The sequence below is a fragment of the Leptospira kobayashii genome (genome assembly GCF_003114835.2).
Taxonomy (GTDB): Bacteria; Spirochaetota; Leptospiria; order Leptospirales; family Leptospiraceae; genus Leptospira_A; species Leptospira_A kobayashii.
In genome coordinates this window covers 3,634,498-3,749,840 of sequence record NZ_AP025028.1, presented here as the reverse complement: position 1 = coordinate 3,749,840, position 115,343 = coordinate 3,634,498, and the positions used below count along the sequence as shown (strand labels likewise).

Sequence of the window (115,343 nt, the reverse complement as noted above, 5' to 3'; positions counted from 1 at the left end):
TCGACATATGGAAGAGATTCATGATTTCTATGTTGTAGGCACTCGTATCATCGGATTGAGCGGTGGCGATAAACGCGGTAAGGAAATCTACGAGAGCTTAATCGAGTTTTTTCGCTAAACAAACATTATATTAAAAGGCAAAGTCCTGATTTGAAAGAACAAAAATTAACCACTGCGAATTACAAAGGCACTCGGGATTTTTTTCCCGAAGATATGAGATTACGCAACTATCTGTTTTCAGTGATGAAACAGGTCGCTATTTCCTACGGATATGAAGAATACGACGGTCCGATGATCGAGTCTTTGGATTTATATCGGGCAAAAACCGGGGAAGAAATCGTAGGCAAACAAATTTATAACTTTATAGATAAGGGCGGTCGTGAAGTTGCCATACGACCCGAGATGACTCCGACTGTTGCTCGTATGGTGGCAAGCAAACTCAGGGATTTACCAAGGCCGATTCGTTGGTTTTCCATTCCCAATCTTTGGAGATACGAACAGCCGGGCCACGGACGTTTGCGGGAACATTGGCAACTCAACGTGGATATGTTCGGAGTGAATCATTTCCGGGCAGAGTTGGAAATTTTTTCTTTGGCTTGTGACATTCTATTTGCTTTCGGTGCTCCTAGAAATTCTTTTCGAGTGAAAGTATCCCATCGTTCTCTTCTGGATGAATTTTTCAAATCAGGCTTGAAATTGAAACCGGAGCAAGCGCACGAAGTTTCCAAGATCCTGGACAAAAAAAATAAAATCACCCAGGATGAATATGTTGCACTTGTTTCGAAAACGATCCCTGAAGATCCCACGGCCGTATCGAAGATTGACCAGTTCCTTGCGGCAACTGTGGAAAATATTCATACGATTCTCGGTCTGACTGCAGAAACAATTCAAAAGATAAACGATCTTTTCTCAGGACTGAAGGATCTTGGCCTTGCGGACATAGTCGATTTCGATCCTTCCGTAGTACGAGGGTTTGATTATTATACCGGATTTATATTTGAAATTTTCGATACAAGTCCGAAAAACAAACGTTCATTATACGGTGGTGGCCGTTATGACAACCTGATCGGACTTTTTTCCAATGAGGAACTTTCCGGAATCGGCTTCGGACTCGGTGATGTCACTTTGCAAAACTTTTTGGAAACACACGGATTATTGCCGAATTTATCCAATGCGAATACGGTTTACATTCCTCTCTTGGATGATGCTTCTTTTTCTTCCGTGCAGAGTTTGGCAAAACGATTCAGAGCTGCAAATGTTGCCGTGGATCTTTCTTTGCAAACTCAAAAGATGGGAAAACAACTTTCCTATGCCGAGAAGAAAGGATATAGATGGATTCTGATTCTCGGGGAAGAAGAAATCAAAAATCAAACAGTAACTTTAAAGGATATGGTTCATCGGTCCCAGGAAGAATTGAAATGGGACGATGCTTTACAAAAAGTTCGAACTGAACTGTCCTAATGAATTTTATATCCGTTATCGATCAAAAGTTTTCTATCTGGATACAAACCCATCTGCACAGCCAAAGGTTGGGTTGGATATTGTCCAGAATCAATAAAGGAGAGATGTTTGCACTTATCCTTTTGCCACTGATGTTTATCAGTGATTTGTACAAGCCTGTCTACGTTTCTCTTCCGGTTGTTCTGATTTTCACTTACGGAACCGATCGTTTGGTTTTATCTTTAAAAAAATATTTTTCCCGCAAACGGCCTTTGGTCAGTGTAATGGGAAAAAAAGATTCCAATCCCGATATGAAACATTCTTTCCCTTCGGCACATAGCGCCAATTCTGCGGTAGTCGCAACCATTCTTGTGTTCGGCTTCGGAGAAACGGCCTGGTTTTATTTTTTCAGCGTATTTGCAGGCGTAGGAAGGTTGTTGACACTTCATCATTTTTTAAGCGATATCATTGGTGGTTGGATCATCGGTTTTTTGATTGGACTACTCGGTGTCGGCGCGTTAGTATTTTTACGATTGAATCTTCTATAAAAAGGGAGGGAAGAGATGAAAAAAATCACTCATCTATTGTCATTCTGTCTTGTTTATATTTTTTATTTTCCGTTTAAAATTCTGCCTTACAAGACTTGTTTGTCTTACGGTGTTTTTCTCACAAAACTGATTTTTCCTTTGGCAAAAAAACACAGAAAGATCGCCGCAGAAAATATAAAATTCGCCTTCCCTGAAAAGTCGGAGGAAGAGATTCAAATTTTAGTCAAAAAACATTTCAGACATTTAGGACATCTATTGGCTCATACACTTTGGGCTCCCCGTATGACGAAGGAATGGTTGAATAAATATCTGGTTTTGGATGAGGAAAGTTTAAGGATCGAAGAAGAAACCAAAAAACAAGGAGTAGGTGTTGTTCTGATTTCAGGCCATCTGGGTACTTGGGAGGTTTTGGTTCAGTTTTTGGGAATTCGAATGAAAGGCGGAGGGATTTATAAAAAAATCCGTAACCCTTTTGTGGATTGGCTACTTCGTAAGATGCGATCTAAAAACGGAATCGTTTTGGTTCCTGTTGAAGAGTCCACGCAAGTTATCAAGATGTTGAAACAAGGATATTGGGTGGGATTCGGGTCTGATCAGAATGCGGGTAGCGCAGGTATCTTCGTGCCTTTTATGAACCGACAGGCTTCTACTTTCGTGGGTCCAGCCCTTATGGCCTATCTCACAGGCGCGAAAATGTTATACTATTCAGTGTTATCCGGTGAAGACGGAAAAGTCATCGTTCGGGTAAAAGATCTTGGTTTTGTGGACAAAAAGAAATTTCCTACTAAAGACGAAGTCCTTCGTTATTATACCGAACTTTGGACTCATACTTTGGAAGGAGAGGTGAAACTTTTCCCGGAACAGTATTTCTGGGTGCATCGCAGATGGAGAACTCAACCGAAAGTAGATGTATAGATGAAAGATAAACTTTCGACTCTACTAGAACCTTTTCGTATTTATAAAAAGGAAAATCCCGATTATCTTTTTATTCTATTTACCTATTGCATTATAGCCTTATCGATAACTACCGAATATACTTTCGATATCGGAAATACCTATCCGATACTAGGTGTTACTTTAAATTATTCGATTCCTTTTTTTTCGTTAATTCTTCTTCATTCGTTCCGAAATAAAAGTTTTTGGATTTTCAGGTCACCTCGCTTTTGGACGATTTTTTTCTGCATCATCACAGCACTTGTAATCAGCGAAAATGTAAGGATCATAGCGATATTGATCAGAGACACCGTGGCCGTGGAAAATCGATACGCAGCATATAAATTTGCGATACAACTCAAGATTTGGATTTTTTACGGGATACCACCATTAATTTGTTATGCGATTCTGCGTTTCCTGAAAAAGGATCCGAGAGAATCGGGCCCTTTGGAAACGAAGGCGGAGATTCCCATCACTTCTTATTTGCTACTGCTCGGACCTATGGTGATCGTTGTATTTTTTGCCGCTTTAGGAGAAGACTTTCAAAATTATTATCCCAGAGCGCCTAGAGACCAGCCAATGATCGGATTTCAAACATCTTTACCGATCATACTTATATTCGAAGTTTTTTATTCCCTTGCATTTGTTGCGACAGAATGGTTTTTCCGGGGTTTTGTAATCCGAATCCTACATCCATTTTTCGGAAAAAATGCCGTACTGCTGATGACCGTTCTCTATGTAGCAATTCATTTTGAAAAACCGATTTTGGAAACGATTAGTTCTTCCATCGGAGGATTTACGTTGGGGATTTATTCCTATTATACGGGGAAGATCCGAGGCGGCGTACTCATCCATGTAGGGATCGCACTTGCTATGGAAATCATTCCCGTCCTTTTGCGAATAACATAGATTAAGTTGATAATTGAAGTTAGGCGACCTCCCGAATCCTTCGGATTCGGGACCGGGCTACTACGGGCTCGCGGATTCCCGCTCGGTCGCCTTATGCGACCAAGGCCCTCCGTATCCCTGGTCGGGGGAAATTATCTAAAATAATCATTGGGACCGGTATTCGTTTGGACGATCAAGGGCAAAAAGGCGAACTTATTTTAAGAAAATTTTTATAACGAAGCGCTTCGCTTTACAAAGGGAAGGTGATGTGGTAAATGGAATGCATTGGGTGGCGGGTGGTTAACCCCACCCAATCTCGATAGGGCGGGGATGGTATACTTAATTATATGACCCACCCCTCGCTTAAAGACACATTCCCCGCGCCAGTGATCGTAGCGGAAATCAAGTAAAGTGACTCACTCTTAAACAAGGAAAACAATTCTCGCGGTGACGAAGGCCAGGATGGCCGAAGTTTTTTCGTCGGAACAGGATGTTCCGCGAAAAAGAGCGAGAAACATCGAACGCCTAACCTAAAAGAGAAAGTATCCCTTTGTGTCGGATGTTTCCCGATTCCGCTATGAGGCAAGCATCGATGATTTCGTCTTCTTTGTTGATTGAGAATTGTTTTTCTTTGTTCACGAAGATCTTTAGGAAATTCACAATGTTCTTTGCATACATTTTGCTCGCATCCATCGGTTGGGAGCTGGGAAGATTGGAATCTCCGATGATCTTAACTCCGTTTTGAATTACTGTTTTATCATTTTCAGTATATTCGCAGTTACCACCGTTGATCGCTGCCAAATCAACGATGACGGAACCCTTTCTCATGGAATTCACCATTTCTTTTGTAATGAGGACAGGAGCTTTTTTCCCGGGAATGAGTGCCGTAGTGATGATGATATCGGCTTTTTCCGCAAACTTTGCGATCGCTTCTTTTTGTTTGTTTTTATAATCTTCCGTTTGTTCGACCGCATAACCACCGCTCTTTGAAGCATCTGCTGCGCCTTCGACTTCCACAAACTTTGCACCGAGAGACATACACTGCTCTTTCACTTCGGGGCGAGTATCGAATACGTCCACTACCGCTCCCAAACGACGGGATGTTGCGATCGCTTGCAATCCCGCAACTCCTGCACCCAAAATCAAAACACGAGCAGGAGTGATTGTCCCTGCGGCAGTGGTAAGCATTGGAAAAAATCGGCTGTAATTTGCTGCTGCAAGAAGTACTGCCTTGTAACCGGAAACGGTTGCTTGCGAACTGAGAACATCCATGGATTGTGCGCGAGTGATTCTCGGAATGGTGTCCATAGAGAAAATTTTGGCTCCGAAACTTGCCAGCTCTTTCGTTTTTTGAGGAAAAGCTAACGGAGACAAGGTGCCGATATAAATTTTATCTTTAGGGATTTGTTTTGCGGAATCCGGATCAATCGGATGAATCGAAATGACCAAATCGGAATCTTTCAAAATTTCATTTCTGGAAAGAATTTTAGCCCCTGCTTTTTCGTAATCCGCATCCGAATAATACGCTTTTTCTCCGGCTTTGGATTCGACTTGGACTGTGAAACCTAATTTCTGTAAGGCGTCAATGACATCCGGGGTAATGGAAACTCTGTTTTCAAAGGAAGGTTCTTGTAAGGCACCGATTTTCATGTATTTAAACTCTTCTTAAAATATTCTATTGTCTTTCTAACTCCGTCAAGCAACGGAACGGTAGGGGCATAATTTAACTTTTCTTTGGCGAGAGAAAGGTTCGGTTTTCTTCTCGCAGGATCGTCTTGAGGGAGAGGTAGGTAGATGATCTTTGATTTGGAACCTACTTCTTTGATGACAAGTTCGGCAAGTTCTTTGACGGTAAACTCACCATCGTTTCCAAGATTGACCGGACCGATGAAATTCTCGGTATTCATCATTTTAATGATTCCGTTTACAAGATCGTCCACATAACAAAAGGATCGTGTTTGACTGCCGTCACCGTAAATGGTAATGTCTTCTCCGCGAATGGCTTGAACGATAAAGTTGCTGACCACTCTGCCGTCATCGGGAATCATTCTCGGCCCGTAAGTATTGAAAATACGGATCACCCTAATGTCTGTTTTGTGTTGGCGGTGGTAGTCGAAACAAAGAGTTTCTGCGACCCTTTTGCCTTCATCATAACAACTGCGGATTCCGATAGGATTTACATTTCCCCAATAACTTTCCGTTTGCGGGTGTTCCAAAGGATTGCCGTAAACTTCGCTAGTAGATGCTTGCAAAATGCGGCCGCGCACTCTTTTCGCAAGACCCAACATATTGGTCATACCCAAGACATTGGTCTTGATGGTTTTGATCGCATTGTGTTGGTAGTGAACCGGGGAAGCAGGACATGCCATATTATAAATCTGATCCACTTCCAATTTGATGGGATCGGTTATATCGTGGCGGATAAGTTCGAATTTGGGATTTGCGAGTAGGTGTTGGATGTTTTCCTTTCTACCTGTGTGGAAATTATCCAGGGAAATTACATGATTTCCTTCCGCAAGGAGTCGTTCACAGAGGTGAGACCCGATAAAGCCCGCGCCACCCGTGATTAAGATACGTTTTGCCATTGAGATTCTATATTTGGGAGGCTTGCCTCTTCGGCAAATTAAAAATTGCCTTCGAAATCAAGTCCTTTGGTCATTTGGTGGGAAATCTGCTAAAAATTCAGGCGGAACTACGACTCCGCTTTCCGGATCGACCCCTCTCTTTTCCAGCCAAAGCTTTGCTTCCGGACTTAGGTCTCCTGGGAATTTTTCAAACCGGTCCAGAGGATTCTGTTCCGCGTGGGCTTCCTCAGGATGGTATTCTCCCAGGGAACCTTTTAGGAAAAAGTAAATGATCCCGATGCTGAGAAGCGACCATAGTGTAGCAATGAGGTAACCTAAGAACAAGACTGCTGCCGGAATTTCTTCATGGTTCAGATCTTCCGGAGTTAACCCCGACATCCAAAAGGCAAGGATCCCTGCGTCCGTTTCATGGAGTCTGTCCGCAAAGTCGGATAAATCATAAATCGAATAGAGAGAAATGCTCGTCCCTAAAAAAACCAAAGTGAGTATTGATATAGATTCGCCTAACATACCTATTACAAGTATGCCTACACCCCAGAAAATTCCGGTGAAATAGGCCAGTTCGCCTAATTTCGAATACAATAAACTAACAGAGATTAAAAACAAACCGAATAAGATCAAGGTTTGTCTTGCATTTCTTCCCGAAAATCCGAGTTTTAAAAGTAATCCGCCTACAAGGGAAGAACCGATATAACCTGCGGAAACCACTAAAATGAAAGAACCTCGAAAAGAAGCAGGTGTGGCGATGGTTTCCCCACCTTCATTTCCGTGTAAGGCGATACCTTTTACCATTCCTCCGGTAAAAAGCGCAGCACTGGCATGGCATATTTCATGTATAAGAACTACGAATTCCTTCAGGTAGGATGTTAAGTGGTGGTCCCAGAAAGCGACCAAGCTTAAGATCAAAGAGAGGAAGATTGCGAATTTGACTGGTTTGTCAGACATAGCCAATTTAATTATCGGCTAGTCTTTGGCAAAGGTGAGAGCAATAAATGTAAGATCGTCCGCTTGTTCTTTCGATCCTCGGAATTGATTGATTTTGGATTCCAGCAAAGGAGGCAGTTCTTTGACGGTTTTATGGTCATTGAAGTGCAAAAATTCGATCAATCCTTCTTCGCCGAAGAGTTCATCCTTTTCACCGAAAGTTTCCGTGATTCCGTCGGAAAATAGAAATAACTTAGTATCCGGCTTCAATTTCAATTCTTGTGCTTGGTAATCCGTTTCCAGAATACCGAGTACTCTTTGCGTTTTCGAATGGGCAATCACCGATCCGTTGGAATCCATTTCCAAAAGCGCCAAATGTCCCGCATTGATAAATTTGAATGTTTTTTCTTTGGAATCCAAAACGCCGCCGAGCAAAGTCATAAACTCATTTCCTTTGTAACGCGCACGAAAGAAGGAATTGATTTCCCGAAACAATCCTTCCAGAGATGTTCCGTTGCGAAGTTGTTCTCTCACGATTCCTTTGATGGCACTCACTAAAAATCCGGTCCCCAGTCCGTGCCCGGCAACATCACCTAACAGAATGATCATTTTACTGGAAGATACAGGAATGAGGTCCAGATAGTCTCCGGAAATTCCTACGGCAGGTTTTGAAAAAAATCCGAATTCGATCCATTTGATATCGCTTGGTAAAATCAAACGTAATGTATTGTCTACGATGGATGCAGTTTGAATGTCCCGGACGATTTTTCTTTTTTGAATTTCAGCTTCCAGTAAGCTGTAATTTTCCAAAAGCATGGAAGTGATCTTAACGATCTCGTTGATAAATTTCAATTCACCTATGGAGAAATATCTTTTATCCGATTTTTCGCCCAATAAAATCATCGCTCTGACTGACTTTTTACTCGCAGACAAATCGTAAACGGGAAAGGCAAGTTGTGTTCCCATTCCTTTTAAAAAATTATATAGAGTTTCCCGGAGACCGATTCCGTATTCCAAATGAGAAGTCACTGTTACACGATCGTTGTTTAAAAAATAATTCCATATTTCGGATTGAGAAGGGATTCGAATGAAGTTTACATTGCGAAGATCCGTTCTTGCAAATTGATCCCCAGGAATCAGGATGATGATATTGTTCACATTCAAAGTATCCATCACGGTTCGATTGATGGATAAAATCGTCTTTCTCATGGACATAGGGGAGGAAATCAGATTTGTAATCGAATCGATTCCTTCCCTTAAAACTTTATTTTTTTCAAAAAACCAATAATCAATCCATTGTTTGGCTTTGAGTTTTACTGGGATGAGATAAGAAGTCAGTATGAATAAAAAGATTAAATTGAAAAACCATCTTTCTTTCAAATAGGGAACAGGAAGAATATAATCCAAAATCAATATCAGAACCACATACGACCCGATTGAGATGGAAACCAACAAAAGAGTGATGATGGTTGGAGTAAAGATAACAAAGGAAGGAACAAAAGTATAACGATAAGTTCCGTAAAAAAAAGTAATGATAAAAAGTATATAAGTAAGAAAGAAAAAGGATCTATGAATAAAAAACCAAGGATGACCGTTGAAAAAAATCAAACTTACGGGTACGCTTATAAAGAGTGCGATGGAAATAAAAAGTGAAATCCGTTTCCATAGTGCTTCATCCTGCGGTTTGATTTTGATCAGATCGGAAATGATTAAAATCAAATTGACGATTCCAAAAACGAGATTTAGTCCGTGTCCTATGGTAGATATCTTTTCCAAGAGTCCCAGATCTTGCGTTTCCTGATTTGCGACTACTGCGACGATAAACGCAATCAGGATCTGAGGTAACAACCATTTGGAATTGATTTCCTTCCCTCGCAAACGATAGATTAGGTGGTAGTGTAAAAACGCTCCGATGTACAATGAAAAGAAAAATAGAAATACGGAATTGTTGTAAGCTAGTAAAAATATATTGGAAAGTAGAATGACGCCCAGATTGAAAAAGAAAGCGAAGATCAACCCGTCCCTTGTGGAATAATAGAAATAAACGGAAGTGATAAGGCTGAAAAAAGCCAAAAACAAATCAAAAAAGAAAATGGAAAGTATATCCAATTTGTTGAACTCAATCAGTTCGAAATAAAATGTTTTGTAATCCCCGTCTTCTTGTAGGATGCGAACCGGGTATTTTTCATCCGTTCTTAAAAATTCCTTTTTTTCGAATTGGGTAAGATCTTCTAAATTCGCTTTTTTCCCCCAGTGTTCGTGACTCTGCGGTCCTATATTGGCAATTAGTCCCGAAGAATAATAAAAGAAAGGAAGTCTGAGCGTGGATTGTTGAATCCCGACAAAAGAAAAAAATAATAATAAAAAAAATAATAACGAGGAAAAAATGGTAATCGCAAATTCTCTCATCCGAATGCACCGTCTTGAAACGTAAACTTGAGAATCGGTTTGCCTGCATGCAGAATCAGGATCGGACCTTTTTCCATGCTGATCATGTTTTTCCAACCGATACTTGCCACCACTTCCTCATTATGACTTTCTCTTGTTATATGAAACTGCAGACCTTCCTGGATCACATACAATTCGCTATAACCCATTTTCCCGATTATAAGTTCGTATCTGTCTTTCCAGTCTAACTTCTGAAAGGTGGTTTGGATCAATGTTTTGATATCCGTAAATCCTTTCAGAACTCTTAATTGGGATTGAGTGTAGACTACGCCTAAGATATAAGACAATATGATTCCGATATGTTGGTAGGTTCTTCCCGCGTTTAAAACAACGAAGAACCAGGAACCGTCTTCGACTTGAAAAAATTCAACCAAGTTTCCATGACTACGAGGATAAGCTTTGATCATCCAACCAGGCAGTTCGGGAATGGTTCCCGTCTCCAGTAGGTTTTGAACTCTTTCCGCATATTCCGCTTCCTTTCTATACTTTTTGTTTTCGGAAATATGAAAAGATAAAATATTATTATGAATGGTCAGTGCCGATTGTCCCGCAAGAAGCGAAAGTGTATGAACCGCTTCCGGATTGGGAATATTGGAAACTGCTAAAAAGCCGAATAATTTTTCTCTGAACAGAAACGGATAAATATAATTCGCATGCAATTCCATAAAGTCATTATTGATTTCCGGCAAATAAATGGCATCTGTAACGGAGGCCCCGTTCTTTTTGCTTTTTAGAAAATCCTGAAAGTTGAGTTTTACGCTGATTTCCTTCGTGGGGCTTAATTTTTTTTGTCTTCCTCGAAAATAAGTATGAAATTCGAAAGTTCCGTTGGGAGAGAGAAGTGCCATCGTTCCCGAATGACTTGCGGTGATTTTCACCATATCGGGAAACACGTGTTTGACTAATGCATCGTAGTTGAATTGTTTGATCGCTTGACGGAATGATTCCGCATCTTCGGTAAGATACTCGGATAAAAATTGAGTTCTTAGCTTTTTTGCAAATCTTTCCATCAAAGGCAAAAAGACGACAATGGATGTTGCCGCGACGAGCACGAGTGCCAGTTCCAAATGATAAGCCATGTTACGCGGGATGTGTTTTAATACGAAATAGTATGTCGTAAACACTATGCCGATATAAGTCGTACGTATCAATATTGTCGTTAAAGATACCTTGAGCTGATAACTCGAAGGTAAAAAGTTCTTTAATAATAATTTGAAACGAAGCAGGTTCATGTTGTATAGTATGCGTTCTCTTTGATATACCCTTCCGTCAGATCACAACTCCAGAAAGTTTTTTCGGTATTTCCGGAACCGAGTTCGACTGTAATGACGATCTCTTCTTCTTTTTTTAGATATTCGGCAATCTTTTGTTTGGTGATCGTATCTGCAGCTTTCACAGGAATCCCACCCAAATAGATGAAAAGTTTGTCATAAGGAATCGGCTCGTCGAAAACTTTGCCGACTGCCATGACAAATCTTCCCCAGTTCGGATCTCCTCCGTAAATTGCAGTTTTGATCAGGGGAGAATTGAGAATGGATTTTCCGATTTTCGTAGCTTGGCTATCGTCTCTCGCTCCTTTAACGGTGAGCTCCAAAAGTTTAGTGGCACCTTCTCCGTCACGAGCGATCTTTTTGGAAAGTTCGATCGCAATTGATTCCAAATGTCTGTAAAATACTTCATCGGGCAATGTTCCCAAAATACCGGAACACATAAGTACCACAGTGTCACTTGTGGACGTATCGGAATCGATGGTGATACAATTGTAAGAACGATCCACCGCTTTCCGCAAAAGCCCTTTCAAATCGCCCGACTCAGGCAAATAATCGGATAAGATATAAGATAACATCGTCGCCATATTCGGCTCGATCATTCCCGCACCTTTGGCCATGCCGAAGATCACGCCCGTTTCCCTATCCTTTGTGATTTCCCGATAGGCGATTTTTTTGCGGGTATCGGTAGTCATAATGGCTTCCGCTACTTCTTCCAAGTTTCCGGGCTTTAAGTATTGTTTGGCGTCTTTACATGCGGATAGAATTTTTTCCATCGGAAGAGGAACTCCGATCACTCCGGTGGAGGAAGGTAGAACATCCGTCGTTTTGATAGAAAGTGATTTTGCAACTTCTTCGCAGATTTGATAAGAATTCCGAACTCCCTGTTCTCCGGTTGCTACATTCGAGTTTTTGGAATTGATGACGATGGCTTGCAAGAGTCCGTCTTGAATATGATCGCGTCCTACGATGATGGGAGCGCCGGGATAATTATTTCTGGTGAATACGGCTGCCGCCTGACAAACATTCTCCGAATAGATGACTGAAAAATCCAAAGTATTGTCTTTGATTCCGATGTTTCGGCCGAAAGAAAAAAATCCAAGTGGGTATCGCATAAAAGTTTCCAAAAGTACCAAGATCTTGACAGATCTTACTCTTACTAGACCTTATTTTTTGGGAAACTCAAATGTAAAAATAGACCCTCCTTTCGGGTTTGGGGAGACGAATACTTCCCCGGAATGTAGCCTTGCAATGTGTTTTACTATGGATAATCCGAGACCTGTTCCGCCTTCTTTTCTGGAACGATTCATATCCACCCGAAAGAACCTTTCGAAGATCCGTTCCGAATCCGCTGTTGAAATTCCGATGCCTTGGTCGATGACTTGGATGCGATACCGATCGAAAGTCTCTTCCGCTTTTACCATAACAATGGAACCTTCCGGAGAATAAGCGGAAGCATTTGTAATTAAATTTACTAGTACATGTTCCATCAGGACCATATCGGCGTGAACCAAAAGGGAAGGAGCCACATCAAAAACCAGGTTTTGATTTTTTTTGGAAAAAATCACACCTACCGAATCCGCTACACTTTGGATCAGATCCGCTATGGGAAAAGATTGGCTTTGCAAAATGGTTTTGTGGTTTTCCAAACGGGAAATCGTTAACATATCTTCTACGATCCGAACCATCCTGTCTGTATTTCTCAAGATAGCATCTAAGAATTTTTTTTCATTTGAATTTTCGGGAAGATTCAATCTGTATTCGAGAGTTTCCGCATAACCTTTGATAGATGTTATGGGAGTTTTCAATTCATGGGATGCATTCTGAAAAAATTGTTCTCTGATGAGTTGGTTTTGTCTGTCTTCCGTAATGTCTAAGATGACCCCGATGTACAAATAAATGATTTCGTTGGATTTGATGGGATAAATTCGAACATTATAATAATGATTGCCTTCCTGGAACTCGGATCTTCCTTCCAAACCTTTTTTGATTTTGGTTTCGATGAATTGCAATAGCTCCCTGTTTTTCACCGAGTTTTGGATGTCTTTGAATTGCGAATTTTCAGAAATGATGGAGGAAGGAATGTTACGGTTTAAAAATAAAAATTTTCTATTTCCGTCGATGGCAAAGACCCCTTCTTTCAGGTTTTGCAAAAGTGAATTGAATTTTTCCTTTTCAACGGTAAGATCCAAAAATTGGTTTTTCAATCGTCTTGCCATTTCATTGATAGAGATGGTGAGATTGGCTAGCTCGCGAATTTCCGGATAGGAAAGTTCGACACCGAAGTCTCCCGCGTTGATCTCTTTGGTTTTTCTTTCCACAAGAGAAAGAGGATCGGTCACTTTGCGTGCGATGGTGATGGAAGTATAAAATGTTCCGAAGATAGCGATGAGTACGTAGAGAAAAAAGATGAGAGGTCGGAATTCGGGGCGAATCAGATCTTCAACGAAGATCACTCCCGCAGCTAATAAGAGTAAAACGAGAAGCAGGCCCCAGTTGAGTAGAAGTAGTGTGGAGAAAAAACTACGCATCCCGGAAACGATATCCGACTCCACGGATGGTTTCCAGTCTTTCTTTTTCACTCAGCAATTTATCTCGGAGTCTTTTGATATTTACATCAACAGTTCTGTCAGTGACAAATACATCCTTTCCCCAAATCCGATCCAATAATTTGTCCCGTGAAAAAGCTACTCCCGTGTTAGAAGCAAAAAGTTGTAAAATTTTAAATTCGATTAAGGTAAGATCGATTTCTTTTCCATCTACATATACTTTATGCGCGGTGGGATTGATTTGAATTTTTCCGGTGGAAACTGTTCCTACATTTTCCGTTGCGGCACCGTCCGCCTGTCTTCTGGTTACGGTTCTGACTCTTGCGATCAACTCACGAATGTTAAATGGTTTTCGGATATAATCGTCGGCACCAAGTTCCAAACCGAGAACCACATCGGTTTCGCCGGTTTTTGCAGTTACCATAATGATAGGGATCTGAGGGTATTTTTCTTTGATCCGTTTGCAAAGATCCATTCCACCGATGCCGGGAAGCATCAAGTCCAGAATGATCCCGTCCGGTAGATTTTTTTCCAAACGGGGAAGAACTTCCATCCCGTTATGGCATACTTCCACCTGGAATCCTTCTTCCTCTAAATGGAACTGAATCAGTCCTGCTATGTCTTCTTCGTCATCAACAACCAAGATTTTCATGAATTAAGATTACAATAACGATAAAACATTACAATTTAATTACAAAACGGTTACATGCTTGCAAATTATAGAAAGAGAAAACGGGGAACTAGGAAAGTTCGTTTATGTCTTGAATCGCTTTTCTTTGGCGAATCAAAAGAAAACTTAAAAAACCTAAAAATAGAAAAAGTCCCAGGCCGTAGACCCAAAGTAGGTTTTTCAAACGCGCTTGTTCTTTCTCGATGGCTTGCATTTCTTCCAAGTGAGAGATGAGAAAGTAAAAATGATCGATCTTTGGGTATTTTTCCTTAGCTTCGCTTCGGATTTGAGTGATGAGTTCTTTGGTCTCTTCTTTGCTTAATTTTTCCAAAATCGGAAAGGTTTTTTCCAGATCCATTTCCAAAAATTCTTTGGCTGTGGGGAGAACTGCGGTCGAAGATTTTTCTTCCGCAAGAAGGGAAATGGAGGAACAAAAAAGGAAGATTAAAACTAAGGAACTAAATCGGAAATCAGACTTCATGAAAACCAAGTTTTTCTTTCCATTCTTTTAAGAAAGGAATTCGCGTGTTCATAATCAAAAATCCCAATACCAAACAGTAAAAACAAAAAAACAAACTGGAGCTGATCAGGATGGGCATCAAAGAATAAACGGAACCAAATAGTTGTTTGCCGAAGTACAAAGTGCCCAAAGGTATGAGAAACAAAGTAAATGAAAACAAAATCCCTGAGATTAAAAAATTCAAAGGTAAAATTTCGGACAGCACCCTGAAACGAAGATTAGGTGATCCTGGCTGGTTCTTTAATAGAGGATCGGGAGAAAGAAAAAATACTTCAGGATTTTCATGAGCACGTCTATTCATGTTGCCACCATTTCCGAATCAGGTCCTTTCCCCGTGAGATATGGCTTTTGATGGTATTGATTTTGATGTCCATATCCAGAGAGATTTCTTTCAAAGATCTATTTTCAAAATAATGCAATATGATGGGTCTTTGGTAAACAAGTGGCAAACGGGAGATCAACTGTCTGAGTAAATTTCCCTCTTCTTCTTTTGCCAAATCTTCCGCAAAGGAAGACTGACTCACAGTGCTCGGATGGGATTCGTGGGATTCATCCAATGTATGAACGATCGGTTTTTTCTTTTTAAAATGGCGTGAGATTTCGTTGCGGGCGATTTGAAAGAGCCAAGTGGAAAACTGTGCTTCCCCCCGGAACGTACTGAGTGCTTCGTAAGCTTTTAGAAAAACTTCCTGAGTGAAGTCTTCCGCTTCCTCTTGCGTAGAGAAAGCTTTCGAAGCTTGTGAAAATACCATACCTTGGTAACGTTTCATCAAACGTTCAAACTGAGAAACATTTCCGCCTAGGATTGCTTGGATGGAATCCCAATCTTCCTGGTTGCAGGCCCTTTCCGGGGCGGCGGTTATTTGCTTAGTTTGTAGAAGGTCAATAGACCTAACCCAATTGCGAATGGTATTAACCCTCCCATCATCGCCATGGATCTTCCCAAGACGAGTATAAATACAAATGATAGTGCAAATCCCGTGAATGTCAACAAAAGACCCAGGAAAAAGGAATAGGCCCTTAGATCAAAGGACCAGGGCTTGAATTGGCCTGTTTGGATCAGTGCCATTTTCTGGTTATGCCACCATTTGAAGAGAAAGAACAAAAGTGTGGTTCCGAAAATGATCCCGATATTGGGAACCATATAGAGAATGAATTTATATGAGGAACGTTCTTCCCCGAGTGCCGTTTTGATATCCGTCAGACTTCGTAAAATCGATTCGTATTGTTCCGGTGTCATGTTACCTCCTTGTCAATCAGAGTAGATGCGTAACTTGCCAAAAGTGACATACCTTCCTGTCTGTCACATTGAAAAATTTGAACTCCTATGCTGTGATTTTCGGACTCGGTATTTGCCAGTTTGATACTTCTTAAACTTCCGTAAAATGTATAAGGAAGGGAATTGATTTCAATTTGAAAGGAAACGGGAGAACCTGCTGTTTTTGTTGCGATCGATTCTTTATCTTTGATGTAGATTCCGATGCCTGCCCCGTCTTGGCTGATGTCCCGGATCAAACCCTGATCCGCAATCTGAACCCAATCTTTCGCATAGGCAAATTCCATTTGAAATACGAATTCTTCCGCACGTGCATCCAGAAACTCCAGAAGCGGTCCAATACCTTGGGGACCTGTGATGGCATCTTGCAGTGCCGCATTTCCGAGATCCGGTAAATTGCTTAAGACTTCAAAATAACCTAACAGTATTTTGCTTGTAGAAAAAAAAGGAACGATTAGTGCCGATTTGATATTGTTCAACAGATGGTTGTCCAAAATGGATTTAACATACTGATCGTTTAGTTTTTTAGGGGAAAAAAATGCATTTTCCGTATAGAAGATTTTGCGATTTGAGTCTCTCAGATAATAAGGTGCTTTGGATGTGGCAAGCGCTTCCATCAAAGGAGTGTCCGCCGCATAAAAAAATCCTATGTTTACTCTTTTGATAAAGTAACCGTAGTTAGTTAGTGACTGCTCCAAGTGAATTTGCCATTGATTGAGTATTTGATTGATCAGAGATGTTTTTCCGTAAAGAGAAATGATAGTGCCTATGTCGGCAGTAGGTGCCATCTGAATCTTATGGGCTGTGATGGAATCGATCGTCGCTCGTTTGGAAGAACGTTCCAAAGGTTCAATCAGAGCCTCTGTCACTTGGAAAAGATCTTCCAGATAGGGATTTGCCAATTTGACTTTGAGTTCCACTCTGTTTTCTTTCAAAACACATACAAGAGAGGACGGTTTGTCGGTAAGTGGTTCGCCTGAGACCAATGTAAAATGAACTGATTTTAAAATATCATTTACAGTGATCGGATTTACTACTTGGTATTTTTTTTGGGAAGCCGGATCAGTCAATGTGGTGGATGCTAATTTTGAAAGTATCCCTAAAACAGTTCGTTGGTCGGTCAGTCTGTATTTTTTCATGTCTAAACAATATGTTTCGTAAAATCATACTATCTTTCTTAATTTTTCCATCGTTTTTCCCTATTTGGTCGGAAAAACCCACATTTCAATATTTTGGAAAAGCTTATGATTTGAATTCGGGCAAATACGTTTACTCAGACAATCACTCGGAGTTTTTTACAGGCGGAAAACACCAACGGTCTGAAGTTATATACAAAGATGCCGCCGGAAATCCCTTCGCAAAAAAATACATTCACTACGATCAAAATCCGTTGGTGCCTACGTTTAGTACGGAAGATTATAGAGACGGATATCTGGAAGGTGCAGATGTAAAAGGCAAACAGGTTCGTCTTTATTATAAAAGAAAAAAAGAAGATTCTTTGGAAGAAAAAACATACCTTCCTGCTTATCCTGCCGTGATGGACGGAGGCTTTGATCATTTTGTCCGCGAGTATTGGGATAAACTAACTCGAGGAGAGAGAATGAGTTTTCGATTTCTGGTTCCGGTTCAATTGGATGATTATTTATTTGCAGTAGAAAAAATCAAAGATGAGGATCGAAACGGAAGAAAGGCGATTTACGTAAAATTGGAAATTGATAATTTTATTCTGAAGAGACTGATTAAACCCATTTTACTTGTATATGATTACAAGACAAAACGTATCCTTCAGTATGAAGGTATTTCCAATATCAATGATGAAAATGGAAAAAGTCTGAAAGTGAAAATTGTTTATGATTATCCGAAGGAAATTCTCGTAGATTGACGCAAAGAAATTTTGAACAGTTCTTTAAAAACCCGAGGGAAGCGAAAGAAGATCTGATCGCTGTCGGTGGAGATTTTAGCGTTGAACGGTTGTTATATGCGTATACCCATGGAATTTTTCCCTGGTCGGAAGATCCGATTCGTTGGTACTGCCTGGATCCGAGAGCGATCTTCGATTTAAACAACACCCATTTTTCCAAGACGGTTCAGAGAAAGATCAGGCAAGGAATCTATCGGATCAGTTTCAACGAGGCCTTTGAAGCGGTTATGCAGGGTTGCGCTTACCGGGAAAAGGACAATACCTGGATCACCAGAGGATTTTATAAAGGATACTGCCAATTGCACCGTTTGGGCTGGGCCCACAGTGTAGAGGCGTGGAATGAGAAAAATGAACTGGTCGGCGGAGTGTATGGAGTGGCGATCGGTAGGTTTTTTGCCGGAGAGTCCATGTTTGCTTTTCAGTCGGATGCGGGAAAAGTCGCACTTTATCATTTGTTCGAAAAGCTGAAAACAAGCGAATTCAGTCTTTTTGATACCCAGCAACTAAATCATGTTACATGGACGTTGGGTGCGTATGAGATTCCCAAAAACTCCTATCTGGATAGATTGCAAAAAGCGATCGTTCCTTCGGAAAAGTGGATCATTCCACGGTAATCTTATTCAATTCATCCAATTCCAGTTTCCAAGTTCGGACCAAATCTTCTAAAAAGGTTTTTCTGTCTTTTTCTTCCGATTTTTCCGTTGAGAACGGATCTGTCCGGGAATGTTTTTTTAAAACTTCTTTTGCCTTTGCCATATCCATGGAAGTTCGGAAGATCTCGAACTCCTGTATTCCTACATCCGGATGAGCTTCGTCTTTTACATACAGAGGTTTAACAAGACTTAAGCGAATATCGGAAATAGAGTAGGGGGAAAAAGCAAATAGGCTTTTTGCGGAATACAAAGCATGGAGCATAGTTGTGTTAGTTCTGTACTCTTTTTGAGAAGAAAATGTCAAAGCGGAGGAACCGCCATAACTTATCTCAAGAATTTGATTTTTCGACACAGGATCGGTAGTAATTTTCCATTCTTTCAACTCATATTCAAAAATAAGAGGGATCAGTTGTGCCGTGGCTTCTTCCACTCCTATTTGTTTGTTCGCATGTATTGTTATTATTTTTTCTTTACTCGCGCCGGAAGGAGTGCATCCTAAAAAATAAATAAACGTTAAAAACAAACAAATGGGAGTAGTGTAAACTTTCAGATTCATATCCTCTGGGTATTACTTCGGAATTTTGCCCACTAACATGCGTCCATACATCATCCAATCGGAAATAAAAGAAAGGAAAGGGTATTTGAATGTGGCCGGGCGGTTTTTTTCGATAAAGAAATGGCCAATCCATGCAAATAGGTATCCGGAAAACAACGCCAGACCCAAAGCGATCCAATTGCCTGAAGAGATAAAGGCAAAGATAAACCCAAGGGCAAGCGACGATCCGATAAAATGTAAGGCTCGATTCACTGCATTGCTATGTTCGGTTAAATAGAAGGGAAAGAACTCAGTTAGGTTTTTGTACTTTTTAGTATTAACATCTGTGGTGCTCATAATCTATATCCTTTTGACAGAACTATAGAATACCCTAAATAAAACATATGCCAATAAAAATTTGCACACTATTTCGGGATTTAAACTAATATTTGAACAGAGTTCATCATATTGAATTTTCTTGTTTTTTCGTAATCTGATAAAAGTTAAGCGGAATCAAAAATTATGTTGCGCGTTAGAGGGCCATACCTAATATGCATTAATATTTTAAAATATAACACAGAAAGACGCTGAAAAAAAGCTTGTGAATTAGAGGTGCCAATGAAACCAAAATCAATCAAATCCGACGAACTATCGAAAATTTTCTCCGACTTGAAAAAAGGCGAAGAGTCATCCATCGGAAGTTATTTGATTAAAGGTGTTCGTCTACAAATTAGTAAATTCAATCTGTCCGGAGCAGAGAGAGTTCAACTGCTTTACAAAAGAAGAAGAACGCAAGGTCTCTGCATTGTATGCGGAAAGAAAGTTACTAAAAAAAATGCATCAACCGGTCAACTGTACCGTTTATGCGAAGACCATAGAAACAAAATCGACAAAGGAACCAAATAATCCGGGTTCTATCTATAACTGTAGCTCTGGCTTTCCCGCCAGGGTTTTCTTATCAGCCTCCAGCATTCTCCTTCCTTTTTTCCAATTTCTCCCAAACGATCGCCTTCTCTTCATCGGAATACTGAGACCAAAGCCCGATTTCCTCCAATGTACGAAAACATCCCGCACATAGATCCGTATCCGGATCCATCATACATACCTTGGTACATGGCGATTTTTGTGACATAGTGACGGAAATAGTAAATTTTTATAAATTTTCCTAAGCCCATTTTCAATTCCGTCGATCCTTCAATTGAGGGAACGCATGTTGGATTGGGTAGAATCGCTTAGAAGTCTGTTTACTAATGAAATAGACTGTTACAAACGGCTTCTGGATTGGGAAGGCAAAAAAAGACAGGCGATCCATAGCGCCGATGGCAGAGCTCTCGAATCTTGTGTCAAAGAGAGCTACCACGTAATGGTAGAGGCATCGGAATTGGAACGAATTCGTATGAAAACGATCCAGGAAGTTTACGAAAAAGAAAAATTCGAAAACAAAGAAATCACATTAACCAATTTTTTAAATCAAATGGATAGGGATTCCAATTATAAACTGAAGGGTTTTGCACAAGAGTTGAAGAGCGTAGTGCAAGAATTGAAAGAAGCGATTATAGTGAACGATAAATTGCTTCGTACCCGTAAGGATTTCCTACAAAAAACAATCGATACCCTTCATGAACACGAAAGGGAAAAAGTTTATACATCGAGTAAACAACCGATTCGGCGAGGGCAGGGCCAACAGAGCGCGGTCATTTTGAACGCGACTGCCTAGGAGTTTAAACTATGGGATCCACATTTCAAGGAATCGAAATCGGAAAACGGGGATTGTCTGCCCACCAGCAAGCACTCCAAACTACCGGTCATAACATATCCAACGCAGATAACAAACATTATGCTAGACAAAGAGTAGTGATGAATAGCATGGACCCGATCTACGAGCCGGCACTCAATCGTGCCGAGGTGGCGGGACAGATCGGGCAGGGTGTAAAAGTTGCTGAGATCGAAAGGGTTCGGGACAATTTCATAGATGATCGTATCGTTGAATCTTCTTCTACTAAAGACTATTGGGGCAAAAAGAACGATTATCTTTACCAGGTAGAAACTGTTTTCAACGAACCATCCGGCACTACACTTCGTGCTTTGATGGACAATTTTTGGTCCGCTTGGGAAGACCTTTCCAGCTATCCGGAAGAGACGGCCCATAGAGCTGTCGTTCAGGAAAAGGCGGAAGGTCTGGGAAGCAGAATGGAAGACGTATTCCGCAAACTATCCCAGCTCAGAGAACAAGCCAACCGGGAAGTGGAATCGAAAGTACATCATCTCAATACAGTTGCTGAAAATATCAAATCTTTGAATGAAAAGATTGGGAAATCACAAGCATTAGGTGACAATCCGAACGATTTACTAGATAGAAGAGACGAACTTTTGCAAGAACTTGCAGGGATGGTGGATATCACTATCGGAAGAAGCGATGAAGACGAGCTTATGGTTTTCATCGGCCAACAGATTCTCGTGCAAGGGCAAAAGGTCCACAAAATCGACCTTGTAGGTAATCCGGCGAACGACGGTTTGTTGGATATGAAATGGTCTGAGACCGGTAAGGAAGTGTTGCTTCGCAAAGGAAGTATTCAGGCACTTTACGAAATCAGAGACAATATCCTTGTAGAAAAGATCAATTCCGTAGACGCACTTGCCATCAATGCGATGGACGTCATCAACGAGATCCATAAAGACGGATTCGGTTTGAACGGAAAAACGAACCTAAGTTTCTTTGAAGAAAAGAGCCTTGCTACGAATACGTTTGGAGAAATTGACACGGACGGGGATGGTCTGAACGACAAAACAGCAATCTTCCGCGTTACCGGTAGAACTTCCATCGACCCGGATCGTCCGATCGGGATCAGCGGAACCATGCGTTTTTTGAAAGCGACCGCTCTGGGGGAAGAGGAAGTTCTGGTTCCTTATTCCAAAGACGATACATTGAATGCAGTCATCAAAAGAATCAACCGCTCCGAAACAGGTGTGGTCGCTTACATGTCGCATGACAACCAATTGGCGTTGAAATCGACGACTCAGGCTCATGACAAAAAAGAAAATTTCATGATCCGTCACTTGGAAGACTCGGGGGAACTGTTAGTAGGTTTGACGGGGATTCTTTCCGCGACCGGATCGGCAGGATCTTTTGATTATCGCAAACTCGGCGAAATCAATAAATTCCAAGCAAATTCACAAGATGTGACTCTCACTCCCATGTTTCATCCTTCCGCTTTTTTTCATATGTCTGCGGATGTGAAAAACAACCCGGCTAACATTGCAGCGGCGAGAGGTAAAGATGTGGGTGGTACGGGAGATTACAATTCTCCTCACGGTCACAAAGACGGAACGAATGCGCTTCTCATTGCGGCGGCCCTTCGGGAAAAACCTGTGATGTTCGATTATTCGAAAACCACGGATGATTTTTACAACTCGTTGATTTCCAAATTGGGAACAGAGGCACGCGAAGCAAAACAGGAATATACCACTCAAAGTGAGTTGATGGTAGAATTGGAAAATATGCGCCAATCAGTGATGGGTGTGAATTTGGACGAAGAGATGGCGAATATGGTTCAGTTCCAACAATCATATAATGCATCCGCACGTATGATTTCCACACTCAATGAAATGTTGGACACCATTATCAATAGGTTAGGTGTATAGTATGATACGTATCACCAATATGATGCAAAATAACTCTCTGGTGCGAAACTTGAATCGTCACCAGGTGGCTATGGATGAAACCCAAAACCAATTGGGCACAGGTTTGAAAATCCGTAAACCTTCCGATGATCCGGGTGCTGCAACCAATCAGATGTTTTTTCGTTCCCGGTTGAACGAACTTTCCCAATTCGAAGAAAACATCGGAGACGGATACCAAAGATTGCAACAGGTAGACGGAGTTCTGGACAAGATGGGAGAAATCTTCCAAAGAGTCAGAGTTCTTACCGTTCAGGCGGGAAATGGTATCTACCAAGGGGACAAAGGTTTCGAATTGGAAGTGGCAATCGGTAAGGAGATTGACCAACATTTGAGAGCCATTGTTGATCTTGCCAATGCAAGAGACGCCACCGGCCAACCTTTGTTTGGCGGATTTGTTACGGAACGTCCTCCTTTCGAACCGATTGAATCCAAGATCAAAGGCCTTCAGGGATTGGAACTCAAAAACCAATATGTAGGTGTGGAATATCGGGGAGATATCGGAGAACAACTACGTGAGATCGAAAAAGGGGAATACATTCCTGTTACGATTCCCGGCAACAAAGTATTTTGGGGAACCAACGTAAGTGTTACCAGTCGTGTGGACAACTCTTCCTATCAGGCGACTTCCGATCAAATTTTCAAAATCGACGGAGTGGAAGTTCATATCTCCGTAGGAGATACGATTGATGACATCATTGATAAGATCAATAACTCTCCCTTGGAAGTAAAGGCAAGTAAACTTGCTCAAGATAATATTTCCATTTCATCGACAGCACCTCATCAGATTTGGATGGAAGATGTAGCAGGCGGAACCGTGTTGAAAGACATCGGTCTCATCGAACCATCCGCCAGCGAACCACCGAATAACTATTCTAAGTCGGCAACGGTAACTGGGCTTTCCGTATTCGATGTACTTATCCAACTTCGTAACGATTTGATTCAAAAAGATCAGGAGAGAATCGGGGGAAGGGATCTGGGAGATCTGGATCTTGCCTTGGAAAATATCCTGCGTCATCGTGCAACAGTCGGTGCCAGAATGAATCGTATGGAAGAACATGAAGATCGTGTATCTTACGATAAAATGTACATGACGGAACTTCTTGCTAAAAACGAAGGGATTGATTTTCCGGAGACCATCATGAATATGAAATGGCTCGAAACCATCCACGGATACGCACTCAATGTGGGTTCCAGAATCATCAAACCTTCTCTTATGGATTTTCTTCGTTAGGATTTTAGTTTAAATGTCAGTAACAATTCACACAAAACCTTTTGGAACCATTCAAGTGGAACAAAAACAAATCCTGAGATTTCCGGGCGGACTTCTCGGATTCGAACAATACACCGAATATGCGTTAATCGAAGAGAACGCGGAAAGTCCATTCAAATGGTTGCAATCGACAAATGAATCCGGTCTTGCCTTCATTATGATCCAGCCGGAACTTTTTCTAAATGATTATAAACCGGTTATTTCGGAAGAAGAGCTGAAAGATATCGACCTCTCCAATTGGAGAGACGGAATTGTTTTTCTAATTGTTACGATTCCTCATGATAACCCGAGAGGAATGACAGCCAATTTACAAGGTCCTGTTATCATCAATGGGAATGCAGGTAAAGGAAAACAGTTTATTTCCAGGGATGAAAATCATCCGATTCGGAAAAGTATCGTAGAGTCAATGGAAGAGCCGGCTTCCGAAAAGGTATAATGCGTGTTAGTTCTTGCTAGGAGAAGCAATCAATCCATAATGATTGGTGACGATATCGAAATCGTCATTGTAGACATCAAGGGTGATCAGGTAAAAATCGGGGTAAAAGCTCCTAAGAACGTATCCGTACATAGAGCGGAAGTTTATAAAGAGATACAGGAAGAAAATAAAAAGGCTGCCGATACCAAAATCAAACCTGAAGATCTGGGAAAACTAGGCGATATCTTCAAAAAGAAACCGTAAGAGATAGCGGGGAAAAATAATTATGATTTCGAATAATTATTTTTCCGATGATGAAGACTTAAAAGTATTCTTTGAACATTTGATCGATTGGCCTTCCATTATAGAATCAACGGAAGGAAAAGATTTTGCGGACCACGAGATTTATAAACAAACCGGCAATCCTCGATTTGAAATGGCACCTTCCAATGTAAAGGAAGCCATCGAACTATACAGATCGAGTCTCGAATCTCTGGGTGAATTTTTTGGAAAAGAAGTTTCTCAGGTTTCGCAAGCCATGGATCGAAATCATTTACGTTATGAAAATGGAACCGTGATTTTTCCCAAAGAAACAATTTCAATATATGAAAAATTTCGGGATACGGGTCTTATGCCTTATTCCATTTCTAGAGAAGCCGGTGGACTGGGATTTCCGGCAACGGTAGGTGCATTCTTTGTAATGATCATGGCAAGAGGGGATGTTTCCTTTTGTATGACTATTACGCTTTTGAATCTTGCACAGATCGTCTCCCGATTCGGAACAAAGGAACAGATTGAAGGATTTGCCGCAAAAGCAGCATTAGGTGAGTCTCTTTTTGCAATGGCACTTACCGAACCGGATTTCGGATCGGATCTGAACAATGTCCGCACAACCGCAACAAAAATGGAAGATGGAACTTATCGTATCAACGGAACAAAACGTTTTATCTCACAAGGATGCGGGCTTGGGCCTTATCCATCCAGCTTACTCACTCTTGCCCGAACCGGAAAACAAAACGGAGCCCGCGGTCTTTCCGTGTTTTTGGTAAAAAGTTCGGATATATCCGTTGCAGGAATCGAAACAAAGATGGGGATCCATGCTTCTCCTACTTGCGAGATTGTTTATGAAAATACTTTCGGAGAAATTCTCGGAGAAGAAGGACTCGGTCTCACAAAATATACAACCGGGATGACAAATTTCATGCGGTTGGGAAGTGCCGCCGGTGGACCTGGTGGCGGGGCCGGTGGATTCTATGAATGCAAAAAATATGCGAATGAAAGAATTCAATTTGGGAAACCGATTTCTGAAATCCCTGCAGTCGCAGAAATGATTCATAAGATTCAAAGAGAAGTGAACGCGATGAGACTTCTTACATTTGAAACTGCATACGTAGTGGATATGTACCAGCACCACCAAATTCGATTGGAGAAATCAAACAAAGAAGATAGAGAAATTCGAAAGGACGAAAGAGTCAAGACCTGGGGGAATCTCGCTTCGATTCTCACTCCGATTGTAAAATACCATTGTTCCGAAGAAGCACATCGATGTGCATATCTTGCGATTCAAATTCACGGTGGTGCAGGTTATACGGAAGATTACGATGTCGCGAGAATGTTCAGGGATTCCAGGATCAATACCATCTACGAAGGAACAAGCCAGATCCATGTGAGAATTGCTTCGGGAGCCATTGCCTCGGGAATGACTTCGGATGGAAATTTTAGAAAATATATAGATAGGATCAGAAAAGAAATCGAATCTCCATCGGTTTTTTTACAAGAGCAATCCAATATATTTGAAGAAGCTGTGGTGGGTTTTCGAAATATACCCGAAGAAGATGTTCGTGAAAAAGTTGCGGAAAATCTAATGATCATCACTGCAAGATATCTTTGTAGTCTATTGTATGAGAGATCACTCGGAAAGTTAAAAGGAACCGATGTATATGACCGCTGGATTCGTGATTCCCGCGCTTATCTTATCGACAGCACCGCCATTTCAAAAGCTTGCATTTATAGGATTCAAAATGCAGAATAAAAAAACTCACTCTTAAAATTTAAAAAATATTCTATGAAACGAAAATTCCTGGTCTGGTTACTTCCTCTTATCGTTTGTTTTTTGCAAAGATGCATAGGATTTACTTCCCGATTCAAAGAAATCGGAAAAGAACCCTATGATTTGTTAGTTGCAAAAAAATCTCCTTTGATTCTATCCATTTGGCATACAAATGTATTATATTCCCCTTATCTGCATAGAGGCAAAAACGTAGGAGTTCTTATTTCCGAATCCAAAGACGGTGATTTTATCAACCAGGTTGTATTGAGATTCGGAAATACCAGCATTCGGGGAAGTTCTTCCAGAGGCGGATCCAAAGCTTTGAAAGCGGTGATCGTTCATCTCAAGAAAGGACTTTCCGCCGCGTTCACTCCGGACGGACCCAGAGGCCCGGCACTCATCGTGCAACCGGGGTTAATCGCCGCGGCACAAATCACTCAAGCTCCCATTGTTCCTTTTCATTATGAATGTACGAGGCAGTGGATTCTGGAAAAGGCTTGGGATAGACATAGAGTTCCCAAACCATTCACCACCTTTGTTATTTCCTACGGAGATCCCATTTATATTCCACGAGAGATGAATGAAACTGAATTTGAAAACCAAAGAAAACTCGTGGAAAAAGCAATGCTTGCCAATCGGGAACGTGCGATGTCGGAAGTGCAAAGATTAAGTAGCTAACTTTAAAATAATTCTTGTTTTCTGTGATCCGTCTTCGGGAAATAAGATATGGCCAACTCATTCGCAAAAGATATCATCGTTCGAACGGAAAAAACAAAGTATGCAACTTCCATTGACACCGGCAGCCACCGATGGACGGCCGATGAATCGGCTGAAGCCGGTGGAACGAACTTAGGTCCCGCTCCTACACAAATTCTGGTCGCTGCACTCGGTTCCTGCACTTCGATCACCGTACGGATGTATGCTGATCGAAAAGAAATGCCTTTGGATGCGGTGGAAGTTTCTCTCAATCTGGAAAAAACAGCTCCCGACCAAACCAAAATCATTCGCAATATCAAATTGATCGGAGATTTGACCCCGGCGCAAAGAGAAAGATTATTGCAAGTGGCGAATGCCTGCCCCGTGCATAAGATCTTGAGCGGGACTATAAATATCGAGACAGGGCTTACGGATTAAACAGTAAGTTTTGCGGTATAAACTGTGGTGTATTGGGATCTACCACGTAACATAGATTTGCCGATTCTTTGAACCGACTTTCCTTCCGGATTGATTTCGCGATAGGTTGATTCGGTGAACAAAAGAGGAGTTTTCGCTTGTTTGGTGAGCTTCTCCAGACGGGCCGCTACATTCACAGTATCACCGATGACAGTAGTGTTCATTCTGGATTCCGTTCCAACGGTTCCTAAAATGACAGGGCCCGTATGAATTCCGATCCCTATTCGAATCGGGGAACGGTTTCCTTGGGCCAGAAATGTATTCCATTCTTCCAATACCTCCAACATTTCCAAACCGGCATTCAACGCGTCTTCCGCTCTATGGAAGAGTGCCATGGTAGCATCTCCTATGAATTTATCGATAAAACCGGAATGTTTGGTGATCACCGGCTCGATTTGGGAAATGTACTGGTTGAGTCCTTTGAAGATTTCCGCAGCGGAAAGTTTTTCAGAGATAGAAGTGAATCCTCTTATGTCGGCAAATAATACGGTTAACTTCAAATTGGCTGCGGCACCCGGTTGAATGGATGTTAGGTCGTTGTGTTTTAATTCGTTTAAAAACTGATCCGGTACGAATTTGGAACTAGCTGAGAGTAAGGATTTTACTTTGTTTTGGGAAAATACCAATTCCGAAATATCACTTCTGATACCGATGTATTCTTTGTTGGTTCCGTCCGGGTTTTTGATCGGAATGATCGCAGTATTGACAATGTATCTGCTTCCGTCTTTCGCCTTATTTTCAATTATACCTTTCCAAATCTGACCTGCCTTGATGGTAGCCCACATTTCTTTGAAACTCTCTTTCGGCATATCGGGATGGCGGACGATATTATGAGGTTTGCCGATGAGTTCCTCTCTTGTATATTTTGATAATCTGCAAAACTCATCATTCGCATAGGTGATTTTTCCCAAAAGATTGGTCATAGACACGATCGTACTTTTGTCGATCGCTTCTTTGTATTGGTTTAGTAACTCTTGGTAATCAAGTTTTTCATGGGCCGAGTCGGATTCGTTTGTAGTGATTTCTTCCATAAGCGCTATATATGAAACTTAGAACATTATGTCGTTCTAAAACCAATTCATATTGAATACCATGAAAAAACCGACTCTCGTATTTACCAGCAGCAAATGATAGAATTTATACCCAAATAGGTATGGCAGTCACAGAACCGCCGTTCCACTCTATTTTTGTATGAAAATGTTTTCCTTTCCGAATGCGCGGTACTTTTGCTCCATTTATATAAGTAGTTCCGCCCGTATATACGACCGATTCTCTTTCTCTTTTTGATACGGGAGAATGATGGTGCATATGCCCCGATAAAACGGCAGGCACTTTTTTACCTTTTTGTTTTGCATACTGAATTGCAAATTGAAGGTCTTCATCTCCGATATCCCCTCCTTCTTTTTTGAAATCGGCTCCGTATATCGAAGTGGGTTTGTCTCCAAGACCATAAGATCCGTTATGTGATAGGAAGATCAGATTTTCTTGGGAGACGGAATCGATCAAAGCCTTGTATTTGATTTTGGATTCTTCCGAATTGCTAACTCCGTACACGGAAGATAGATTTTTTGCAAAACTAAACCCGTCCCCCATTGCATGAGGTCGCCCCACAACAAGTGTTAAACTTTTTTCTTCGGACAGTACGACTGTACTATAACCCATGATGGGAAGAGGCCGGACTTTTTCGGAAAAAACTCTCATTCGTTTTGCATAACCGAAACTCCCCAACCACTTGAGAAAGGAGAGGTTTTTTACTTCTCCGAGTAGTCCTAATACGTTGGTTCCATCCCAATTTCCGGGGACCAGATACGCTTTCTTTTGCAATCCTTGGAGGGAAAAATCGAAACCGATTTTTCCGAAGGAACCTAATTTTCCAAAATCTCCTGCAAAAAATAAAAAATCATAATCTGAGTTATTGAAATACTCCACATCTTTCTCATTCCAAAAACCGTGGATGTCTCCGATCAATGCGAATTTCATATTATTTTCCGATTTTGGAAATAAAGCCGCGGAGAGTTTTCTCTTTCATTCCACCTAATCGAATGAATGCGGCCGGTTTGCCCAACGGAACTTCCACTTGATAGACAAAGTTCCCTTGGAATTTTTTCCCCGTCCAAATATGCTCCCATTCTCCTTTGGGTAAATAAACCTCCGTTTCCGTTTGTCCGGGTTTCGTGATCGGGGAATAGAGCAAATCGTCCCCCACAAAAAACTGATACGGAAATTTACGTATCTCAGTATCATTCGGTTCCACCAGATAAGAATGACGAACTACCGGTAAGCCGGTTTTATTTGCCTCTAACACGAGTTCAGTGAAATAATCTTTCAGAGCATAGTGTAATTTTCCCATTTCCGCAAACTTCGTTACCGTTTCTTCATCCGATCGGGATGCGACTCCTTCTTTGCTCGTATATTGATATACTTGCCAGTTTTTTAAAGGACGATTTCCTTCATGAGTTCTGAATACAGGTGTAAACGCCGAAGTTTCCGCCCAACGAAGCAACAGCTCTTTGGATCTATGGTAATTGGCAATCGGGTTGGAGATGGTAGTATATCCTCCGATATCGCTATGATTCAAAGCAAATCCGCTGATTCCCGAAGAAGTAAGCCCCAAGATGGAAGAGGGAAGGCCGTCGTGTTTTCCCCAACTCACCAATTGATCGCCTTCCCAGAATAAGGTGGAGTATGCATTGGAATAACTGAATCCCGCTCTGGTAAAGAAAACGATTTTTCCTTCTTTGCCGGCTTCTTTGATCGCTTCTCTGTTGATCCGTGCCCAGTCCACAGGATATTTATTATGATAAACTTTTGCATCCACTCCTGAAAACAGCTTTGCGTCATACGGCAACCATTCTCCGAAATCCGCCATCCAACCGGATAGTCCTACATCGATCATATTCTTTTTGATCAGATCTTTGGTCCATTTCACAGCGGAAGGATTGGTTAAGTCGATGAGATAAGCGGGAAAACCAACTGTCTGAATGAGATAATCTTCTCCCTTCGAATTTTTGACCAAATAACCTTTGTTTTTTGCTTCGGTAAGAAGCGAATTTGTAAAATCGTCTCCTCCCGGTTTTTTAGGATCTGTGTCTGCTAAGAAGGAGTTGATATAACCAAGTACTTGGATGTTTTTCCCGTTCATGCTTTTTACGAAGTTTTTGAAATCAGGATAAAGAGTCTCTTCCGCATACCATCTCCATTTCAATTGATCTCCGAAATTGGTAACACGTCTACCGCACCAATCTTGGATCCATAACGCCGTCACAGGATTTCCCGCTTTTTTGGCTTGGTCGACAATTGCGGTAACTTTTTCCGCTCCGCCCTGCACTCCGAGCCAAGTTCCGTATGCCCAATCGGGAAGTGGTGCGAACCTACCTGTTTTTTTGGTATAAGCTTCTACCAATTCTTTGGGATGGGAGCCGATCCATATTGTCCCTTTGAGTCCGTTTTGCAAATTGGTTTCCCAAAGTTCGATGGATACCGAGTTTGAATCCGTCAGATCGAATTTCGAATAACCGCTGTTTTCTATAAATAAGGAACGATTCTCGGAACTGATATAATGGGGGATGGGTGCGTAAGTAGTGTATTCGTTTCCGCCTGCACCCGCCAAAAGATTGGCACCTGTGGTGATTGGTTGATCTCCTCTTCCTACACCTTGTTCTTCAGTGAACATAAAAGGAGTTTTGCCTTTGAAGTTGTCATTGGAAAATTGTTCTCCGAAACCGTAAAAGGATTCTGTTTCCTTGCTATCGTAAGAAAACCAAACTCTGTTTAGGCGAATATCGGAAAGTTCCAGTGAAAACGAGACTTCTTTTTCGGATTGAGGAATAAATTTAAGTGAAAAACCGCTGTCACAATTTTTGCCGGAAACTTTTCCCTTGAGGACCAATTTTCCGTTTTCAACTAATACTTGTTCGATGATTTGGTCGTTGCAAATTCGAACCAAATCGTCTTTGAAACGAAACGATGCCATTCTGTATTTGACATCGGCATTTCCTTCGGCCGCCCTTATGAACGGGCGATCCAGAGACAGAGAGATAAATTCCTGTTTGGACTTGCTATGAAAAATTTTGATCGAATCGACGGTTTGTTCCCATGAAATTTGAGAATTAATAGGTGTTATGCTAAGTGGAGAGGAAGGAAGTCGAATTGTTCGGGTAGAGCAGTAAAAACTGATTAGAAAGGGAAAAAGAAGGGTGAGAGAAATGCGAACCAATGCCATGGACATCCTCCGTGGGAAGTCCTTTGATTCGTTATGGCATTGGTGATTTAGTAAATCTTTTTTTATACTTTCTTGCGATCAACTCCACCTACGCGAGGTGCAGCAGCTGTAGCTGTTTTTTGACCGAATACGGATACCGCTTGTTTCGGTAGACTGGATTTTCTCCATTCAAACCAAGAACCTTGGTATGTGCTGATATCGATATATCCTGCTTCTTGTAGCATCAACGCAAGTAGACAAGAACGCGCTCCGTTGTAATCGTAAATCACAGTAGGTCGCTCCGGCATAAAAGGGAAACCATTCAGGCGTTTTTTGAATAAAGAACGATCAATCAAATTTGCTTCCGCATCATATAGATTGCGCCAATCCCAAAGGAAAGCACCGGGAAGACGTCCGCAAAGAGTTCCTTCTTCCGGAGCAGTTAGGCGGGGAAGTCTGCCTTCATACTCGTCCATTGTGCGAGCATCGAAGATTTGTAACTTGGTAAGATTTTTTTCCATAAAGGCTTTGTCTACGACGCCTTCGATCGGTTTGGTTTTATCTGAAGGAGGGAATTCTAATTTCAATGTGCCCGGTTTTTTATTTCCTTCGAATGGCCATTTTTTGGAGAGAACGTAACTTTCTTTGATGCCCATCCCGCGAAGAAGAAAAACCATCCGGGTAGAAAACATACCCATGCCTTCATCGAAGACAATTACTCTTGTTTTTTTTGATTTTTGGATCTCTTGCGTAACTGCAAGCATAGGCCCATAGAGTTTCTTTTGTGATTCCGGGTCAGAACCAAATGCCTTTTTGATAAATGGGAAATAAAAGGCTCCATCTAGAGTTTCTTCTTCATATGCAGTTTGGGACCTGCAATCGATTAGAAAATCACCCGCTTCAACCTCTGTTTTAAGAAAGCTCCAGTTCAAAAAAATCTCCTTATCGGTACATTACTTTCCACCCCTCTCTTTTTTGAAAGCCTGAAAACCAAAAAACAAAATCGTTTTTCTTGCGAGACATAATTCGAAAAGAAATCGAAACCGGATCATCAATTCTAGGGGGGCGATCCTCCGATATTGAATACTACCTGGTCCAATATGAATTCGATTTCTTCCAAGATACTGAAGTTGCTATTTTTACTTATTTTTATCGTTCAATACGATTTAAAATCAGGAGAAATCATTCCCAACTCCCCCAAAATCAACTTAAGCAAGTTATATGAAAGTCTGGGAGAAGATAATAAAAAAGAAAAACTTAGTTCGATCAAACATTCGATAGGTAAAAAACATCTTTTTGCGAAAGCGGACGAGGACGGATGTAGTCTGATTTTGACTCAGAGTTTCGGTACTGTGAAATATTTTTCCGTTTCTTGCAATGGAAAACCCAGGGAAGGATTGATTCATTTTGCACATTCTTCCCGAAAAGGACAAATCCCGGAAAGGCATTTTCGTTTGATAGGGATTCATAAAATAGGAACTAAAAACTATATAGAGATTTCACTCGGAAATACGAAATTTGAAACTGCGTCGGTTTCGAATAACAAAGATGATACGGAATTTCAGTATATTCGTTCTCCGTTTACCAGAAAGTCCGAGAAAAAAGAAATCTATCGCGAATTGAAAAATCCGAATCTTATTTATTTCCGCACGATTGCTTATGATAAAAATCGCAGAAGGGAAGCTCCCAGCAATTTGGAAGTTTTTTTTGATGAATCCTGTCCCCTCGTGTTTTTAGAAAAGGATGAAAGTTTTTATTGGGATAAGACCATCTCATACGTATTTCAAATTTCCTGTGTGAAAGATACTCCTTATGCACTTGCCCGCATTCCCGGAAATAACGAAGGCAGATTGGTTGTTTCCGATCAAATCTCCCGATTGCCGGAAAAGGGAGAACGGTTTTATGCCAAACTCCGTATGAGAAAGATTACCAACGAACAGGCGTTCTGGGAGGAATTCAAGCTTTATTATGAATAAATCGTTCTCAATCCATCTCATTCTATTTTTCAGCTGTATTTTCGTCGCGGGATTGTCCGCACAGGAAGATCCGAGCGTTGATACGATCTTTCGATCTGTGGTGTTGATTCGCAGCGAAGGATTTGCGACGGAAAACAAGATCCAACCTTGGATGAAAAAAAATCTAAGCACCGGGCTAGGTTCAGGACTTGTCATTTCCAAGAATACCATTCTTACCAATGCACATGTGGTGATGGATGCAAAAAGAATCACGGTTCGAACCGGTGCGAGTAAAAAAGAATACTCCGCCAATGTGAAGTTTATCGGTTATGATTGCGATCTTGCCTTGCTTGAGGTAACGGAACAGGGATTTGCGGAAAACACAGGTTCTTTGAGTTTTGCCGAGGCCTATCCTGCATTGGGATCTGATTTACTCGTGTTAGGATTTCCTAACGGTCAGGAAAACCTGACAGTGGAAAAAGGATCGGTTTTGCGTTTGGAAAAAAACCGTTATAGTTTCAGCGGTCTTGATTTTAGAAATGTAATTAAAATAAATTCAAACATCCTTCCGGGAAATTCGGGCGGCCCTGCTGTGCAAGACGGTAAAGTGGTCGGTTTGGTTTTTCAAATCAGTAAAGTAGGAAGAGACGTTGCCTATTTGATTCCGAATGATATCATTCAACATTTTTTAACGGATGTGATTGACGGTAAATACGACGGATTTCCCAGCTTGGGTTTTACTTTTCAAAGCGGATCTCCCGTTTCCTTAAAACAAGTGTTAAAGATTCCTGTGGAAGAATCGGGGATCTTTCTGAATCGGGTTTATCCCAATTCCACTTTTTCGAATACTTTGAAAGAGAAAGATTTTTTAGTCTCTTTGGACGGTTTGTCCGTAACTGCGGACGGAGAACTGAAACAACAAGGAGTAATGGTCTCCTTGGTGGATTATATTGAAAGCAAACAGTTGGGAAATAAGATCTCTTTCGAACTGTACCGTTCCGGTAAAAAATATCAGGCGGAAGCGACTCTACAGAAAAACTTTTCTTTGGATTTGTACCGGGAGGTAACTGATAATTATCTTCAGGAAGCCGGGCTTGTTTTTCAACCTGTATCCCGATCCTTTTTCAATTCGGAGGACGGTGATTTGGATAGTTCGTTAAAATACCATTACAGTTATTTCATCCAGGATATACTTTACCGTTATACGAATCGGGACATCGTACTTAGCTTTATTTTTGAAGATTCTGAAACTGCAAAATACAAAAAGTATAAATTCAAGGTATTGGAATCTCTCAACGGGATTGTTCCCAAAGATCTGAATGATTTGAAAAAAATCTGGAAGGACAACGCAAAAACTTTCATAGTATTGCGATTTAGAGGAATGGATCTTCCCATCATTCTAAACCCGGAGTCCGTCAATGGAATCAACGTTCGCGTTAAAAAAAGATACGGAGCCGGTTATGAAGAATAAGTTCCTGATATTCATATTATATATCGCAAGTGTTTTTGCACTCACTGCAGGCAATATTGAAGACGCCAATTCGATTGATGTGCAGGTTGTGTTTCAGAAGATCAGCCACCAAAATCCCTGGATTGTAGGAGAGCCGTTTTCCAAAAGAGGAAAAGCGATTCATGTAGGAAAGGGTTTGTTTTTTACAGTAACCCTTTCCCAACAAAAACCTTTGTTTGCGGAATTTGACTCACTCGATTTTTCCACTCCTAAGTTGAAAGTGGAAGCTTACGATCCGGAAACGGGTTTTACCCTCTTACAGGCGTTTGAGGGAGAAAAATTAGTTAAAGCGGTCTCCTTGGAGGAAAAGTCGATAAAAAAACTTTGCCCTACCGGAAAGTCCAGATATGTTCAACTTCCTTTTTCCAAAACACCGATCAAAACCTATTTGCTGGAGAAAAAAGAAGGAGAAGATCCCAATTTTTCTTTCAGCAAATCTACGTTATGTGGTATCACTTATCTTGATTTTTTGATTCCTACGGAATACGTAAGGTATTTTTTAAATGAAACGGGCGCAATCCGTTCCTTTCCTCATCCCGGATGGATCTTTGATGTACATCTCACTCCTTCCGAAAAAGAATATTACGCAAGAGATATCGGACGAGGAGTACTGGTTTCCGAATCTTTTCCCGGAGTAGGCCCGGCTTACAGTCTGTTCCCCGGAGACTTGGTTTTGTCGATCGGCGGAAATTCCTTAAGCTCTTTGAATGATTGGGATCGTTACGATCGTGTGATGGATTTGATTCTAAGGGATTCTCAAGGGAACTTGAAAAAGACAGGTTCCTCTGTGGATTTAACTCTGTATCGAAATCATTCCAAACAAACCATTTCTTATAAGCTCGCCCCTTTCAAAACGGACGGATTTCTCATTCCCGAACAAGCACCGGATCGTAAGCCTACCTACTTGATCGTGGGAGGTTTTTTCTTTACCGAGTTAACCGGTTCTTATTTGAAAGAGTTTGGTAATGAATACAGGGTGAAATCCGAGAAAAAACTTTTATACTTAATCGACTTTTACCAGAAGAAAACGCATCCTCTACGGGAAAGGATCGTGATTTTAAGCAGGGTATTTCCGTTAGAGGGAAATGTAGGCTATCAGGATTTCCAAGATTTGATTTTAGAAACGGTGAACGGGACAAGAGTGACTTCACTCAATCAATTGAAGGCGAAACTTGATAAAGATGACACCGGTTATTTTGCCTTTGAATTTTCCGGCGGTAAAATAGCCGTTTTCACAAGAAAAGATATCCAGACGCTTCAATCGGAATTGCAATCAACCTACAAGATCGGAAAAGTTCAAAATTTAGAAGAATAATCGGATCACATAAAAATAATTTTTGCATAATTACAAAAATGGGCATCCAATAGAGAGCCAGTTAAGAACCGAAAATGAAGATCCTTTTTGTAGATGACGAAGAAAACATTCGAGATCTTTTTTCCGAATATTTTAAAAGCGATTATGAAGTGTGGCTTGCTTCCAACGGGGAAGAGGCACTCAATATAGCGCTAGGTTCCCATTTTGATTTAATCATTTCCGATATCAGCTTGCCGAAGTTAAACGGTATTCAGTTTATAGAAAAGTTAAGAGCAAAGGAAATCTATACCCCATTTGTGGTAATCACAGGGGACAGTGATATTCAAATTGCGATCGATGTATTTCGTTTGGGTGCTGTTGATTTTTTTCTCAAACCTTTCAAGATGGAGTCCCTTCGTCTTCGAATCAAAAAATTTGAAAATGCGGATTTAGATACGATCGCTCTCTACAAATCGGGAGACGCCATGTTCAATGAAGGGGAATACAAAATTTCCCTTTTGCCTAAAATTAAAAATATAAACAAATATGTGGCACTTCTTGTGCAACAAGTAGTTGCCAATCCCAACATTCAGGAAGACGATTTGCTTTCCTTGAAAGTCGTTTTTTACGAGCTACTTTCCAATGCCATCGAACACGGAGCAGCCGGTATTACCTATAAGGAAAAACAGACTTTTCTGGAATCGGGAAAGGATTATTTTCAATTTGTGGAAGAACGTTGTGCCAATTGCAATTATGGAAAATTGATAACCGTTTCTACAAAGGTGACGGAAAAAGGAGTGACTGTCACGATTGAAGACCAAGGAGACGGGTTTGTTTTAGCTGAAGTGCCTGATCCGATCCAAAATCCGGGAGCCAATTTACTGAGTGGTCGGGGAATCTTTTTGACTAAGATGAATATTGATGAGATCCATTATAACGAAAAAGGAAATATAGTTCGGGTTTTCAAAGGATGGACTTATTAAAATTGAAAACCGGAAGATAGGTAGATTCTAAAAAATTCCCTGTTGTTTTCTCCGTTTTGTTCCACCTTTGCATAAGCCACCGAAGCGGATATAAATCCGTTGACCCATTGTTCCAAGTGTGACGTTGTTTTTAGAATGATTTCCGTTCCCTTTCCCATCTCGGAATAAGACCGATTGATGAAAATGTCTCCTCGTAAGAAAGAATAAAATTGATAACCTGATTGGATTCCTATCATTCGGATGCCCTTGTTTTCGAATCCCGGTGTTTTTTTATCCAGAATATCGTAAAACACCCGATCGTTGGTAAGAGACACCGACTCATAAAGTAAAAAAGAAGAATACCCGCCCATAACTCTCGGTTCAGCAAGAGGTGCCGCATAACCGTTGCTTTCCGAATCTGATCTTTCCTTTTTATCCTTTTTTGTATAAAGTCCCGACAAAGACAGTAGGATATTTTGGAGTTCTCCATGCACGGATGCATAAGCCAAAATGGAATTGGTCGATTGTTTCGATTCTTCCCAGGGATAGGATTTGAATTTCCTATTTCCTGTTAGGCGAATGACCGATAAATCTACGGAAGTGTTTTCCCAGAAATTTTTAGACCGAAATTCAAAGCCGGTATAAAGAAAAGCACCGAATGTGGAATTGGGTGTGAGCTGATTGTCCGAGGTTACCAGTTTCGGTTCCTTGTATACATAACCGAAGAATTGCAAATTTTCCCAAAATAACAAGTCATTGGATCGAATTGCTCCTCCCCAAATTTCTTTTCTTTGATAATTCCATGCTTTCGGGTTAAAAGATTCTTCCTCAGGTTTCATTCTAAGGGAGATTAAGGATAGGGAAATGATTTCATTTTTCGCCAGTTGGATTTGGCCGTAATTTGCCATTCCATTGAATAAAAATCCGAATCCATCCAATCTTTGCCAGCCTCTTCCTCCTTCCAAGTTGACCCGAACATTTTGTACGGTTGTTCCCATTGAAACGATGCCTTCCGCGTCCCAAACCGAATTCCTTTTTTCTTCGATGAGTTTGGATTCTGATGCGATCACCCTTGGTGCCAAGGTCATCGACAGGAAGCTGCTTCCTGATTGATAATAAAACCCGAATTGAGGATTGCCTGTGACGGCACCTATGTATTTGCCGGCTTCGTCTTTGTTTTCTCCTCCTTTTTGAGAACGAAAAACCCCGGCTCCGAAAATCTTATGATAAAAACCAAAACCTTCTTCCCGCTCCGGCTTTGATTCTTCGAGCCGGGTAATGGATCTGACTTTGACCCGCCCCCAGTCGGTTTGCGCTTTATAATCGTCCCATAGGTAACCGGAATAGGATTCGGAAAGTAGTTCCGTAGAAAAAGAAAATAGAAGAAGTAAACTTGCGCCGATGATTATAGGGAAAGTGAAACGAATCTTAAAATACAAATACTGGGGACTTTTCATTTTTCCTTTTCTACTGGTTTTCTTAGCAGGTAGAGAGGCGAATACTCGTTTTTCAAGAGATCTGAGTCACTTTTTTCCCAAAGAAAGCTTAAGTAAAAAAGAAAGGGTTCTTTATTTTTTAACGGAAGAAGAAAAAAATTCAAACTTGAGTCTTCGGGAGAAAAAAGAATTCACTCATGCGGTGGTTCGCTCGGGACAAAGGCTACAATTGCCGGACGGAACTAAGTTAGGCGGCCATATTCCTGACAGCGATCTTTTTCTATATGTTTGGGCAAAGACCAGATCAGATCTTCGTTCCGACTCCAAACCGGGATATGGAATCCTGGGCCTGCCTGAATTTCAAGTGGCAAACTTGGAGAAAAAGGCGGGAGCTAAAATCGATCGCGTTTTCGATGTTTTCAATTTCAATCTTCAATTTAAAATAGCATTGGTTCTTTACAAAGAATACCTATCTGCTGGATTATCCGCCAAAGACGCCTATTTAAAGTTATACGGTTTAAATAAAAGTTCCAATGAATGGGAAAGATTGGAAAAAATTTATACGGAACTACACGAAAAAGTCATTCCCGAAAATTTGTGACCATTGCCCGCGCTAGCGATCGAAGCGGAAAGCGCGGTCGTGCTGTGGTAGGTACCACAGATTAAGTCCCATCCGAAGCGCCCACCTGGCAAAAAGGCGAACTTATTTTCATAAAAAAATCAAAATCGAAAATTTCACTTTATCAAAGTAAGGTGGCGTGGTAGAAGGAACGCATTGGGTGGCGGGTGGTTAACCCCACCCAATGTCGATAGGGCGGGGATAGTATACTTATATTTCATTGGCGAGCTGCTTTCGCTTTTGCCGTAAATGTCTATCGTCTAAAATATGCCAAAAAATAACCTACGAGAATCAACCAAGATACGATCTGTCCTAAAAAAAGTGAGACCGCTGCGCCATTTGCTCCCCAATCTGGAATGATCCAAAAATCGAACAAAGCTCCGAATACTAATCTAAGTAAGGCGAGCCCCGCAAGCATGCGAGGTTGGCCCAACGCGAAAAGCGCCATTCCCAAAGGGGCAAATACCAATTGTAATAGGAAGTTAGGGTATAAAATTTTAAAAACTGAGATCGAATTGGAATACTTAGCACCAAATAACAATGTCAAGATGGGCTCGGCCAAAAATATTCCGGGCAATAAACAAATGGCAATCAGTCCTCCCAGTGCAACTGCCTTCTTTAAAAAATCGGCGAATTCGGCCGTATCTGCGAGCCTGGATAATTTCGGGTAAATGATGGAATTGAAAGTGGCGAGGATAATGATAAATCCGCTAAACAACTGCAACGCGGTTCCGTAATCAGCTACGATATCGGAAGGATGAAATTGGTTGAGAAAAAATACTTCCAGACGATCGGAAAGAATCGCCAAGATGGATGCTGCAAACGCCCAAAGATTGAAGAGCATCAATTTTCTTTCTTTTTCTTTCACTTCTTCTTTGGGGGCGGACCAAGAGAGGTGCCCTTCTTTTCTGAAAAAGAAAAAAAACAGAAACAACACAAACAAAGGAGATACCGCAAATATAGTGAGTATATCCAGATAAGTCAAAGGATGAATGGAGGTTTCTGCCAAATAATAAAGTACGCTCAGCCTTACCAAGTTGGGAAGTGGATTCCAAAGAGAGAGAGAGCTGTACTTTCGATAGGATACGAATAGGCTTTCGAAATAAGAGATAAAGGATACGATCAGACCACCAAACAAAAGTATTATGAGCACGAAATAGTTTTCATTTGTGACGGCAAAGGCAAAGAGGCTCAATAGTGCAAGTGCCAGGAAGGAATAAAATTTGATACGAAGAGAAGCTCGTAAAACCGCACCGGGATTTTCTTTTTTTTCCACCAAAGGAGAAATGTATTTAATCAAAGCTGTAGGAAGACCGAATTCAGCGATGGCAAGGACTACCGGCAATAAGCTTAAGTAATATTGAAATTTGCCATTTTCCGTTTTGCTTAGCAAATTGACCGAATAGATCATAAATACTAAATTTGCTACGGAAGAAAGTGCTTTCGAAGCGCTGACAAAGAAAGAGTTTTTTAAAACTCCTTCCCGTCTCAGTTCCGATTTTAGCAGTAAGAATAGATTTTTGAATTTTTTCATTCTTACTTGGAGAAAAGAAAACGTCCTTGGGAGATTTTTTGCAAAAGAACCGGAAATCCCAAAACCAAAGCGAAACTCACTAAAAAATAACGCAGATATTTCAAAAACAAATCATCCTTCCAGATTGTATTTTTAATGGCAAGCGATGGTAAAATATAAAATACAATTAAGAACAAAAAAAGAACAGCTAACCGGACAAATATGGATTGGTAATCCGACTTTCCGTCCTTTTTAGGGAACCCCCAATCAAAGTTTTCCTCTTCGGAAAATCTGGGATAAAAAAGCAAACCCATCCAAAACCCCGCAAGAGCTCCCGACGCGGTAACTGCTCCCGCCAAACTATGGTAATGTTCACTGGAATGGTAACGGGAATCCAGCAGAAGCAAAGAAATTGTAATTACGATTCCGAGAAGTCCCAAAGTTCTGTATTTTTCCGTTTTGAAAAAATAATGAGGAAGGGATTTTTTATCCAAAGCCCTTAATATCAGTATAATTAAAAACAAATGGGTCAATCCCATCAGAAAACCGAAAGTAACATCTCCTAAAAAATGAACTTTCAGATACATTCTGCTAAAAGGAGTGAGTATTATGACTGCTAATGCTAAAATCCTAAATCCCAGATTTTTAATTCGATAAGCTAACAGTCCCCATACGACAACCGCACAATACGCATGCCCCGATGGAAAACCGAATGCTTTTTCATCAAATGCTTCCGGGTAAGGATACGGCCGCGGGCTTTCGAAATAAAATTTGGCAAGGCCGATGACGATCCCGGAAGTCAATAATGCGAAGGAAAGCTCCAGGGAACGTTTGGGGCTGAAAAATACAAAGGTAGTGGAAATCAGCCCGAGAAAGAAAACCGTTCCCCCCAAAAAATGACAAATGACGGAGAGGAAATGGAAGATCGTACCTAGACTTGGGTCCAAGCTATGGAGTGAATCGAGTGGTGCCTGGGAAAACCAGATCGCTTGGTTGGAAAAAAAGGAATCATTCATAGGATTTTCCATCTAGAATGAAAATCCAACTTGATTTCATAAAGTTTTATTTTGTAATGATCGGTGTTTCTATGGAATCCACCGAAAAAGAAAACGATATTTTAGAGAGTCTGTTCGTAATTCCCCGCGAAGTCCCAAAAACCATTTTAAGAAATCTTTTGGAACTGATTTACGATGTGAAAGTCACCGGTTCTCACTTCATCCCGGAAACCGGGGGTGCCCTTTTCGTATCCAATCACACGGATTATCTGGACATTCCCGTTCAGGGCGCTTATGCCGAAAGAAAGATCGTTTATTTAGGCAAATACGAACTTTACCATCCTCAAGACGAGATTTTAAAGTATCTCAATCATAAGAATTCCCCGTTTTCCTATCCCCCCCTTAGTTTTACCAAACCATTGGTGGAAGCAACTTTGCAATCTCTCGGCGGGATCATTAAAGCCAATTTAATCAATTGGGGAAGTATGCCCATCATCCGAGATGCTGCGGGAGAATCCACAACCATGGACAAACGTGCTGCTATGCAGTACTATGAAAAATTGGAAAATTACATGGTGGATTTGATGAAAGAGGGAGAAATCCTTTCCATCTATCCCGAAGGTACCCGTTCGGAAACCGGAGAGATCGGTGCTTTCAAAGCAATGGCGGCAAAAATTGCCATTCGTGCCAATGTTCCCATCATTCCTTCCGGGATCAGTGGTGCGACCAATATGTCCAAACCGGAAGCATTCTTATCCGGAAAAGCCTTCAAAACCAAAATCCGTTACAATATCGGAAAACCGATTTTGCCTTCCGAGTTTCCACAAGGCCCGGAAAAGAAAGCGGCAAAGGAACTGACGGAGATTTTGGAACAAAGGGTTCGTTCTTTGATCGCCAATCCCGAATCCGATTAAAGAATCCTAACAAGAATAGTTCCAAAACTATGGCAGAGAAGGTTCAATTTAACATTGAATCTTCTCAATTCCTATGAGAACCTTGTATTTGTATGACAATGGAACTATCCCCTTATTCCCCAAAAAATAAAATACGTTTTGTGACGGCGGCATCCCTGTTTGACGGGCACGATGCTTCCATCAATATCATGCGAAGGATATTGCAACAAAGCGGGGTGGAAGTCATTCATTTGGGACACAACCGAAGTGTTCAGGAAATTGTGGAATGTGCCATCCAGGAAGATGTGCAAGGAATCGCAATTACCAGCTACCAAGGCGGGCATGTTGAATTTTTCCAATACATGATCGATCTTCTGAAACAGAACGGAGCTTCTCATATACAAGTGTTTGGTGGTGGGGGAGGAACGATTCTTCCTTCCGAGATCGATCTATTGCACAAATACGGAGTTACACATATCTATTCTCCCGACGAAGGACGCAATTTGGGTTTGCAAGGGATGATCAATGACGTTGTGAAGCGCTCCGATTTTCCAACTCCATTATCATTTAACGGGGATTTGCAGTCGCAAGTACTGAATAAAAATCCTTTGGCTCTTGCCCAAGCCATCACTCAGATGGAATTCGCATTATTACAGGACTCTCCTTCACTTTCTCTCAAATTGGATTTTCCAAAATCTGAGAAACAAATCCCCGTTTTGGGTATCACAGGAACCGGAGGAGCGGGTAAATCTTCTTTGACGGATGAACTCGTTCGCCGCTTTCTCACCGACTTTCCGGAAAAAACCATTGCGATATTATCCGTTGATCCTTCCAAAAGAAAAACGGGAGGGGCACTTTTAGGAGACCGAATTCGGATGAATTCCATCTTCAACAAACGGGTGTATATGCGATCTTTTGCCACTCGCGAAGCGAATATTGCGCTCAACAGAAGTGTAAAAGGTGCCATCCAGATTTTAAAATCCGCAGGTTACGATTTGATCGTTGTGGAGACTGCGGGGATCGGCCAAAGTGATTCGGAAATCACCGAGGTATCCGATGTATCATTGTATGTAATGACACCCGAGTATGGAGCGGCAACACAATTGGAAAAGATCGATATGATCGACTTTGCCGACCTGATTGCGATCAACAAGTTTGACAAAAGAGGCGCATTGGATGCGTTACGCGATGTTAAAAAACAATACCAACGTTCCAAACAGGCATTTACACAATCCATTGATGAGATGCCTGTTTACGGCACAATTGCATCCCAATTTCAGGATGCGGGAACAGATGAACTTTATTGCAACTTGATCGATTATATCATTTCCAAAAACAAATTGAATTGGATTTCTCAGTTCCGGGACAATCATTCATCTAATGAATATTCGGTGGTCCTTCCTCCCGACCGGGTTCGTTATCTTTCGGAGATCAAAGAAGAAATTGGTCGCAATGATGCTTTTGTGGAAAAGGAATCTTCCCTCGCCAGGCAGGCCTTTCAATTGAAAGGAACCATCGATCATTTTCAAAAGAAAGGAAAGGATGTTTCCGAATTGAATGCGGAATTTCAATCCGTTTGGAATTCGATGTTTGCCGAAACCAGAATCCATATTGAAAATTGGCAGGAACGACTCGCTAGTTTTCGTGCGGAGAATTATAGTTATTTTGTAAGGGGAAAAGAGATCAAGGTGGCAAACTTTACCGAATCTCTCAGCCATCTTAAAATTCCTAAGATCGCCACACCGAAATTTGTCGATTGGGGAGAGATCGTTCGTTGGTCTTATCAGGAAAATTTCCCCGGCTTTTTTCCTTATACGGCAGGAGTTTATCCTTATAAAAGAGCGGGAGAAGATCCTACCCGAATGTTTGCAGGAGAAGGAGGACCGGAAAGAACCAATCAAAGATTCCATTATCTCAGTTCCGGAACTCCCGCCAAACGTCTGTCAACTGCTTTTGATTCCGTGACTTTGTACGGAGAAGACCCGGATCTTCGTCCCGATATTTACGGAAAAATCGGAAACTCCGGAGTGAACATCGCTACGTTGGATGATGCCAAAAAACTCTACTCTGGTTTTGATTTATGCGATCCGTCCACTTCCGTTTCCATGACGATCAACGGGCCCGCCCCCATGTTGCTTGCTTTCTTCCTAAATGCGGCGATCGACCAGTCTTGTGAAAAGCACATTCGCAAAGAAGGTTTACTCGAACAAACGGAGAAAAAAATCGCAGAGATTTACAAATCGAAGGGAATCACCAAACCTACGTTTACTGGCAATCTTCCGGAAGGAAACGATGGATTGGGACTTTTACTTTTGGGTGTGACGGGAGATCAGGTTCTTCCCAAAGACACATATGAAAAAATCAAAAAGGATGCTCAGTCCCAAGTGCGTGGAACGGTTCAGGCGGATATTCTAAAGGAAGATCAGGCACAGAATACATGTATTTTTTCCACTGAATTTGCGCTGAAAATGATGGGAGATATCCAGGATTATTTCATCAAAGAAAATGTTCGGAATTTTTATTCCGTTTCCATCAGCGGTTATCATATAGCAGAGGCAGGTGCCAACCCGATCACTCAAGTGGCTTTCACTCTTGCCAACGGATTTACCTATGTGGAATATTATCTGAGTCGGGGAATGAACATTGATGATTTTGCTCCGAACTTGTCTTTTTTCTTTTCCAATGGAATCGATCCGGAATATTCCGTGATCGGTCGTGTGGCACGTAGGATCTGGGCAAAAGCAATGCGTTATAAATACAACGCAAACGAAAGATCCCAAATGTTGAAATATCATATTCAAACATCGGGAAGATCCCTTCACTCCCAAGAAATCGATTTCAACGATATTAGGACCACATTGCAGGCGTTATATGCCATTTATGATAATTGCAATTCTCTTCATACGAATGCTTATGATGAAGCGATCACGACTCCTACGGAGGATTCCGTCCGCCGGGCCGTAGCGATTCAGCTTATCATCAATCGTGAGTTAGGTCTTGCCAAAAATGAAAATCCTTTACAAGGTTCCTTTATCATCGACGAACTTACCGATCTTGTGGAAGCCGCGATCTTGGAAGAATTCCATCGTATCACGGAAAGAGGCGGGGTTCTAGGTGCCATGGAAAGAATGTATCAAAGGAATAAAATTCAGGAAGAATCCTTGCATTATGAAACTTTAAAACACACCGGAGAATATCCTATCATCGGGGTGAATACTTTTCTAAGTAAAAACGGTTCTCCCACGGTGATTCCCGGCGAAGTGATCCGTTCCACGGATGAGGAAAAGAAAAAACAAATCTCCAATCTGGAATTCTTTCATAAAAGAAATGAAAAAGATTCGGCGGGCGCCATCCATACTTTGAAAAAAACATCCAAAGAGAAGGGAAATGTTTTCGGCGAACTACTCGAGACTGTGAAAGTTGCCTCTCTTGGACAGATATCCCAAGCACTCTACGAAGTGGGCGGGCAATATCGCAGAAATATGTAAGATCTGAGGAAAAAAATGATTTCTTGGGAATTTATCAAAAAACATAAACTAGGGATACCTTTACTTTGGGATCTGGTCATGGTTTTCGTCGTTTTAGGAAACTTGGGACTGATCTTGTTTGATCTTACATATCTCTGGCTTCGTCCTTTTTACTTTAAGAATTTCCCTACCGTCCTTAAAATTTATGACAAGCCGATTTTGGGAATAGAACCTCATCGCGTAACAGAAGCATATACGGGATTTGTGGATGATTTGGTTTATTTGACCAAACTCCGAGATTCCGAATTTCGTGAGAACCAACGAAAACAAACCAGGGAAGAAATCCATACCGTATTACAAAAGTTAAAAGGCTCTGTCTCCAGCGAGAAATTCGACGTATTGTATGCAAATTTCGAAGCGGGGTTACTCATTGAAGATGTGGAAGTCCGTCGTGCAAAGTTGGAACCGGTTTTAGTTCAACTCATCGATTTTTTCAGTGTTTTGGAAGAGACGGATGATATCAATTCTCTCATTGATTTGTCGGAAAAGTATTTCTTTATCAATCGTTTGAGTCAAGCGGGCAAAGAAGGCCAGGAGCTGGAAAAGATTCTGGTTTCCATGGATAAGAAAATGTTAGAGATCGTTGAGACGAATCCGTTCGCCATGTCCGGCCAAACGGAAAATTTTATCTCCATACAGGACATCATCAAAGCGGAATATCAAACTCATAAAACAAAAGCGAGAGATATCAAGATCCGACAAGACTTGGACTTGGTTTTGAGCCGAGATAGGATTCCTTCTACCGTAGTTGCATTTGCATGGTTTTGGAGGGATACGGATCGAGCTTTGGAAGATAAGGTCGCTTTTTTCAATAATCATCTTCGGACCTACTTTCAATTGAATTACTATCGCGCAATCGGTTCCGATGGAAAGCCGGTGAATCATTATTTATTGTTAGATGCTCCGTTTCTTGCCTTTTTCTTATTTGAATTCGGAATTAGTTGGTTGCTTGCGATTCGTAAAAAAACATACATTGCCTGGTTTTTGTATCCGATCTATCATTGGTATGACGTACTCGGTCTCATTCCTTTGGTTGAGTTCCGGTTCTTCCGATTGGTTCGTGTGTATAAAATTTATCTGATGTTGCAAACCAATCAGTTTACCAGAATCTTGGGAAATGATTTGATCAGTAAAACTTTACGTTATTATAGCAATATCATCAAAGAAGAAATTTCGGATCTTGTTACGATTCAAATTTTGACAGAGACGCAAAACGAGGTTAAGTCGGGCAATTCTTTGGATCAGTTTGTAAATGCGATTGATCAAAACAGAGAAGAGCTTAAAAAAGTGGTTCTTAATAATATCGCAAAGTCCGCACAAAATGAAAACCTGAGAGATCTGATTCAAAATCTTGTCGTCGAGATTTCGGATAATGTGTCCAATCATTTGAAACCGATTTCTTTTCTGCCTAAAGATATGCAGGCGAATGTTGCGAAACAATTGAGCTTATCCATCTACCAAGCTGTATCGAAAGCAACTGTGGCGATGGCGCAGGATCCTACCGGCAGAAAGTCCGTGGAGAACTTAATTGATTACCTGATTGATGAGATGATTTTATTCGCACAGGATCCGGATATGATCAAACTCAATACCAATATCACAGTGGCGCTGATCGAAAATATGAAGAAATCAATCGGTGAGAAAAAATGGCTGAAGGCGGATATCAGCTCAAGTTAGTTTTTCCGGGGCAATGGATGATTGCGAGATTTGCAAGTTTTCTGCTCTATTTTTGAAGAGATTGCCCAAAACTAGTAGTTTTACTATAAAAAGATCAGGGAAAGTACTAAACTGATTTGAAGTTTTTCCCCAGCCTGGAAGAGTCGTGAAAGCCGGTCATGTTTACGAAGCCCAGGAAGAAAAAGTCATTTGAAAGCAGAAGGTATTTTTCTCTTTTCCTGTTTTCTCTTTTTGCAATTTTCTTTTTTATTTCCGAGCCCAATTTTGCGATCACAGGTTCCGGTCGGAGCTCCATTAACGCCCGTTATGAGGGATTGGGTGGACTCAACACTGCATTGGGGGGTTCTCCCATCGACGTCTCTCTGAATCCGGCGAACCTATATCTGACCAAGGGCAGAAAAATAGAATTCGGGGGAACGGGTACTTTTACCCAAGCGATTGTGAAAGACCGGTTTTTGGATAAAAACCCGGAACTGATTTATGGAAACAGCCAGGAAAGACAAGGTATCGGAGTGGCTCCTTATTTTGCCGCCAAACTCCCGATAACTGATAAAATCGATTACGGTTTTGCATTTTATGTTGTGGGAGGAGGTCCCGGGGGAACCGATCGAATCGATAGAAACACTCCCACAGGACAATCCGTCAACCAATGGGCAAAGATAAATCTACCTTCTCCTTTGGGAGATAGCCCCAGGATCAAAGAAACTACTATTAACGATTCTTTATTGATTAAAGTCGCAAACGGAGCTTCCGTTCAATTCGGTAAACTTTCCTTAGGCGCTACTATGGAAATCAATTACGGAAGGCAATCCAGGACGCAAAAATACTTCGATGCGAGCGGTAGGATCGAAATTCCCGGACAAGGGTATCAATATGAAAGCAAAAAGCAGGTATTGGCACTCGGCGGAATTTTCGGATTGAATTATAGTTTTACGGATTGGTTTAGGATGGGGTATTCTTATCAATCAAAGGTTAAACTTCCATTAGACGGACATTATTCCATAGGAGTGAATGATCCCCAGTTTTACGAGCATGCGGGCGTTTCCTTTGCCTATAGTTTGCCTGAAAAACATTCCTTAGGTTTTGCTTATTCCTCTGAATCCGTTAAGTTCGGGGTCGATTTCACATATGTGAATTATAAATCCTATTTGAAGTCTGTGAAACAATCTTTGGAACACCCTTGGTTTGTCAGCCCTTTCGGAAACTCTGCCAACGTGAATGCCAGTTTGAATTATCAAAACCAAGCAGGTGTTACACTGGGATTGGAACATCAACTTACCCAAGAATGGATTTATCGTTTGGGGTATTGTTATAATACTCCTATCACTTCCTCTGCAGGTGCCAATGGAGCTGCAGGAATTATTTTTTCCTTATCTCATACTGTCTCTGCAGGATTTTCCTATAGAACCGGCCCATGGAGTTTTGATCTGGGAGCCTCTTATAGCCCTCCCGGAAAAAACATAGAAGGGGCCAGAAGTTCGGATTGGGCCCTTCTTCACGGATACAAAGGAGATAAGGATTTCAATTTCGGCGGATATTCTTTTCAGACCAAAGCGCTGGCAGTCGTAGGATTGACTTTCGGCATCACACGTTCATTTGATCTATAGAAAACAGAGACGATTTTGATATGACAACTAACTATGATTAATTTTTTTTCGTAGTCCCTGCAAAAGATTGATGACCGCAATGGACTTCGATCCCCGGATATTGGGAAGCAACCTTCTTTAAAAAGTCAAGGCTTTCCTTATTCTTTTGTTTGTCTTCGCTGTATTGTCCCGGGGTAACATTGTTGTCCCAACCCCAATTTGTATGACTGGAGTCTCCCGTAAGCAAATGGATTCCCGATGTACTTTTTACTAGGAACGCCAGACTACCGCTTGTGTGGCCGGGAACATGGATCACTAAAAATGATTTATCTCCGAAAAAATCAAGAATTCTAAGAGAAGGATTTTTATTCTCTTCGGGAAAATTGAGTTCGTATAACTTCGGTTTGTCTCCGAGTAAAGTATCTGTCATTCCTTGTACAAATGCATTTAAGAAATAAGTATGAGTGGTTTCTTGCGGACCGGCAAGGATCGGTGTTCCTTCGGGAAGATCTGAAATTCCTAAAATATGATCCAAATGGCTATGTGTTAGTAAAACGGCTTCGATCCGGTTGGGATGCTCGTTTAACCATTCTTTGGTGGTTTGTCTGACTTTTAAGTGAGGGAAGTTCATTTCGCTTGCGACAATGCCTGTGATCGGCCATTCTTTGGGGTCTTTTCGAAATGATTGTGATAAACCGGAATCCACTAAGTAAGTTCCGAATTTAGGATGAGTTATTGTATAAAAATAAATCTGGATAGGTTCTTTTCCTTTTTTCAAACCTGCCTCTACTGCCTTAGGATCATCTATATCGATCAAACCGTCTCTATCTCCGATCCAATCCGCCACTGTAATTTTTTGGAATAGAATAGGACCTGTTTTTTCGATACCTGCCTGATCCAAACCGATGGATGTTCCTTTGGAAAACAAAGAGGCTTTGTGGGATGTTACTGTGCAGGAAAACAGTAAGAAGAGAGTGGTTGAAACGAAGATGTATTTCATAAAATGATTTTTAGGGAATGCAATCGAATTTGCAAATCTATTTCATTGGAGGAGGCCCCCCTGATTGGGGAGTTTTGACATATTCGGGTTTTTGAATATTGGGATTTGATTGCAAGGATCGGGATGCAATCTGGTTTTGATTTTTCACATTCACCGTATAAGAAAGTGTATCTCTACCGCTTCCATTCCAGAAAAACCAAACCGTATCTATTTCCCAAATTCCATCTTCTGCAAGAACGGCTGCATCCTGTTTCGGGTTCCCCGCCGTAAAAGCTATATAAGACGGGTTGATCACTCCGTACAATTGGTCCGATTGCGGATCATGAGGAAACCATTGGTCTTTCGATGCATCATAAATTTCTAAAATCGAATGGGGTAGGGCAGGAGGAGGATCATTCCAAGGCCCGAGTCCGTACACTCCCCGGACGGGAATCTTAAGAGCGCGTAACATTCCTATGGCGATATATGTAAAATATCCGCAGTCGCCCGTTCCTTGATCGAGCCATTCTTTTATGCTACTCCCTTCCACTCTTTCCCCGTACTTATAATTTTTTCTAAGATACTGAAGAGCGAGTTCCGCTTTTTCTCCCGTCGTTCTTCCACTGGCGGTGATCTCTTCCACTTTCTTTAGAAATTCAGGATCCTCCAAAGAAAACAATCCGTCTCTATTTTCGCTCGCCCAAATATAATTAGGATCTTCGGGGCTTGCCGGCCTTAGTTTCGCGGGGCGGAAAGTCATCGCCTTTAAATTCTGTTCCAATTTTAATTGAAGTCTGATTTCTTCCGGCCAATCGGTTCCGGCGGGTTTTTCCAATTCCAGGAATTGATTGCCGCGTGAAGACTTTCTTTTTGAGGAAAGAGCCTGGTCCGTAGAATCAATATTAGCCGATATTAGTTTTTGATAAGGTCTGTCCAAAGGAATGGTAATTCGGATTTTATCGGCTTCGGTGAGTCTCCAAGCTGATAAGAGTTTTGTGATCTGTATTTTCCAATCGATTTCAATGGTTCTGGGTGAGAGTTGGTTTTTTACCCAGGAACCTTCCGGAGCAAATTGTAAAGCTTTGTTCGTATCTCCTTTGGTCCAATAGAGCCAGGAAAGATTTTCCCCGAACCAAGAAGAAGGAGTTTTGTTTGCGGATTTGAGTGCGGCTTGTGCTTTGGTGTTTCTTGTAATTGCCTGATCTATCTTTCCCAATTGTTCCAGGCAAATGATGGTTTCCTTGTAGGGAAGTTCATCTCCTTCCGAATTCAAATCCCAGGATTGTTCCAAATAAACAACGGCTTCTTCCGGTTTCTTCAGATAGTTTTTGAGCGTATAACCGATCATAAATGGACGAGACCAGATATTCGGTTCGGATTGGTAGGCTTTTCGGAAATATGTTAACGCAGATTCCGGTTGATTCCGATTGTATAGCAAGTCGATTCCTTGATTGTACATATCCTGCGCGGACTGGGCATAAACAAAGGAATGGAATAAAAATAAAATGGGGATGTATAGCTTTGTTTTCATGCAAGGTTTCCTGGTATGAATTTATTTCGTAATGAATAGAGAGGGGTCTATTTCTTTTAACTTATTTTGAGGAATACCCGTGTATGCTTCCATGATTTCTTTTTGGTTTCGTTTGATGATCTCGAGATCGTGATTATTTGTAAGAGGACGGACGATATTCATGGAAATGTCAGCATATTTTTTGTTATGCGACCAATCGTCTGTGATTTTTTGTTTTGTCTTTCTCAGTTCTATTTTGACTTCTTCCGGAACGGAAGGATCGGCAAGTGTGTCTTCTATTTGTTTCAAGCCGTCGTCTTTCATATTCTGAAATTTTTCAATCCCCAATTCACCTTGGGAAACATTCCACGCCCAAGCGACTTTTGCATTTACTTTTACAAACTCGGCATAATCTTTAAATCCAGCATCTTTGATAACGGATTCGATTTGATGGAATAGTTCCAGTCCCGTGGCTTCGTTTTCTCCTTTTTCCGCCAATTGTTTGGGAATATCCGGTCCTAGCTTATGAAGTGCTTTTACCGCCTTTACATATTTTTGAATCAATTCATCAGTGAGTTCGATTCCGGAAACATTGTTTCGATACATTTCATAAAGTTTATCGCATTGAAAAAGAAAAAGGGATGAAGTGAAAATGATAACGGAAAGAAAAAGCGGTTTCATATGATTCCCTCGGAAATGAAAATCGGAACGTCCGTAGATTGGAAAGAGTTTCGATTTTAGTTCAAGACAAAAATTTATTTCCAAACTCGGTATTTTGGCGCTCCGAGGAAGATTCGAATTCCAAAATCACAATCAATTCTTTTTTGACAACGCATGGGTGTTGTATTGTTATGTGAATCAAAGTGAAGATTGATTGGAAGAACATGGAATCGGTGGTTTTGCTCATTCGTGCAGGCCGCATTGCCGCAGCACATTTGGAAAAAGAAATCACTCCGCTTATGATTTCCGTTCCGCAATTGAGTATTTTACTAAGTCTTTCCGAATGGGGTGAGATGACGGCTTCCCAGCTGTGCGAGTTGACTATGCGTGATAAGGCGAATATCAGCAGCTTGACCAAAAAGTTGGAACAGGAAGGTTTCATTCACGTACGTAAAAATTCGGAAGATGCCCGCAGCTCTTTATTGAGTTTGACCGCAAAAGGTAGAAAGACTGCGGAAAGTGGCTTCAAAGCGGAAAAAAAAATATCTTCTAAACTTGAAAAACTATCCCAACAAACAAAATTTCCCCGCGAATATCTTTCCGAGATCGCGGAAAAAATAAACAAACTTTAAATTTTTCTTGCTCTAAAAACGGAGAGATTTATTTGTCTATTTAGTTAGTATGCGAACTAACTAAATAATGAGAGGTATGAAATGAACAATCTGATAGGTTTTGTCTGTATTTTTGCCGTGGCATTAGCTGCGGGGAGTGTCTATGCTTCCGATAAAGATGATATTAAGGAAAAAATCAAAAACTTCGTCCGTGCAGGTGATGAACAGAATCCTGCGCAACTGGAAACAATCCTGCATCCGGAATATAGAATCACATATGCTTTTCCGGGAGAAAACAAAGTAAGTATTTTAACAAGAGAATCCTATTTGCAAATGTTGAGAGAAAAGAAACTGGGCGGAAGAAAACGTTCTTTGGAAATAGAAGATATATCGATTCGGGGGAACGTTGCCATGGCAAGAGCGAAATTGCAAAGTGATGTAATGCGATTTTCCATATTCTTTTCCTTTATCAATACGGGCGCAGGATGGCAATTGATCAGTGACTTACCTTATGCGGAAAAAATAGAATGAAGTAGTAAAACGATGAAAAATAGAAATTGAATCTTCTTTGTTTCTATGTGATTCTATCTTTGACCGACAAAGAAAAGATTTGATGACAAAATTTTCCAAAACAAATACCCGATTTCTTCCCAAAGGACTAACCATCTTATACGAAGACAACGACATCTTGGTTGTAGATAAGCCGGCCGGACTACTTACTGTTGCTACGGATTCGGAAAAAACAAAAACCGCTTACGCTGCTTTGACCGATTATGTAAAAAAAGGAAGTATCCAATCCAAAAGAAGGATTTTTATCGTTCATCGTTTGGATCGGGATACTTCGGGTGTTCTAATCTTTGCAAAAACGGAAGATGCAAAATTAAAATTACAATCGGATTGGGATAAGACGAAGAAAAAATACATAGCGGTGACTCACGGCAATTGGGACAAACCTTCCGGAACTATCACATCCTATCTTACCGAAAACAAAGCACAAGTCGTCTATTCCACGAAAGAACCTTCTCTTGGAAAATTATCTCACACTTTGTACAAGGTGCTGAAAGAAACCAAAAATTATTCTCTGGTCGAAGTGGATCTGTTAACTGGTCGTAAAAACCAAATCAGAGTCCATTTTGCGGATGAAAAACATCCTATCGTCGGGGACAAAAAGTACGGAGAAGATGAAAAATCCTATTCCAGAATGGCTTTGCATTCCTGGTCGATTTCCTTCTTACATCCGTTTAGCGGGAAAGAAATATTTTTACGCACGGAGGTTCCTCCGTTCATTACAGGTCTTGTCAGCGGTTTTGAATTCGGTTTGGGTGAGAGTGGCGGTAATGAAGAGGATAAGATACAACCTGATCCGTTAGAGCATGGTGTTCCAAAGGAAAAGTCGGAAATCAAAAAGGGCAAAACGAAATTGGAAAATAAAAAATCTATTCCTTCACAAGCAAATGTTCGTAAGCGGAAGGATCGTCGTTTTTGAAATAATGTTCCAGAATGATGTCCACGTCGGCTTCGGTTTGAAGTTTGAACCATTTTCCTTCCGGATAACATACTTGCACGGGGCCTAGTTCGCATCTTTCCATACAACCGGCTCTTTGGATTCGAAAAGGATAAGTGATTCCCGCCTTTACCGATTTTTTCTTGAGCAATTTTAAAATTTCTTCCGAACCTTGATTTCCACAAGACACCCGTTCGCCGGGTGCCCTTTTGTTTTCGCAGACGAAAAAATGTTTATCGTAAACTCTTTCCATTATAGGTCCGGCAAATCCTAACTGTACTGTTCCATCGGGATGCAGGAACAAATCAGGTTTCTGTCACCGTACACATTGTCCACTCTTCCCACACTCGGCCAGAATTTACGGGTTCGTAACCAAGGAAGGGGATAAGCGGCACGTTCTCTGGAATATTTATGATTCCAAGAATCGGAAATCACCACTTCCGCAGTATGGGGAGAATTTTTTAAAGGGTTATCCGTTTTATCAAGGACTCCTGATTCGATATCTTTGATTTCGGAAAAGATGCTGAGCATGGAATCAATGAAACGATCCAATTCTTCTTTTGATTCGGATTCCGTAGGTTCTACCATAAGAGTACCGGGAACAGGGAAAGACATTGTAGGAGAGTGAAATCCGAAATCTATCAAACGTTTGGCGATATCTTCAACTTCCACACCGCTCGTTTTTTTGAATCCACGCATATCCAGAATGCACTCGTGAGCCACTAAATCCTTATTCCCTTTGTATAAAACGGGGAAAGAAGAACCAAGTCGTTTCGCAATGTAGTTCGCATTTAAAATGGCAAGTTTGGTTGCGTATTGTAATCCTTCAAATCCGAGCATGGCAATGTATGCCCAGGAAATCACAACGATGGAAGCGCTTCCCCAAGGAGCGGAAGAGACCGCCCACTGACTGTTATTCGATCCGTTTTCAATCAAGCTATGTCCAGGAAGAAAGGATGCCAAGTGTTCCGCTACACCGATCGGCCCGACTCCCGGTCCACCACCTCCGTGAGGAATACAGAATGTTTTGTGCAAATTCAAATGACAAACATCGGCACCTATATCGGCAGGACGAGTGAGTCCTACTTGCGCGTTCATGTTCGCACCGTCCATATAAACTTGTCCGCCGTTTTCATGAATCGAATTGCAAATCTCCACAATGGATTCTTCGAACACTCCGTGAGTGGACGGATATGTTACCATCAGAGCACCCAGATCATCTTTGTGTTCGATTGCTTTTTTCTTTAAGTCGGCTACATCAATGTTTCCGTTATCATCACAATTGACCGCAACCACTTGGAATCCAGCCATCACTGCGGAAGCGGGATTTGTTCCGTGTGCGGAAATTGGAATCAAACATATGTTTCTATGATTGTCGTTTCTACTTTGATGATAGTTGCGGATTGCCATAAGACCGGCGTATTCACCTTGCGAACCAGCGTTAGGTTGCAGGGATACTTCCGCAAAACCGGTGATTTCACAGAGCCATTTTTCCAATTGGCCGAATAGTTTTCTGTAACCTTCCGTTTGGTTTTCTGGAACGAAAGGATGTATATTGGACAACTCGGGCCAAGTGACAGGATACATCTCCGTAGATGCATTGAGTTTCATTGTGCAGGAACCGAGTGCAATCATGGAAGTAGTGAGCGATAAATCTTTTCCTTCCAGTCTTCGGATATAACGAAGCATTTCAGTTTCGGTATGAAAGCTGTTGAATACGGGGTGTGTGAGGTAAGAAGACTTTCTTTCCAAAATTTCAGGGATTGCCCATTCTTCTTTTTGCGCCAGTTCTTCTGCGGAAAAATGAGTCACTTTGTTTTCATTGAATACTTCCAAAAGATCCTGGATATCGGAAATCGTTGTAGTCTCATCCAACGATACGCTGATTACGTGTTGGGAAATGGAACGAAGATTGATCTCTTTGTCTTCCGCATAACGGATGATTTCTGCCGAAGTGATTTTGGAAAGTTCCACTCGAATGGTATCGAAATACGGTTTTGATACCACTTTGTAACCTAGTTTTTCCAAACCAGTTGCAAGTAGAGTCGTCATTCTATGTACTCTGGATGCAATTTGTTTCAAACCTTTCGGTCCATGATAAACCGCATACATGGAAGATAAAACCGCAAGTAATACTTGCGCCGTGCAAATATTGGAAGTAGCTTTGTCGCGTCGGATATGTTGTTCGCGGGTTTGTAAAGACAAACGATAACCCGGTTTTCCTTGTGCATCTTTAGATACACCTATAAGTCGGCCGGGCATACTTCTTTTGAATTCTTCTTTGGTAGCGAAGTATCCTGCATGTGGTCCGCCGAATCCGAGAGGCAATCCGAATCTTTGGGAACTTCCCACTACCACATCGGCATTCATCTCACCGGGTGATTTTAATATGGTAAGTGCAAGTAAGTCCGCAGCAACAACCGACTTGGCACCTACTTCGTGTAATTTGGCAATGAATTCTGAAAAATCAAATACGGTTCCGTCTGTAGAAGGATATTGAACAATGGCTCCGAAAAAATCGGTAGAAGGGACCATCTTTTTAAAAGAACCGACAACAATATTGATCCCGAGAGGAATGGCACGTGTTCGAATTACATCTAAGGTTTGAGGATGAACGGACTGAGAAACAAAGAAAGATTTTCCTTGGCTGTCTTCTTTCAAAGAAAATAACATATTCATCGCTTCTGCTGCGGCAGTTCCTTCATCCAAAAGAGAAGCATTTGCGATTTCCATTCCGGTAAGATCAGTGATCATCGTTTGGAAGTTGATGAGAGCTTCCATTCTACCTTGTGCGATCTCCGCTTGATAAGGAGTGTAAGCAGTATACCAACCCGGATTTTCCAGGATATTTCTTTGGATCACGGGAGGAGTGATGCAAGAATGATAACCGAGTCCGATATAAGAACGAAAGATTTTGTTTTTGGAAACAATCTTTTTCAATTCCGTTTGAAGTGCATATTCACCCAATGGCTTCGGTAGTTCCAAAGTTTTTTTCAATCTGATGTTTTTCGGAACAGCATCATCAATCAAAGCATCCAAAGTTTTATAGCCGATCACATCGAGCATTTCATTCACTTTGTCTTGGTTTGAACCGACATGTCTGCGTAAGAATGTATCGCTCGGCGCGAGAGTTTCTTCGTAGCCGTCGACGGAGTTTAGATTGGATTGGGTGTATGTCTTCAACTGTTTTCTCCTGAAATCAATCTAGCTTGGATACGTATTCTTTGTATTGGGAAGCTGAGAGTAATCCTTTCAGTTCTTCCGTGTTGATGCCTTTCAGTTTTACCATCCAGGAATCAAAAGGTGCTGTGTTTACATTGCCTGGAGTGGAGGACAAAGAAGCATTTGTTTCGGAAATTTCTCCCGAGATAGGTGCGTATAAATCTTCCGCGGCTTTTACGGATTCAATCGTTCCCAAGCTGTCTTTTTGATTAATTTTTTTACCTACTTTCGGTAAGTCGATGAATACGATATCACCTAATGCATTTTGTGCGAAATCGGTGATTCCAACAAGAGCAGTATCTCCTTCGACTTTCACCCATTCGTGTTTTTCCGTATAATAGTATCCATCTTTTGCTTCTGTTACTGCCATTGTTTTTCCTCTTTAAAGTATATTTGGTGATCTTTGACTTATGATTATTTTTGGTTACGAACGCTTCCTTTGATGAAAGCCCCCGTTTCTACTTTTGCTTTTTTCTTTTGTCCGCGAATCTCTACGAATACTTCCGTTTGATTTTTGGTGAATTCAAAATCAAGCATGGCAAGTCCCAAAGATTCTTTTCTGGTAGGGGAATGCGTTCCCGAAGTTGTTTTTCCTATTTCTTTTCCATCGGAAGAAAAGACGGGAAAATTTTCGCGCAACACACCTGGTTCCTGTAAAATGATTCCTACAACTTTCTTTTTAGGATTTTCTTTTTTATCTTTTTGAATCCGGTCATATGCAAAGTAAGGAGGATTTTTTTCTTTTACGATAAAACCGATTCCCGATTCTACAGGAGACCATTCCGCATTCAGTTCATGTCCGTACAAAGGATACTTTGCTTCGAGTCGGAGTGTATCACGAGCACCAAGACCTACAGGAACAAGTCCCAAATCTTTTCCTTGTACAAGCAGTTCATTCCAAAGTTTTAATCCGAGAGAGTGAGAAGTATAAATTTCAAATCCGTCTTCTCCTGTATAACCTGTACGGGAAAGAATGATCGTCTCACCATTTAATTCCAATTCGATAAAATGATAATAGAGAAGCCCTTTTAAATCTTTTCCCAGATAGTTTTCCAGGATTTGATTCGCATTCGGTCCTTGTAATGCGATTTGGTGCCAGTCTTTACTTACATCTTCCACTTTACAATTTCCGGAAACATACTTTTGCAAATGTGCTGCGACTGCGGGATAATTCGAAGCATTGGAACAAATCATATATTTTGTGGAAGAAAAACGATACACGGTGATATCATCTACGAGTCCGCCGTTCTCATTCAATACCGCGTTGTATTGAACTTGTCCGTCATACATAGAAGAGATTTGGTTGCAGGTAGTTTTTTCCAAAAGAGAAAGAATATCCGCTTCGCTTCCCGTAATAAAAATTTCACCCATATGAGAGACATCAAATAAACCGGCATGAGTTCTTGTTGCGCTGTGCTCTTGGATGATTCCCGTATATTGCACGGGCATATCCCAACCTCCGAATGGAACCATTTTGGCTCCCAGTTCTTTGTGAATTTGATAGAGGGGGGTTTGTTTTAATTCCAACTGCATTCTCTCTTGATTTCCCCAACTTATGGGACTTAATGCCATGGAAAAATCTTTTCTTTTCAATGGAATTCGATTTTTTTATAAAATATTATGAAGAGAGAAGTATATCGAGTCGTAAAAACGGGGTCTTTGCAAGGTTTGAAGAGAATGGAGGAAGAACTTTTTTCTCCCGCAAAAGACGAAGTTACAGTTCAAGTGAAAGCGATCGGATTTAATTTTGCCGATGTTTTTTCCGTTTTCGGATTATATTCTGCGACTCCGAAAGAAAGTTTTATTCCTGGTCTTGAATTTTCTGGCATCATCATTGCTAAAGGAGAAGATGTAAAAGATTTTCAGATAGGTGATTCCGTTTACGGCACTACTAGATTTGGCGCATACACAACTCATCTTAATGTACAAAAAGATTATGTATTCGCACTTCCGAAATCATGGTCCTTCGAGGAAGGTGCTGCGTTTCCAGTACAAGCACTCACTGCGTACTATGCATTATTGCCTCTTGGTAATTTAAAAAATTCACAAACAGTTCTCATTCATAGTGCTGCAGGTGGTGTAGGGATACTTGCTAATCGAATCGCAAAGAAGTGGAATGCGTTTACAATCGGTCTTGTAGGTGATGAATCAAAGTATTCTATCCTAAAAGAAGAAGGTTTCGATGCTTATTTAATACGCTCTAAAGCATTTAAACAAGAGATGAAGAGAATTTTATCAGAAAAACGATTGGATTTGGTCTTAGAATGCACCGGTGGACAATATTTTTCCGACAGTTATGCAATGTTATCCCCTATGGGAAGGCTTGTTACCTATGGAAGTGCAGTGTTTACACCTGCTTCATCACATAAAAATTGGTTCAAACTTGCGTATCACTACCTAACTAGACCATCGATTGACCCACTTTCCATGATCTCAGACAATAAATCAGTGATGGGATTCAATTTGATATGGCTTTGGAATGAGAAGTTAGAGTTAAAAAAACATTTTTCATCACTGAGTGAGCTGAATTTATCTCCACAAAGGATAGGTGAAGTGTTTTCTTTCGATGAATTGATACCTGCATTGGATTATTTTCGAAGTGGTAAGACAATTGGTAAGGTTGTTGTTAAAGTTTCGTAGAATGTGTATTAGTCTATTTTATGAAAAAATAAAAAATGAAATAAAATTCCTACAAAAAATATTTTTTCTTTACAACAATATTGAGATGAATTAATTATGTCGTATCAATCGACTTACTGTTTGCCAAGGACAGTGGTTTTTTGAAATCAAAAGATAAGGACGATACCAATGGTTGCTAAAAAGAAAGCTGCAAAAAAGAAAGCCGCAAAGAAAAAGGCTGCAAAAAAGAAAGCTGCGAAAAAGAAGTAAGCTGCTTATTCAAACATAAGACTCTTTACTTCGATTCTTTCGAAGAAAGATTGTGTGAACCCGCAAAACCTGCGGGTTTTTTCATTTTTAAGGGCAATGATTACGCAATTGCGCGCGTAAATCCCCTTCTTCCCATGGAAATCCCTTGTTTTTTATCTAGGTTGGGTCTCTCAATCCCTACAAATTGAAAATGATCCTTCTTATTGATGGATTGAAAGAGAGATTTGAGTAATGAATCGATGTTAGGATGGGAAACATTCTTATACACCTTACGCGTGGAGTCTTTTCCCCAAATTTCCAAATGATCCGAGTCCGGAAGTTTTAAAATCAGAGAAGATAGATCGTATCTCTTCATTAGTATATGGCAAGTATCTTCAAAACCAAGCTCAGTGATGGAAGATTGATCAAAAAACACCAATAGATAGAGGATAGAAGCGTTTTCCAGTTTTCCGCTATCATCAGCAACCTTTTGGATTCCATCTAAAGCAAGGTATCGCAAATTTTTTGAAAGAAACCAAAGTTTTTGATCTTCGTGGCGTTTCAAATTGACTTCTTCGGAGAAACGTTTCTGAAACACCGTAGAGAGAAAGAATCCGGTCGATTCATTACGAGCTTCGAAGATTCGTTCTAAATCAAACGGTTCGAATTCCAGATTAAAAAATTTAGTATAAGTCTCTGCCATATCACTATTAGTAACGGACAGATTCATTTTTTTGATTCGTAATTTTTCCAACTACAAACTTAGAATTCCAACATTCTACGCTCGGATTCATGAAAAAAACTGAAACCTTCTTTGGTCCAAGTCTCCCAGAACTTCGGCGAACCTTCTCTTTGAAAACAAATTCGTTCTTCCACCGAGATAGGAACTAAAAATAAATAATTCACCCTTCTTCCATTCTCGGAGATGAGTCCGTTTAGCTTCGGATAAGGGAGACTCGGGTCTTTATCCAACTCATCCGTTACATTTTTGAGAACAAACCAATTGAAATCCAAGTAGAGTTGATCAGGATCTTTGCGAGGATTTTGAATCGTATGAGAATGTCCGAACCATATACCTGTGTTCCAAGGAAATTTGATCATCTCTCCGAGTACATGTTGTATCCAGGATTCGGAATGATCTTCGTATTCATTGGAAAGTTTGATGGCAAATACCAATTCAATGCGCGCATAATCTTCAAAATTTTTATGATAGAGTTCAACGGATGGTTGGTTCTGTGCACTCATTCCGATGGTTGAGAATATTTTGATTCCTGGAAATTCCTTCGGTAAAAAAGATGCGATCCCGAGAGAAGGATACTTTCCTCCGTCGGCAGACCAATATTTTTCATGTTTTCCTAGTCTCTCTTCCAAAAAATTCAATCGTAAAGTTTGGAGTTTGTTCCAATGATTTTTTTCGGAAACGGTTTCCCAAAATTTGCGGGATTCTTTCACTCGCTCCGCAATCACTCCGTTATTCACATCACCTAAGGGAGACGCTGCTGCTGCGTCTTCTTTTGCTTCTTTGGAATAGCCATGTACTCCTTTGATTCCGGACCAAGGAGGAAGATATGCATAGAGTTCTTCATTTACGAAAAGTGCGACTGCATCTCCTTCTTCCGACCAAATGAAATGAATTTCCTCTTCTTTCAAACTGGGTAGGGCATGAACGGTGTTGGTTTCTTTTTTTGTATGAACCGGTGCGAGTCCTTTTCGGAAATCATCAGGATCTCTTTCTTCCGGTGCATCTATCAGGTTACGAATCCAAAGGGATTTCATCGGCCACTCGGGATTGTTATGGGATTGTAAGTAAAGATAAATGGTTCTTCCGTCGTCTTCTAGAAAAGCAGTAAAAGAACCGTAAGGATTTGCCTCTTGGTAGAGGACCTTAGGTTGGTTTGGTGGGTTCATTAGAATTTATGGGCTACGTTTCTGTTTTTAACTACTGTTAAAAGTCTGGTAATCTCTTCTTCCATTCCTTTTTCAATATAGATATCGGGATAATAGGAAGAGGCATTGCGAAGACCGATTAACTCCGGTTCTCTCCATTTACGGAAATTACGAATGGTTTCCAGGGTGGAAGAAGGAATCTCAATTCCTTCTTTTTTGGCATTGATAAAAGATTGAACAGCGTGTGTAGGAGTCATCTCTATAGGAAAGTTTTGCCCGGATAAACCTGGTTCCAACTCATTTTTTTTAAGCGGGAGTCGAAAAAGAGCGGGGGAGGGAGATCGTTTGTGGTACCTCTTACAGTTTACGAATTTTCGCAAGTTTCGGGTTGGAAAAGGCGATCTCTGCCGGTATCATTACTTGATCCGGTCAATAAAACAATGATTCGACATAATCAAATCAAAGCTCCCGAACTTCGAAAACAAATTCGAAATCGAGTCATCATTTTCGGAGGAAATGCAAAACTTAAAATCTATGGAAAACTGAGCTGTAAATCGGGAAAACGAATGAAAAAAGAAAATAGGGTGTTCTTTATTTCGGAGAAGGAAGCAATCCATCTGGGTTACCGCCCTTGCGGGCATTGTTTAAAAAAGGATTATCAAAATTGGAAACTAAAAAGTATACCTTCGGGATAATCGGCAAACTTCTCTTATCGAATTCATTCTAATTCTATTTCAGCTGAAAGTGATTGGATTTCAAAATTTCTTTCAATGTTTCATCGGAAGATTGTCCCAAATCCAATAAGACTTGGTAAGGATCTCCTTTTTGCCCCAACACCTCACAGAAAGCAGGTTCCGTTTTTATTCCTTGTTTTTTCTTTTCTATGATTTGGTTTTTAAAATCCTCACCTGCCAAATCCAAAAATCGTTTTTCAACAACCATATGCAAAAAACCTTTTTGGTTTTCCGGTTTTATCTTTTGAGAAAAAATTTCATAAGAAAATAAATTCGTTTGAAAGTTGATTTTTACCGACGGCTCTCCATCGAAGTCTTTGGTTTCGTAAGAGAAATTGGAATAATGACGAAACTTAGCATAAGCGATCTTAATCAAATGATTGGGATTGTTGTGATAAGTGAGTATGTCCACATCACTATTTTCCGTATCGATTCCAAGCGGAATCGTTCCTGCAATCAAAGGATAAAATCCGGAGAGTTTGGAAATGATTTTGTGATTGGAAAGATCCGAATGAAGGGATTTTTGTTTTTCATTTCCGGTTTCCAGATAGTCGGGAGTGAAAAAAATATGAACGTCCCAAACAGAATCTTGATTTGCTTCCATTTATATAGGAAAGCATGAAAAAAAGAAAAATACAAGCAAAGCAAACTCAAATAATTTTGGTGCGGTAAATTTATTTTCAGGTATAGTACTCACACAAAGGTTCCTCGAATGAAATATATTTTCCGTTGTATTCTTGTTTTCTTATTTGTTTTGCCGGGAGTTTCTTTTGCAGAGTGGGAAGATGAGAAAACACTTTCTTGGGACAAAGTAGAAGTAAATGCCTTCTTATCTTCAGACGGAACTCTTTCCGTAGAGGAAATCCAAAGCATACGATTCAACGGTGACTGGCGGGGACCTTATCGAAGTTATGATTTCAAAAGAGGGCAGTCGATCGACTTGATTTCCGTCGAAAAGTTGGGCAAAGACAAAACCTGGAGGATTCTTCCCGGGGGAAATGCGGAAACAAAAGACAGTTATTCCTTTTCAAATAAAAAAGAACTGAAGATACGTTCCAGAGACGACAACGATCCTCCTTTTCAGGATGAAGTTCTGACTTATAAAATCAAGTTAGAATATAAAAATATTCTAACTAAAAAGGAAGAAAATGCTGTCTATGAAATCAATCATGATTTTTTAGCTAAAGACAGGAAAGACTCCATCCGGAAATTCCGATTGAATTTGAATTGGGACGAGGAATGGGAGCACCCGAGCGGACGGAAAAGTTTTCATTTCGAAACTGATAAACCTTTGGTTTCTTCCGAGTCGTATGTGTATCGATCCGAGTTTTTCTTTCTTCCCGAAAAAAACAAAACATTCACCGGACCCGGGCCTTATTATTTTAAGGAAAATTGGTATAACACGGATGAGATGATTTTTTGGAAAAGAGCGTTGATTGTCCTCGTTAGCTATGCTTCCTGTTTTTGTCTGTTTTATTTATTGTCTCTTATTTTCATTCGATGGAAAAACAAGGAACTGTATCTTTTCGCAAAAGACGTTTTTTCTTATTTGAGAAAAAACTCTTCCGAAAGCATCGCAATCCAATTTGATTTGAAAAAAGTATCCTCTGTGTTTTTGGGAAGGTTAGTAGCGGAAGGTAAAATTAAAATCAATAGAACGGATGATTTTATAGAGTTTGGATTACTCGTACCAAGGGATTCTCTTGCCAAACCGGAAAGAGAAATTTTGGATCAATTGTTTGTAGATTCCGACCAAACTACGGATGTGGAAATAAAAAAATATTACAAGAAGAAACACCGTTATTTTTCCTTACATTCAGAGGTTTACGCTCGTTATTCGAAAGAAGCGAATCACTTCGAATCGAAATTTTTCCTCCGATGGGTATTGTCCTCTTTGATACTGTTTCCCTTATTTAATTTTATTTTTTACGGGTATCCGATTTTCCTACACATTTTAGTTCTTTATGTTTTCATTCTATTGGCTTATTTCATTCTCTCATTCGTATTTTCCATTTTCAATTGGGTTTCTCATAATGATTTGAAATTGAAAGATCCATCGATTTATTTTTTTAAAAGATCTCTGCGGCTTCCCGAACTGATGATCTGCTGTTTACTTTTATTAACTACTTACAATCTTTTTGAAATAGAAAATTCATTTGCTCTATTTCTATCCGTATTTCTTTTCATGTTCTTTTTTTATTCCATTCCAATTGTTTCGGAAATAGAAGATAAATGGATCACCTTTATAAAAAAAGACCTAAAGGATGCGATCAAAGATTATATTCAAAACGGAGACCTATCCGGGTTATCAACGGAAGACTCTATGGACTTTGTTGCACTCGGCTTGTACAATGAAATTTTAAAAAGACAGAAAGAAAAAAACGATGTCTCTCATCTTTTGGTATTGTCCCAAACGGATTCGATTGAAATTGAAAATAAAGATAGATCAAAAAGGTCTTCCCGTATAAAAACATCTTCTGCCGATTCAGGCGGTTCCTTTTCGGAACAAAAATTTTCCGGAGGAGGGGGAATTTCCGCAGGTGGTGGAGCGAGTGTTAGTTGGGATACTTTGAACGGATTGTCCGATTTTACCGCAGGATCGCGTCCTACATCTTCCGGTTCCTCCGGTTCACGTTCCGGATCTTCCTCTTCCTCCTCATCGGGAGGAGGAAGTATGGGAGGATGGTGATGTTATGATGCGACCTTTTATCAAATCGATTAGGCTCCGACACCTTCTAACACGAGAAATACTTCAATAGGTTGGATCTTTCCTTTTACTGTTTCAAGAGCTACAAATTGAGTTGGAAAGACCTCGGGATGCTCAAGGCTTTCGATCGTAGAACCGGAAACAAGAATATCAACGGCATATTTTTTTGTTAAACCTTCCAGGCGACTTGCAGCATTCACAGTATCACTGATCACGGTCGAATCCATTCTTTTGTTTTCTCCGATCGTTCCAAGCATAAGAGGTCCCGTATGGATGCCGATGCCGAACCGAATGGTTTGGTAGCCACCTCTTTCCCTTCCGTTATTGTATTCTTCCAAGGCATGTCTCATCGCGACCGCCGCCGCCAAAGCCTCGTCAGGTGCTCCTGGGAACAACGCCATCATTCCGTCACCAAGATACTTGTCTACAAAGCCGTTATGGTCTCGTATGACAGGTCCGAATAATTTTAAGAAAGAGTTGATGAACTTAAAGTTTTCCTGCGGACTCATCGTTTCGGACAGACTGGTAAAGTTCCGGATATCGAGAAAAAACACAGTCATTCTCATTTCGGAAAAGTCACCCAATACGATTTCAGTAATGCTTTTTTTGTTTAGAAACCCTAATACTTCCCTTGGGATAAACCGTTCCAGGGAAGTATTGATTTTTTCCATAGCTATCGAATGTAATTCCGCCGAAGCGAAAGCATTTGCGAACAGGCGAGCGACAACCATCGCCTGCGCCATAAGAAACACCAGCGTACCAACGTTAACTAAAGATGGCAGATTCCAGAAGAAATGACTTTTGACGATATCGAGTACGACTGTGGTAAGGAAGATAGTCGTACCACCGACAAAGAGTCCTGCTCCGGGTTCGCGATGAGCCAAAGCCCGGCCGACAGTTACAAGACTGTATATCCCGAAAACCACAAGTAAAATTTGAAATGGTATAAGTAGATTTGTAGTCCATCCCACCGGCGCGAATAAATTTACCAAAGCATAAACACCACCGCCTATCATAGTAAAAACGGTAGCGGGGCGCCAGGATTGTTTAGGATAGAGTCGATCAACAAACGCTGCAAAGGTGGCTAATGCCAAAGCCATTGTAGCATAAACCCCCCGGATTACAACATACCACGATGTCTCGGGGAAAGCTTCGAGGAAAATTACTTCGCTGTATAGAGTTGAGCGGATCGCAATCAACATACAAAAAACTCCGAACCAAAGAGGAGCGCGGTTCTGGCTTCGAAAAATAAAGGACCCGCAGTGATAAAGCCCCATAAGAAAAATAGCCCCAAACATCAGGGCTTCCCATAGAGCGGCATGGTCGCGCTCCTTTTGAACCTGATTCCAAGGGCCGAATGTCAGACTATAATAGATACCGCCGAATTGATCGTCCCAGTTGGAAACCGTAATTGATAAGTCGATGACTCCATTGGATGAAGGGATGAGTATGATCCTGGGTCTGTAAGAAGGAACAGCACTCACGGAAGAATCAGATACGATTCCTTCTTTCGCTATTACTTCTCCACCAACTGACAATGAGAAGGCGGTTCCTACAATCGGCAATCTTAGTGCGAGGGTTTCGGAACCGGCCGGTAAAATGATTTTGAGTCGGTAAGTACCCGAACCAAAAGCCGAACCGTGAAAACCTCTTGCAGACGGAACTGTCCAAGGAATATGATCGAGCGTCCATTCCCCATCCAAAGAAACAGGTCCACGATCCCACGACCAGTTTGTAAGATCGAGGGTTCCTTTCGAAGCACGAGGTGCTTTTTCGGATTTTGACTCTTGAACCGAGCAGGCTGTTAGAAAACATATAAGGAGATAAGTGGCAAAGGAATAAAGAGGGGAAGCCATTTGGGGGAATGCTTGCGTATTACCGGGTAATGTCAATCAAATTCGAGCCGATGGCTTTGACTCAATGGCAAATCCGCATCATCAACGATCTATTCAATAATTTTTTAACAGACTTCCGTTCTAGTGGAGGAAATCCCTAATTGGGATCGTAAAAAATCCATATCATAGGATAGCGGAAGTTAGGCTAGTCGGAAATAAATGTCTTTATCTCCGACTAGCGCATATAAGTCGTTCTATTTTTAGATTAACTTTGCCGCTTCCAATTGCTCGATATGTTCCACAAATGTTTCGGAAAGAGGTCTGTATTTAAGGCCTAAATCCTTTTGGCTATAGGAATTGTCCAAGTCGAAAGGGATTCCCACATTTCGGGAAGTATTTGCCCAAGAGAGTCCGAAGAACGGCCCTACTAAATACACTAAAAATTTAGGAAGCTCGCTCGTGGGGATCGGGTATTTTTTTCCGAATTTTTCGCGAAGAATCTTTGCAGCACCTAACATAGGGAGAGTCTCTGCGGATGTGATATGTCGCCCTTTGGCGGAAGGAGTGAAACCCGCAAGTATATGGGCTTTCGCCACATCTCTCACATCCACAAATCCGATCAGAGTGTTGGGAACACCTGATTTGAATTTTCCATTTACCATCGACAACATAAAGTCCACACTTGTTCCATCGACTCTATTGGAAACAGAAGGTCCCATGACGAAGGAAGGATTGATCACAAGCAAGTCCCAACGGTTTTGTTTTTTATTGATCTCCCAAGCTTCTTTTTCCGCTAATGTTTTGGAATAAGGATAAGGTTGGTGGCTGAGACTGCTGGACGTATTCCAATGTTCTTCCGTAAGTTTGTTCCCCGGAACGTTTGCCGCATCTATGTTGTCTCCGTAAATGGAGGCAACACTGGATGTTAAAACCACGCGTTTCACTGAACTTGCCTTATTTACCGACTCCAGAACATTTCTAGTTCCTTGTAACGCCGGTTCTACGAGTTGTTTTTGAGCATCTTTGATCCCTGAAATAAAAAAAGGAGATGCGGTATGAATCACAAGTTCGGTTCCTTTGACTGCTTGGTCGAAAGATCCGTTGACAATCAGATCTGCTTCGAATAACTCCAGTTTGCCTGGATGTTTTTTAGATAACTCAAGCAGATGTTCCACCTTTTTGAGATCTCTGAGATTACGGACAGTGGTTCTGACGGTGATTCCGTCTTCTAATAGATATTTGATGATCCAGGAAGCGATGTATCCGCTACCTCCTGTTACAAGTACGGGAGCTTTTTTATCGATATTTGTCATTGTTAGCCTATATAGAGATTTTAAGTGAATGAGAGTTTATTTACTCTTTTATATAGACCAGCTAAGAACCCCAGGCTATTTTTTTATTTATATTTTTTTCATCTAAACAAATATATGTTTCGTTCTGACTTACCGGAAGTAATTTACTTTTTGGTGATGACTCGGCGTAATTGTTCGTCATGTTTATCTGCCCAATGACCCAAGGAAGAGATTAGGGGGATGATTGTTTTTCCAAATTCGGTCAAACTGTATTCAACCTTGGGTGGGACCTGGGGAAAGATGATTTTCGAAACAAGTTCATGTTCCTCTAATTCTTTTAATTGTAAATGCAAAACCCTGCGAGTGGCATCAGGAATTTTACGTTGAAGTTCGCTTGGGCGTTTATGGCCTTCATTAATAAAATACAGCAAACGCATTTTCCATTTACCATACAAAACTTCTCCCACTAAGTCTAAACCGCAATCAAGAGTGATCGTTTCTTTTTTTAGGGTCATAATTACAATTCCCTATAGTTCCAAAAAGTATCATAGTGAAAAATTAATCAGTATATATAGATTATTTCATACTTGCACTGGCAATACATAGAAAAGAATCCAGCTCAGAGGAAAATAATGGATCAAAATGGAAATTTCGATAACGAGTTAAGAGGAAAAATAGCTTTGGTCACTGGTGGCACCAAAGGCACGGGAAAAGCAATTGCTCAACGACTTACCCAGGCGGGGGCGAAGGTTGTTGTAACTGCCAGAATTATACCTGAAGAGCCCGAAGGAATCACTCATTTTATCTCTGCCGATTTAAGCAAACCAGAGGGAACTGAGAAAGTCGTAAAAGAAATCAAACAAAAGTTTGGTGGAGTTGATATTCTTATCAACAATTTAGGTGGATCGGAAACACCAGGAGGCGGTTTCGCTCAACTAACGGATGCAGATTGGGAAATAACAATTGCTACTAATCTTTTAGCTCCAGTGAGATTGGACAGAGGATTATTGCCTTATATGCTCGGAAAAAAATCTGGTGTGATCGTTCACATTGCATCCATTCAGGGAACACTTCCTTTGTATGAATCGACATTACCGTATGCGGCAGCAAAAGCTGGGTTAATAAACTATAGCAAAAGTTTGTCGAACGAAGTATCGCCAAAAGGTGTAAGAGTCTTAACTGTTTCGCCTGGCTTTATAAAAACAAGTGCGGCGGAAAGAATGATTCAACGATTGGCGGAAAGTTCGGGGAGTAGTATAGAGGTCGCCTTGCAAGGATTAATGGATTCTTTGGGGGGAATACCTATGGGGAGACCTGCGGAACCGGAAGAGGTTGCGGAGCTTGTAGGATTTCTTGTTTCTCCCCGTGCGGGTTATCTGTCAGGAACGGAATATGTGATCGATGGTGGAACGATTCCTACGATTTGATGCGAATGAAAGAAAAAAATCAGATCATTGCAGATAACTTGAATTAAACTCTGATCTCGTTTGAAAATCCAGTGGGAGAAATATTAACTCAGGTGTTTTTAAAAGCACCTGAGTTAAATAGAAAAAAAACTTAAACTGCGTTGATGATTAGATCTCCGCCTGCTTTTACTTCACCTGCTTCGTTTTTAGCTTCAACCGAAACGGTGACGGTTTTTTTACCGTCTTTTTCAAACTTCTTTTTGATCGTTCCCACGCAAGTGAGTTTTTCTCCGAGCTTTGTCATCGCTTTGAAGGTAACTCCGAAGTATGCGATATCTTTTTGGTCAGCCCAGGAAGTGCAAAGTCTTCCAACTTGCGCCATAACATACATACCGTGAGAAATGGTTCCGTCAAGGCCTGCTTTGCGTGCAAAATCAGGATCGTTGTGGATGGGATTGAAATCTCCCGATGCTCCCGCATAACGAACTAGATTTGCATGTTCGATGACGGGAACGTCCAGAGGAGGAAGTGTTTGTCCTACTTCTACGCTATCAAATTTGATTTTTGCCATTGTTTGAATCCTCCTAACTTAATCCTTACGAATGAAAATCGCCATTTCTGCGGAAAGAATCGGATCTTCCGATGCATCAAAAATCGTTGTTTTGAAAGTAACGATTTCCGCTCTTCCCACTTTCACATCTGAAATTTCGGATTGAGCGGAAACTTTTCCCGGATAGAGAATTTTATGATATGTGTATTCTTCTTTTAAATGAAGGATTTTGGAAAGGTCGATTCCAAGGTCCGCCATATCATTCCAAATTTTAGGGTAACCCCAAAATTGAATTACAGTTGGGAAAGTAGGCGGCGCAGGGATGTCCGTATAACCGGCTTTTTTCGCTTCTTCCAAATCGAAGTAAATTGGGTTTTTTTCGTTGATAGCAAGGCAAAATTCTTTGATTTTGCCCCGTTCTACGGTAAATTCAAAACGATCTAGTTTTTTTCCAACTATATCTTTACTAACAGCCATAGGCTTCATTTCTCCTTAATGTTTGTCAATCCATGCAACTAACTCTTTGAAGACGAGTGCTCGTTCTGCGGGAGTTTCGTTCATGGATTCGTGGTACAATCCGTCAAATAATTTCAAAGTTTTGTCTTTCGAAGAAACCTTCTCGAATGCATCGGAAGTTCCCGAGTAAACGGCGATCTGGTCGTCTTTTCCGTGAAACATGTAAATAGGAACTTTTATCTTTTCCGCCGACTCCAAAGCCAAAGGATATACATTGAGTAAAAAATCACCCAAGTAAGTGGATACGTTTCCATGCACCAAAGGATCGTTTACATAAGCCGCCACAACATCCTTGTCATGCGAAATCATATTCACGTCAAGTCCTGCAGGAATCGTAAGTGTAGGTAAAAGTTTTGCTAAAAATCCGCCGGCTGCCTTTTTTACATCCATTACAAAGTCGGTTTGAACTTTGATGGCAAGAGCACTTACGATCAGACCGTCCAGGTCTTCCTGGTTATTGTCCGTTCCAGTGTATAGAAAACTGATAACGGCGCCCATGGAGTGACCGAGCAGAGTTACTTTTTTTACGCCTTCTTTTTGTTTTGCGATACCTATGAGTTGTTTTAAATCTGCAAAAAAATCGGTGTAATGGTCTACTACTCCTCTTCTTCCTTCGGAACGTCCGTGTCCCCTTGCATCGATTAAATAAACTACGTATCCTTTGTCCGCAATTGCGTCTAATAAGTTGGTATAGCGACCACCATGTTCCCCAAATCCGTGGTGAACCACGAGCACTCTTTTGGCTCCGTTTTTCGGTCGAAAGACTTGGTAATAAATTTTACCACCGTCCTTGTTATTAAATGTAGACTCCTCGCGGGAGTAGGCTTGTTCCCATATACTCATAGTATGCTAAATTCACGGTGGGAAAGGGAAAAAGAAAGAACTTTTCATGGCAGCAGCAGACGATATGAGTTATATTTGTGGTAAGAAAAAGAAAATGAACAAGCTTGGATTGTTGTATATTATAGAAGAGATCTGAATAAAGTTTATGTCACATTTGCACCGATCCTTCCTCTTTTTTGCCGGTCTTCTTACCTTCCTTTTTTTGGAAGCTTGCATACCGAAATTGGAAAAAAGCATTCTGGATGCATTTAGCATTCTAAGGACCCAAAGCAAGAGTTCTTCTACTCCTAAGATTTTTGTGACTGTAAATGGGCTTTTGGGGAAGGGGCTGGTTCTTTCCTTAAACAATTCATTTACTCTGGTTGTTTCTAAAAACGGGGAAGAGTTTTTTGCCGAAACGATTCCTTCCGGTTCCAATTATTCCGTAACAGTGAAAACACAACCGACTTCACCTGCTCAGAATTGTACTGTATCGGGAGGAGAAGGGGTAATGGGCTCCGGTGATATCAAATCCATTAATGTGAACTGTGATACCACCAAATATACTTTAGGTGGAACAATCACGGGTCTTTCGGGTTTTACCGGTGTGACTTTGACGAATAACGGAACAGACACCGCAGTGATTTCAAATCCTTCGGGTAGTTTCGCTTTTCCGAGTCATACATATGCCGAAGGAGAGGTTTATTCCGTCTCCGTTACTTCCCAACCTTCTCATCCCACTCAAACTTGTACTTTAACCGGCGGTTCCGGAACTTTTTCCTCTGCGAATGTCACATCTCTTTCCGTTAGCTGTGGCGCCGCTTCTTCTTATGGTGTTGCCGTAAATGTAACAGGTCTTGCTTCTGGGACTTTAACTCTCAATCAAGGAAGCGAATCTTTGGCGGTAAGTGCGAACGGGATACACTATTTTCCCAGCGATTTGGTGAACGGTGCCGGTTATTCCCTTTCTATTTCCAACCAACCTGCGCTTCATACTTGTGCTTTGAGCGGATCCGTCAGCGGAACGATCGCGGGTGCGAACATTATAGCAACAGTGAATTGTTTCAGCGTAATTTCGCAAACTCCTGCCAATCTATCCGCTTTGTTACCGAATCAAACAGTCAGATTACAATTTTCCGAAGCGGTGAATACAGGTAGTTGTCCTGTCTCTGGCGCAGCTATGCCCAGGGCGGATGCAGGTGCGATTCAGTATTCCGTCACAACAACGAATATCACCGATGATACTTTGATTTTATCTCCGGGCATCAGTACTTGGACTCCTGGGTCGAAGATTGTTCCTTTGAATTGTGTAAGTGTCGGTGGAAATACTCTTGCCAATGCATCGACAAGTTTCCGTTATACGGTTCCTTCCTCAATCCGTTATGTTTCCACTACGGGAAACGATTCGAATACCGGACTATCCGTATCCGATCCGTTTTTAACGATTCACAAAGCGATCGATGATCTGGTGATTTCCGCTTGTTTTGCGACTAAGGATTGTGTTGTGCTTGTGGAAGACGGAGTCTATGAGGCAACAGATGTTCCTTTGTCAAAAAACTTCATTCTGGTTCGGGACGGCGTTTCTCTTTTCGGAGGTTATACTGCAGGAACAGGTTTTGCTTCCAGAAATACATCCGCCAAATTGACCATTCTTCGGAATTCAACACCCAACGCCGCAGTATGTACTGCTGCGGTAATGGGTGTAAATCCTTGTTCCACCGTTTGGATTGACAATACTATTTCCAACAAAACTGTGATCGACGGTTTTCGTGTGATAGGAGCTTCCGTTGCAGCGACCGCCGATTCGGCAGCAATGCATATCCTGGGAGGAAATCCTATTGTTTCCAATAATTCCCTGGAAGGTGGCACAGGCAATGCTGTGGCTGGTTTATCTCTTATCAATTTCGGAGGAAGTAGCCTTGTCGATCCGAATGCGGGAGCGATCATATTGAATTCGATGTTCGGAGGATCTTGTTTGCCTAATAGCTGTAATACGGCGGGAATTTATTATAATAATACCGCCGGTACTACTTATCCTATTTTGCAATACAATCAGGTTTTAGGAGGCGGTTGCAATACACCGAGTTGTATTACTTACGGAATGTATGCGAATGCCACTTCCTCTCCTGACTTTACATTGATCAGATTCAATGTTTTTTCAGGCGGTACTGTTGCAGCCGGTACGGCCGGATCTCTTAGCGTGGGTCTTTTCCTGCAACAGTCGATAGGCGGTGTTTTGGTAGGAAATTACATTCTCGGCGGAACCGCAAATACCTCAAAAGGAATTCATTTTGCTTCGAATATGGGGCTTAACATCGGAAACAATGCCACCAAACAAGGGAATGTGATTTTGGGGGGAAACGGAGTTTTGTTTTCTTACGGAATTTATCTTACGGGCGGAGGAAGTGTTTATTATAATACCGTTTCCGGGGGAAGTGTTAGTAATACGACAGGAGCTGCAACCGGTTTCGGAATCTATTCACAAACCGGTTCATTCGATATGTTCGGAAATACCGTCAGTGCGGGAACTTCCACTGCAGATTCGGCAGGTTTCTCCGCAAGTTATGCAGTTTATCTGAGCAACGGAACTTCCGCTTCCCGGTTTCAGCAAAACCGGGTTTTCGGAGGGGTAAGTCGAAATCTAGGATCAAATAACGCTTATTCGGTGGGCTTGCAGATTTTTTCGGGTGCTACTTTTTCCATCCATAATAATTTCGTAGACGGAGGCACTAGCATTTCCGCAACAGGAACCGCCGTTTCCGAAGGAATGACGTTAGACGGAAATAATGCGGTCACTCAGGTTTATAATAATACGATTTCTTCCGGTACGACATCTTCTCCCATACTGACCAGTGAATCGATAGGTTTGAACTTAAAAGGCATAACCAATGCGACGGATATTCAAAACAATATATTTATGACGGAATCTTTGGTCAATGTGAGGTATTGCGTCAAATACGCGTCAGGTTCGGCGTTATTTAGATTCGACCGGAATGTAATGCACAACTGTCCCGTATTGTTTTATAACGGAAATACAGCTCAAGGTTATGATACGATTTGCGGTACGGGTTACCCTGCTATTTCCGGTTGTCCCGTCAACAATCTAAGCAGTATTTCCTCCACCGGCAACCTACGGCAAGATCCTAAATTTATTTCTAATTTCGGCACCAGTAAAAATTGGGCATTCACTGTGAATTCCCCCTGCCAAACCACGCAGATCGGGGTAGGAGGATCGACAATCGATTTTTTCGGAACAACAAGAACGGCACCAAACAGCGCAGGAGCTTTGGAATACGACGGAGTTTGTTTGTGATGGTAATCGAAGTTAGCTGATTCAGGAGGCTGTTGCCGGTTTAAGTGATTTTGCTTTTTAGGTTACTTCCTCCAAATATGTTTGGATCGCCTCGATCGTAGTCATCCAATTTCTATTGAATTTAACGGCGGAAAGTTTACCTGTTCTTGCGAGAAGAGAGAGATATTCTAAGGAATAATTGCAGTGCTTTGTGGCTTCTTTTAAAGTAATGTATCCTTGTTTGTTGTCTTTTGAATCGATTTTGAAAGAATTTAAATATATAATCAAGGATCTTTCTACTGACTTTCCTACAAAGTCCATAAACCCCAAAGGATTTCCTTTGTCGGCTTCCCGAAGTACTCTATAATATTTTCTTCTATCAAGATGGAGAATGACAGCAGGTGGATATCCCTCTTGCATCAATATTAAGTTCATTAGCAACCGTGCAGTCCTTCCGTTTCCGTCTATAAAAGGATGTATGAAAACAAATTTATAATGAAACCAAGAAGCTAACTCGGGAACGCTTAATTTTTTATGATTAAGATAATACCATTCGACTAACTCTTCAACTAAGTTGTAAACTTTTGCAGCATTAGGAGGAATATGGGAAGCACCGGTAATGCGAACATTGGTTCTTCTAAAAACTCCTGCTTCTTCGTCATCAATGTTTTTTAAAATAATCCCGTGAATTTCACGTATTAAGTTTAGAGAAATAGATGTTTTTTTTTTGATAACCTTTTCAAGGTAATCAATACCTTCCTTATGATTAATAACTTCGAAATGTTCCCTAAGACTTTTATTTCCGATAGTAATCCCTTGTCTTAAAACTAAATCGGTTTCTTGCAGACTAAGCGTATTCCCTTCTATCGCATTTGAATTGTAGGTCCATTCCAAATAGAATTGCTCTCTAAGTTTTTCCAAAATTGCTTTTGGCAATGGTCGGAGTCGGTCGAGTTCCTTTTTTTTTCCCTCAATGCTTTTGATCAATGCTGAGTTCATATCGGATACGTACATATTTGGCCAATCCGATATTGGTGCAATTCTTAAATTTTCGAATTTCCTCCCTGCACAATTTCCAAATCCTTGTTCTTGGATGTATTTTCTTTTTTCGCAAGTCGAGTCCCGGTTCTTAAAACCGTTTTTCATTTTTATCTTCTGCGCAAGTTTGGGATTTTGTTCGGAACAGAAAGACCGAACGGGAATTGCATACGATCTGACCCGTTTGTTGGCCTTGTCCGGTACAAAGGTGGAGGGAAAATTTCCCGATCAGGATCCTCTTCCTTATCATTGGAAGAAAAATCCGGGAAGGCATTCCGGCTTACCTATCGAAAGAAAATGGGAAAATACCCAGATCACTTTCAATACGGACAAAACTCTATTTATCAATCATTCTCTGGACGCTTTGTATCTTCCACCAAATACTAGTTATTCGTTTGAAATCGGAAAAGGGGATTATGATCTTAATTTTTCCGCAGGGATTTTAGGGGAAAGTATTAACTCTTCCGGTTTGAAAGGAAAATTATCCTTGGAAGCCGACGGAAAAGAAATCCAATCTTTTGTCTTTGAAGATGGTAATCGTGAAAATTGGAAACCGATCGGATTGCAGATTTCGGTTCATCAAACTATCAAATTCATTTGGAAATCGGAAAACTCCCATCTGTATTTGGCAGAACCGATCCTTTATTTCCGAAGTAATTCTAAAAAACCAAATGTAATTTTGATCGTTTTGGATTCGGCAAGGAAAGATTTTTTCGGATCTTACGGATTTCCTTACCCGATTACACCTAATATGGATCAGTTGGCAAAGGAATCGGTGTTTTTTGAAAATCCCTTTTCCAACGGAAATTGGACCAAACCTTCCATGATATCTTTTTTTCATTCGGAATATTCTTCCAATCTGGGGCTTGGCAATTCCTGGTTTACTACAAAACCCTATCAAAGAAAGGTTTATTACGGGAAAAAGAGGTATAATCTAACAAATGTTTTAAGAGAAAACGGTTATTACACCAAAACGATAATGAATAATGTTTTCTTTTTGGATTATACTACGGTCGGAATTGATTTGGGATTTCATAATTCTTTCCAGGTAGGAATGGATATTTTGGATACACCCGCACTTACCGATCACGCGATTTCTTTCGTAGAGGAAATCGGCCGAAAACCTTTTTTTCTTCATTTCAATTTGAACACTCCGCACGCTTCCTATTCTCCTCCTCCCGAGGATATGACCGTCGTCAAAAAGATGATTCCTCCCGATGTATTTTACAAATTCGAATCACCTGTTCAACGTTATATCGGAGAAATGTTTTATACGGACCGGGAAGTGGGTCGTTTGTTAAAGGCTTTAAAAGATAAAAATCTATATGATGACAGTTTGATAATCGTCACGGGAGATCACGGAGAGTTGTTCGGTGCCCATCATGATTACAGTTATCATTTCATTATGAAAACTCGTTTCGGTCACGGGGAAACTCATTATGATGAAGAAATCAATGTTCCTTATTTTATCAAACCTCCCCGGTCTGTAGAAGCAAAGGTAGAGAATCGAAAGATTCCCGGACAGTCTTCTCTTTTGTCCTTGGTGCCTACTGTGCTCGGACTATTGGAGTTGTCATTCGATCCCAAACAATTCAAAGGAGTTGATTATTCCTCTTTTATCTTTGGAGAATCGGAAAATCCGAAAGAAAAAACCATTTATACGGAAGGAAGGATGTCCGAGTCCTTGCGGACGGAAGAGTTTAAGTACATCAGAAGGTATCCTGGTTTTACTACAGTTAGGCGAAAGTTCGACGGAGAACCTCATACTATGTCGGAAGAATTATATGATTTGAAAAAAGATCCCGAAGAAAAAACAAATCTTTCGCAAGATATGAATCCTGATTCGCAAACCTTGCTAATCAAGGCACGTGAGATTTTCAAAGCAGGCAGGTTTTTAAATAGAAACAAAATCCATCTGCAACTGCCGCCTTGTGGAAAATCCATTTGCAAAGACAGTGGAAATTTGCAAGTCCAGGGATCTATTTACGATTGGATAGTTCCCAAAGATACTTTGATCCAATCGACTTCGGCAAAACAAATCCAATACCAAAAAGATATAAGCGGCAGTCCGGAAGAGCTGGTATTTCTCACAGTGAATCCTGAATTGGAAGCGGATTTCAGGCTTTACCGGGATGGTTCTCCCGTTGCATATCGGGTAGGTAGATGGGGATTGGAATTCGTTTGGGCGACTCCCCGGCTTTTGAAAGAATTATTAACGTCGGAAAGGGAACCTTCCGGTTGGGACAAGTCAGGCCTACCTTGGATTTATAACGATGCGAACTTTAGCGGGGACTCCGAATCCAGCGCACAAAAAGAAATGGGGAAAGAAGTGAAAAAAATTCTGGAAACTTGGGGCTACATTCATGAATAAAATGCTAGAAAACCTTACCAGTTTCGTACATCCTATCTAGACACTATATATGAAATCATCATTTATCCCCCCTTCTTTTGAACTACCTTTGGCTTGGACTCTTGATCTTGGTTTTCCCATCATTACAAAGTTAATGTTCAATTTGGACGGAGTAGAGATCAGTCGGGAAGATGAGAAACAACTCCAGGATCTTCGGAAAAAAAGATTTATCTATCTCTCCAATCATCCTTCCGATACCGAGCCTGCCATTGCTTATTATCTTGCGAATAAAATAGGAACTCGTTTTCATTATATGGCTTCCCGAAATATTTTCAATTGGGGATTCGGGATCGTAGGAGAAGTGATCAAAAGAGTTGGCGCCTTTTCTGTGTTATCCGGGAGTGCCGATCGGGACGCGATCAAGATGGCTCGTAAGGTTTTATCCGAGCCGGAAGGCAAATTGGTTTTGTATCCGGAAGGAATGCGCTCGGGAGAAAATGACAACTTGGTTCCTTTTATGCCCGGTATGGCACAGCTTGCATTCTGGGGATTGGAAGATGCCTTAAAAAAAGATCCCACTGCGGATTTATTCATTCTGCCTACATTTGTTAAATATGCAATCTCCGGTTCGAGAGATAGTATTTTAAACCAAGTGGAGACCTCCCTACAAAGAATCGAAAAGAAGTTAAAAATTTTCCCCGGTGGGAGAACGCTTCTTCGCAGATTTTTGACCGTGGGTAGGGTTCTTCTGGAAGAAACCGAATATGAGTTAGGTGTTACCAAAGCGGATATAGAAGGAAAGGATTTTGATTATAGATTGGGCCGGGCCCGCCATACGGCTTTAAACAAGGCCGCGGCCATTTTAAATGTGACCTTTCATGATACCGATCACGCGATCCAAAAAATCAGGGATTTATTTACTGCTTTGGATAGCATTGAAGCGGGGACTCCTCTTCCCAATACTCCGAAAAATCTTTCCGAAAAAGATATCCAAAGAGCAAGACAGCTCGTGGATATGGCTTATACTTTCCTGATCACAAAACCTAAAAATCTGATTCAATGGCCTTCCGCCGAACGTTTGTTCGAGTGGATCTACAGTTTTGAAAAACATATCTTCGGGAAAACGGAATTGAGAGCAAGTACTGCACATGTTTTGGTTTCTCCCGCTTTTTCCGTGAAACCTTTCTTTCGGGATTACCAATCCAATAAACGGGAAGGAATTGCTTCGATATTGATTGAGATTCGCAAACAAATGGAAGCTTTGGTGGAAAGGGGAAAATCCGTCACTGATCCGATTGTTCCCCCTTATTCGGTGGGATTGGATATCAACGTAAATTAATCAAGAACCAGAGTGATTTCCACTCTTCTGTTTTTTTTACGGTTTTCTTCCGAATCGTTGGGTACCACAGGAATTTCGTCTCCGTATCCTTTGAAAGAAATATGATCTTCTTCCATTTTGTGATCATCAACTAATTTGTGTAATACGGATTTCGCTCTTTCTTCCGAAAGTTTGAGATTATAATCTTTTTTACCGATATTGTCGGTATGGCCTGAGACTCTCACTTCCCGCTCGGGGTGTTTTTTCAAGATCTCTGCGATTTTGCGAACCGCTTCTTCCGCTTCCGGTCTCAACTTGGAATCATTGAAATCAAATAGAATCGAATCGAGAGAAAATGTAACTCCGTCTTCCGTCGTTCGAACACTGATAAGAGAGGGATCTTTTCCGTTCGGATTATCCTTTTCTTTTTCTATGATCAGATCCTGCAATACATCGTCTTTGAATTTTTCCTTTTCATTCGCATTCAAACTTTTGCGAGATTGGTAAAGTCCGTGGATATGAAAGTTCGCTTCTTGAACGGTACCGTCGGGAAGTACGAAAGTGTAGGATAATTTTACGTCTTTGTATTCAGGGATTCCTTTTTCTGCATTGAAAAACACAGTCCCTCTGGCAAATCCGAAAATCTTATTCGGGACATTGTTGATTCTGTCTTTTTTGGACAAGGAATCGTAATAGATCGGATAAGTGTAAGTGATTTTTTCTGCGAAGCCGGATTTGTCTTCATAAGCCCATTTTGATTTTCCGTGAAAATAATATTCCGGTTCTACAATGACTTTGATTCTTTCTCCTGAGAAATCGAAAGATTCTTCCGCAGGAATTTTCCAAGTATCTCCTGAGTTAACAGCTGTTTCAGGGAAAGAAGGAAAACTTCTCAGATTTGGCATCACATATTCGTCCGCCACTTCGTATTTGCCGTTTCTAAAAATGATAAAATTGGATTTGAAATCCTTGTCCTTTCTGTAAGGTCCTTCCGTTTTTCCAAAACGAATGTAAGTGTTGAAAAGAGCATCCACTTGGCAGGACGATGTATCACACTTCGTAGTTTTAAGCAAAACTCTGTTTTTATCTTCACGGGCCACACTGTGTTTGCCCACCCGGAATAGAACATCGTGGTATTCATTGAGTTCCAAAACCTGGTTTTGTTTCCACTTCCATTGCAATAGAACGGGTGGAGTTTCCACTGCGAAGAGATACAGGGGAGACAAAGCGGAAATCAGAATGAAAAAGAAGATCGGTTTCACGTTTTTAACATCGGGGGAAATAAAAAAAAATAAATCCGTTCTCCGTAAAAAACAGAATCTTTTTTACGATTGACTGGGAAAGATTTTTGGGGCATCTCCATTTTAATCATGAAAAACCTCATTATCCTTTGTTACATTTTGATTACAATGGCTTTTTCCGCGTGTAAGGAAAAACAATCTTTAAAAATCGCAGGCTCCGAAACCATGAATGCGATGATGAGGTATCTGGGTTCAGAATATGAAAAAGCAAATTCCGATATCAAAGTGATTGTGGAAGGTGGCGGTTCCGAAACGGGAATCGACAAATTGCGTAAGGGAGAAATCGACATTGCCGTTTCGTCCAGAGATTTGAATCAAAATGAATTCGATGATTTGCGTAAAACCGGAAACTTGGAAAAGGTAAGAGTTGCTTACGATGGAGTCGCTTTGGTTGTAAATCTTAAGAATTCGGCTACCAAGTTGCACTTAGAGCAAGTTTCGGATATATTTTCAGGAAAGATTCAAAACTGGAAAGAAGTAGGTGGTCAGGACGCTCCCATTCAAATCGTAATCCGAAACGATAAATCGGGAACACAGGATTATTTTGAAAATCATATACTCCGTAAAAAAGATTTGGGGATTCCTGAATTTGAAAAAAACAAATCCAATAAGATAGTATCTACAGCAAAAATCGTTAAGGACAACTCCGAACTTGCAAACTACGTCGAATCGAATCCGAATGCAATCGGTTATATGGGCATGGGGAGTGCGATCATAGACAATAAAACGAAAGTTAAATCTTTGGATTATGCCAGAAAGGCAAACGATCCGTACGTAACTCCTTCGATCCGAAGTGTATATGATCGGAAGTATCGTCTGGCAAGAGAACTATTCGCGATTTATAAAACCGACCAAGGGGATAAGATAGATGCTTTCATAACTTTTTTAACGAGTGAAAAGGGACAAGAGTCGGTCATTCGTTCTGGTTACTTGCGTGCAAGTATGCCTGAGGTGGAAGTTTCCGCAGATCCTAATCATCTTTAGAATCATTCGGTTCCAAAGATGCCACATACGGTAGGTTGCGGTACATTCCCGCATGATCCAATCCATAACCTACCAGATATTCGTCTCCGATTTCAAATCCGAAATAATCCACATGCAAATGTGGATTTGCTTTTTCCTTTTTCCAGAACAATGCTGCGATCTTAAGGGAAAGAGGCTGATGTTTCATCAGATCATTTACTAAAAATTCCAAAGTTCTTCCGGTATCGACTATATCCTCTACAATCAGAACCGATTTACCTTTGATCGGTCTTTTTAGAAATTTAGTATATTCGATTTTCCCACTGGATTCTTTTCCGTCTCCGTAGGAGGAAGCACCGATAAAATCGATTTCGTGAGGGATGGCAATCGAACGGCATAGGTCTGCGGTAAAGATAAACCCCCCGTTCAGAACTCCGATCAATATGAGTTCTTTGCCAAGGAAATCTCTGGAGATTTCCCGTCCAAGTTCATCTACACGATTGTGAATTCTTTCTTCTGAAAATAATGCCTTCATTCCTTTCCTAAATGCCCCGGTATCCAGAATACCTGCAAGTGACATGTTCCCCAATCCAAATTTTTCCAATCTTCTCCGGAATAACTAAGTCCTAAAAAACTTGCGGTGGGAAATTTGTGAAACCGGCTGGGTGTCGATTGTCCGTAAAGAAGGCTGGATGCCAAGTTTTCCAGTCCGGGATTGTGCCCGACGATCATAACCGACCGGACAGTATTCGGAATTCCATGCAAAAGGAAAAGAAGATCCTCTTCCTCTGCTTCATAAATAGAGTCCCGAATGTCCGGTTTGGGCAGACGCAGGATTTCTTTCCGCAAATTTTGATAGGTTTTGAGGGCGCGTTCTGCGGGAGAAACAAGAACGGAATCCACATTGATTCCAAAATCCAAAAGAAAGGACCGCAATGCTTTCGTTTGTTTTTTGCCCCGTTCGGAAAGTCCTCTTTCTTCGTCCTTTTGAAAGGGTTCGTCCCATTCGGATTTTGCATGTCTCAATAGATATATATGTTTCATAAGACAAATATATCTTAACAGTATCTGAATAAATTACTAGAAAACTATTTTTGTATTTCTTTTTGGTATTTGGAAATAAGTTCGTTATTGTTTTTACATGCGAATTTTGTGCGCATTTGGTTGAGGTGGTATTCTACGGTTTTTCTTGATTTTTGAATTTTTTCAGCCACTTCGTTTTGGGATAGCCCTTGGATGAGTAGATTGATGATCTCGATTTGGAACGGTGAAAACGGTAAGGTCTCTTTACTGACTCCTTCCGAAATATATTTTTCGCCACGCATTACTGCCTGTATAACAGATGGTAGGTGGGAAATTGGATCGGATTTGATCATATACCCGTCGGCTTTCAAACGGATTGCATCTTCAACATAAACTCGGCTGCCATGGAGAGAGAAAATGACTACTTTGGTTTTGGGATACTTTTCCTTTACTTCCTTGAGGATATCGAGTCCGTTGCAGTCGGGTAAATCGATGTCCAGAAGTAAAAAATCCACTTCTCGTTTTTCTAAAAAGCGCAGTAATTCCTCACCTGTACGAAATTCTCCTACAATCGGAAAGAATGGATTGGTTTTTAAAACGGATATGATTCCTTCGGTAACTACGGAATGATCTTCTAAGATAGCAATTTTTATGGATTCCACGTGTATTTTCTAACTCGCCGTATAAGACTCCTAAGTCGATCCCAAGTAGGTTTTACGTCAAAGGAATTTCACACGTACATAAAAGTTTTCTTATTTCTGTCCTTTTCAATTTGTCTGGGATCTTGCAGAGAAGAGGTTTATCATCCTCCCATTGCTCAAAAAGGAGTTTTGGATGCCGGTAATTTTCCTCTGAAAGAAAAAAATTTGGAACTCAGAGGCAATTGGGAATTTTATTGGAATGAACTACTGGAACCTGAGGAAGAAAGGCCTGAAAAGTTACAATACTCTCTGGCAGGCAATCATTGGACCAGTTTAAAAGAAAAGGGGAGATCACTTCCCAGCTTCGGGTATGCGACATATCGTTTGACTTTGGTCTTACCTGATTTAAAAGAACAAATCGCAATTTCCATGCCGGTAATGCATACTTCTTATCGTCTCTTCGTAGATGGAAAACTGATTCACGAAAACGGAATGGTAGGAACCGATGAAGATCATTTTCGTCCTTCCTATAAAATCAAAATCTGTCCTTTGGAGAGGACTGGTAAAACCGTTCGGATTCAGGTTCAAGTTGCCAATTATGTACATACGATTGCAGGTATGAAAGAACTGATTCGGGTCGGAACCATATCGAATATTTACGACTCATATATGGGTTCGGTGGTTTTGAATTGGGTTGTTATCATATTTCTATTTATGTTGAGTGTGTACCACATCTGCATTTATATTATTCGGAAAACCGAGATTGCATCTTTGCACTTGGGGTTATTGTATATATGTATCGTTATTATCACTCTATCTTTGAGTGAGCCGAGGAATCTATACGGTTCTTTGCCGGATTCCTGGTGTATGGTTCTGATCCGAATATCAAAACTGATATTACCGTTCATTTTGTACTTCGGAAGTGCTGTCGTATATTACCTATTTTATTATAAAAGAGAAACGTTTGTTTTCCGGATTGCAACGATATATTGCTCCGTCCATGCGTTAGCCGTTATTATTTCACCAAATAAATATATGGCGAAAGTTTCCGAACCGTTCGAGATGATAATGAGCGCGTACTTATTTATAGGAATTCTCTATATTGTTAGGGCGGTCATCGAAGGTAAAAAGAACAGCCTTTTGTATCTTACGAGTTTTGCACTAACTTCAATTGTAGGGATTCATGACCTACTTTATTTCCAAAATGCAATACCGGGTATCAGGCCGATCGGAGCTTACGGAATATTTTTATTTTTTATTCCGCAATCCATCATACTCACCAGATCGTTTATCGCTATATTCAAAAGAGAAGAAGAAGTTTCCCGTGCGGTTCTCCGCAGTAACGAGGATTTGGAAAAAAAAGTCAAAGAACGGACTTTCGAATTGGAAAAAGCAAACCGTTGGAAGTCGAATTTCATTTCTCTATTATCTCATGATTTGCGTTCTCCTTTAATCGGAGTGAGCCAGATATTGGAAATCATTCAATATAACTTCGATTCAATGGAAAATCAGGAGAAGCAGAAGTTTTTAGATTTATGCCGCTCCGGAATTCAAAATTCCCTCAGGATGATAAAACAATTATTAGATGTGAGTCGTTTTGATTCCGAAGGAATAAGATTACAGCCTACTTTGTTTTATTTGGATGAATTGTTCGATGACGTGATTCGAACGATCGAGTCGGTTGCGACAGTGAAAGAAATCGATATTCGGTTGAAGATGAATCAAAATCCGAAGCTTATCGGCGATAAAATACTTTTGGAAGAAGTGCTAAAGAATATCATCATAAATGCGATTAAGTATTCTTATTCAGGTTCGGCAGTCGATGTTGTCCAAACAATCGATGATCAATGGATTTCAATTCAGGTAATTGATTATGGTATTGGAATGGATTCCGAACAATTGGATCAAATCTCAAGAGATGAAACACCGAAAAGCCAACACGGAACCAAAGGAGAATTAGGAACAGGACTCGGTTTGAAATTATCTCAAACTATTTTGGAAGCCCATTTTGGAAAATTGAAAATATCCAGTGCTCCAGGCAAAGGTAGCAAATTCGAAGTGTTATTATCCAATGTCACTAGATCGATTTTACTTGTGGACGATTCCGATAATTTCAGATCTGATTTGGCTGAAGAATTGAGACGTAAAAAATGGATCGTTTTGGAAGCAAAGAACGGAGAAGAAGCATTGGATCATTTGTCAAGAATCACTCCGAATATGATTGTGACCGACAAACACATGCCGATTATGGATGGAATTTCTTTTGTTCATGAATGGGAAGCCATAAAGGAAGAGAAAAAAATTCCGATCATTATGTTAAGTTCCGATGCACCTTTTTTTAACAGCAGGAAATTCCTGGAAGAAGAAGGTCTCGAAAATGCGATTCTCTTTTATTTATCTAAACTATATAGTAAAAAAGACTTAGTGGAAAAAATATTAGCTTTCACTCATTGGGATCAATAATTGTATTTTCGCACATTAATAAAATTTATTCTTCCGCTTAGTTTGTTATTGGCTTTCGGATCTTGTAGTCCGGTTGTAACTCCTTCCGCCGAGTTAGGTGTTTTGGATTTAAGCCTTTGGGATTTTCAGGAAAGTGTAGATTTAAAAGGCGACTGGGAATTTTATTGGCAGGATTTTTTGGAACCTACCGAAGAAAAACCCGATCGTGTTCGTTATGTTTCTTCTCCCAAATCCTGGACTAGCCTGGAAGAATTCGGTAATCCTCTGCCTAGTTTTGGTTTCGCAACTTACCGCCTAACTGTTATTTTGCCTGAGGAAAAGGAGGATTTGGTTCTTTCTCTTCCGGGCATATATACAAGTTACAAACTTTTTTTAAACGGTGAGTTTGTCCATGAAGGGGGAGTCATGGGGTCCAATCCTGAAAGCAGTTCACCTTCTCTAAAATCAGCATTGATTCCCGTTAAGAATATAAATAAGATTTTAAAGATTCAGATTCAAGTTGCGAATTTTTATGATAGGAACGCAGGCATTCATGATTTAATCAGTATCGGCAGACCCGCATCCATTTATTCCCGCATAATGAGTGAAAGAGTTTTGAATTGGGTTATTTCGGCCATACTGTTCTTTTTAAGTTTATATCATATACTGATTTACTTTGCCCGCAAAACGGAACTTGCTTCTTTATGCCTTGCGATTGTTTTTTTAGGAGTGATCTATACGCGGATCGGTCTTGCGGAACAAAAAATTCTATTCGATCTTTTTTCCGACTCTTGGTGTCTTACCTTCATTCGGGCAGGGCGCGTCAGTTTTGCATTGATTGTTGCAGGATGCAGCGGAGTGATCTATTATCTGTTCGGAACTAAAAACGACAAATGGGCATTATGGACAGGGCTTATTTACGGCTTTGTTGCGAGTGCAGTTGCCATCTTTTTACCGATTCGAACCTTTTGGGGTATAAATAAGTATTTTTCTTTTTTCAGTTTGGGTTTGATATTCACTGCGGTCATTTTTGTATTTCGCTCCGTCATACAAGGCAAGAAGAATAGTATCCCTTTTCTATTCAGTTTGATCCTTCCCTCCGTTACAATTACCTTGGAAGTGTTAGGGACATTTAATTTTATCAATCCTATTCCCTATATCGGACTTTATACTCTTTTCTTTTTCTTCACTCCTCAGACGTACATTCTGACCCGTTCCTTCATTCAGGTATTTAAACGGGAAGAAGAAATTTCACGAACCCTATTTCGAAGTAATGAAGATTTGGAGCATAAGGTTAAAGAAAGAACTTCCGAATTGGAAAAAGCAAACCGTTGGAAAGCAAATTTCATTTCATTACTATCGCATGACTTGCGTTCACCTCTGGTGGGAGTGAGTCAGATATTGGATCTGATGAAACATAATATCGACTCTATGGAAAAGGTGGAAAAACATAGGATTGTTGATTTATGCAAAGACGGGATTCAAAATTCGCTTAGGATGATCAAGCAATTACTCGATGTTAGTCGATTCGATTCCGACGGGATTCGATTGCATCCGATTGTTTTTTCCGTAAAAGATCTCCTGGAAGATATCATCAAAACTTTGCAGCCGATCACTTCTCTCAAGGACGTAAATATTGAGCTCAATCTGACAAAGGATAATTTTATCATCGGGGATCGTATCTTATTGGAAGAGGTGTTTAAAAATATCATTACCAATTCCATCAAGTTTTCCTTTAAGGGTTCGAAAATCGAAATCTTTGAGAAGTCATATAACGGGTGGATTTCCATTGAAGTTGTTGATCACGGAATGGGAATGGATGCCGACCAAATATATCAGATTACTGCGGAAGGTCAGCCGAAAAGTAGAGCAGGCACAGAGGGGGAGTTGGGTACAGGGCTCGGTTTAAAATTATCTCAAACCATTTTGGAAGCCCATTTTGGAAAACTGAAAATCAAGAGTGAAATAGGAAAAGGTTCCAAATTCGAAATTTTATTATCGGACACCTTAAAATCAATACTTCTTGTAGATGATTCGGATCAGTTTAGAAACGAACTTGCGGAAGAGTTAAGGCGTAAAAAGTGGATCGTCATCGAAGCAAAAAACGGAGAAGATGCCCTCGATCATTTAACTAGAATTACACCCAATGTCATCGTAACGGATAAACATATGCCGATTATGGACGGGATTTCTTTTGTCCATGAATGGGAGGCTGTCAAGGAAGATAGGGATATACCTATCATTCTGATCAGCTCCGATGCTCCTTTATCAGGAGGGAAAAAATTTTTGCAAGAAGAAGGTTTGGAAGAAATTGTGCCTTATTATTTTTCCAAATTGCTCCGACGGGAAGAGCTTGTGGAAACGATCTTATCTGTTTTGAAATAAATTATAGCAAATTTTCATTTTGAACTTAAATCGGTTTATTTAATGCCTCCCGTATTTCCTCCCGGCCCTCCTCGGTTTCCTATCCCGGTGATTTCACTTACGATCACTATTTTTTCGATCCTGATTCTTTGTTTGAAAAGGCCGCGGTTTTCTTTCGATCGATGGTTTGCTTTATTTTTGATTTCCTTGAGTTGCTTGCACATAGCACATCTGCTAAGGAGGCATTTTGGGCAGGATTACTTTGATTTTTTCCACATTTCGCAACTTCTTTTCGGACCTTTATTCTTTCTTTATCTAAAAGATATTTTCGGAGTTCGGATACAAAAGACGGATACAGTCCATTTTATTCCTTATCTCCTTTCCGTGGTTTTCTTTTTCTCTCTGTATATTTTCGAAGATACATTTCGTACTGAAGAATATTATGACCTCTTCTTCGGCCGGGAGAATCTTGTTTTAAAGAGACTCACTTTTTTCTCATTTCTTTTTTATTCGATCTTGAGTTTGCACAAGATCAACAAAGTAGAGAGTGAAATGTCAAATCCTATCATTGAATCGATACAATTCAATTGGTTAAAAGCAATCATCTGTCTTGCCATATTGATTGTTTTATACCATGCGATCTCAGGTTTCATAAACGGACAATCTGAACGGTTTTCCGGTTTGTTTTTACCTCCCATTCGTGGCTATGATATACTGGTATTTACGATTCTTTTTTCCGTGTTCGGAGTGCGCCAAAGCATGATCCATTCCGCTTGGCTTCTCGGGCAAAGTTTTTCGTTTCCTGCAGCTGTTAAAAAAAGGAAATACGAAAAGTCCGGATTGGAAATTGAAAAGCTGAAAAACTATGTCCATGCAGTGAAAGATTGTATGGATGTAAGAAAACCCTATCTAGCCAGCGAGTTTTCTTTGGATGAGTTGGCGGATCAGTTGAATCTTCCCAGAGCACATATCACCCAGGCATTGAACGAAGTTCTGGGAACGAACTTTTATTATTTTGTAAATGAATACAGGATTCGTGAATTCATCGTGTTATTGGAGTCTTCGGGAGAAGAAAAACCGAACTTTCTGAACTTGGCTTTTCAGGTTGGTTTTAATTCGAAATCCACTTTTAATGATTCCTTTAAGAGGATCACCGGAAGCACTCCTTCCCTTTATTTTTCAGAAAAAAACAAAAAAAATGAGTCTTAGCCGATTGGTTCGGGCGAAATAAACTACAATATTGTGGTATTGTGAAATAAATTGTTGAGAATGAAATAATTTCCGATCGTCCTATATAGGATACGGAAAAGGAGAAAATATGAATCGTACGATCATTATAATGTTACTTGTTGGTTTGGCATTCGGAACCTGTAAAAAAAAGGAAAAAGAAGATAATTCTTCGCTCCTTGCTCTAGCTTATGTAGCAAATAGTTCGGGTACTTGCAACGGCTCGGCTGCGACAACTGGTGTGACCGTTTCTAATAGCACTGCCACTTTGGATGCTTCGACCGGTTGCGTGACAGGTGTAACAACCTGTATGGATGCTGCACTTCCTTCCTGGATCAAAGATAATTTCAAATGTGCCACCGGTTATGTTTCCGGTTCCAATTATGTTTTTAAATCTCAAAACGTCCCCAATACAAAGAGTTCGTATTACGGTACATCTTCTCCATTGTACGAAGCAAGAACGACTACAGGCCCAAACCCGAACACAACTTCTTCGCAAAAACTCGTATATACAATTCCATCTGCTCCTTCGAAAGGAACCGGTACAGTTAGTACACAAGGTGGTTTGGTTTCCATCGGTATTACTGTGAACGGACTTGCCATTTTTAATAATGCTGCGGCTCCGCCGGATACTTTGGCTGTAGAAGCATTGACTTTCGACAACTACGGTGGCCATCCTCAGAATACCGGTCTTTATCATCACCACGCCGGAGCTTCCAAGATTACAAATAATGATGCGAATCTAGTGGGAATCATTTTGGACGGATATGCTATCTACGGTAAAAAATGTGATAATGCTACAACTACGACAACAGACGATTTTACTCCGAGTGATTTGGATTCTTTACACGGTCATACTACGAAAACAACTCACTTTACAACAGCCACTTACCATTACCATTTAACATATGATAGTACGGCAACCATAGATACTCTTATGGGTTCATTCTTTTATGGAAATAAAGGATCCGTATCCAATTAGATCGTTCTTAACTCTAATCGGTGTTTTGGCAGTATTGCATTTGTTATACTGCCGAGACAACCTGTCTATTGATTCAAAAGATCCGAACATTACCTTATTCCAGGGTAGAATTTTTTATAAAGCGCAACCTTTTGACGGAGTGATCAGACAGGATCTCCCCGCTTTGGACGAAATTCAAACCACTCATTTCAAACTCGGGCTGGAAGACGGAGAGTTTATTTCTAAGAATAATGCCGGACAACTCTTGGAGCAAAGATATTTCAAAGAGGGCCAAAAACAAGGGATTCATCGATCTTGGTTTCCCAATGGGAATAATAAACAATATTCCGAGTTCAAAGACGGAAACTATATCAATGATCGTTGGGAATGGTATGATAATGGAAAACCTTCCCTTTATGAAAAATTCGATCAGAACAGCAAATTGATTGTCACCAAAAAGTGGAATCGCAACGGGCAAATCTATATGAATATAGTTTTTACGGATAACGGTAGTTCTGCGGGGATGCCTGGAAGTAAAATTTGCGAGCCCATAAAAAAACAAGATAAGAGGAATCTCAATTGATCGGGAAGTTTTTTTATCCAACTTCGATATTATTCATATTATTTTTTCTTCTATCCTGCAAAGAGCAAAAACCGAATTTTTATCCCGAACTTACATTTTCATCCGTTCCTCAGGAAGGGATATTGCCATACTTTAAAGGAAGAACAATGGATCCTTATTGGCGGGAAGATGGAAAAGATTTACCGTCGGATTTGAAAAAAATTCCTGAATTTTCACTTCGTTCCCATGAGGGTAAGAATTTCACACTTCATGATCTCAAAAACAAATACACACTTGTCACTTTTTTTTATGCAAAATGCACAGGCATTTGCCCTTTGATCACCAGAAGTATGTTGAATTTTTTACCAAAGATTGATAACCAAACAGACGTTCATGTTGTTTCGATTTCCGTAAATCCAGAGATTGATACGATAGGGGAATTGAAAAAGTTTCGCGGTTTGTATAGGATAACAGGAGATAATTGGACTTTTCTTACTGGTTCGAAGGATACGATTTACGATATGGCGAGAAATCAATTCAGTGCGGACGTGAAAGTCATCCAAGGGCAAAACAATCTGAATGATTTCGTACATACGGAAAATGTATACTTACTAGATAAAGATCAGTATCTAAGAGGAATGTACAGAGCCAAAGGATCAGGTGATTTGGAAAGATTGCTGATTGAATTGAAGACGTTGAAAGAAGAAGAGAACATCAAAAAAAGCAAAGGATGATTCCGGCAAAAAGGCGAACTTATTTGTAAAAAATTCAAAGATTTGGCAAATAAAGTCGGCAAAACGATCGTTTTGTGTTAGGTGGATGTTTGCAGCCCACGACCCTCACCCCCCAACCCTACACAGGGCGGGGGATTTCACCACCCGCGTGAAATAATTATGTCTCTAAACATAATTTATACAAATCCAAAAGTATCAAATTTTAGTTGCTTTTGGCTACCTTTTTGATTACCCTCTTTTGATAGAGGAGTGGATCTCTTATGCAAACATACGTCGACAAGGTTCGGGAATTCAACAGGTATTACACAAATGCTTTGGGACTTCTAAATGCTCATTTTCTTAATAGTAAATATTCTTTAACGGAAGCACGCATCTTGTATGAGATCGGTAGTACGGATTTATGCACTGCAAGTAGTTTGGTTCAACTTTTCAGTATTGATAAAGGGTATCTGAGCAGAACCTTAAAACAATTGGAAAGAAACGGGATGATCATCCGTAAAAAAAGCAAAGAGGACACACGAGTTTTAATGCTTACCTTGAGCAAAAAAGGAAAACAAGAACTTGCCGAATTAAATAATGTATCGAATGCACAAATTGCAAACCTTATGAAACGGGCGTCGGCTTTTGAAATAAGCGAGTTGGTTTCGGCAATGGATACGATACGGCAAACTTTATCGGGAAAGGAAGCATCATTTTCAATACGGGAAAGCAAAGCGGGTGATTTGGGATATATCATTCATAGACACGCATTATTGTATGAAGCGGAATATGAATTTAATGATACATTCGAACATTATGTAATCAATGGGATTTCCGATTTTTTGAAAAATCGATCCGACTTGGATAAAGTTTGGGTAGCAGAAAGCAATGATCGGATTATAGGAGCAATCGGTATCATACATTCGGAAAATAAATCAGCACAATTGCGTTGGTTTTATTCGGAACCATCCTATCGAAACTTAGGTGTGGGTAAAAAACTACTTACTACCGCTATCGAATACAGTCGGCAGCACTTTTCCCAATTGTCTTTGTGGACTCTCAGTCACTTGGAGGCGGCACGCAATTTATATGATCGTTTTAATTTTATCCTCACGGATTCGAAACAGAATGATATATGGAAACCGGGACTCATAGAAGAAAGGTGGGAACTCAAATTATAAAGATAAAAGAGTTCCCTGATGTATCGAATTTTATTGTTAGGTTGTAATTCCTGAGATTTAGCTGATCTTCTTTACTATTTTCTCAAAATGATTTTTGATGTGAAGAGTATGTGCCAGATCGAATTCTTCTTTATCCAACTCTCCGTAAGCAAAATGAGGTTTCAATTGGGAAGATTCCAGTTTCTGAAAGAGATCGATACTTTGCAATAACCGGTTCAGTCCCAGCTTGTACTCGATTGTGTTTTCCAAATCGGCAGCGCCAGGGATGGGATCTTCCAACCCATGACTCATCTTTTCCCTCAGGGAAAAAATAGAAAAAGCGAGTTTGCCGACAGTTCCGCGGAACACTGCGGGTTTCATTTCGGGAAAACCATTCATAGAATATTCGATACTTTGAGCACAATGGGAAAACACCTTTCCCAAAGACCATCCACCTGAAATAACCAATAAAGGTTCGGAAGGAATCAATGTAGTCAAAAACTCTTTTGTTTCCTTCAATGATTTCAGTGAATTTGCTTTTTCCATAAAATCAGTATCAGTCATAACGACGGACTCCGAACGCACGTAAGCCGGTAACAGCAGAATGGAAGTAGTACCGGCAAGATTTTTTAAAAACTTGGATCGTTTCAATCGAATTTACCTTTTAATACCACCGGCTTTTCGTCCGGCTTACGAAGTTTCATATTTAAAAGTTCTACAATGACGGAAAAAGCCATAGCGAAATAAATATACCCTTTCGGAATGTGCAATTCCCAACCTTCGCCGAATAATGCCAAGCCGATCAAAATTAAAAAACTTAAAGCAAGGATCTTGATGGTAGGATGGCTATCCACAAAATCGGAAATGCTTCCACTGGACATCAACATAAACCCGACGGATAAAACTACGGCTGCGATCATCACTCCTAATTGGTCCGTCATTCCTACGGCAGTGATCACAGAATCCAAAGAAAATACAATGTCCAAAATCATAATTTGAACGATTACCTTTGTGAAAGTGGTTTTTTTGGAATTTCCTTCCATGGATTCAGGATCACCTTCCAGTTTGTGGTGAATCTCCGTGACGGATTTCGCCATCAGAAAGAGTCCGCCCACAATCAAAATCAGATCTCTTCCGCTGATTTCGTGACTAAATATGGTAAATAACGGTGAGGTTAATTTCATAATCAATGACAGCGAAAATAACAACAAGATTCGTGTAACCATTGCTAGGAGAAGTCCGATTTGTCTGGCTTTCTTTTGTTTTTGCTTTGGCAAACGGGAAGATAGGATCGAAATAAAAATAATATTGTCGATTCCTAAAACGATTTCAAGTGCCGTTAGGGTGAGAAGGGCCGCCCAAAGGGAAGGGTCAGTTAATGTTTCTATCATGAGTGCCTATATCGCAAAATTAATTGGGAATTTCTAAAAATCCAATCAAAAATTTATTGGGATAAATCAAAGCGGATGAGCTGCCAGTTTTCGCAAGATTCAAATTCCACTCCCTTTCGATTCCAGATTTCCTTCTTTTCGCCTTCTGTGATTGCCCAATCAAAAGAGTTCGTATCGCCTAAGTCGGCAATCCCCTTATCCCAATTTCGGTTGTGGATCCAAGGATAATATTCTCCCGACTCTGTTAGTGGAATCAAATGGATGGATTCTTTGCTCATCACTTTCAGATATTTTACCGGCCAATAATCAGCAGCACCGATCGGCTTTCCCCATTTTCTCCAAGTTTGGACAGTACATTCGATTCTATGGCTTTGTTTGGTTTTACCGGAAAGAATCTGTTCTTCTAACTTTGGATCCGGAGCAAAACGATTGGAACCTACTAGAGTAAATGCTAGGAAAGTAGACAGGAAAACTCTTAGTAAGATCCTTCTTTTTTTCAAAAAATAGCAAAACAATCCGAAACAGGAGATCGGTAGAATGAATAAATAACGGGCGTTAAATTCGATTCCCGTTAAGGATAAAAATAATAATCCGCAAAAAGGGGATAGAATCAAATAGAGATAAAGAAGCGTGGAATGATAGGTTTCTTTATCTTGGATTTGCTTTTGAAATTTTTTCCAAGAAAATAAAAAAAACAAAACGAAGATCCAGTAGGCAGGGAATAAGAATTTTGAAACGGGGAGTTTTGCATTTTCGATAAAGACGGAAGATAGATAAGAACTGGGATTTATTTTGAAGGAAGCCCAGGTTTCCAGTAGCAATTTTTTAATCGGAAATTCATTCGGAGAATAAGATCGAAATCCGAGATGACCCAAATAAAACACAGCAACTTTATATAAAATTATGGAAACGATTACAAAAAGAATGGTTTTGGATTTCTGACCGTTTTTATCCGCCAAAAATAAAATCAATAGGGGAAGGCCGGAATGAACGGCAAACCATGATTCGGAAAGTAAACTAACGGAAGTAAGTAGGATGAAAGGAAAAACGAAAGAAAATCGGGCCTTATCTTTTCTTTTGAATAAAATAAAAAAACAGAGTACTAAAAATATTTCTGCGGAGTGAAATCCCGGTAGATAAAATTGCCCCCAGGATACCGGAGAGATTTCGCCTAATTTCAAAAGAAAGACAGATCCCGCCAAACTCGCGTAATTTGGAATTTTCATTTGGCGGAAAAAATAATAAACAAAAACAAAACAAAATCCTGCATAAAAGGAATATAGAGTAAAAACTTCGCTTGAGAGAGGATAACCTAAGATAAAGAACAATACATCAGGGAAAAAATAATGGGAAGGAGGAAAAGACCATCCTGTCACATAGGAAGGAGCGGTCCAAAAATCACCTGCAAATAAAAAGGGATAAAGTGCATCACTATTTGTGACTTCCCCGAAATGATAAAAATAAATCCTTTCCCAAGAGGGAAAGAGAATCCAAAAAAAGAAAGATACAACTAGGATTCTTAATACAAAGAACATAAATCACAATTAGAGTTTGATTATGATTTAATAACTAACACATTTTCTTTCGAAAGTTTTGAATCTTTCGGGAAAATCCAATTCCACAGTCACCGTCTTATCCGCCTGAAACGGATGAGGAAATTCGATCTTTTTGGAAAATAACAACAATCCGTATTGTGCATATTCTTTTGCGGATCTGGAATACAAACTATCGCCTACAACAGGGCAGCCCGATTTTTGTAAATGAACACGAATTTGGTGGGTGCGCCCTGTTTCCAAATCCAAAGACAAAAAGGAATACTTTCGTCCGGTATGGGTTTGTATTATTTTTTCCGTTTTATAATGAGTGACTGCGGCTCTTCCGTCTTCTCTGACGCACATCTTGATTCTTTCCACGGGATGGCGTCCGATCGGTAGATTGATCGTACCTTTTCCTTCCACAGGCGATTGCAAAACCCAAGCATAGTAACTTTTTTTGACCATTCTTTCTTGGAACATTTTGGAAAGCGCAGCGTGTGCTCTGTCCGATTTTGCAATGACAAGCACGCCTTCCGTAGGTTTGTCCAAACGATGTACAATTCCCGGTCTTCTGTCTCCACCCACACTGGATAAGTTTTGAAATTGATACAGCAGTCCGTTCACAAGCGAAGGGGAGTCGTCACCCGGCCCGCTATGACAAGGAATGCCCGCTTTTTTATGGATCACCATAAACTCTTCTTCCTCGTACAAAACAGGAATGTCCATTTGCACTGGCTCCAAACGAGAAGGAGGTTTGGGAGGAATTTCAATTAAGTATTTTTCTTCGGTGGAGACTTTATGTCCGTTTTTGAGAGGCTTCTCCGGGTTTTCCGAATTCTTAACAAATCCGGAATCGATCCATTTTTGTACCGTGGATCGGGACAAATCATCACCTGCATTGTCTTTTAGGAAAATATCCAGGCGAGATTGATTGTATTCTTCGGAAACAGTAACAAATATTTGCATTTTCGGTTGTTATCTAATGAAAAGTTCTAAACTATGGAATCTGAAAGGTAGGTCAACTGATGAAAAAAGGAATTTTTAATCTTCTCCTCATCGCTGGTATTTCGCTCGCTATTTCCAATTGTTCTTCTACAGAACCAAAGCAAGAACCACAAGCAGATACGTCCACTTCATCCAATACTTCAAACACTGTCTCTTCACGCGACTTGAATTTGGTAGCTTTGGACGAAATCAACACGGCACTGAAGGATTATCGTTATCCGGATGGAGTTCGTAGAAGAGGATTTAGCTACAAACAAGCTGACGTTCAAAAAGAAGACTTCAACACTTGGGCAAAAGACAACGTTTCTTATATCAAAGAAGCTTTGAACAAACTTCCTGCAGAGTATCTTTTGCAAATTATCGGGCATGCTGACGCATCCGGTCCGGAAGAAGCAGAAGGCGCTAAAAAAGGTAACGGATATTATTCTCAAATTCGTGCCGATGCAGTAAAAGATGCACTTGTAAAACAAGGAATTCCTGCTGAAAGAATCACTACGAAAGCATCCGGTTCTACCGCTCCTATTTCCGGTTTTTCTGAAACAGACGGAATCAACCGCCGAGTTACTTTCCAAGTAGTTACTAAGTAAACGTTCGACGTTCCCCGCTCCTGCCCGCGTAACTTCCTGTTACGACGGGCGAGCTTCGGCCGTCCTGGCCTTCGCCACCGCGAGAAACATCTCACTTGCTTTTAATCAAATTCAAAACCTTTTAAACTATTTTTAATTGCCTTTCGTCTTTGGGCACCTCGGATCTGTTAGATAACCGAAATCCGTTCAAGTCCCCGACCGGGCTCTTCCGCGACTCCGCATCCGCTTCGGTCCTTCGGACGGAGACCTGACGGTCTCCTCGCTCCGATCCCTGGCGCTTTGGAATCATCCGAAATTGGTATGAAAGGATTTTTTCGAATACTATCCCCGCCCTATCGACATTGGGAGGGGTTAACCACCCGCCACCCGATGTCTTCCTTTTATCATATCACCTTCTCCTTGTAAAGCGAGGTTAGTGTTTCCCGAAATTTTATTCAAATAAGTTCGCCTTTTTGCCATAAGCCCGTTTGGTCCCAAAAACATTTGTGGTACCTCTTACGAATTTCCCCCGGCAACCTCCGCGAGTTCCCGAACTTCACTGTCTTCTTTCGATTGCGAACAGGTTCTTTACCCGGAAATTATTCGAAAAACGGATTGACTTTATTTAGTTACAAATTACATATAATGTAATTTGTAACTATTGGAGAACGGAGATGGGAAATTTAAAACAAATCAATTTGGGAAAAGGCGGGCCGCTGGTTTCCTCATTCGGACTAGGTTGTATGGGAATGTCCGATTTTTACGGAAATAAAGACACCCGCGATGATAAGGAAAGCATCGCTACGATTCATGCCGCATTGGAAGCAGGGATCAGTTTTTTCAATACTGGTGATTTTTACGGAATGGGGCACAACGAACTTTTGTTACGTGAAGCTATCAAGGGAAAAAGGGAAAAGTTTTTTATCAGTGTCAAATTCGGAGCCCTTCGTTCTCATAACGGCCAATTCCTAGGTTATGATCTAAGGCCTCAAGCAGTGAAAAACTTTGTCAGTTATTCATTGCAAAGATTGGGAACGGATTATATCGATTTGTACCAACCTTCTCGGCCTGATCCTGAGGTTCCCGTGGAAGATACTGTTGGTGCAATTTCGGAACTCATCCAAGAGGGAAAGGTTCGTTATTTGGGTCTTTCTGAATCAGGAGAAGAAGTAATTCGAAGAGCGCACAAAGTGCATCCTGTTTCCGCTTTGGAAATCGAATACTCTCTTGCAACCCGAGTTGCCGAGAAAAAAATTCTGCCTACAACGAGGGAGTTGGGAATCAGTCTTGTTGCTTACGGTGCTTTATCGAGGGGACTTCTTTCCGGAACCATCACAGGAAATTTAGCACCGGGAGACTTTCGCTCCTTTTCTCCCAGATTCTCCAGCGAGAACCTAACTAAGAATAACCTTCTTGTGGAAGAATTGAAAAAAATCGCAGATGGAAGAGGAGCAACTCCTTCTCAAATTGCACTTGCTTGGGTGGCAAACCAAGGTGAGGACATTCTCACATTGATTGGAACTTCCAAGAGAACTAGGCTTGCCGAAAATCTGAAAGCAACGGAAATCCAATTGAGTGATGAGGAAAAATCCCGCTTGAATGAGATTTTTCATGAAAACGCAGTTTTAGGAGAAAGATATCCTTCACAAGGAATGGCCCATGTAGTAAGTTGAGTTATGCCTAGGACGGGACTGACTCCCCTTGAGATTCGGGAAAAAGCGATCGATGCCGCCGAAGAAAGAATTCGTCGGCACGGATTTGAAAAATTCAGACTAGTTGATATTGCGAAAGATTTAGACGTAAGTCACGTCGCTTTGTATAAACATTTTCCCGATAAACAAGAGTTACTGAATGCCGTTTCCCAAAGATGGCTGAACCGAATCGATGAAACTCTTCTTAAAATCGCCGAAAAAAAGAAACCATCCAAGGATTTGATCTTTGAGTGGTTTCTTTCTTTTCACCAATTGAAAAAAGAAAAAGTGCAAAAGGATCCCGAACTTTTCAAAGCATTCGACATGGCGGCAGAATCCTTAAAACCGTTCGTTGTAAAACATATAAATGAAATGCATCGCCAACTTCAGATGTTACTTCAGAAAGCTTTGGATGAAAAAGCAATCCAAGGAGATACTGCCGCAAACCTGGGAAAAATATTTTTCGAAGCCACAGTCGGCTTTCATCATCCAAAATTGGTTTACCAACATCTGGCGGAGAAACGGGAAAAATTGTTAAAACAGATTTTAGAAGTTTTGTGGAACGGAACGGAGGGAAGATCTTAGAAGAGAAAGATGAAAAACCAAAGGAACCGGTTTTTCGATGATATTCATTAAACCATAGAACCAATTGGAAGATATGGCATACCTCCAACTGATTTTGTCAGTGTTTTCGACTTTAAATGATTTTCTTTCCGTTGATGACTCGGACCAAGATCACTATGACAGCAACAATAAGAAGGATATTAATGAATCCTCCCATCGTATACGAAGTTACATAGCCGAATACCCATAGTCCGATCAAAAGCAAAGCAATTGCTTCTAACATATAACCAGCCTTACTCAATCTGTTTTATTTCGACAAACGAGTAACGTCATCAATCACTAAATTTCGGATTTGTCAAGGCTAATTTCATCTTACTTAAGATGAGGCGATTGATCATTAAAGGATGTTAAGCGTTTCGGTTGATAAATCAATTATTCCAAATCAAAAGGTTCCCATTTGTTGTTTTTAAGATAATATGCTTTTTTACCTTTCAGCGGTAAAGCATACGATTGTTTTTCCTTTTCGTTGAATAGAATGATGTAATTTTCGTCTCTGCTCGTTTCCGTTAGGGTGGCGGAAGAGTTTCCGATGATTTGATTCCAGGAACCGTCCGGATTTCTTTTAAATTTCACTTCTTGTTTGATAATATATGTAAAGGCAGATTCCGTTAAATCATTGTTTACTGATGTACTGTTGTCGTTAGCGGGCGAAGATTCGTATTTTTTGATAGCTGCTAAAAAACTTTTCTCATTATTTCCGTAAAGTTCCGCATCAATTACTTTCCCATTTCCATCCAGTATATACATAGTTGGGTAACCTTCAAATTTGAATTTATTCAAATCCGGACTAGTATCCAATATTTGTAAGGGAACAAATTTGGAATTTAAAGTTTTGATTACATTGTCTTTGGAAAATACTTCATTTTCCATATGTTGGCAATAACCGCACCATTCCGGAGCCGTTACGATAGCAAAAATATTTTGTTTCGAACTTTTGGCGTTGGCCTTTGCAGAATTCAAAGAGCTGATCCATTGTACACCGCCGGTATTTCTTGATTTAATCCCACCTATTGCCTGTTTCTCTCCGGAGATTGTTACCGCTAAAGTTTTTTTAATTATTTTCGGTTCTAGGCATTTTTCACTCGCAGTGATACACCATTGCGTATTGATTTCCAAGACTACATTCGTTGCAACTTTCGAAACACTCCTTCCGTTTGTTTCGAAAATAGTCAGCACATACGTGCCTGCTTTGGAAGATCCTTTTCCTTGTAAAATAAAGTCGTCCCCCTTTTTTTCAGAAGAAGGTGCTTCCTTTACAAGTGCTCCGAAACCTTTTGTTTGAATGGAAAATTCGGTAGGTCGATTGAAACTGAGTGCGGACGCTTTTTTTATATACAAGTGTTTGTCTTCCGGGATGAAAACATCTAATGTAATATCCGCACTTCCGCCGGATTTTATTTCTAAATTCGAGTTTGGTTGAATTTGAAACGAAGTGTCCGTTTGAGAAAATAGAGAAGGGGAGAGGAAAAGAGAAAAAATAAAAAAGACAGTAAATGTTTTGTGTTGGTTCGCAATGATTTTCATAAAATACCTTGGACGAAAGGTATAGGCAGAATTCACCTTTGTCAATCTTCAATGATTTGAATTTTATCAGGTAAATAAAAAATTATTTCCCGCACCCCGAACTTGTAGAAAGCCCTCGCCGGCTGTGAGCCGGAGAGGTGCCCATATTTTTACCATCAGTTTACACTCGTCGTAACACGGAGGTTACGCGAGCAAAAGCATGGACCAACGAACCTATTTAGAGCTTAGGTGTGATCATATCCTCAGGTCTTACCCATTGGTCGAATTGTTCTGCAGTCAAAAGCCCTAGTTTGATTCCTGTTTCTTTCAAAGTGGAATTGTTTTTGTGAGCTGTTTTTGCGATCTTAGCGGCATTGTCATAACCGATGTGCGGGTTGAGTGCAGTAACTAACATGAGTGAGTTGTTCAAGTTGTGTTGGATGTTTTCTTTGTTCGGCTCGATTCCGCGTGCACAATGTTCTTCAAAAGAGATCGCAGCATCGGAAAGAAGTCGGATCGAATTCAATACATTGAAAATAATCACTGGTTTGAAAACATTCAATTCGAAGTTTCCGGAAGCACCGCCTACGTTTACTGCTACATCGTTTCCTATCACTTGCGCGGCAACCATGGTCATCGCTTCGGATTGAGTCGGATTCACTTTGCCCGGCATAATGGAAGACCCTGGCTCGTTTTCAGGGATACTGATTTCCCCGATGCCGCAGCGTGGTCCGGAAGCAAGCCATCTTACATCGTTTGCAATCTTCATAAGAGAAGCGGCGATTGTTTTCAAAACACCGCTGACTTCGACAAGCGAGTCATGCGCGGCGAGTGCTTCGAATTTGTTTTCAGCGGTAACGAAAGGAAGTCCTGTTTCCTTTGCAATGGCTGCTGCACCTTTTACTGCAAATTCTGGATGAGTGTTAAGTCCTGTTCCTACGGCTGTTCCACCTAACGCTAAACGATATACGGAAGGTAATACTCTTTCGACTCTTTCGATTCCGTAAGTCAATTGTTGCACATAACCTGAAAATTCCTGACCCAAAGTAAGAGGAGTTGCATCTTGAAGGTGAGTCCTTCCGATTTTAATTACGGATTGGAATGTTTCCGATTTTTTTTGCAAAGTGGTACGTAGGGTTTTCAGAGCAGGGATGAGTTTGTGGACAAGTTGTTCTCCTGCGGCGATATGCATTGCAGTCGGAAAAGTATCGTTGGAACTTTGTGCTTTGTTTACATCATCGTTCGGATGGATCGGTTTTTTGGAACCCATCGTTCCACCCGCCATTTCAATGGCACGATTGGATATGACTTCATTCACATTCATATTGGTTTGGGTGCCGGAACCGGTTTGCCAAACCACCAATGGAAAATGATCGTCTAATTTTCCGGATATAACTTCGTCTGCGGCTTTAAGAATCAGATCTTTTTTGTCTGCGGGAAGAATTCCCAATTCATGATTTACGATGGCTGCGGATTTTTTGAGAATCCCGAAAGCACGAATCATTTCTCTGGGGAAACGATCTCCGCCAATTTTAAAATGATGCAATGATCTTTCTGTTTGTGCTCCCCAATATCTGCTGGATTCAACTTCGATCTCGCCCATTGAATCTGATTCTTTTCTAGTGCTCATAAATCCTCTTAATAAACTTTGTTCTTCCTATTTTATAAAATAAAATAAAATGAAAAGGAAAAACATAAAAAGCGATTCCAAAAGAATCGCTTTTTTCATCGGGAGATATGTTTGAATTAAAAAGGTTTGAAAATCGCTAAATACGCGGCTAAAAAACCCAAAACAGGGAAACCGAACCATAAGAATTTAGCATAACTTTGTCTTTTGTATACCAATGTAAGTAATCCGCCAAACAAAAGCCAGATTACAATCTTCGCATAAACCCAACCCGGCCAAGAAGCATGAGGAATTCCCAATCTTGCCATCATTCCGAATCCTGCAACGATGAGAAAAATCAGACCGAATCCATGTGTGGCGGCAGCGATTGCTTTCCATTTGTTTCCGGATTTTGTTCCTCCGTTGATGGTGAAAAGAGCAACCCCACCTAGAGAGAGAAAGAGCAAAAATATTCCCACCATGTGCATGAGTTTGTAAACTTGATAAGACATAAAGAACCTTTCCTATATATAGTACTACTTCATCCTTAACAAATGGTTTTATTTATCTATAGTTTTTATGAAACGGTTTCAAAAAAAAGCTAGTGAACCTCGGCTTCCCATTCAATCTCACTGCAAAACATATGGATAAAGCCAAGACATTGATTCTCATTCGCGGCCTTCCCGGCAGTGGAAAAACTTCCTTTGCGGAACTACTTTCCGAAGGAGGAAAGTATCCTGTATTTTCAGTGGATTCTTATTTTACCAACAAAGATACCGGAGAGTATCTATTTAATTACAAAGAGAACCATCTTGCTTATAAGGAATGTGAAAACAATACAAAACAAGCGATGCAATCCTCAGTCGAAAAGATATTTATAGATCATACATTCACTTTGGATTGGGAAATTGAACCTTATTTCAAATTGGCATCTAGCTACGGTTATTTGGTGTTCGCATTCACTTTGGAAAACAGACATAACGGTGAAAATGTTCACGGACTTACGGATGAACAATTATTGAAAATGGCCAAAAGTTATAAACTGGAATTGTTACCGGAAAGATTGAGAGAGAAAAAGTAAGTCGAGTGTCGGTGAATGGGAAGAATCGGAAAGAGAGATCAGTGTGATAAAAGAAAAGGAGGGGAATCAAAGGACTCACACTGCAAATGTCGTAAAACATCTGCAGCGTAAGTAAAACGGGAGACTATCTCCAGTTGTTTGTTTTTGGTTTTGCGATGTTTACTTTCATCTCACGGTTCAAAATGTTTTTACCGTTCAATTCTTTGATCGCATTGTCTGCTTCTTGAGCGTCTTTCATTTCGATAAAACCGAAACCTTTAGATCTTCCAGAGTACTGGTCAGTGATGATCTTTGCAGAAGTTACAGCACCGTGTGCTCCAAAAAGTTCGCCGAGTTTTCCTTCGGTCATATCGTAAGAAAGGTTACCAACGTAAATGTTTACTGACATAAAATGTCCTCTAAAGTTAAATTTGGACTCTGAATTTCGGATTTCGCAACGACAGAAAGCCCAGTTTGAATGGGAGTAGGTAGAGAACTTTAGAGGAATGCAGGGAAACTTAAGAAACCAAGCTATCGGCGTGCAAGCTATCAGAAAGGACTACTTCGGCGGTGAAAAATCTATAAAATACTCTGAATCTCCACCAGTCTATTTTATGGCATAAAAAAATGCAACTGGAAAGATAAATTCAGAGTATTGATTCGAGTAAATTTTGTGAACAAAGATCAGTGGTGGTGGTGTCCGCCCGGCCCATGCACATGCCCGTGTTTCAATTCTTCCTTGGTCGCCTCTCGAATTGACTGGATAGTTACGTCAAAATGAAGGGTTTCTCCGGCTAACGGGTGATTGCCGTTAAGAATTACATCGGTTTCCCGAACTTCATGTAAATAAAGAACCATCGGACCATCTGCGGAATCCGTTTGAAATTCCATACCTACTTCCAGTTCCGCATCCGCAGGGAGTTCGCTTTTGGGCACTTGGAAAACCAATTTTTCGTCATATGTCCCATAACCATTTTCAGGAGAGACGACTACTTTTTTAGAGTCACCGCTTACTAAACCTTCCAATTCATTTTCTAAGCCGGGAATGATATTACCGGAGCCATGAAGGTATAATAGTGGTTCATCGGACTTGTCCAGAGTCGCACCCTGGGAATTTGTAAGATGGTAGGAGAACCCTACAACCTTTCCTTTGCTGATTGAATTTGACATATTCATTACAATTTTAAAGTGGAAAAAAATACTGCAACCGAATAAAAGATTGGTATAAAACCGTTGGTGAGGAAATTTCATACTCGGTATTAATATTCAATATGAATTGGTCTCTTCTTATACAAGTCCTTGGCGGTCTGGGAATTTTTATCTACGGGATGAAACTTCTCAGCGAATCATTACAACGTGTTGCCGGTGAAAGATTACGTTCCTTTCTTTCTTCTATGACAAAAAACAGAGTCTCTGCCGTTTTAAGCGGGACTTTGATTACAGCAACCATTCAGTCTTCTTCTGCCACAACCGTTTTGGTTGTCGGCTTTGTGAATGCTGGACTCATGCAGTTGACCCAAGCGGTCGGTGTCATCATGGGGGCAAACATTGGAACTACGATCACTGCGTGGATTGTCTCCTTATTAGGTTTCAAATTCAACATTGCCTCTTTTGCTTTACCTGCAATCGCACTGGGAATGATTTTGCATTTCTCCAAAAAAGAAAGCAGATCTGGTTGGGGGAGTTTTCTCATCGGTTTCGGATTTTTGTTTTTGGGATTGGATTATTTGAAATCATCCGTTCCCGATTCTGCAAAAAGCCCGGAAACATTCCAATTCTTGCAACAATATACGAATATGGGATTCAATACGATCCTCTTATTTGTATTGATCGGAACCCTGTTAACAATCGTAATTCAATCTTCTTCCGCTTCCACAACCATTACGATCACTCTTGCATTTTCGGGATTTATACCGATTGATGCGGCTTATGGTATGATCTTAGGTGAAAACATCGGAACCACCATCACCGCCAATCTAGCAGCCATACCGGGCAACCGAAATGCCAAAAAAGCCGCATTAGCACACACTATGTTTAATATAATCGGTGTTATTTGGGCATTGGTCTTTTTCAAATTTTTCACAGGTATTGTGGATGATATGATTCCCGGAGATCCTTTGACAGACAAAGAATCCACCAGATTTCATATTTCCCTTTTCCATACTCTTTTCAATGTTACAAATACCTTTTTTATGATTTGGTTTGTGGACACTTTGTCCCGATTTGTAAGCTGGATTGTGGATGGATTCGGACCGCTTAAGGAAAAAGAAAGAGATTCGATTCAACTTTTGCAATCCGGTGCCGTAAAAACAACTGAACTCGCCATGGTGGAACTTTCCGAGTTTACTAAAAAAATCATTCGGGAGACTTACGATTTTTTCCCGCTTATAGAACAGATTCTACTTCGTCCTTTTGATCCCGCAAAAGCGGCTCAAGTCCTTAAAAAAGAAGAGGAATTGGATCTGGTTCGTTCTCAAGTTCTTACCTACCTCAACCAAATCCAGGAATCCGGTGTTACCGGAAGTTACGGAAAAGATGTGCTCGGGATTATGGAACGTGTGAAATCCATCGAAGAGATGGGTGATAACTTTGCATCTATCGCACGTAAGGTGAAAAAGGCTCATAGACAGAAAGTATCTTTGGACAAACCTTTCGAATCCGCAATCAAAGAGCAATTGGATTTGCTCAAGCACCATTATGACCTGTTGCTTTCCAATTTGGAAACGAGCGAGTCTTTTGATATTTTAGGAAATCCTCAGATCCGAAACCAGAGTCGTGAATATCGTTTTGAAATGATCCGTTCTTTGAAAAAGAACGAGAGCAAAGTCAGAAAGAAAAAGTATCAAAAGAGATCCAATTTTCTACCTGCACTACTCTATCGTGATGTTTCCAGAAACTTGGACAATATTTCTCGTTTTCTAAACACTTCGATTTATGCGGATGTTTAAAATCTAACTTCCTTCGAGATCCCTGTGCCGTGCCCGGCACGGGGTTTTTTATACAATTTCAAACAGAATGAAAGTGATGTCGTCCTCAGGAGACGTGGTTTTGATTCTGGTTCGGATATGATCTTCCATCATCCGGTAGAGGCTTGAAACCGGTTCATCCCATCTTTCCTGTAACCATTTTAAGAGTTCTTTTTCTCCCGATCCGTCCGCAAAAGACTTATTGCCTTTTTCGTCTCTTTCCCATGTTTCCCAGAGTCCGTCCGTAAAAAGTAAAATCTTATCGCCGATGGAAAGTTCATACACTTCTTCCGGATAAATCAATTCTTTCGAAAATCCGATCAGCTTCCCTTTCGGGCGGATGGGTTGTATTGTTTTTTCTTTGCGTTTGAACCAATACAGTGCAGGGTGTCCTGCATTTGCGACTTTCAATAATTTTTGATTGAGATCCAAATAAATGGCTGAAGCGGTTAGAAATTGATTTTTATAATTGCCGACTAACGATTGATTGATTCGTTCCAGGATCTTTCCCGGGCTATTTGCAAACTGAGTGGAGCTGGTGTAGGCAATTTTTAACATAGCGGCTTCAATCGCCGCAGGCACTCCATGTCCTGTTACGTCCGCAATCAAACAGCTGATTTCCGAATTTCCCAGATTTGCTATATCGTAAAAATCTCCTCCTACGAGAGAGGCCGGGATATAGCCTGCTTTGATTCGGATTCCTTCCGGTTCGGGGATGTGTTGGGGAAGAGTGGATTCCTGAAGTTTTTGTGCTAAGATGAGTTCTTTTTGAAAAGCAATTAACTTTTGTTTGTTGATCTCGGCTTTGATCTGAATCCTTTCTTTTTCCTTTCTAACCATGGAGATCCGATCTCCCAGTCCGAAAGCCATCAGATTCACTTCGATGGCCATTGAAATTTGAAATGAATTTTCAGTGAAAACGTTTACAGGAAGAAATCCCATATACTTCAAAAGGGATGTGATTCCTCCGATGATGACTACCAAGAACGCCAAAAAGAAAAAACGGGCGGGGCGGTATCTTTTTTTAAATGCAACATGATAAGCGACGATCAATGTTAAAAATGCGAGAAACATTGAAAAAATATCTCCCGTTTCGTTCATCGAGCGATAAGACAAAACGGGGAGCAGTAACAAACAAATCACCGGAAAAAACATCAGATAAATAAACAATCTGTAGGCGGTTAGCGAATTTTCCTTTAGATTCATCATGGTAATACACATAGGGAATATCGTGAATAAAAAGATGAAATAAAGTACGTTGTGTACGTTCCAAACGAAGTAAGGATGATTTTGCAAAAAGAAAAAAGGGAGATGTCCGTTGAGCGATAATTGAAATAAAGTGGAAGAAAAGATAAGATAGATTACATAATAAATATAAGCTTTGTCTTTTACTAAAAAAAATACGAACAGATTGTAAAGTGTCATAACACCTACAATCCCGAAATAGATTCCCTGAAGGATGTTGTCTTCCATTGCAAATTCATAAAAATCTTTTTCTTTTGCGATGTAGATGGGAACTGACATCGAACTATCCGTCGCCACTCTGACGAAAATGGTTCTTGTTTCGCCCGGTGATAAACTGACCAAATGGCCGAATCCTCTGTATTTTACTTCTCTTGCGGAAAAAGGATAAAGTCTTCCTTGCGATTTTTTACCCCAGGAATGATCCGAATAGAGATCGTAAAAATCAATTTCATCTAACAACGGATATTTGATGAATGCAATTATATTCGTTACAAAAGCGGAATTGTTGGAGAGGTGAAAACAAAACCAATAATCCAATTCGGTATTTCCAAAGTTGGGAACGACTCCGTTAGTGTCTTTGAATACCAAGTTTTTTCTGGAATCAATGATGGGTTGGATGCCCAATAAGGAATTGTTTGTGCTGAAATACTTGAGATGAGGGGAAAGATCCAATTTTTCATCCAGGTTACTCACTTCCAAAATGGTTTGGGACGGGCAGACTGAATTTTGAGGTTCTGCGATGAGGGGAAGTTGGAGAAAAAGAAGGCAGAAACTGAAAAACCAAAACCCTTTTAGAATCGACGAAAGTTGAAAACGATTCCTGGGTGTGATTTTTGTGTCCATGGTCGAAGAAGGCTTCTACATTAAATCAGAAGCCTTCCTTTGTAAATCTGTTTGTGGAATCAAAACAAGATTATGCTTAAACTTTAAGTTGTGACAGGCTGAATGCCTGCAAGAATCCTTAGAGATTCGTATGCTTTGTCTTTTTGAGCTACTTTTGTTTTGTTCACTGCTTTTCGGATGATGACATCCCATTGTTTTTCCGGATGTTCGCCTTTCATGTTTTCCAACAATTCCAGTACGTCCTCATCATCGCTCGCGTTGAAAATCTCTTCTTCGTCGTAACGAAAAAGACCAAATAAACCATCAATGTAGTCACCTACACTCATGCTTTCCTTTTGGCCCGGTGTGATTTTCTTTTTCTCCATTTTTCGCAGATCTCTTTCTCTGCGTTCTAATTCTGTGCGTTTCATGGTCTGGACCTCTTTCGAGTCTCTTTTCTTATTCTACAGCCATCATTTTGCGATGCCAACCCCCTGGACAGAAAAAAGCCTAAAAATTGTCTCGATTTCTAGTGGGGATCGGTGTTCTATGAGAAAGAATGTTGTTCCGGGCCCAACTTTCCCTTTTGATCGCTGCCATTCTGCTTTTTCAGGCGGTATTCCTGAACAGTGGTCTTTTCGGTTATTGTTTGGAAGACGGCGCGAAAATCTGCGAATGCAATCATGGATCCCGTAAAGAGCTCCATAAAAATCCGGAAGATGAAATGTTTTCCAAAGAAAGAGTGACCGTTTCTTCCCACGACGATCACAAACACGGCGCTAAAATTTTGCCAAGCTGTCATTCTGCAAAGTCGGGAGAAACACATCTTTGTTCTTGCAAAAAGAACAAATCACAAGCTTCCAGTTTGCGGAATTTCCATCAAACTTGGAACCACCAAACAAACTCCTCCGAAGTTTCCGTACAATACGATATCTTATTTTCTGTCATGATCCTTTCCGAAATCCCAAAAGAAGGATTTGATCCTTCTCCTTTTTTCCCACCCAAAACTTAAATCCGGGAAAGCCCTCGCGCTCTTGCCTGTGGAATACTAAATCCATTTCGCATTGATTGTATACCGAATGGAGTATACAGTTTCCTTTTACTGTTTAGTTCACCTAACAAAATTAAGTTTTACTTTGCTTCCGAGGATTTATGAAAAAATTATTATATATGATCTGTATTGCGGTTTTGAGTGTCGCAAATTGTAAAGAGAAAGAGAAGTCGGATGATACAACTAACTTTGGTTTGCTTGCGATTGCTGCGAGCCTAAGTTCCGGAATTACTGAAATTCCATTTCAAATTGTGGCGGGATCGGATACCGCACCAAAGTGCAATAAACTGATCCAAGGGCATTCCGGTTCCGTGATGGATACAAAGCATATCTCCGAAAGTATGAACTTCTATATCAAAGATGCAAGATTTTACGTGCATGATGTAAAACTCGTAAAAGCGGACGGATCTACTGTCGATTTTACATTGACTAGCGATAATAAATGGCAGACTTCCAAAGTTGCTCTTCTTGATTTCGAAGATAAAACGGGCGATTGTACCGGGACTACGGAAACAAACACCAGTATCAAAGGGACAGCACCTGCCGGAAGTTATGTGGGAGTTCAGTTCAAAGTGGGTGTTCCTTTCGATTTGAACCATTTGAATAGTACAACTGCGGATGCTCCTTTGAACAATTCGGGAATGTTTTGGGCATGGGCATCGGGATATATTTTTATGAAATTCGATTGGGCTGCCAAAGAAGGAGCTGGAACAAGTAATTCATTTCACTTGGGAAGTGTTGGTTGCAACGGATCGGGAACTTCCGTATTAACTACATCCTGCACATATCCGAATCGTCCTACAATCACGATCAAAACTTCGGGAAGTGTCACTTGGAATCCTACTGCGAATCCGGTGTATTTTGATATCAAAGCACTTGTCAGTGGTACAAATTCGAATTTGAGCAGTTCTGGAAAGGCTTACACTTGTATGGCGGGAAATAACGGTGGAATGAGCGGAACTACCGCCGCAGATTGCAAAATACTTCTGAACAACGTCGGAGTGAACGAAACGGACGGAACTTCTGCGAGTGTCCAAAGCACTTTTTACCTGAAGCCTTAAGGAGAAGGGGAGGGAAGTCTCCCCTTTCGTATGATTTGGAATTTAATTCTATGAATGTTAATTATGGAAAAACCGTTATGTTAGATTTTTTTATGAAATTATATAAAGCATTATTGTTATTGGGGATTTTGAGTTTTGCAAATGCTTGCGTTCCCGATTTTTTAGATCTCAAAAAATCAAAAAACGATAACAATCTTCTGCTACTTGCTTTGGCCCTCAGTCAAGGTTCCGGTTGGGTTTGGAATTTGCCCCCCGGTTTTCCTACACCTACGGTTCCTTCTGAGAATCCTATGTCTCAAGCCAAAGTGGATTTGGGCAGATTTTTGTTTTATGATAAAAAATTGTCTGCTAACGAATCCATGTCCTGTTCTTCCTGCCATTTCCAAAATCTGGCCTTTTCGGATGGAAAGGCCACTCCTTCCGGAATCACTTCGGAAGCACATCCGAGAAATGCGCAACACCTAAGCAATGCAGCCTACCATCCTCGTCTAACATGGAGTAATTCCCTATTGAAAACTTTAGAACAACAGGCACGTGTTCCCATGTTTTCGTTGGCTCCTCCTGAGCTAGGTCTTGCAAATGAAGATTATTTGGGAAAATTGAAATCGGATTCCAATTATCGGAAATTATTCTCCGCCGCATTCGGGAACGGGGATTCCGCAGTCACCGAACAGAATGTACGGTTTGCTTTGGCAAGTTTTCAAAGAACGATGATTTCCGGTTATTCTCCTTTTGATAAGGCAAATAATGGAAACCGTTCCGCTATGTCCGCATCCGCAACCAGAGGGGCGAGCGTTTTCAACGGGGAAGTTGCGGAGTGTTTTCACTGCCACGGAGGGTTTAATTTTACCGATACGACCCTTCATACGAAACAAACTTCGGAAGAATTCGCTTACCATAATAACGGAACTCATAATAATGCTTTTTATGACGCACTTCCTTTGAATAAGCAGGGACTTAAAGAAGTCACTCTTGTAAATTCGGACCAGGGCAAATTCAGAGCACCTAGTCTTCGTAATGTGGGGGTGACTTTCCCTTATATGCATGACGGAAGTATTATGTGCGATGATTCTACGAATCCGGGTCATCCCACCGGTGTCGCCAGCGGCGCTACACTTGAAACTTGTGCGAGAAATGCATTGGGAAAAGTAATCGATCAATATACTGCAGGCGGAGCGGGCACCCCCAAACACACCAGTATTGATACTACTTTGATCCGTCCTTTTTCTTTGCAGCCATCCGAAAAAGCGGACTTGATCAATTTTCTTTTGGCATTGACCGACTCGGAGTTTTTAACCGATTCCAAGTTTTCCAATCCTTTCCCATGAGATGTTCTTTGAGTTGCATATTAGAACCTAACAACTGATCATTTAAAACTAAACCTTATTTGAATACAATGTATAACAAACAATTTTTCTTTTCCTTTCCACTTTCTTTGTTATTTTCCGCAGGTTGCACGTTCGGTTCCATCGGAGATGCAAATGCGGAAAAATTGACAATCCTTCAAAACCTGCTCTCTCAAACCAATGGAATCCGAACCAACTTACAAAGCCAGGTGGTCTTGTATGATGACCAGGCGGACGATTCTCTCGGCGGGTTCAATCTGATCAGCAATAACATCACCTATGCTGTTACGATTCAATCCTCGGTTTTGAAAATCGATTCGGGAAGCTATCGAATCAATCCCAGCAATCGCTTGTTTGGTTCTGTAAATGCAAACTCCTCCGTTTCCGCAAAAACGCATACTCCTTATACGGTTCCTTTGGATTTACCTACGACTGATCCTTATGGCAAATCGTATTCTTATATAGGCAGTTCCGTGTTGAATTCGTTTTTTACAACGAATGCGCAGACGGATACAGGATCGGCCTATAATGTTCCAAACCTAACCAGCATTACAGATGCACCGGTCGGGGTAGTATCACTTGTATCGATGTCGATCCAAGAATGGTATTGGGATTTACAGATAGTTAGAAACGGCGGTTCTACTATCAAATTACAAATTTATCTAAAGCCGGGAACCAAAACCATTTCTCCGAAATGTAGAATCCCTGCGGATGGTGCCCGTAAACTTCCCGTTCCGATTGCACTTCAGTATTCCAATATATTCAAAGATCGGATCTACCTATCGCAGACTTATACTTTCTTACAGACTTTGTTTGCAAATTATCCCGGTTATATAGGAAGCACTTCCTCTCTTGTAGTCGCCGAATTTTCCGCTAGCGACTTATACAAAATCTTAAGCGATAATCTTTCTACGGAAGATCTGGTCTTTTTTGTTCCGGGATGTTTTCCCAACGTAGAGTTGCGGTAAGGGAACATGTCAATATTACCAATTAACATAAATCAGTCGAAAATCACTCCAATGAAATCCAATTTTTCAAATATATTTTCCCTCCTTTTCTTATCTCTCATCGTTCTTTTCTTTAACGGCGAAATGTCCGCACATCATACAGGTTCGTCTGACAGTCCTAATGCGACTGCCAGGTTTGTGGATCCTTTTACGGGGAAAAGGGAAAAACCTAGCAATTATTTGGTGGTCACTCAAGACTACTACAAATCGACGAGAGAAAATAGCAATTTGTTCACAACGACTGCATTTGCGGAAATGAATTTTTTCGGAGGAAGGTTCGCTCTGAATGCCGCTGTTCCCTGGAATTATTACCAGCAAAGGAACAGAGAAGATGCAGCAAGGGTAGGCAAAGCGTACGTAGGCTTCAAATACCAACCTTTCTTCGATCTGGACAAACCCTATTTTTTCGTGATCGAAGGATCGGTCGGATTTCCTTCCGGGCCTGATACGGACCGGTTTACGGGAGGGGACTATTATGCAGGCGCAGGTTA

General features: G+C 40.7%; 112 protein-coding genes (2 of these 112 only partly in view). 53 read left to right on the top strand and 59 right to left on the bottom strand.

The annotated features are described in order from the left end of the window. The 5 genes in view from DI077_RS17120 to DI077_RS17100 are tightly spaced (at most 32 nt apart) and all read left to right on the top strand, a layout consistent with a single transcriptional unit that may run on beyond the window. Window positions 1–118, top strand: the 3' portion of a protein-coding gene (locus DI077_RS17120) for a DUF1577 domain-containing protein (RefSeq protein WP_242935260.1). 959 nt of this gene lie to the left of the window's left edge; 118 of the gene's 1,077 nt are visible here — the last part of the coding sequence; its start codon lies beyond the left edge, outside the window; it ends in the stop codon at window positions 116–118. Window positions 119–150: 32 nt separating this feature from the next. Then, the gene (gene hisS, locus DI077_RS17115) at window positions 151–1,461 is read left to right on the top strand and encodes a histidine--tRNA ligase (protein ID WP_109021493.1); all 1,311 of its coding nucleotides are present in this window, start codon (window positions 151–153) and stop codon (window positions 1,459–1,461) included. Then, window positions 1,461–1,988, top strand: coding sequence for a phosphatase PAP2 family protein (locus DI077_RS17110; RefSeq protein ID WP_109021492.1), 528 nt, complete (start codon window positions 1,461–1,463; stop codon window positions 1,986–1,988). The genes hisS and DI077_RS17110 overlap by 1 nt, the downstream gene beginning before the upstream one ends. 15 nt (window positions 1,989–2,003) lie before the next feature. Continuing rightward, window positions 2,004–2,903: a lysophospholipid acyltransferase family protein gene (locus tag DI077_RS17105; protein WP_109021491.1), complete on the top strand. Its 900-nt coding sequence runs from the start codon at window positions 2,004–2,006 to the stop codon at window positions 2,901–2,903. Beyond that, complete coding sequence (locus DI077_RS17100) at window positions 2,904–3,830, top strand: CPBP family intramembrane glutamic endopeptidase (protein ID WP_109021490.1); 927 nt, start codon at window positions 2,904–2,906, stop codon at window positions 3,828–3,830. A 504-nt stretch (window positions 3,831–4,334) separates the two neighbouring features. On the opposite strand, the gene DI077_RS17095 is transcribed toward DI077_RS17100, so the two are convergent. The 13 genes from DI077_RS17095 to DI077_RS17035 form a co-directional block, all read right to left on the bottom strand. Continuing rightward, a complete protein-coding gene (locus DI077_RS17095) occupies window positions 4,335–5,459 on the bottom strand; it encodes a Re/Si-specific NAD(P)(+) transhydrogenase subunit alpha (RefSeq protein ID WP_109021489.1) in 1,125 nt (374 codons plus the stop codon). Then, window positions 5,456–6,394 (bottom strand): UDP-glucuronic acid decarboxylase family protein, encoded by a 939-nt coding sequence (locus DI077_RS17090; protein ID WP_109021488.1) that lies wholly within the window; start codon window positions 6,392–6,394, stop codon window positions 5,456–5,458. Before DI077_RS17090 ends, DI077_RS17095 begins: the two co-directional genes overlap by 4 nt. 57 nt (window positions 6,395–6,451) lie before the next feature. Next, entirely contained in the window at window positions 6,452–7,339 is an 888-nt protein-coding gene (locus DI077_RS17085) for a M50 family metallopeptidase (protein ID WP_109021487.1), read from the bottom strand. Window positions 7,340–7,357: 18 nt separating this feature from the next. Continuing rightward, entirely contained in the window at window positions 7,358–9,727 is a 2,370-nt protein-coding gene (locus tag DI077_RS17080) for a PP2C family protein-serine/threonine phosphatase (RefSeq protein ID WP_109021486.1), read from the bottom strand. Next, window positions 9,724–10,890, bottom strand: a complete 1,167-nt coding sequence (locus tag DI077_RS17075) for a hypothetical protein (RefSeq protein ID WP_242935259.1) — start codon at window positions 10,888–10,890, stop codon at window positions 9,724–9,726. Before DI077_RS17075 ends, DI077_RS17080 begins: the two co-directional genes overlap by 4 nt. Before the next feature lie 104 nt (window positions 10,891–10,994). Further along, on the bottom strand, window positions 10,995–12,149 hold the full coding sequence (gene argJ / locus DI077_RS17070; RefSeq protein WP_109021484.1) for a bifunctional glutamate N-acetyltransferase/amino-acid acetyltransferase ArgJ: 1,155 nt from the start codon (window positions 12,147–12,149) through the stop codon (window positions 10,995–10,997). Window positions 12,150–12,200: 51 nt separating this feature from the next. Beyond that, the gene (locus DI077_RS17065; RefSeq protein ID WP_109021483.1) at window positions 12,201–13,565 is read right to left on the bottom strand and encodes a HAMP domain-containing sensor histidine kinase; all 1,365 of its coding nucleotides are present in this window, start codon (window positions 13,563–13,565) and stop codon (window positions 12,201–12,203) included. Beyond that, entirely contained in the window at window positions 13,558–14,235 is a 678-nt protein-coding gene (locus DI077_RS17060; protein ID WP_109021482.1) for a response regulator, read from the bottom strand. Before DI077_RS17060 ends, DI077_RS17065 begins: the two co-directional genes overlap by 8 nt. An 88-nt stretch (window positions 14,236–14,323) precedes the next feature. Then, window positions 14,324–14,734 carry a hypothetical protein gene (locus DI077_RS17055; RefSeq protein ID WP_109021481.1) on the bottom strand — a complete coding sequence of 137 codons (411 nt, stop codon included), beginning with the start codon at window positions 14,732–14,734 and terminating at the stop codon, window positions 14,324–14,326. Continuing rightward, window positions 14,724–15,074, bottom strand: a complete 351-nt coding sequence (locus tag DI077_RS17050; RefSeq protein ID WP_109021480.1) for a hypothetical protein — start codon at window positions 15,072–15,074, stop codon at window positions 14,724–14,726. The genes DI077_RS17055 and DI077_RS17050 overlap by 11 nt, the downstream gene beginning before the upstream one ends. After that, the gene (locus tag DI077_RS17045; protein WP_109021479.1) at window positions 15,067–15,543 is read right to left on the bottom strand and encodes an RNA polymerase sigma factor; all 477 of its coding nucleotides are present in this window, start codon (window positions 15,541–15,543) and stop codon (window positions 15,067–15,069) included. The genes DI077_RS17050 and DI077_RS17045 overlap by 8 nt, the downstream gene beginning before the upstream one ends. An 89-nt stretch (window positions 15,544–15,632) precedes the next feature. Further along, a complete protein-coding gene (locus DI077_RS17040) occupies window positions 15,633–16,013 on the bottom strand; it encodes a DUF6249 domain-containing protein (RefSeq protein WP_109021478.1) in 381 nt (126 codons plus the stop codon). Next, window positions 16,010–17,188 carry a hypothetical protein gene (locus DI077_RS17035; RefSeq protein WP_109021477.1) on the bottom strand — a complete coding sequence of 393 codons (1,179 nt, stop codon included), beginning with the start codon at window positions 17,186–17,188 and terminating at the stop codon, window positions 16,010–16,012. Before DI077_RS17035 ends, DI077_RS17040 begins: the two co-directional genes overlap by 4 nt. An 11-nt stretch (window positions 17,189–17,199) precedes the next feature. Between DI077_RS17035 and DI077_RS17030 the strand changes: the two genes are divergently transcribed. After that, window positions 17,200–17,931 (top strand): hypothetical protein, encoded by a 732-nt coding sequence (locus DI077_RS17030; RefSeq protein ID WP_109021476.1) that lies wholly within the window; start codon window positions 17,200–17,202, stop codon window positions 17,929–17,931. Continuing rightward, entirely contained in the window at window positions 17,928–18,584 is a 657-nt protein-coding gene (aat, locus tag DI077_RS17025; RefSeq protein WP_109021475.1) for a leucyl/phenylalanyl-tRNA--protein transferase, read from the top strand. Before DI077_RS17030 ends, aat begins: the two co-directional genes overlap by 4 nt. On the opposite strand, the gene DI077_RS17020 is transcribed toward aat, so the two are convergent. Both DI077_RS17020 and DI077_RS17015 read right to left on the bottom strand, forming a co-directional pair. After that, window positions 18,571–19,179 (bottom strand): hypothetical protein, encoded by a 609-nt coding sequence (locus DI077_RS17020; RefSeq protein ID WP_109021474.1) that lies wholly within the window; start codon window positions 19,177–19,179, stop codon window positions 18,571–18,573. The genes aat and DI077_RS17020 overlap by 14 nt on opposite strands. Window positions 19,180–19,191: 12 nt before the next feature. Then, a complete protein-coding gene (locus DI077_RS17015) occupies window positions 19,192–19,515 on the bottom strand; it encodes an Mpo1-like protein (protein WP_109021473.1) in 324 nt (107 codons plus the stop codon). Window positions 19,516–19,776: 261 nt separating this feature from the next. Between DI077_RS17015 and DI077_RS17010 the strand changes: the two genes are divergently transcribed. Further along, on the top strand, window positions 19,777–20,064 hold the full coding sequence (locus DI077_RS17010) for an LIC10235 family protein (RefSeq protein ID WP_109021472.1): 288 nt from the start codon (window positions 19,777–19,779) through the stop codon (window positions 20,062–20,064). A gap of 52 nt (window positions 20,065–20,116) precedes the next feature. Here the strand turns inward: DI077_RS17010 and DI077_RS17005 are convergent, their stop codons facing one another. After that, window positions 20,117–20,290 (bottom strand): DUF1289 domain-containing protein, encoded by a 174-nt coding sequence (locus tag DI077_RS17005; protein ID WP_109021471.1) that lies wholly within the window; start codon window positions 20,288–20,290, stop codon window positions 20,117–20,119. A gap of 78 nt (window positions 20,291–20,368) precedes the next feature. Between DI077_RS17005 and DI077_RS17000 the strand changes: the two genes are divergently transcribed. The 8 genes from DI077_RS17000 to DI077_RS16965 are packed head-to-tail and all read left to right on the top strand — an operon-like array spanning window position 20,369 to window position 27,708. After that, complete coding sequence (locus DI077_RS17000) at window positions 20,369–20,875, top strand: flagellar protein FlgN (protein ID WP_109021470.1); 507 nt, start codon at window positions 20,369–20,371, stop codon at window positions 20,873–20,875. Window positions 20,876–20,886: 11 nt separating this feature from the next. Beyond that, window positions 20,887–22,800 carry a flagellar hook-associated protein FlgK gene (gene flgK, locus DI077_RS16995; protein ID WP_109021469.1) on the top strand — a complete coding sequence of 638 codons (1,914 nt, stop codon included), beginning with the start codon at window positions 20,887–20,889 and terminating at the stop codon, window positions 22,798–22,800. A 4-nt stretch (window positions 22,801–22,804) separates the two neighbouring features. Then, on the top strand, window positions 22,805–24,070 hold the full coding sequence (locus tag DI077_RS16990; RefSeq protein WP_242935451.1) for a flagellar hook-associated protein 3: 1,266 nt from the start codon (window positions 22,805–22,807) through the stop codon (window positions 24,068–24,070). A 13-nt stretch (window positions 24,071–24,083) separates the two neighbouring features. Then, on the top strand, window positions 24,084–24,545 hold the full coding sequence (fliW, locus tag DI077_RS16985) for a flagellar assembly protein FliW (protein WP_109021468.1): 462 nt from the start codon (window positions 24,084–24,086) through the stop codon (window positions 24,543–24,545). A 3-nt stretch (window positions 24,546–24,548) separates the two neighbouring features. Beyond that, a complete protein-coding gene (csrA, locus tag DI077_RS16980; protein ID WP_109021467.1) occupies window positions 24,549–24,788 on the top strand; it encodes a carbon storage regulator CsrA in 240 nt (79 codons plus the stop codon). Between the two features lie 22 nt (window positions 24,789–24,810). Further along, window positions 24,811–26,556 (top strand): acyl-CoA dehydrogenase family protein, encoded by a 1,746-nt coding sequence (locus DI077_RS16975; protein WP_109021466.1) that lies wholly within the window; start codon window positions 24,811–24,813, stop codon window positions 26,554–26,556. A gap of 33 nt (window positions 26,557–26,589) precedes the next feature. Beyond that, window positions 26,590–27,252, top strand: a complete 663-nt coding sequence (locus tag DI077_RS16970; RefSeq protein ID WP_109021465.1) for a lysophospholipid acyltransferase family protein — start codon at window positions 26,590–26,592, stop codon at window positions 27,250–27,252. A gap of 48 nt (window positions 27,253–27,300) precedes the next feature. Further along, window positions 27,301–27,708 (top strand): OsmC family protein, encoded by a 408-nt coding sequence (locus DI077_RS16965; protein WP_109021464.1) that lies wholly within the window; start codon window positions 27,301–27,303, stop codon window positions 27,706–27,708. On the opposite strand, the gene DI077_RS16960 is transcribed toward DI077_RS16965, so the two are convergent. From DI077_RS16960 to DI077_RS16945, 4 genes are all read right to left on the bottom strand, one after another. Continuing rightward, window positions 27,705–28,778 carry an adenylate/guanylate cyclase domain-containing protein gene (locus DI077_RS16960; RefSeq protein ID WP_109021463.1) on the bottom strand — a complete coding sequence of 358 codons (1,074 nt, stop codon included), beginning with the start codon at window positions 28,776–28,778 and terminating at the stop codon, window positions 27,705–27,707. The genes DI077_RS16965 and DI077_RS16960 overlap by 4 nt on opposite strands. 106 nt (window positions 28,779–28,884) lie before the next feature. After that, the gene (locus DI077_RS16955) at window positions 28,885–29,727 is read right to left on the bottom strand and encodes a metallophosphoesterase (RefSeq protein WP_109021462.1); all 843 of its coding nucleotides are present in this window, start codon (window positions 29,725–29,727) and stop codon (window positions 28,885–28,887) included. Window position 29,728: 1 nt separating this feature from the next. After that, entirely contained in the window at window positions 29,729–31,975 is a 2,247-nt protein-coding gene (locus DI077_RS16950; RefSeq protein ID WP_423241754.1) for an alpha-glucosidase, read from the bottom strand. Between the two features lie 56 nt (window positions 31,976–32,031). Continuing rightward, window positions 32,032–32,880, bottom strand: coding sequence for a sulfurtransferase (locus DI077_RS16945; protein WP_109021461.1), 849 nt, complete (start codon window positions 32,878–32,880; stop codon window positions 32,032–32,034). 168 nt (window positions 32,881–33,048) lie between these two features. On the opposite strand from DI077_RS16945, the gene DI077_RS16940 reads away from it, so the two are divergent. The 4 genes from DI077_RS16940 (at window position 33,049) to DI077_RS16925 (ending at window position 37,690) form a co-directional block, all read left to right on the top strand. Continuing rightward, a complete protein-coding gene (locus tag DI077_RS16940) occupies window positions 33,049–33,924 on the top strand; it encodes an LIC11113 family protein (protein ID WP_109021460.1) in 876 nt (291 codons plus the stop codon). Next, window positions 33,917–35,374: a S1C family serine protease gene (locus tag DI077_RS16935; protein ID WP_109021459.1), complete on the top strand. Its 1,458-nt coding sequence runs from the start codon at window positions 33,917–33,919 to the stop codon at window positions 35,372–35,374. Before DI077_RS16940 ends, DI077_RS16935 begins: the two co-directional genes overlap by 8 nt. Further along, complete coding sequence (locus DI077_RS16930) at window positions 35,364–36,728, top strand: PDZ domain-containing protein (RefSeq protein WP_109021458.1); 1,365 nt, start codon at window positions 35,364–35,366, stop codon at window positions 36,726–36,728. The genes DI077_RS16935 and DI077_RS16930 overlap by 11 nt, the downstream gene beginning before the upstream one ends. 74 nt (window positions 36,729–36,802) lie before the next feature. Beyond that, window positions 36,803–37,690, top strand: coding sequence for an ATP-binding response regulator (locus DI077_RS16925; protein ID WP_109021457.1), 888 nt, complete (start codon window positions 36,803–36,805; stop codon window positions 37,688–37,690). Here the strand turns inward: DI077_RS16925 and DI077_RS16920 are convergent. Then, the gene (locus tag DI077_RS16920; protein WP_135354918.1) at window positions 37,687–39,126 is read right to left on the bottom strand and encodes a hypothetical protein; all 1,440 of its coding nucleotides are present in this window, start codon (window positions 39,124–39,126) and stop codon (window positions 37,687–37,689) included. The two genes, DI077_RS16925 and DI077_RS16920, sit on opposite strands and share 4 nt — an antisense overlap. On the opposite strand from DI077_RS16920, the gene DI077_RS16915 reads away from it, so the two are divergent. Next, a complete protein-coding gene (locus DI077_RS16915; RefSeq protein ID WP_242935258.1) occupies window positions 39,086–39,706 on the top strand; it encodes a hypothetical protein in 621 nt (206 codons plus the stop codon). The genes DI077_RS16920 and DI077_RS16915 overlap by 41 nt on opposite strands. Window positions 39,707–39,977: 271 nt before the next feature. Here the strand turns inward: DI077_RS16915 and DI077_RS16910 are convergent, their stop codons facing one another. Together DI077_RS16910 and DI077_RS16905 are read right to left on the bottom strand one after the other, a co-directional pair. Continuing rightward, a complete protein-coding gene (locus DI077_RS16910) occupies window positions 39,978–41,258 on the bottom strand; it encodes an oligosaccharide flippase family protein (RefSeq protein WP_109021454.1) in 1,281 nt (426 codons plus the stop codon). A gap of 2 nt (window positions 41,259–41,260) precedes the next feature. Continuing rightward, the gene (locus DI077_RS16905) at window positions 41,261–42,253 is read right to left on the bottom strand and encodes a phosphatase PAP2 family protein (protein ID WP_174705652.1); all 993 of its coding nucleotides are present in this window, start codon (window positions 42,251–42,253) and stop codon (window positions 41,261–41,263) included. A 71-nt stretch (window positions 42,254–42,324) separates the two neighbouring features. On the opposite strand from DI077_RS16905, the gene DI077_RS16900 reads away from it, so the two are divergent. The 4 genes from DI077_RS16900 to DI077_RS16885 all read left to right on the top strand — a co-directional run bounded on the left by DI077_RS16900 (window position 42,325) and on the right by DI077_RS16885 (window position 49,936). Further along, window positions 42,325–43,146, top strand: coding sequence for a lysophospholipid acyltransferase family protein (locus tag DI077_RS16900; protein WP_174705661.1), 822 nt, complete (start codon window positions 42,325–42,327; stop codon window positions 43,144–43,146). 98 nt (window positions 43,147–43,244) lie between these two features. Then, window positions 43,245–46,613: a methylmalonyl-CoA mutase family protein gene (locus DI077_RS16895; RefSeq protein ID WP_167837225.1), complete on the top strand. Its 3,369-nt coding sequence runs from the start codon at window positions 43,245–43,247 to the stop codon at window positions 46,611–46,613. Between the two features lie 15 nt (window positions 46,614–46,628). Next, complete coding sequence (locus tag DI077_RS16890; RefSeq protein ID WP_109021450.1) at window positions 46,629–48,329, top strand: hypothetical protein; 1,701 nt, start codon at window positions 46,629–46,631, stop codon at window positions 48,327–48,329. Window positions 48,330–48,487: 158 nt separating this feature from the next. Beyond that, entirely contained in the window at window positions 48,488–49,936 is a 1,449-nt protein-coding gene (locus DI077_RS16885; protein ID WP_109021449.1) for an OmpP1/FadL family transporter, read from the top strand. Between the two features lie 37 nt (window positions 49,937–49,973). Here the strand turns inward: DI077_RS16885 and DI077_RS16880 are convergent, their stop codons facing one another. Genes DI077_RS16880 through DI077_RS16870 form a run of 3 tightly spaced genes read right to left on the bottom strand, consistent with a single transcriptional unit; the run spans window position 49,974 to window position 53,085 of the window. Then, window positions 49,974–50,915 (bottom strand): MBL fold metallo-hydrolase, encoded by a 942-nt coding sequence (locus DI077_RS16880; RefSeq protein ID WP_109021448.1) that lies wholly within the window; start codon window positions 50,913–50,915, stop codon window positions 49,974–49,976. Window positions 50,916–50,952: 37 nt separating this feature from the next. Beyond that, a complete protein-coding gene (locus tag DI077_RS16875) occupies window positions 50,953–52,425 on the bottom strand; it encodes a transglutaminase domain-containing protein (protein ID WP_109021447.1) in 1,473 nt (490 codons plus the stop codon). A gap of 21 nt (window positions 52,426–52,446) precedes the next feature. Then, on the bottom strand, window positions 52,447–53,085 hold the full coding sequence (locus DI077_RS16870) for a hypothetical protein (protein ID WP_109021446.1): 639 nt from the start codon (window positions 53,083–53,085) through the stop codon (window positions 52,447–52,449). Window positions 53,086–53,288: 203 nt separating this feature from the next. Between DI077_RS16870 and DI077_RS16865 the strand changes: the two genes are divergently transcribed. From DI077_RS16865 to DI077_RS16855, 3 genes are all read left to right on the top strand, one after another. Beyond that, window positions 53,289–53,696 (top strand): MarR family winged helix-turn-helix transcriptional regulator, encoded by a 408-nt coding sequence (locus DI077_RS16865; protein ID WP_109021445.1) that lies wholly within the window; start codon window positions 53,289–53,291, stop codon window positions 53,694–53,696. An 81-nt stretch (window positions 53,697–53,777) separates the two neighbouring features. Next, on the top strand, window positions 53,778–54,206 hold the full coding sequence (locus DI077_RS16860) for a nuclear transport factor 2 family protein (RefSeq protein WP_109021444.1): 429 nt from the start codon (window positions 53,778–53,780) through the stop codon (window positions 54,204–54,206). Between the two features lie 82 nt (window positions 54,207–54,288). After that, window positions 54,289–55,161 (top strand): RluA family pseudouridine synthase, encoded by an 873-nt coding sequence (locus DI077_RS16855; protein WP_109021443.1) that lies wholly within the window; start codon window positions 54,289–54,291, stop codon window positions 55,159–55,161. Here the strand turns inward: DI077_RS16855 and DI077_RS16850 are convergent. Genes DI077_RS16850 through gcvT form a run of 4 tightly spaced genes read right to left on the bottom strand, consistent with a single transcriptional unit; the run spans window position 55,112 to window position 59,934 of the window. Next, a complete protein-coding gene (locus tag DI077_RS16850; protein WP_109021442.1) occupies window positions 55,112–55,432 on the bottom strand; it encodes a (2Fe-2S) ferredoxin domain-containing protein in 321 nt (106 codons plus the stop codon). The two genes, DI077_RS16855 and DI077_RS16850, sit on opposite strands and share 50 nt — an antisense overlap. Before the next feature lie 17 nt (window positions 55,433–55,449). Continuing rightward, on the bottom strand, window positions 55,450–58,362 hold the full coding sequence (gcvP, locus tag DI077_RS16845; protein WP_109021441.1) for an aminomethyl-transferring glycine dehydrogenase: 2,913 nt from the start codon (window positions 58,360–58,362) through the stop codon (window positions 55,450–55,452). A gap of 16 nt (window positions 58,363–58,378) precedes the next feature. Further along, the gene (gcvH, locus tag DI077_RS16840; RefSeq protein WP_109021440.1) at window positions 58,379–58,771 is read right to left on the bottom strand and encodes a glycine cleavage system protein GcvH; all 393 of its coding nucleotides are present in this window, start codon (window positions 58,769–58,771) and stop codon (window positions 58,379–58,381) included. 44 nt (window positions 58,772–58,815) lie between these two features. Then, window positions 58,816–59,934 (bottom strand): glycine cleavage system aminomethyltransferase GcvT, encoded by a 1,119-nt coding sequence (gene gcvT / locus DI077_RS16835; RefSeq protein WP_167837197.1) that lies wholly within the window; start codon window positions 59,932–59,934, stop codon window positions 58,816–58,818. An 87-nt stretch (window positions 59,935–60,021) separates the two neighbouring features. Between gcvT and DI077_RS16830 the strand changes: the two genes are divergently transcribed. After that, complete coding sequence (locus DI077_RS16830) at window positions 60,022–61,041, top strand: synaptic vesicle VAT-1 family membrane protein (protein ID WP_109021439.1); 1,020 nt, start codon at window positions 60,022–60,024, stop codon at window positions 61,039–61,041. Between the two features lie 349 nt (window positions 61,042–61,390). Here DI077_RS16830 and DI077_RS16825 read toward each other — a convergent pair whose 3' ends face one another. From DI077_RS16825 to DI077_RS16815, 3 genes are read right to left on the bottom strand one after another with little or no spacing between them, the layout of a single operon-like run. After that, on the bottom strand, window positions 61,391–62,023 hold the full coding sequence (locus DI077_RS16825) for a hypothetical protein (protein ID WP_242935257.1): 633 nt from the start codon (window positions 62,021–62,023) through the stop codon (window positions 61,391–61,393). Between the two features lie 8 nt (window positions 62,024–62,031). After that, window positions 62,032–63,177 carry a suppressor of fused domain protein gene (locus DI077_RS16820; RefSeq protein WP_109021438.1) on the bottom strand — a complete coding sequence of 382 codons (1,146 nt, stop codon included), beginning with the start codon at window positions 63,175–63,177 and terminating at the stop codon, window positions 62,032–62,034. Next, window positions 63,177–63,413, bottom strand: a complete 237-nt coding sequence (locus tag DI077_RS16815; RefSeq protein WP_109022149.1) for a hypothetical protein — start codon at window positions 63,411–63,413, stop codon at window positions 63,177–63,179. Before DI077_RS16815 ends, DI077_RS16820 begins: the two co-directional genes overlap by 1 nt. Window positions 63,414–63,503: 90 nt before the next feature. On the opposite strand from DI077_RS16815, the gene DI077_RS16810 reads away from it, so the two are divergent. Then, entirely contained in the window at window positions 63,504–63,851 is a 348-nt protein-coding gene (locus DI077_RS16810; RefSeq protein WP_217351567.1) for an Ada metal-binding domain-containing protein, read from the top strand. 34 nt (window positions 63,852–63,885) lie between these two features. Here DI077_RS16810 and DI077_RS16805 read toward each other — a convergent pair whose 3' ends face one another. Continuing rightward, a complete protein-coding gene (locus tag DI077_RS16805) occupies window positions 63,886–64,494 on the bottom strand; it encodes a DUF4269 domain-containing protein (RefSeq protein WP_109021437.1) in 609 nt (202 codons plus the stop codon). 108 nt (window positions 64,495–64,602) lie between these two features. On the opposite strand from DI077_RS16805, the gene DI077_RS16800 reads away from it, so the two are divergent. Beyond that, on the top strand, window positions 64,603–66,579 hold the full coding sequence (locus tag DI077_RS16800; RefSeq protein ID WP_109021436.1) for a DUF2207 domain-containing protein: 1,977 nt from the start codon (window positions 64,603–64,605) through the stop codon (window positions 66,577–66,579). 29 nt (window positions 66,580–66,608) lie between these two features. Here the strand turns inward: DI077_RS16800 and DI077_RS16795 are convergent, their stop codons facing one another. The 3 genes from DI077_RS16795 to DI077_RS16785 all read right to left on the bottom strand — a co-directional run bounded on the left by DI077_RS16795 (window position 66,609) and on the right by DI077_RS16785 (window position 70,239). Further along, window positions 66,609–68,453 carry an adenylate/guanylate cyclase domain-containing protein gene (locus DI077_RS16795; protein WP_109021435.1) on the bottom strand — a complete coding sequence of 615 codons (1,845 nt, stop codon included), beginning with the start codon at window positions 68,451–68,453 and terminating at the stop codon, window positions 66,609–66,611. A gap of 239 nt (window positions 68,454–68,692) precedes the next feature. Beyond that, the gene (locus DI077_RS16790; protein WP_109021434.1) at window positions 68,693–69,745 is read right to left on the bottom strand and encodes an SDR family oxidoreductase; all 1,053 of its coding nucleotides are present in this window, start codon (window positions 69,743–69,745) and stop codon (window positions 68,693–68,695) included. A gap of 143 nt (window positions 69,746–69,888) precedes the next feature. Next, window positions 69,889–70,239 (bottom strand): winged helix-turn-helix transcriptional regulator, encoded by a 351-nt coding sequence (locus DI077_RS16785; RefSeq protein WP_109021433.1) that lies wholly within the window; start codon window positions 70,237–70,239, stop codon window positions 69,889–69,891. Between the two features lie 117 nt (window positions 70,240–70,356). On the opposite strand from DI077_RS16785, the gene DI077_RS16780 reads away from it, so the two are divergent. After that, on the top strand, window positions 70,357–71,151 hold the full coding sequence (locus tag DI077_RS16780; protein ID WP_109021432.1) for an SDR family oxidoreductase: 795 nt from the start codon (window positions 70,357–70,359) through the stop codon (window positions 71,149–71,151). Between the two features lie 130 nt (window positions 71,152–71,281). Here DI077_RS16780 and DI077_RS16775 read toward each other — a convergent pair whose 3' ends face one another. From DI077_RS16775 to DI077_RS16765, 3 genes are read right to left on the bottom strand one after another with little or no spacing between them, the layout of a single operon-like run. Beyond that, the gene (locus DI077_RS16775) at window positions 71,282–71,701 is read right to left on the bottom strand and encodes a MaoC/PaaZ C-terminal domain-containing protein (protein ID WP_109021431.1); all 420 of its coding nucleotides are present in this window, start codon (window positions 71,699–71,701) and stop codon (window positions 71,282–71,284) included. Between the two features lie 18 nt (window positions 71,702–71,719). Next, on the bottom strand, window positions 71,720–72,166 hold the full coding sequence (locus DI077_RS16770; RefSeq protein WP_423241753.1) for an FAS1-like dehydratase domain-containing protein: 447 nt from the start codon (window positions 72,164–72,166) through the stop codon (window positions 71,720–71,722). Window positions 72,167–72,172: 6 nt separating this feature from the next. Continuing rightward, complete coding sequence (locus tag DI077_RS16765; protein WP_109021429.1) at window positions 72,173–73,039, bottom strand: alpha/beta hydrolase; 867 nt, start codon at window positions 73,037–73,039, stop codon at window positions 72,173–72,175. 145 nt (window positions 73,040–73,184) lie between these two features. On the opposite strand from DI077_RS16765, the gene DI077_RS16760 reads away from it, so the two are divergent. Then, complete coding sequence (locus tag DI077_RS16760; RefSeq protein WP_109021428.1) at window positions 73,185–76,331, top strand: beta strand repeat-containing protein; 3,147 nt, start codon at window positions 73,185–73,187, stop codon at window positions 76,329–76,331. Between the two features lie 57 nt (window positions 76,332–76,388). Here the strand turns inward: DI077_RS16760 and DI077_RS16755 are convergent, their stop codons facing one another. Further along, window positions 76,389–77,309 carry a Fic family protein gene (locus tag DI077_RS16755; RefSeq protein WP_109022147.1) on the bottom strand — a complete coding sequence of 307 codons (921 nt, stop codon included), beginning with the start codon at window positions 77,307–77,309 and terminating at the stop codon, window positions 76,389–76,391. Between the two features lie 94 nt (window positions 77,310–77,403). Between DI077_RS16755 and DI077_RS16750 the strand changes: the two genes are divergently transcribed. Both DI077_RS16750 and DI077_RS16745 read left to right on the top strand, forming a co-directional pair. Further along, window positions 77,404–79,719 carry a sulfatase gene (locus tag DI077_RS16750; protein ID WP_109021427.1) on the top strand — a complete coding sequence of 772 codons (2,316 nt, stop codon included), beginning with the start codon at window positions 77,404–77,406 and terminating at the stop codon, window positions 79,717–79,719. Between the two features lie 49 nt (window positions 79,720–79,768). After that, the gene (locus DI077_RS16745; RefSeq protein WP_109021426.1) at window positions 79,769–81,037 is read left to right on the top strand and encodes a lysophospholipid acyltransferase family protein; all 1,269 of its coding nucleotides are present in this window, start codon (window positions 79,769–79,771) and stop codon (window positions 81,035–81,037) included. On the opposite strand, the gene DI077_RS16740 is transcribed toward DI077_RS16745, so the two are convergent. Then, entirely contained in the window at window positions 81,034–82,278 is a 1,245-nt protein-coding gene (locus tag DI077_RS16740; protein WP_109021425.1) for an OmpA family protein, read from the bottom strand. The two genes, DI077_RS16745 and DI077_RS16740, sit on opposite strands and share 4 nt — an antisense overlap. A gap of 108 nt (window positions 82,279–82,386) precedes the next feature. On the opposite strand from DI077_RS16740, the gene DI077_RS16735 reads away from it, so the two are divergent. Continuing rightward, the gene (locus DI077_RS16735) at window positions 82,387–83,301 is read left to right on the top strand and encodes a phosphate ABC transporter substrate-binding protein (RefSeq protein WP_109021424.1); all 915 of its coding nucleotides are present in this window, start codon (window positions 82,387–82,389) and stop codon (window positions 83,299–83,301) included. On the opposite strand, the gene hpt is transcribed toward DI077_RS16735, so the two are convergent. From hpt to DI077_RS16720, 3 genes are read right to left on the bottom strand one after another with little or no spacing between them, the layout of a single operon-like run. After that, window positions 83,288–83,815, bottom strand: coding sequence for a hypoxanthine phosphoribosyltransferase (gene hpt, locus DI077_RS16730; protein ID WP_109021423.1), 528 nt, complete (start codon window positions 83,813–83,815; stop codon window positions 83,288–83,290). The genes DI077_RS16735 and hpt overlap by 14 nt on opposite strands. Next, window positions 83,812–84,324: a SixA phosphatase family protein gene (locus DI077_RS16725; protein WP_109021422.1), complete on the bottom strand. Its 513-nt coding sequence runs from the start codon at window positions 84,322–84,324 to the stop codon at window positions 83,812–83,814. The genes hpt and DI077_RS16725 overlap by 4 nt, the downstream gene beginning before the upstream one ends. Before the next feature lie 44 nt (window positions 84,325–84,368). Beyond that, window positions 84,369–84,965 carry a response regulator transcription factor gene (locus DI077_RS16720; RefSeq protein ID WP_109021421.1) on the bottom strand — a complete coding sequence of 199 codons (597 nt, stop codon included), beginning with the start codon at window positions 84,963–84,965 and terminating at the stop codon, window positions 84,369–84,371. Between the two features lie 168 nt (window positions 84,966–85,133). Between DI077_RS16720 and DI077_RS16715 the strand changes: the two genes are divergently transcribed. Both DI077_RS16715 and DI077_RS16710 read left to right on the top strand, forming a co-directional pair. Beyond that, window positions 85,134–87,407: a hybrid sensor histidine kinase/response regulator gene (locus DI077_RS16715; protein ID WP_135354917.1), complete on the top strand. Its 2,274-nt coding sequence runs from the start codon at window positions 85,134–85,136 to the stop codon at window positions 87,405–87,407. Next, the gene (locus DI077_RS16710) at window positions 87,408–89,771 is read left to right on the top strand and encodes a hybrid sensor histidine kinase/response regulator (protein WP_109021419.1); all 2,364 of its coding nucleotides are present in this window, start codon (window positions 87,408–87,410) and stop codon (window positions 89,769–89,771) included. Window positions 89,772–89,806: 35 nt separating this feature from the next. Here the strand turns inward: DI077_RS16710 and DI077_RS16705 are convergent, their stop codons facing one another. After that, window positions 89,807–89,974: a hypothetical protein gene (locus DI077_RS16705; RefSeq protein ID WP_167837196.1), complete on the bottom strand. Its 168-nt coding sequence runs from the start codon at window positions 89,972–89,974 to the stop codon at window positions 89,807–89,809. A gap of 328 nt (window positions 89,975–90,302) precedes the next feature. Here DI077_RS16705 and DI077_RS16700 point away from each other — a divergent pair, with 328 nt between their 5' ends. The 5 genes from DI077_RS16700 to DI077_RS16680 all read left to right on the top strand — a co-directional run bounded on the left by DI077_RS16700 (window position 90,303) and on the right by DI077_RS16680 (window position 94,394). Further along, a complete protein-coding gene (locus DI077_RS16700) occupies window positions 90,303–90,959 on the top strand; it encodes a helix-turn-helix domain-containing protein (protein WP_167837195.1) in 657 nt (218 codons plus the stop codon). A 109-nt stretch (window positions 90,960–91,068) separates the two neighbouring features. Then, entirely contained in the window at window positions 91,069–91,959 is an 891-nt protein-coding gene (locus tag DI077_RS16695; RefSeq protein WP_109021417.1) for a YHYH protein, read from the top strand. Next, on the top strand, window positions 91,931–92,521 hold the full coding sequence (locus DI077_RS16690) for a toxin-antitoxin system YwqK family antitoxin (protein ID WP_109021416.1): 591 nt from the start codon (window positions 91,931–91,933) through the stop codon (window positions 92,519–92,521). The genes DI077_RS16695 and DI077_RS16690 overlap by 29 nt, the downstream gene beginning before the upstream one ends. Beyond that, a complete protein-coding gene (locus DI077_RS16685) occupies window positions 92,518–93,234 on the top strand; it encodes an SCO family protein (RefSeq protein WP_109021415.1) in 717 nt (238 codons plus the stop codon). The genes DI077_RS16690 and DI077_RS16685 overlap by 4 nt, the downstream gene beginning before the upstream one ends. Before the next feature lie 260 nt (window positions 93,235–93,494). Beyond that, on the top strand, window positions 93,495–94,394 hold the full coding sequence (locus tag DI077_RS16680) for a bifunctional helix-turn-helix transcriptional regulator/GNAT family N-acetyltransferase (RefSeq protein ID WP_109021414.1): 900 nt from the start codon (window positions 93,495–93,497) through the stop codon (window positions 94,392–94,394). 57 nt (window positions 94,395–94,451) lie between these two features. Here the strand turns inward: DI077_RS16680 and DI077_RS16675 are convergent, their stop codons facing one another. Genes DI077_RS16675 through DI077_RS16660 form a run of 4 tightly spaced genes read right to left on the bottom strand, consistent with a single transcriptional unit; the run spans window position 94,452 to window position 98,265 of the window. Further along, window positions 94,452–95,024 (bottom strand): DUF1569 domain-containing protein, encoded by a 573-nt coding sequence (locus DI077_RS16675; RefSeq protein ID WP_109021413.1) that lies wholly within the window; start codon window positions 95,022–95,024, stop codon window positions 94,452–94,454. Beyond that, window positions 95,021–95,764: a TerC family protein gene (locus tag DI077_RS16670; RefSeq protein ID WP_109021412.1), complete on the bottom strand. Its 744-nt coding sequence runs from the start codon at window positions 95,762–95,764 to the stop codon at window positions 95,021–95,023. The genes DI077_RS16675 and DI077_RS16670 overlap by 4 nt, the downstream gene beginning before the upstream one ends. 53 nt (window positions 95,765–95,817) lie before the next feature. Beyond that, window positions 95,818–97,299 carry a hypothetical protein gene (locus DI077_RS16665; RefSeq protein WP_109021411.1) on the bottom strand — a complete coding sequence of 494 codons (1,482 nt, stop codon included), beginning with the start codon at window positions 97,297–97,299 and terminating at the stop codon, window positions 95,818–95,820. Window positions 97,300–97,326: 27 nt separating this feature from the next. Continuing rightward, window positions 97,327–98,265, bottom strand: coding sequence for an RluA family pseudouridine synthase (locus DI077_RS16660; protein WP_109021410.1), 939 nt, complete (start codon window positions 98,263–98,265; stop codon window positions 97,327–97,329). Between the two features lie 59 nt (window positions 98,266–98,324). Between DI077_RS16660 and loa22 the strand changes: the two genes are divergently transcribed. Then, window positions 98,325–98,891, top strand: coding sequence for an OmpA family outer membrane lipoprotein Loa22 (gene loa22 / locus DI077_RS16655; protein ID WP_109021409.1), 567 nt, complete (start codon window positions 98,325–98,327; stop codon window positions 98,889–98,891). A gap of 351 nt (window positions 98,892–99,242) precedes the next feature. Here the strand turns inward: loa22 and DI077_RS19780 are convergent, their stop codons facing one another. After that, window positions 99,243–99,374 carry a hypothetical protein gene (locus tag DI077_RS19780; RefSeq protein WP_278321645.1) on the bottom strand — a complete coding sequence of 44 codons (132 nt, stop codon included), beginning with the start codon at window positions 99,372–99,374 and terminating at the stop codon, window positions 99,243–99,245. Window positions 99,375–99,544: 170 nt separating this feature from the next. Here DI077_RS19780 and DI077_RS16650 point away from each other — a divergent pair, with 170 nt between their 5' ends. Beyond that, the gene (locus tag DI077_RS16650; protein ID WP_109021408.1) at window positions 99,545–100,543 is read left to right on the top strand and encodes an aldo/keto reductase; all 999 of its coding nucleotides are present in this window, start codon (window positions 99,545–99,547) and stop codon (window positions 100,541–100,543) included. A 3-nt stretch (window positions 100,544–100,546) separates the two neighbouring features. After that, window positions 100,547–101,146, top strand: coding sequence for a TetR/AcrR family transcriptional regulator (locus tag DI077_RS16645; RefSeq protein ID WP_109021407.1), 600 nt, complete (start codon window positions 100,547–100,549; stop codon window positions 101,144–101,146). Window positions 101,147–101,258: 112 nt separating this feature from the next. On the opposite strand, the gene DI077_RS16640 is transcribed toward DI077_RS16645, so the two are convergent. The 4 genes from DI077_RS16640 to DI077_RS16625 form a co-directional block, all read right to left on the bottom strand. Further along, the gene (locus tag DI077_RS16640; RefSeq protein ID WP_109021406.1) at window positions 101,259–101,408 is read right to left on the bottom strand and encodes a lmo0937 family membrane protein; all 150 of its coding nucleotides are present in this window, start codon (window positions 101,406–101,408) and stop codon (window positions 101,259–101,261) included. 149 nt (window positions 101,409–101,557) lie between these two features. After that, window positions 101,558–102,709, bottom strand: coding sequence for a thioredoxin family protein (locus tag DI077_RS16635; protein ID WP_109021405.1), 1,152 nt, complete (start codon window positions 102,707–102,709; stop codon window positions 101,558–101,560). Window positions 102,710–102,926: 217 nt separating this feature from the next. Next, window positions 102,927–104,318: a class II fumarate hydratase gene (gene fumC, locus DI077_RS16630; protein WP_109021404.1), complete on the bottom strand. Its 1,392-nt coding sequence runs from the start codon at window positions 104,316–104,318 to the stop codon at window positions 102,927–102,929. A gap of 116 nt (window positions 104,319–104,434) precedes the next feature. Further along, window positions 104,435–104,806 carry a hypothetical protein gene (locus DI077_RS16625; RefSeq protein ID WP_109021403.1) on the bottom strand — a complete coding sequence of 124 codons (372 nt, stop codon included), beginning with the start codon at window positions 104,804–104,806 and terminating at the stop codon, window positions 104,435–104,437. Between the two features lie 131 nt (window positions 104,807–104,937). On the opposite strand from DI077_RS16625, the gene DI077_RS16620 reads away from it, so the two are divergent. Then, a complete protein-coding gene (locus DI077_RS16620; RefSeq protein ID WP_109021402.1) occupies window positions 104,938–105,375 on the top strand; it encodes an AAA family ATPase in 438 nt (145 codons plus the stop codon). Between the two features lie 124 nt (window positions 105,376–105,499). Here DI077_RS16620 and DI077_RS16615 read toward each other — a convergent pair whose 3' ends face one another. After that, window positions 105,500–105,763 carry an RNA recognition motif domain-containing protein gene (locus DI077_RS16615; protein WP_109021401.1) on the bottom strand — a complete coding sequence of 88 codons (264 nt, stop codon included), beginning with the start codon at window positions 105,761–105,763 and terminating at the stop codon, window positions 105,500–105,502. Window positions 105,764–106,038: 275 nt separating this feature from the next. After that, window positions 106,039–106,530: an FKBP-type peptidyl-prolyl cis-trans isomerase gene (locus DI077_RS16610; protein WP_109022146.1), complete on the bottom strand. Its 492-nt coding sequence runs from the start codon at window positions 106,528–106,530 to the stop codon at window positions 106,039–106,041. Window positions 106,531–106,625: 95 nt separating this feature from the next. On the opposite strand from DI077_RS16610, the gene DI077_RS16605 reads away from it, so the two are divergent. Then, on the top strand, window positions 106,626–108,302 hold the full coding sequence (locus tag DI077_RS16605; protein ID WP_109021400.1) for a Na/Pi cotransporter family protein: 1,677 nt from the start codon (window positions 106,626–106,628) through the stop codon (window positions 108,300–108,302). A gap of 48 nt (window positions 108,303–108,350) precedes the next feature. On the opposite strand, the gene DI077_RS16600 is transcribed toward DI077_RS16605, so the two are convergent. Beyond that, a complete protein-coding gene (locus DI077_RS16600) occupies window positions 108,351–110,408 on the bottom strand; it encodes a 7TM diverse intracellular signaling domain-containing protein (protein WP_109021399.1) in 2,058 nt (685 codons plus the stop codon). Window positions 110,409–110,491: 83 nt separating this feature from the next. Continuing rightward, window positions 110,492–110,818: an LB_289 family protein gene (locus DI077_RS16595; RefSeq protein WP_109021398.1), complete on the bottom strand. Its 327-nt coding sequence runs from the start codon at window positions 110,816–110,818 to the stop codon at window positions 110,492–110,494. 128 nt (window positions 110,819–110,946) lie between these two features. Here DI077_RS16595 and DI077_RS16590 point away from each other — a divergent pair, with 128 nt between their 5' ends. From DI077_RS16590 to DI077_RS16570, 5 genes are all read left to right on the top strand, one after another. After that, complete coding sequence (locus DI077_RS16590; protein WP_109021397.1) at window positions 110,947–111,399, top strand: LIC_11090 family protein; 453 nt, start codon at window positions 110,947–110,949, stop codon at window positions 111,397–111,399. Between the two features lie 140 nt (window positions 111,400–111,539). Continuing rightward, window positions 111,540–112,499, top strand: coding sequence for an MbnP family copper-binding protein (locus tag DI077_RS16585; RefSeq protein WP_109021396.1), 960 nt, complete (start codon window positions 111,540–111,542; stop codon window positions 112,497–112,499). A gap of 92 nt (window positions 112,500–112,591) precedes the next feature. Next, entirely contained in the window at window positions 112,592–113,827 is a 1,236-nt protein-coding gene (locus DI077_RS16580; RefSeq protein ID WP_109022145.1) for an MbnH family di-heme enzyme, read from the top strand. 68 nt (window positions 113,828–113,895) lie between these two features. Further along, a complete protein-coding gene (locus DI077_RS16575; RefSeq protein ID WP_109021395.1) occupies window positions 113,896–114,813 on the top strand; it encodes a hypothetical protein in 918 nt (305 codons plus the stop codon). Window positions 114,814–114,864: 51 nt separating this feature from the next. Next, a protein-coding gene (locus tag DI077_RS16570) for an LIC11086 family outer membrane transporter (protein ID WP_109021394.1) crosses the window boundary here: on the top strand, window positions 114,865–115,343 show its 5' portion. It continues 454 nt past the right edge of the window; only the first 479 of its 933 coding nucleotides appear in the window; its start codon is at window positions 114,865–114,867; its stop codon lies beyond the right edge, outside the window.

Excerpts from the sequence above, each read along its gene's own strand:
- DI077_RS17110 (WP_109021492.1), top strand. The coding sequence starts at position 1,461 with ATGAATTTTATATCCGTTATCGATCAAAAGTTTTCTATCTGGATACAA.
- DI077_RS17105 (WP_109021491.1), top strand. The coding sequence starts at position 2,004 with ATGAAAAAAATCACTCATCTATTGTCATTCTGTCTTGTTTATATTTTT.
- DI077_RS17100 (WP_109021490.1), top strand. The coding sequence starts at position 2,904 with ATGAAAGATAAACTTTCGACTCTACTAGAACCTTTTCGTATTTATAAA.
- DI077_RS17095 (WP_109021489.1), bottom strand. The coding sequence starts at position 5,459 with ATGAAAATCGGTGCCTTACAAGAACCTTCCTTTGAAAACAGAGTTTCC.
- DI077_RS17090 (WP_109021488.1), bottom strand. The coding sequence starts at position 6,394 with ATGGCAAAACGTATCTTAATCACGGGTGGCGCGGGCTTTATCGGGTCT.
- DI077_RS17085 (WP_109021487.1), bottom strand. The coding sequence starts at position 7,339 with ATGTCTGACAAACCAGTCAAATTCGCAATCTTCCTCTCTTTGATCTTA.
- DI077_RS17080 (WP_109021486.1), bottom strand. The coding sequence starts at position 9,727 with ATGAGAGAATTTGCGATTACCATTTTTTCCTCGTTATTATTTTTTTTA.
- argJ (WP_109021484.1), bottom strand. The coding sequence starts at position 12,149 with ATGCGATACCCACTTGGATTTTTTTCTTTCGGCCGAAACATCGGAATC.
- DI077_RS17065 (WP_109021483.1), bottom strand. The coding sequence starts at position 13,565 with ATGCGTAGTTTTTTCTCCACACTACTTCTACTCAACTGGGGCCTGCTT.
- DI077_RS17060 (WP_109021482.1), bottom strand. The coding sequence starts at position 14,235 with ATGAAAATCTTGGTTGTTGATGACGAAGAAGACATAGCAGGACTGATT.
- DI077_RS17055 (WP_109021481.1), bottom strand. The coding sequence starts at position 14,734 with ATGAAGTCTGATTTCCGATTTAGTTCCTTAGTTTTAATCTTCCTTTTT.
- DI077_RS17050 (WP_109021480.1), bottom strand. The coding sequence starts at position 15,074 with ATGAATAGACGTGCTCATGAAAATCCTGAAGTATTTTTTCTTTCTCCC.
- DI077_RS17045 (WP_109021479.1), bottom strand. The coding sequence starts at position 15,543 with ATGAAACGTTACCAAGGTATGGTATTTTCACAAGCTTCGAAAGCTTTC.
- DI077_RS17040 (WP_109021478.1), bottom strand. The coding sequence starts at position 16,013 with ATGACACCGGAACAATACGAATCGATTTTACGAAGTCTGACGGATATC.
- DI077_RS17035 (WP_109021477.1), bottom strand. The coding sequence starts at position 17,188 with ATGAAAAAATACAGACTGACCGACCAACGAACTGTTTTAGGGATACTT.
- DI077_RS17030 (WP_109021476.1), top strand. The coding sequence starts at position 17,200 with ATGTTTCGTAAAATCATACTATCTTTCTTAATTTTTCCATCGTTTTTC.
- DI077_RS17020 (WP_109021474.1), bottom strand. The coding sequence starts at position 19,179 with ATGAATCTGAAAGTTTACACTACTCCCATTTGTTTGTTTTTAACGTTT.
- DI077_RS17015 (WP_109021473.1), bottom strand. The coding sequence starts at position 19,515 with ATGAGCACCACAGATGTTAATACTAAAAAGTACAAAAACCTAACTGAG.
- DI077_RS17010 (WP_109021472.1), top strand. The coding sequence starts at position 19,777 with ATGAAACCAAAATCAATCAAATCCGACGAACTATCGAAAATTTTCTCC.
- DI077_RS17005 (WP_109021471.1), bottom strand. The coding sequence starts at position 20,290 with ATGTCACAAAAATCGCCATGTACCAAGGTATGTATGATGGATCCGGAT.
- DI077_RS17000 (WP_109021470.1), top strand. The coding sequence starts at position 20,369 with ATGTTGGATTGGGTAGAATCGCTTAGAAGTCTGTTTACTAATGAAATA.
- flgK (WP_109021469.1), top strand. The coding sequence starts at position 20,887 with ATGGGATCCACATTTCAAGGAATCGAAATCGGAAAACGGGGATTGTCT.
- fliW (WP_109021468.1), top strand. The coding sequence starts at position 24,084 with ATGTCAGTAACAATTCACACAAAACCTTTTGGAACCATTCAAGTGGAA.
- DI077_RS16975 (WP_109021466.1), top strand. The coding sequence starts at position 24,811 with ATGATTTCGAATAATTATTTTTCCGATGATGAAGACTTAAAAGTATTC.
- DI077_RS16970 (WP_109021465.1), top strand. The coding sequence starts at position 26,590 with ATGAAACGAAAATTCCTGGTCTGGTTACTTCCTCTTATCGTTTGTTTT.
- DI077_RS16965 (WP_109021464.1), top strand. The coding sequence starts at position 27,301 with ATGGCCAACTCATTCGCAAAAGATATCATCGTTCGAACGGAAAAAACA.
- DI077_RS16960 (WP_109021463.1), bottom strand. The coding sequence starts at position 28,778 with ATGGAAGAAATCACTACAAACGAATCCGACTCGGCCCATGAAAAACTT.
- DI077_RS16955 (WP_109021462.1), bottom strand. The coding sequence starts at position 29,727 with ATGAAATTCGCATTGATCGGAGACATCCACGGTTTTTGGAATGAGAAA.
- DI077_RS16950 (WP_423241754.1), bottom strand. The coding sequence starts at position 31,975 with ATGTCCATGGCATTGGTTCGCATTTCTCTCACCCTTCTTTTTCCCTTT.
- DI077_RS16940 (WP_109021460.1), top strand. The coding sequence starts at position 33,049 with ATGAATTCGATTTCTTCCAAGATACTGAAGTTGCTATTTTTACTTATT.
- DI077_RS16935 (WP_109021459.1), top strand. The coding sequence starts at position 33,917 with ATGAATAAATCGTTCTCAATCCATCTCATTCTATTTTTCAGCTGTATT.
- DI077_RS16930 (WP_109021458.1), top strand. The coding sequence starts at position 35,364 with ATGAAGAATAAGTTCCTGATATTCATATTATATATCGCAAGTGTTTTT.
- DI077_RS16925 (WP_109021457.1), top strand. The coding sequence starts at position 36,803 with ATGAAGATCCTTTTTGTAGATGACGAAGAAAACATTCGAGATCTTTTT.
- DI077_RS16920 (WP_135354918.1), bottom strand. The coding sequence starts at position 39,126 with ATGAAAAGTCCCCAGTATTTGTATTTTAAGATTCGTTTCACTTTCCCT.
- DI077_RS16910 (WP_109021454.1), bottom strand. The coding sequence starts at position 41,258 with ATGAAAAAATTCAAAAATCTATTCTTACTGCTAAAATCGGAACTGAGA.
- DI077_RS16905 (WP_174705652.1), bottom strand. The coding sequence starts at position 42,253 with ATGAATGATTCCTTTTTTTCCAACCAAGCGATCTGGTTTTCCCAGGCA.
- DI077_RS16900 (WP_174705661.1), top strand. The coding sequence starts at position 42,325 with ATGGAATCCACCGAAAAAGAAAACGATATTTTAGAGAGTCTGTTCGTA.
- DI077_RS16895 (WP_167837225.1), top strand. The coding sequence starts at position 43,245 with ATGGAACTATCCCCTTATTCCCCAAAAAATAAAATACGTTTTGTGACG.
- DI077_RS16890 (WP_109021450.1), top strand. The coding sequence starts at position 46,629 with ATGATTTCTTGGGAATTTATCAAAAAACATAAACTAGGGATACCTTTA.
- DI077_RS16885 (WP_109021449.1), top strand. The coding sequence starts at position 48,488 with ATGTTTACGAAGCCCAGGAAGAAAAAGTCATTTGAAAGCAGAAGGTAT.
- DI077_RS16880 (WP_109021448.1), bottom strand. The coding sequence starts at position 50,915 with ATGAAATACATCTTCGTTTCAACCACTCTCTTCTTACTGTTTTCCTGC.
- DI077_RS16875 (WP_109021447.1), bottom strand. The coding sequence starts at position 52,425 with ATGAAAACAAAGCTATACATCCCCATTTTATTTTTATTCCATTCCTTT.
- DI077_RS16870 (WP_109021446.1), bottom strand. The coding sequence starts at position 53,085 with ATGAAACCGCTTTTTCTTTCCGTTATCATTTTCACTTCATCCCTTTTT.
- DI077_RS16865 (WP_109021445.1), top strand. The coding sequence starts at position 53,289 with ATGGAATCGGTGGTTTTGCTCATTCGTGCAGGCCGCATTGCCGCAGCA.
- DI077_RS16860 (WP_109021444.1), top strand. The coding sequence starts at position 53,778 with ATGAACAATCTGATAGGTTTTGTCTGTATTTTTGCCGTGGCATTAGCT.
- DI077_RS16855 (WP_109021443.1), top strand. The coding sequence starts at position 54,289 with ATGACAAAATTTTCCAAAACAAATACCCGATTTCTTCCCAAAGGACTA.
- DI077_RS16850 (WP_109021442.1), bottom strand. The coding sequence starts at position 55,432 with ATGGAAAGAGTTTACGATAAACATTTTTTCGTCTGCGAAAACAAAAGG.
- gcvH (WP_109021440.1), bottom strand. The coding sequence starts at position 58,771 with ATGGCAGTAACAGAAGCAAAAGATGGATACTATTATACGGAAAAACAC.
- gcvT (WP_167837197.1), bottom strand. The coding sequence starts at position 59,934 with ATGCAGTTGGAATTAAAACAAACCCCCCTCTATCAAATTCACAAAGAA.
- DI077_RS16830 (WP_109021439.1), top strand. The coding sequence starts at position 60,022 with ATGAAGAGAGAAGTATATCGAGTCGTAAAAACGGGGTCTTTGCAAGGT.
- DI077_RS16820 (WP_109021438.1), bottom strand. The coding sequence starts at position 63,177 with ATGAACCCACCAAACCAACCTAAGGTCCTCTACCAAGAGGCAAATCCT.
- DI077_RS16815 (WP_109022149.1), bottom strand. The coding sequence starts at position 63,413 with ATGACTCCTACACACGCTGTTCAATCTTTTATCAATGCCAAAAAAGAA.
- DI077_RS16805 (WP_109021437.1), bottom strand. The coding sequence starts at position 64,494 with ATGGAAGCAAATCAAGATTCTGTTTGGGACGTTCATATTTTTTTCACT.
- DI077_RS16800 (WP_109021436.1), top strand. The coding sequence starts at position 64,603 with ATGAAATATATTTTCCGTTGTATTCTTGTTTTCTTATTTGTTTTGCCG.
- DI077_RS16795 (WP_109021435.1), bottom strand. The coding sequence starts at position 68,453 with ATGGCTTCCCCTCTTTATTCCTTTGCCACTTATCTCCTTATATGTTTT.
- DI077_RS16790 (WP_109021434.1), bottom strand. The coding sequence starts at position 69,745 with ATGACAAATATCGATAAAAAAGCTCCCGTACTTGTAACAGGAGGTAGC.
- DI077_RS16785 (WP_109021433.1), bottom strand. The coding sequence starts at position 70,239 with ATGACCCTAAAAAAAGAAACGATCACTCTTGATTGCGGTTTAGACTTA.
- DI077_RS16780 (WP_109021432.1), top strand. The coding sequence starts at position 70,357 with ATGGATCAAAATGGAAATTTCGATAACGAGTTAAGAGGAAAAATAGCT.
- DI077_RS16775 (WP_109021431.1), bottom strand. The coding sequence starts at position 71,701 with ATGGCAAAAATCAAATTTGATAGCGTAGAAGTAGGACAAACACTTCCT.
- DI077_RS16770 (WP_423241753.1), bottom strand. The coding sequence starts at position 72,166 with ATGAAGCCTATGGCTGTTAGTAAAGATATAGTTGGAAAAAAACTAGAT.
- DI077_RS16765 (WP_109021429.1), bottom strand. The coding sequence starts at position 73,039 with ATGAGTATATGGGAACAAGCCTACTCCCGCGAGGAGTCTACATTTAAT.
- DI077_RS16760 (WP_109021428.1), top strand. The coding sequence starts at position 73,185 with ATGTCACATTTGCACCGATCCTTCCTCTTTTTTGCCGGTCTTCTTACC.
- DI077_RS16755 (WP_109022147.1), bottom strand. The coding sequence starts at position 77,309 with ATGAACTCAGCATTGATCAAAAGCATTGAGGGAAAAAAAAAGGAACTC.
- DI077_RS16750 (WP_109021427.1), top strand. The coding sequence starts at position 77,404 with ATGTATTTTCTTTTTTCGCAAGTCGAGTCCCGGTTCTTAAAACCGTTT.
- DI077_RS16745 (WP_109021426.1), top strand. The coding sequence starts at position 79,769 with ATGAAATCATCATTTATCCCCCCTTCTTTTGAACTACCTTTGGCTTGG.
- DI077_RS16735 (WP_109021424.1), top strand. The coding sequence starts at position 82,387 with ATGAAAAACCTCATTATCCTTTGTTACATTTTGATTACAATGGCTTTT.
- hpt (WP_109021423.1), bottom strand. The coding sequence starts at position 83,815 with ATGAAGGCATTATTTTCAGAAGAAAGAATTCACAATCGTGTAGATGAA.
- DI077_RS16725 (WP_109021422.1), bottom strand. The coding sequence starts at position 84,324 with ATGAAACATATATATCTATTGAGACATGCAAAATCCGAATGGGACGAA.
- DI077_RS16705 (WP_167837196.1), bottom strand. The coding sequence starts at position 89,974 with ATGTGCAAGCAACTCAAGGAAATCAAAAATAAAGCAAACCATCGATCG.
- DI077_RS16700 (WP_167837195.1), top strand. The coding sequence starts at position 90,303 with ATGTCAAATCCTATCATTGAATCGATACAATTCAATTGGTTAAAAGCA.
- DI077_RS16695 (WP_109021417.1), top strand. The coding sequence starts at position 91,069 with ATGAATCGTACGATCATTATAATGTTACTTGTTGGTTTGGCATTCGGA.
- DI077_RS16690 (WP_109021416.1), top strand. The coding sequence starts at position 91,931 with ATGGAAATAAAGGATCCGTATCCAATTAGATCGTTCTTAACTCTAATC.
- DI077_RS16680 (WP_109021414.1), top strand. The coding sequence starts at position 93,495 with ATGCAAACATACGTCGACAAGGTTCGGGAATTCAACAGGTATTACACA.
- DI077_RS16670 (WP_109021412.1), bottom strand. The coding sequence starts at position 95,764 with ATGATAGAAACATTAACTGACCCTTCCCTTTGGGCGGCCCTTCTCACC.
- DI077_RS16665 (WP_109021411.1), bottom strand. The coding sequence starts at position 97,299 with ATGTTCTTTGTATTAAGAATCCTAGTTGTATCTTTCTTTTTTTGGATT.
- DI077_RS16660 (WP_109021410.1), bottom strand. The coding sequence starts at position 98,265 with ATGCAAATATTTGTTACTGTTTCCGAAGAATACAATCAATCTCGCCTG.
- loa22 (WP_109021409.1), top strand. The coding sequence starts at position 98,325 with ATGAAAAAAGGAATTTTTAATCTTCTCCTCATCGCTGGTATTTCGCTC.
- DI077_RS19780 (WP_278321645.1), bottom strand. The coding sequence starts at position 99,374 with ATGTTTTTGGGACCAAACGGGCTTATGGCAAAAAGGCGAACTTATTTG.
- DI077_RS16650 (WP_109021408.1), top strand. The coding sequence starts at position 99,545 with ATGGGAAATTTAAAACAAATCAATTTGGGAAAAGGCGGGCCGCTGGTT.
- DI077_RS16645 (WP_109021407.1), top strand. The coding sequence starts at position 100,547 with ATGCCTAGGACGGGACTGACTCCCCTTGAGATTCGGGAAAAAGCGATC.
- DI077_RS16640 (WP_109021406.1), bottom strand. The coding sequence starts at position 101,408 with ATGTTAGAAGCAATTGCTTTGCTTTTGATCGGACTATGGGTATTCGGC.
- DI077_RS16635 (WP_109021405.1), bottom strand. The coding sequence starts at position 102,709 with ATGAAAATCATTGCGAACCAACACAAAACATTTACTGTCTTTTTTATT.
- fumC (WP_109021404.1), bottom strand. The coding sequence starts at position 104,318 with ATGAGCACTAGAAAAGAATCAGATTCAATGGGCGAGATCGAAGTTGAA.
- DI077_RS16625 (WP_109021403.1), bottom strand. The coding sequence starts at position 104,806 with ATGTCTTATCAAGTTTACAAACTCATGCACATGGTGGGAATATTTTTG.
- DI077_RS16620 (WP_109021402.1), top strand. The coding sequence starts at position 104,938 with ATGGATAAAGCCAAGACATTGATTCTCATTCGCGGCCTTCCCGGCAGT.
- DI077_RS16615 (WP_109021401.1), bottom strand. The coding sequence starts at position 105,763 with ATGTCAGTAAACATTTACGTTGGTAACCTTTCTTACGATATGACCGAA.
- DI077_RS16610 (WP_109022146.1), bottom strand. The coding sequence starts at position 106,530 with ATGAATATGTCAAATTCAATCAGCAAAGGAAAGGTTGTAGGGTTCTCC.
- DI077_RS16605 (WP_109021400.1), top strand. The coding sequence starts at position 106,626 with ATGAATTGGTCTCTTCTTATACAAGTCCTTGGCGGTCTGGGAATTTTT.
- DI077_RS16600 (WP_109021399.1), bottom strand. The coding sequence starts at position 110,408 with ATGGACACAAAAATCACACCCAGGAATCGTTTTCAACTTTCGTCGATT.
- DI077_RS16595 (WP_109021398.1), bottom strand. The coding sequence starts at position 110,818 with ATGAAACGCACAGAATTAGAACGCAGAGAAAGAGATCTGCGAAAAATG.
- DI077_RS16590 (WP_109021397.1), top strand. The coding sequence starts at position 110,947 with ATGTTGTTCCGGGCCCAACTTTCCCTTTTGATCGCTGCCATTCTGCTT.
- DI077_RS16585 (WP_109021396.1), top strand. The coding sequence starts at position 111,540 with ATGAAAAAATTATTATATATGATCTGTATTGCGGTTTTGAGTGTCGCA.
- DI077_RS16580 (WP_109022145.1), top strand. The coding sequence starts at position 112,592 with ATGAAATTATATAAAGCATTATTGTTATTGGGGATTTTGAGTTTTGCA.
- DI077_RS16575 (WP_109021395.1), top strand. The coding sequence starts at position 113,896 with ATGTATAACAAACAATTTTTCTTTTCCTTTCCACTTTCTTTGTTATTT.